Source organism: Micromonospora marina, assembly GCF_900091565.1.
In the GTDB taxonomy this organism is placed as follows: Bacteria; Actinomycetota; Actinomycetes; order Mycobacteriales; family Micromonosporaceae; genus Micromonospora; species Micromonospora marina.
In genome coordinates this window covers 1-115,343 of sequence record NZ_FMCV01000022.1, presented here as the reverse complement: position 1 = coordinate 115,343, position 115,343 = coordinate 1, and the positions used below count along the sequence as shown (strand labels likewise).

The window sequence follows — 115,343 nt, the reverse complement described above, 5'->3', positions numbered from 1 at the left end:
AGCAGGTCGGCGTGCTCGGCCAGCGCGTACACGCCGTCGCAGAGTCCGGTGTCCATCACGAAGGCGAACCGCTGGCCCGGCCGGGTCACGCTCACCTCGTCCCGGGTGACGCGACGCCCGTCGCGGTCCAGGTGGCCGTCGCGCAGCAGCCGCCCCACGTCCGGCCCGGCGATGCCGTACGCGGCCAGCCGCTCCGGAAGCATCCGGCAGCCGTCCCGCTCGACCAGTCGGTAGCCGTACGTCTCGATCGGGTGCCGCAGCCGGCGGGCCTCCAGCGTGCCGACGCCCAGCGTGATCCGCTGCCCGTCGGCGTCGATCGGTTCGACTGCCAGCTCGGCGGTTTCGTAGAAGCTGGACGCGTGGCGCAGCCGAGCGAAGTACTCCGCGCCGCCGGCCGGGAAGTGCACCGCCACCGGGCGCGGTACGCGGTCCAGTGAGAGCCGCTGGATCATGCCGGGCAGGCCGAGGCAGTGATCGCCGTGGAAGTGGGTGACGCAGATCCGGGTCAGGTCGGTGGCGGTGACCCCGGTGTGCAGCATCTGCCGCTGGCTGCCCTCGCCCGGGTCGAAGAGGATCACCTCGTCGTCCCAGCGCAGCAGGTAGCCGTTGTGGTTGCGCTGCCGGGTCGGGGCCTGGCTGGCCGTACCGAGCACCACCAGCTCACGCATGGACACGGCATCCTCCGGGAGGGCAAAGAAGCGACCCCCGGGGCTTCCGCGCTCGCGCGCGGGCCGGCTGGACTGGGCCGGCACCCCGGGGGTCGGGTGGCTGTCGTGGTTTCGCCGCACCGCTGCCACACGGTCTCGACGATCCTGCAGGTGCCCGCCTCGCGGCGGACGAGATTTCACTGTCGAGGACAGCGGCTAGCGGACAGCCACCTCACGAGTCCGATTGCTATACAAGTCTGGACCACCTCCTTTCCCGTGTACCGCCACGCTATCCACTTCGCGGCGGCCGCGGCAACGGATTTCGATCACAGGCGTCAGTCCAGGCCGATCGGGCCCTCGCGCGGGCCCTCCTCGTGGGCCGGCTGCACCGCCAGTGACGGGAAGTCGGCCAGGTCGCCCTCCGGCTCGGCGTCCCATTCGGGGAAGACCAGCGGGCTCTGCAGGTAGAGGCAGAGCAGCTGGGTGAGCTGGTGCAGGCCGTCGAGGTGGGTGCGCTCGTGGCCGTGGGTGGCGTCCACGCCGAACCCGAGCAGCGCCACCCGGGCGTGCGCCCCGGCCTCGACCGCCGCGGCCACGTCCGAGCGGTAGTAGTCGAACACGTCCCGGACCAGGTCCACGCCGTGCTCCTTGGCGATCGCGGCCAGGTTGCGGGTCAGGTGGTAGTCGAACGGGCCGACCCCGTCGCCCATCGCCAGCGTCGCCGCGGTCTCCCGGGACTGCTGGCCCGGCGCGACCACCGCCGCGTCCACCGAGACGATCTCCGCGACGTCCGGGTCCAGCCCGTGGCTCGCGCCGTGGCCGATCTCCTCGGTGACGGTGACCAGCAGGTGCGCGGTGACCGCCGGGGTGACACCGGCGTCGACCATCGCCTTGAACGCGGTCAGCACCGCCGCCACGCCCGCCTTGTCGTCCAGGTGCCGGGACTTGACGTACCCGTTCGGGGTGATGGCCGGGTTGGGCAGGAACGCGACGAAGTCCCCGGCGTCGATGCCCAGCGCCCGCAGCCCGGCCTCGTCGTGCACCGGCTCGTCCACCCGCACCTCGACCAGCTCCCAGCCGACGCCCTGGAGGTCGACCGCCTCGTTGTAGCGGTGGCCGCTGGCCTTCAGGGGCAGGACCTGGCCGGTGACGACCCGGTCCAGGTCGTCGGTGAAGATCCGCACGTGTGCGCCCTCGGCGAAGCGGGCGCTGTGCGTACCGATCGGGTTGATCTCCAGCCGGCCGTTCTCCTTGAGCCGCTTCACCATGCCGCCGATGGTGTCGGTGTGCACCACCACGGCCCGGTCGGCGCCGGTCGATCTGGGGCCGGGCAGGCAGGCGCTCAGCGCCCCGCGACGGGTCAGCGTGGAGCTGATCCCGATCGCGGAGAGCCGTTCACCCACGTACTGCTGGATGTGGTCGGTGCGTCCCGACGGGCTGGGGATCTCCAGCAGCTCCACCAGCACCTGGCTGAGGTAGTCGAGGTCGAGCTTGAGCGGTTGGGTTTTGCGTGCGGTCATGCCCCAGAGCCTGCCGCACCGGCAGGCGACCAGAGACGCTGCGGTGCCCGGGTACCCGGGAAGAGCAGGTCGACGAAGCGCTCGGCGGTCGGCTGCGGCTCGTGGTTGGCCAGTCCGGGACGCTCGTTCGCCTCGATGAACACGTGTTCCGGCCGGTCCGGGGCGGGGACCAGCAGGTCCAGCCCGGTGACCGGGATGTCCAGCGCCCGGCTCGCCGTGACGCACGCCTCGGCGATGGCCGGGTGCAGCTCGGCGGTCACGTCGTGGATCGTGCCGCCGGTGTGCAGGTTGGCCGTCCGGCGGACCGCCAGCACCTCGCCCTCCGGGAGCACGTCGTGCATCCGGTAGCCGGCCTCCGCCACCACCTCGCGGGTCATGTCGTCGATCGGGATGCGGGACTCGCCACCGGTGGCTGCCGCCCGGCGGCGGCTCTGCCGCTCGATCAGCTCGGTGATGTCGTGCACGCCGTCACCGGTGATCTGCGCCGGACGGCGTACCGCGGCGGCCACCACCTCGTGGTCGATCACCACGACCCGCAGGTCGTCGCCCGCGCGCAGCTCCTCGATCAGCACGTCCGGGCAGAACCGGCGGGCCAGCTCGACGGCGGCGGTCAGAGCCTCCGGCGTACGCACCCCGACGGTGATGCCGTTGCCCTGCTCGCCCCGCGCCGGCTTGACCACCACCGGCCCCACGTCGTTCAGGAACGTGACGTCGTCGGGCTCGCCGGTGGCGGTGCGGCCGCGCGGCACCGACAGCCCCGCCTCCGTGAGGATGCGCCGGGTCACCCGCTTGTCGTCGCAGCGGCTCATCGCCACCGCCGAGGTCAGCTCCGACAGCGACTCGCGGGTGTGGATGGTCCGGCCGCCGGTGGTCAGCTTCAGCTCACCCCAGTGCGGGTCGGTCACCTCGACCCGGATGCCGCGGCGCATCGCCTCGTCCGCGACGATCTTCGCGTACGGGTTCAGCTCGTCGTACCCCTCGGGCATGGCGGGCAGGAACAGGCGCTCGTTGATCGGGTTCTTCCGCTTGACGCAGAGCGTGCCGGTGCGGTGGAAGCCGAGCCGCTCGTACAGCCGGATCGCGCCCGAGTTCTCGGCCAGCACGGACAGGTCCACGAACGCCCGTCCGCGCCCGTCGAGCCGGTCGGCGAGTGCGGTCAGCAGCGCCTGCCCGGTGCCGGGCGGGGCGGTGTTGAAGTCCACGGTCAGGCACCACAGGCTGGCGCCTTTCTCCGGGTCGTCGAAGACCGCGACGTGGTCCACGCCGGTGATGGTGCCGACCACCTCACCGGTGGCGTCCTCGGCCACCAGGTGCAGGAACCGGTTCGTGCCGGCGTTGTCCACCAGCACCTCGACGGGGGCGGTGACCATGCCGTTGCGCGCGTAGATCCGGTTCACCGCCTCGGCGTCGGCGGCGTCGCGCAGCGGCCGGACGGTCAGCCCGGGCACCTCGCCGCCCTCGGTGGCGGCGGGCCGCTTCTCGCCCAGCGGCAGCCGGTAGGTCAGCGACGGGTCGATGAACAGCTCGTCCGGCAGCCGGGACACCAGCACGTGCGGGTCGCGCAGGTAGATACAGATGTCCCGGGCGCCGACCGCTTCGGAGCGCAGCACGTCGGCCACGTGCACCTGGTCGTCGAACGTCTGCCCGAACACCAGCCGGCCCCAGCCGCAGTCCAGCACCACGCCCGAGGCGTCGGTGGACGGGGTCTGCGGCTGTCGCGGCTCCGGCGTACCCGGTGCGATCGGGTCGCCGCCCGGGCCGGTGCGTTCCCGGCGCCGGCCCAGCACCCGTTCCCGGTCGGTTCGCGCGGTTCCGGTGGCGAGGGTGTCCGTCATGGTCAGTCGATTCCGTGGCTCTGGAGCCACATTTCCAGGAGTCCCAGTTGCCACAGCTTGTTTCCGTTCAACGGGGTCAGTTCGGCGTTCGGGTCGGCGAGCAGCGCGTCGACGTAGTCGGCGCGGAACAGGTCACGACGGCGCGCCTCCGGGGCGGTGAGCGCGTCGCGTACCCGGTCGAGAAGCTTGCCCTCCAGGTGGGTGAGGCCGGGCACGGGGAAGTAGCCCTTGGGCCGGTCGATGACCTCGTGCGGCAGGACCCGGCGGCCGATCTCCTTGAGCACGCCCTTGCCGCCCTGGGCCAGCTTCAGCTCCGGCGGGCAGCTCGCGGCCAACTCGACGAACTCGTGGTCGAGGAACGGCACCCGGGCCTCCAGCCCGTGCGCCATGGTCATGTTGTCGACCCGCTTCACCGGGTCGTCGGTCAGCATGACCTGGGTGTCGATCCGCAGGCCCGCGTCGACTGCGGTCTGTGCCCCCGCGCGGCCCAGGTGCGCGGCGACGAACTCCCGCGCCGGGTCGCCCTCGGCCAGCCACGCCGGGTTGAGCACCCGGGCCAGTCCGGCCGCGTCGCGGTCGAAGAACGCCTTCGCGTACGTCTCGAGCGCCTGCTCCCGGTCCACCCCGGCGAGCGGCGGGTACCAGTGGTAGCCGCCCAGGATCTCGTCCGCGCCCTGACCCGACTGCACCACCTTGACGTGCCGCGCGACCTCCTGGCTGAGCAGCCAGAACGCCACGCAGTCGTGGCTGACCATGGGCTCGCTCATGGCCGCGACGGCGGCTTCCAGCGGCGGCAGCAGGTCACCGGTGGGCACCCGGATCTGGTGGTGGTCGGTGCCGAACGTCTTCGCGACCAGGTCGGAGTAGACGAACTCGTCGCCCTCCCGGCCGCCGACCGCGTCGAAGCCGATGGAGAACGTGGCCAGGCCGGACCGGGCCTGCCCCTCACCGGCGAGCAGCGCGACCACCAGGCTGGAGTCGAGGCCGCCGGAGAGCAGCACGCCCACCGGCACGTCGGCCACCATGCGGCGGCGTACGGCGGTGGTCAGCGAGTCGAGCAGCGCGTCCTGCCAGTCCCGCTCGGACCAGCCGGCCCGCTCGGCGTCGCGGCCGAAGGACGGATCCCAGTACACCCGTTCGTGGGTGGAGCCGTCCGCCTCGTACACCCGGACCGTGGCCGGCGGAAGCTTGGTGACGCCGGCCAGGATGGTGCGCGGCGGCGGCACGATGCTGTGGAAGCTCAGGTAGTGGGCGAGCGCCACCCGGTCGATGGTGGTGTCGATGCCGCCACCGGCGAGCAGCGCCGGCAGGGTCGAGGCGAACCGCACCACACCGGGGCTCTCGGCCAGGTAGAGCGGCTTGATGCCGAGGCGGTCCCGGGCCAGCACCAGACGGCCGGTGTCGCGCTCGCTGATCGCCACCGCGAACATGCCGATCAGGTGGTCGACGAAGTCGAGCCCCCACTCGGCGTACGCCTTGATCACGACCTCGCTGTCGCCGGACGAGAAGAACCGGTGGCCCTTGGCCTGAAGTTCGGCGCGCAGCTCCCGATAGTTGTAGATGCAGCCGTTGAAGACACCGGTGAGCCCGGCGGCGGCGTCCACGATGGGTTGGCCGCTCGCCGCGGACAGGTCGATGATCTTCAGGCGCCGGTGTCCCAGCGCGGTCGGGCCCTGCGACCAGACGCCGCTGTCGTCGGGCCCTCGGTCACTCATCGTGGCCGCCATCCGCTCCACGGCCGAGACGTCGGCGCGTGAACCGTCACGGCGGAACTCTCCCGCAAGTCCGCACATACGAGCCAATGCTGCCAGAACTTGTTGCAGTTCGCCTGTTGAGACGATGACGAACGTGTGACAGCTTGCTACCATGCGCCGTCACGCAGGGTGGCTGCCTGTCATGCCTTCGGTTCCTGCCCTCCACGCCTGGATGCCGGAAACCCGGCCCCGTTCCGGTGTGAGTAACACCGCACAGACCGCCTCGCGCGCCCGGCGTCTTCGGCTTTTGCCGATCTTGCGGTTGGGTGCCCCGCAATCCTCGTGAACCAGACAGTCTGCGGGCTCAAGCTGCAAGATCGCATGGCAAGGTGGCGGCTACCGCCAGGAGACGGTAGCCGCCGACCGGGTCAGGCGGTGCGGGCCACCCCGACCGGGCAGCTCAGCCCGTTCGGGCCGTGGTTGCAGTAGCCGTTCGGGTTCTTCGTCGGCGCCAAATACTGCTGGTGGTAGTCCTCGGCGAAGTAGTAGTCGCCGAGCGGCGCGATCTCGGTGGTGATCTCACCCTTGCCGGCCCGCTCCACGATCGGCGCGAACGCGTCCCGCGACGCCTTGGCGGCGGCGAGCTGCTCGTCGGTCGTGGTGTAGATCGCCGAGCGGTACTGGGTGCCCACGTCGTTGCCCTGGCGCATGCCCTGGGTCGGGTCGTGGTTCTCCCAGAAGACCTTGAGCAGGTCCTCGTAGGCGATCTTCGACGGGTCGTAGACCACCTGGACCACCTCGGCGTGCCCGGTCATGCCCGAGCAGACCTCCTCGTACGTCGGGTTGGTGGTGTACCCGCCCGCGTAACCGGCGGACGTGGTGATCACGCCGGGGAGGGTCCAGAACAGCCGCTCGGCGCCCCAGAAGCAGCCCATGCCGAAGACGGCGACCTGCGCGCCCTCGGGGAACGGGCCCTTCAGCGTCGACGGCAGCACCTCGTGCCGGTCGGCGATCGGCATCGCGATCGGGCGGCCCGGCAGGGCCTGGTCAGGAGAGATCATCTCGGCCTTCATGCGGCGGAGGAACACGGTGGGACTCCTCTCTTGGCTTTCCCAGCGTGTGCAACAGCGTCGGCCCCCGGTTCCTTACCCGCCCACGCCGGCGTCAGGCCAGCGCCGCCGAGATCCGCCCGGCGAACTCCGTCGCCTCGGCGTCGTCCGCGTAGCGGGTACGCGGCCAGAAGAAACCGCGCAGCCCGTCGCCCTTGGTCCGGGGCACGACGTGGGTGTGCAGGTGCGCTACGGACTGGGACACCCGGTTGTTCATCGCCACGAACGTCCCACCGGAGCCCAGACCGGTCTCCACCGCCACGGCGATCCGCTGCACCAGCCGGAAGTAGCCGGGCAGCGTGTCCGCCGGCAGGTCGGACAGGGTGACCAGGTGGGTGCGGGGCACCACCAGCACGTGGCCCTTGAACACCGGCCGCGTGTCGAGGAACGCGACCCCGTCCGGCTCGTCGGTCACCCGGAAGGCCGGCACCTCGCCCGCGACGATCCCGCAGAACACACACCCGCTCACGACCTCACCCTAGGCCCCGCTCGGCCACCCCACCTCCGGGCGCGCGTGATCATGAGGTCGGCGACGCCGTGCAGGCGGGAGGGGAGCGCCTCGGTCGTACTCACCGGACCAGCATGGCCGACCACCCCGACACCTTCGCGGTTGTGACTCGCGCCGGGTTGCCGGGAGCACGGCCGGGCGGCGGGCTAACGTCTGCGGCATGAGCCACGGCTTCGAGACACTCGCCATCCACGCCGGTCAGGCCCCGGAGGCCCGCACCGGCGCGGTGATCCCGCCGATCTACCAGACCAGCACGTACGCGCAGGACGCCGTCGGCGCGCCGCGCGAGGGCTACGAGTACAGCCGCTCCGGCAACCCCACCCGGGACGCGCTGCAGGAGTGCCTGGCGGCGCTGGAGGGCGGCCCGGTGGCGCTCGCCTTCGCCAGCGGCCTGGCCGCCGAGGACACGCTGCTGCGGACCGTCTGCAAGCCGGGCGACCACGTGGTGATCCCGGACGACGCGTACGGCGGCACGTACCGGCTGTTCGCCAGGGTGGCCGAGCGCTGGGGCCTGGCGTACACCCCGGCGAAGGTCTCCGACCCGGACGCCGTGCGCGCCGCGATCCGCCCGGGCACCACCCGGATCGTGTGGGTGGAGACGCCGACCAACCCGCTGCTCGGCATCGCCGACATCGCGGCGCTCGCAGCGGTGGCGCACGACGCCGGCGCGCTGCTGGTGGTCGACAACACCTTCGCCTCGCCGTACCTCCAGCAGCCGATCGCGTTCGGCGCGGACGTGGTGGTGCACTCCACCACCAAGTACGTCGGCGGGCACTCCGACGTGGTCGGCGGTGCGCTCGTCGCGGCGGACCGCACGCTCGGCGAGGAACTGCGCTACCACCAGAACGCGATGGGCGCGGTGAACGGCCCGTTCGACGCCTGGCTCACCCTGCGCGGCATCAAGACCCTCGGGGTACGGATGGACCGGCACTGTGACAACGCCGAGCGGATCGCGGCCTATCTGGACGGACACGCAAAGGTCGCCCAGGTCGTCTACCCGGGCCTGCCGTCGCACCCCGGTCACGAGGTGGCCGTCAAGCAGATGCGCCGGTTCGGCGGCATGATCTCGTTCCGCGCGGCGGGCGGCGAGGAGCACGCCGTCCAGATCTGCAACCGGGCCCGGCTGTTCGTGCTCGCGGAGTCGCTGGGCGGCGTGGAGTCCCTGATCGAGCACCCGGGCCGGATGACACACGCGAGCGCCGCGGGCTCGCCGCTTGAAGTTCCCGGCGATCTCGTGCGACTGTCTGTCGGCATCGAGACGGTCGACGACCTGCTCGCCGATCTGGAGCAGGCCCTGGGCTGACCGCTGGCTGGGGAGGGTGGCAGTGCCGGACATCTTGCCGACGACCTGGGTCGGGACGACCGCGAAACAGATCGCCCGGGCGGTACGCCGTGGCGACGTCTCCGCCACCCAGGTCGTCGCCGACCACCTGGACCACGTCGCCCGGGTCGACGCCGAGCTGGGCGCGTTCCGCGCGGTACGCGGCGGCGAGGCGATCACCGAGGCGGAGAAGGTCGACGAGCAGGAGGAACTGGCGAACCTGCCGCTGGCCGGGGTGCCGGTGGCGGTCAAGGAGAACACGCCGGTGGCCGGCCTGCCCACCTGGAACGGGTCGGCCGCGATGCGTACCGAGGTGGCGGAGGCCGACCACGAGGTGGTCCGGCGGCTGCGCGGCGCGGGCGCTGTCATCCTCGGCGTGACCCGGATGCCGGAGCTGGGCCTGTGGGCCCTCACCGACGACGACACGGCCGTCACCCGCAACCCGTGGGACCCGGCGCGTACCCCCGGCGGCTCGTCCGGCGGTGCGGCCGCCGCGGTGGCCGCCGGGCTGGTGCCGATGGCTCACGGCAACGACGGTCTCGGGTCGATCCGCATTCCGGCGGCCTGCTGCGGTCTGGTCGGGCTCAAGCCCGGCCGGGGCGTGGTGCCCTGCCAGCTCGGCGCGGACGACTGGTTCGGCCTCACCGAGCACGGCATGCTGACCAGCACCGTCGCCGACGCGGTGGTCGGCTTCTCGGTGCTGGCCGGACGCCGGCCGGACAAGCTGGTCCCGCCGGAGCGGCTGCGGGTGGGTGTCTCGCTGCGCTCGCCGGTGCGCGGCGTCTCGCCGGACGCACCGAGCCGGGACGCGGTCGCCGCCGCCGGCCGGCTGCTGGCTGCCGCCGGTCACGACACCGTGCCCGCCGACCCGGTCTACCCGACCCGGCTCGGCCTCCAGGGCATCGCCACCTGGTTCGCGTCGGCCGCCGCCGACGTGCGCGCCGCCGGGGTGGCGCCGCGTCAACTCCAGCGACGCAGCCGCCGGCACGTCACGCTCGGCGAGTGGGCGCAGCGCCGGGGGTACGTGCGGGAGGCCGACCGGGCCGCCTGGCGCGAACGGTCGGTGCACTTCTTCGCCGACAACTCGGTCGACCTGCTGCTCACCCCGGCGCTGGCCGGGCCGCCGCCGGAGGCGGCCGGGTGGTCGGGCCGCTCCTGGCTCGCGAACATGTCGACGAACATCAGGTACGCCCCGTACGCGGCGCCGTGGAACATCGCCGGGTTGCCGTCGATCGTGGTGCCGGTCGGCCGCCGCCCGGACGGGCTGCCCGTCGGCGTGCAGTTCGTCGGCCCGCCCGGCTCCGAGCTGCTGCTGCTCGGGGTGGCGGGCCAGTTCGAGATGCAGGCGCCGTGGGCCCGGCACGCCCCCGGCTATCCCCGCGTCGGAACGGGGTCGCCGGCCACGTCGGCGCAGATCCCACCTGGACCGGGTGGCACGATCGGGGCATGACGGAACTGGTCGGCCTCGCCGACGTACAGGCCGCGCGGGAACTGCTCGCCGGTGTCACCCGTACCACCCCGCTGGAGCCGTCCCGGCCGCTCAGCGCCGCGCTCGGCGGGCCGGTCTGGCTCAAGTGCGAGAACCTCCAGCGGGCCGGGTCGTACAAGGTGCGCGGTGCGTACGTGCGGATCTCCCGGCTCTCGGCCGAGGAGCGGTCCCGCGGCGTGGTCGCGGCGAGCGCCGGCAACCACGCGCAGGGGGTGGCGCTGGCCGCCGGGCTGGTCGGCGCGCACGCCACCGTCTTCATGCCGGTGAACGCGCCGCTGCCGAAGGTCGCCGCCACGAAGGGGTACGGCGCGCAGATCGAGCTGGTGGGCAACACGGTGGACGAGTCGCTCGTCGCGGCGCAGACCTTCGCCGAGCGGACCGGAGCGGTGTTCATCCACCCGTTCGACCACCCCGACGTGATCGCCGGGCAGGGCACCGTGGCGCTGGAGATCCTCGAACAGTGCCCGGACGTGCGCACCATCGTGACCGGGGTGGGCGGCGGCGGCCTCGCCTCGGGCATGGCGGTGGCGGCCAAGGCGCTGCGTCCCGACGTACGCGTGATCGGGGTCCAGGCGGCGAGCGCCGCCGCCTTCCCGCCCTCGCTGCGGGCCGGCGAGCCGCTGCGGCTGCCCTCGTTCGCGACGATCGCCGACGGTATCGCCGTCGGCCGTCCGGGCGAGCTGACCTTCACCCATGTCCGCAAGCTCGTCGACGACGTCGTCACGGTCTCCGAGGAGGACATCTCCCGGGCGCTGCTGATGTTGCTGGAACGCGGCAAGCAGGTTGTCGAGCCGGCCGGCGCGGTCGGCGTGGCGGCGCTGCTGGCCGGCGCGGTGGAGGTGACCGAGCCGGTCGTCGCGGTGCTCTCCGGCGGCAACATCGACCCGCTGCTCATGCTCCGGGTGATCGAGCACGGCCTGGCGGCGGCCGGCCGGTTCCTGCGGATCACGGTGCGCTGCACGGACCGGCCCGGGCAGCTCGCCTCCCTGCTGGGCGAGATCGCCGAGCACCGGGCCAACGTGGTGGACGTGGTGCACCAGCGCGCCAACCCGCACCTGCGCCTCGGCGAGGTGGAGGTGGCCCTGTCGGTGGAGACCCGCGGGGTGGAGCACTCGGACACGCTGATCAGTGCGCTGCGGGCCAGCGGCTACCAGGTGGTCTTCACCGGCGAGGGCTGAGCCCCGGCCGGTGCGCGGACGCCGCGGTGGAACGCGAACGCCCCGGCCGGATGATCCGGTCGGGGCGTTCGGGTGTGCGGCTCGGGTCCGAGGAGGGCCTGTCAGCCTCGGTCGGGTTCGGGACCCGAGCCATCCGGCGCGGGTCCGGAGGGGTCAGCCGCTGTACGGCTCGAAGGAGACGATGGTCACCTTGATATCGGCGCCGCTGGGCGCCGTGTAGGTGCAGGTCTGCCCTGCCTTGCCGCCGAGGATCGCCTTGCCGAGCGCGGACTCGGGGCTGTAGACCGTGAGGTCGGTGGTGGAGGCGATCTCCCGGGAGCCGAGGAGGAAGGTCTCGCTGTCGTCGGCGTCGTCGTCGAAGTAGATCTTCACGACCATGCCCGGCGAGACCGCGTCGGCATCCGGCGCCTCACCGACCTTGGCGGTGCGCAGCAGCTCCTTGAGGTAGAGGATGCGGCCCTCGGCCTTGCCCTGCTCCTCACGGGCGGCGTGGTAGCCACCGTTCTCCCGCAGGTCGCCCTCCTCGCGCCGGGCGTTGATCTCGGCGGCGATGACCGGCCGGTTGGCGATCAGCTCGTCGAGCTCGGCCTGCAGACGGTCGTAGGCGTCCTGGGACAGCCAGGTGGCGGGCGCCTCGTTTCCATTTGTGGACACAGGCGTTCTCCTCGATTGGTGCGGACTGGCTGACAGGTGAACTTGCAAGGCTACCAGTGCGGGTCACGTCGAGGTGTGATCGATCACCCCGGGTGCCGGTGACGGGACCGGGGTGCGGTGGCCGGCGACTCGCCGGCGGGCCGGCTCAGCCGGCGGGCCGGCAGCGCAGGACCTCGCCGATGAACGGCCGGGTGCTCGTGGGCACCTCCTGCCGGGCCCGGATGTGGCGCTGACCGGGCTCCGCGGTCACGGTGGCCTCGGCGCTGCCCACCTGGGCCCCGTCGTGGGAGCGGGCCCGTAGCAGGCAGGTGGCGGAGCCGCCCGGCGGCACGGTGACCCGGAAGTCGACCACCACCCGGGAGTCGGTGATGTCGGTGTAGCTGATCATCTCGCCCCGGTATTCCGGGTCACCGTACTGGTAGTAGAGCTTCGTCGCGCCCAGCCCGAGGACGGCCAGCGCGACCGTCACCGTGAGGGCGAGCAGGAGTGGCCGGCGGCGTCCCGGCTCCCGGCGGCGTCCGTAGCGGCCCGGCGGGAAGGCCGGCGCCTCCGCGGCGACTGTGGCGTGCGTCTCGCTCACCGGCGGGTATCTCCTGGCGTTGTTGTCGGCGGCATCGGCAAGAATGGCTAGGTCCATCTTCCCAGCCCGGCGCTGAGTCAAGGATGGCAGGTCGGCCTGGACCGGCGGGCGTGGCCCTGGCCACTCCGGTGGCGGGGCCCGGCCGGCCGTCGCGGGGGCTTTCGCGGGCGCGGGGGGAGATTCCGGCAGGTCAGCCGGTCGGCCCGGGGCCGGTCGGCGGGCACAGACGAGGAGCGCCGAAGGTGGCAGAACAGCTGCGTCTCATGGCGGTGCACGCCCATCCCGACGACGAGTCGAGCAAGGGTGCCGCCACCATGGCGAAATACGTCGCCGAGGGGGTGGACGTCCTGGTCGTCACCGCCACCGGTGGTGAGCGGGGCAGTGTGCTCAACCCCAAGATGGACCGCCCCGACGTGTGGGCGAACATCGGAGACATCCGGCGGGCCGAGATGGACGCCGCCCGGGCCATCCTCGGCGTCGAGCAGGCGTGGCTCGGCTTCGTCGACTCCGGGCTGCCCGAGGGCGACCCGCTGCCGCCGCTGCCGGAGGGCTGCTTCGCCCTCCAGGACGTGGACGTCGCCGCCGCGCCGCTGGTGCGCCTGATGCGGCAGTTCCGCCCGCACGTCGTCACCACGTACGACGAGGAGGGCGGCTACCCGCACCCCGACCACATCATGACCCACAAGATCACCGTGGCGGCGTTCGACGCGGCCGGTGACCCGGAGCGCCACGCCGGGCTGGGCGAGCCGTGGCAGCCGCTGAAGCTCTACTACGACGTGGGCTTCTCCCGCGCCAAGATCATGAGCCTGCACGAGGCGGTGCTCGCCGCCGGTCTCGAATCGCCGTACGGCGAGTGGATGAAGCGCTGGGACGAGCGCCCCGACAAGGGCGCCCGGATCACCACCCGGGTCGAGTGCGCCGACTACTTCCCGGTCCGCGACGACGCGCTGCGCGCGCACGCCACCCAGATCGACCCCGACGGCTTCTGGTTCCAGGTGCCGATGGAGCTGCAGAAGCACGCCTGGCCGACGGAGGACTTCCAACTCGCCCGGTCGATGGTCGACAGCCCGCTGCCCGAGTCCGACCTGTTCGCGGGCGTACGTGAGGCGTGCCGTGCCCACTGACCAGGCCGGGGGCTACCCTGGTGCTCAGTCGCACATCGGAGGAACACCATGCTGACCACCGTCGAGGTGCTCGCGCAGAACAACTTCGGTGACACCCGTACGGGTGGTCTGGCCGGTCCGATGGGCCTCTTCCTCATCGTCGCGCTGGGCACCGTCACCGTCCTGCTGATCCGCAACATGAACGGCCGGCTGCGCCGGCTGCCCGACCGCTTCCCGCAGCAGGGCACCCCCGGCCGGGCCGATTCCGCAGTCGCCGATCCGACAGACGGGCTCGTCGGGCAGGATTCACCGACGAATGCGCCCAACGGCTCCCAGCAGCACCGGGACAGCTGAACACCGCGTGAATCACGCCGAAGCCGGTCGTCGCCCCCTGTTGCGACCACCGGCTTTGGCTTAGCCTTCCGCCGGGGGGACCGTCAGGCCCCGGACCCTGCGCGGAAGGGGGACGCCGATGTCGAAGTCAGCACCGGCCCCCGACCATGCCCCCGCCCGACCCGTCGACGGGGCGGCCCCGTGACCACCGAGCCGGCCGACCGTTCCCCGGACCGGATCGGCCTGCACGGGACGCCGGTGGGCGTCGTCCTGCTCACCGTCGCGGTCGCGCTCACCGGTCTGCTCGCCGCCGCGCTCGGCCTCACCGTCCCGTCGCACCTGCCGGTCGACCACCCCCTGCCCGGCCCGGCCCGCTTCGGCATCGCCACCGTCGCGTTCGCGGTGGCGCAGCTCGCCCGGCTGCGCTTCCGCAGCGCCTCGGGCATGGTGAGCATCACCTGGGGCGAGGCCGCACTCGTGGTCTGCCTCTGGCTGGTGCCGGCCGGTTGGCTCCCGGCCGCCGCCCTCTTGGGTGTGGGCGCCGCCTGGACCGTGATGTCACTGGTCGCCGACCGCCGGCCGGCGCTGGAACTGGTCGGCATCGCCGGTTCGCTCACCGCCGCCACCGCGCTCGCCGCGACCGTGGCCACCGCTCTCGGCCCGCCGCTGCTCGCCGCGCCCACCCCGGAGCTGGCGCTCACGCTCACTGCCGCCGCGGTCACCTACCTGCTGACCACCGCCTTCCTGGGCGCCGTCACGCTCGCCCTGCGGCACGGCATCGCGATCGGGCCGCCGCTGCTCGCCGCGCTGCGCGGCAAGCTGCTCATGTTCGTCGGCAACGTGGCGGTCGGCCTGGTGGTCGTCGCGCTGCTCGAACTCGACGTGCGCTGGCTGCTGCTCCTGCCGCCGCCGCTCTGGCTGCTCCAGCAGACCTACCGCCACCGGCTGCGGGCCGATCAGGAACGGCGCACCTGGCGGGCGTTCGCCGAGGCCACCGCCGCGCTCAACCAGCTCGACGAGCGCGGCGTGGCGACCGCCGCGGTGACCGGCGCGCTCACCCTGTTCGGCGCGGAACTCGCCGAGGTCGACGTGGCCCGGGGCGAGGGACGCTGGCGCCGCTACCGGGCCGACCGCGGCGGGCAGGTACGCGACCGGGAGGTGGAGCCGTCCGCCGGCGCCGACGCGGGGGAGCACGAACTGGTGCGCCGCCTCGCCGTGGGATCCACAGAGGTCGGCCGCCTGCGGGTGCGGTTCGCCCGGTCCGCCCCGCCGAGCGCCCGGGAACGCGACGGTGTGGCGGCGTTCGGCGACGCGCTGGCCGCCGCCCTGCACGATGCCGCCACGCATCGGGAGCTACGGCTGGTCACCGCCCGCTCGTTGTACGACGCGGTGCACGACCAGCTCACCGGACTGCTCAACCGGGCGGCGCTGCTCGCCAAGGGGGATCAGGCGCTGCGGCAGCGCGCACACGACCACCCGGTGGCCCTCCTGCTGCTCGACGTGAACCAGTTCAAGGAGGTCAACGACACGCTCGGGCACTCGGCGGGCGACCAGTTGCTGCGGCTGACCTCCAACCGCCTCGCCGCGCTGACCCGGCCGGGTGACCTGCTCGGGCGCCTCGGCGGCGACGAGTTCGCCCTGCTGCTGACCTCGGTGCCGCTGGTCGAGGACCGGACGGCTCCGCTGGCGTACGCGCTGCGCCAGGCCCGGGAGGTCGCCGAGCGCCTCGCCGCACCGACCGAGGTGGCCGGGGTGCGGATGTCCGTCGAGGTGGCGGTGGGCGTGGTGGTCGCCGACGCGGGCGCGGCCGACCTGACCGAGCTGCTGCGGCGTGCCGACATCGCCATGTACCAGGCGAAGGAGGGCGGCGGCAGCGTCGCCGCGTACGACAGCTCCCGCGACGCGGCGAGCACCGACCACCTGGCGTTGCTCGCGGAGATGCGGGAGGCGCTGGCGGCCGACGACCAGCTGGTGCTGGCGTTGCAGCCGGCGGTGGACCTGGCGACCGGCGCGCCGACCGGGGTGGAGGCGCTGATCCGGTGGCGGCATCCGCGCCGGGGCTGGCTCGGCCCGGCCGACTTCATCCGCCCGGTGGAGAACAGCGAGCAGCTCGGCAGCTTCACCCGGTACGTGCTGGACAAGGCGCTGGCGGTGGCCTCCGGCTGGGCGCGGGACGGGCTCGACGTCCCGATCTCGGTGAACCTGTCCGCACGCAGCCTGCTCGACCCCCGGCTGCCCGCCGAGATCGAGGAGGCGCTGCGCCGCCACCAGGTGCCGCCGCACCGGCTCGTCCTGGAGATCACCGAGACGGTGGTGATGAGCGAGCTGGAGGTCATCGACGAGGTGCTGGCCACGCTGCGCGCCATGGGCGTGCAGCTCGCCGTGGACGACTTCGGCACCGGCTTCTCGTCGCTGACGTTCCTCACCCGGATCGCCGTCGACGAGTTGAAGGTGGACCGCTCGTTCGTGCTGCGGATGGCCGACTCACCGGAGGCGGCGGCGATCGTCCGGACCACCGTCGGGCTGGCCCACGAGCTGGGCCTGCGGGTGGTGGCCGAGGGCGTCGAGACCGCCGAGCAGCGCACCGCGCTGGCCGAGCTGGGCTGCACCGCCGCTCAGGGCTACCACTTCTTCAAGCCGATGCCGGCCGACAAGATCGCCGCGGTGCTGGGGTCGCTGCGCGACGCGGCCCGCGGCAACGTCTTCCCGCTGCGCGCCGACGGCGCCTCCTGACCCCTGCCGCACCGGCGGCGTCGGAAGGCGATGGTGGAATAGGGTCGGGTGGTGAATCGACTCGCCCAGGCCACCTCGCCCTATCTGCTCCAGCACGCCGACAACCCGGTCGACTGGTGGCCCTGGTGCGACGAGGCGTTCGCCGAGGCGAAGCGGCGCGACGTCCCGGTGCTGATCTCGGTCGGCTACGCGGCCTGCCACTGGTGCCACGTGATGGCCCACGAGTCGTTCGAGAACGAGGCAGTGGCCCGGCTGATGAACGACGACTTCGTCTGCGTCAAGGTCGACCGCGAGGAACGCCCCGACGTCGACGCGGTCTACATGACCGCCACCCAGGCGATGACCGGGCAGGGCGGCTGGCCGATGACTGTGTTCGCCACGCCGGACGGCACCCCGTTCTTCTGCGGCACGTACTTCCCCCGCGCCAACTTCATCCGCCTGCTCGGCTCCGTCGCCACGGCCTGGCGCGACCAGCGCGAGGCGGTGCAGCGGCAGGGCGCCGCCGTGGTCGAGGCGATCGGCGGCGCGCAGGCGGTCGGCGGCGTGACCGCACCGCTCACCGCGGAACTGCTCGACGCCGCCGCCGGTCAGCTCGCCCGGGAGTACGACGAGACGAACGGCGGTTTCGGCGGCGCGCCGAAGTTCCCGCCGCACATGAACCTGCTGTTCCTGCTCCGGCACCACCAGCGCACCGGCTCGGCGCGCAGCCTGGAGATCGTCCGGCACACCTGCGAGGCGATGGCCCGCGGCGGCCTCAACGACCAGCTCGCCGGTGGGTTCGCCCGCTACTCGGTGGACGGCCACTGGACCGTGCCGCACTTCGAGAAGATGCTCTACGACAACGCGCTGCTGCTGCGGGTCTACACCCAGCTCTGGCGGCTCACCGGCGACCGGCTGGCCCGCCGGGTGGCCCGCGACACCGCCCGGTTCCTCGCCGACGAGCTGCACCGCGCCGGTGAGGGCTTCGCCTCGGCGCTGGACGCGGACACCGAGGGCGTCGAGGGGCTCACCTACGTCTGGACGCCCGGCCAGCTCGTCGAGGCGCTGGGGGAGGACGACGGCCGGTTCGCCGCGGACCTGTTCGACGTCACCGCCGACGGCACGTTCGAGCACGGCACCAGCGTGCTGCGGCTGGCCCGCGACGTCGACGACGCCGACCCGCAGGTGCGGGCCCGCTGGCAGGACGTGGTGGGCCGGCTGCTGGCCGCTCGCGACACCCGTCCCCAGCCGGCCCGCGACGACAAGGTGGTGGCCGCCTGGAACGGGCTCGCGGTCACCGCCATCGCGGAGTTCCAGCAGGTCGCCGCCCTGCTCGTGTCGCCCGACGACGAGGACGCGAACCTGATGGACGGCGTGCTGATCGTCTCCGACGGCGCGATGCGGGACGCCGCCGAGCACCTGGCCGCCGTGCACCTCGTGGACGGCCGGCTGCGGCGGGTCTCCCGGGACAGGATGGTGGGTGAGCCGGCCGGGGTGCTGGAGGACTACGGCTGCGTCGCCGAGGCGTTCTGCGCCATGCACCAGCTCACCGGGGAGGGGCGGTGGCTGACGCTGGCCGGTGAGCTGCTCGACGTGGCGCTGGCCCGGTTCGCCGGCCCGGACGGCGCCTTCTACGACACCGCCGACGACGCCGAGCGCCTGGTCACCCGGCCCGCCGACCCGACCGACAACGCGACGCCGTCGGGCCGGTCGGCGATCGTGGCGGCGCTCGTGGCGTACGCGGCGCTGACCGGGGAGACCCGCTACCGGGAGGCGGCCGAGAAGACGCTGACCACTGTCGCGCCGATCGTCGACCGGCACGCCCGGTTCACCGGGTACGCGGCCACCGTCGGTGAGGCGCTGCTGTCCGGGCCGTACGAGATCGCGGTGGCGACCGGCGACCCGGTGGGCGACCCGCTGGTGGTCGCCGCTCGGCGTCACGCCCCGCCCGGCGCGGTGGTGGTGGCCGGAGCCCCGGATCAGCCCGGTGTGCCGCTGCTGGCCGGGCGGCCGTTCGTCGACGGGCGGCCCGCCGCGTACGTCTGCCGGGGCTTCGTCTGCCAGCGGCCGGTGACCGGCGTCGAGGAGCTGATCGCGCAGCTCGGCTGAGCGGAGTGAGCCGGGCCGCCCTCGCGGTCCGGCCCGGCACCGGCCCTTATAGGCTGGCGGCGCTATGGACTCCCGTACCGGTCTCCCCGTCGTGGGCATGGTGGGTGGCGGCCAGCTCGCCCGGATGACCCACCAGGCCGCCATCGCTCTCGGCCAGTCGCTTCGCGTGCTGGCGCAAGCCCCGGACGACGGCGCCGCGCTGGTCGCCGCCGAAGTCCAGTACGGCGACCACACCGACCTGGCCGCGCTGCGTACGTTCGCCAGGGGCTGCGACGTGGTCACGTTCGACCACGAGCACGTCCCCAACGAGCACATCCGCGCCCTGACCGATGAGGGCGTGAAGCTGTTCCCGCCCGCCGAGGCGCTGGTGCACGCGCAGGACAAGCGGGTGATGCGGGAACGGCTCGGTGAGCTGGGCGCGCCGAACCCGGCCTGGCGTCCGGTGGAGTCCCCGGCCGACCTGATCGCCTTCGGCGAGGAGATCGGCTGGCCGGTGGTGCTCAAGGCCGCCCGCGGCGGCTACGACGGGCGCGGGGTCTGGATGGTCGACGACGCCGGCCAGGCCGCCGAGTTGGCTGCCACGCTGCTCGCCGGTGGCACCCCGCTGCTGGTGGAGGAGCGGGTGGCGCTGCGCCGGGAGTTGGCCGTGCAGGTGGCCCGGTCACCGTTCGGGCAGGTCGCCGCGTATCCGGTGGTGGAGACGGTGCAGCGCGACGGCATCTGCGTCGAGGTGCTCGCGCCCGCGCCCGGCCTGTCCGAGGAGCAGGCCGTGGCCGCGCAGCAGCTCGCCATCGACCTGGCCACCGCGCTCGGTGTGGTCGGCCTGCTCGCGGTGGAGCTGTTCGACACGCCGTCCGGGCTGGTCGTCAACGAGCTGGCGATGCGGCCGCACAACTCCGGGCACTGGACCATCGAGGGGGCCCGGACCTCGCAGTTCGAGCAGCACCTGCGGGCGGTGCTGGACTACCCGATGGGGGACACCTCGCTGACCGCGCCGGTCGTGGTGATGGCGAACGTGCTCGGCGGCGAGCCGGGCGGCATCTCCATCGACGAGCGGCTGCACCACCTGTTCGCCGCCGAACCCGGGGCCAAGGTCCACCTGTACGGCAAGCAGGTCCGTCCGGGCCGCAAGATCGGGCACGTCACCGTGCTCGGCAACGACCTGGACGACGTACGGGCCCGGGCCGCGCGTGCCGCCCGCTGGCTCCAGGAGGGGCAGTGATGAGCACCGTCGGACTGATCATGGGTAGCGACTCGGACTGGCCGGTCATGAAGGCCGCCGCCGAGGCGCTCGACGAGTTCGGCGTGCCGTACGAGGTGGGCGTGGTGTCGGCGCACCGCACCCCGGTCAAGATGATCGAGTACGGCCGCGCCGCCGCCGGCCGTGGTGTCCAGGTGATCATCGCGGGCGCGGGCGGAGCGGCCCACCTGCCCGGCATGGTCGCCTCGGTGACCCCGCTGCCGGTGATCGGCGTCCCGGTGCCGCTGAAGTACCTGGACGGGATGGACTCGCTGCTGTCCATCGTGCAGATGCCGGCCGGCGTGCCGGTCGCCACCGTGTCGATCGGCAACGCCCGCAACGCCGGTCTGCTGGCGGTACGCATCCTGGGTGCGGCCGATCCGGTGCTGCGCGACAAGATGGCCGCCTACCAGGCGAGCCTGGAGGATCTGGTCGCCGGGAAGGAAGCCGCGCTGCGCGCCTCCCTGACCTGATCACCCGTCACTGTGCGTGTCTGACGCGGCTGGTTGCTGTGTGTGACTGGGCGAGCGGGCGTGTTCTCACCGATGGCTCGGCGAGGTCTCCCATCACGTTGGGTGACTGTCGCTTTCGTGGGTGCAGAGCAAAGGCGAGAGTGGGTCACCACCTCCGCTGCGGCCTACCGACACGGAGAGTGGCCGTCCTGTACGCGCGTGAGCCGATCACCGCGTAGCGGGGCGCACCGTCGGACGATTCGGGCGGCACGGCGGCGTGCTCACCGTCCCGCCGACCGGCTCACCGCATACCGCGAAGTGCGGTCTGGAGGCGCTCCTGAGCGCGACGGCGGCGTTCGTTGCTCGCGCCGAGCACCAGCAGCACGATGCCGACCGGGATCAGGACCAGCCACGGGCCGAGGCTGAACAGCGCGTGCACGGCCGCGATCGCGGTCACCGTCGCCCCGACGATCACCGGGGCCTGCTGCCGGCTGGTCGAGCCGAAGATCAGCACCGCGACGGCACCGAGCAGCAGCAGCACCTGACGCAGCATGCTGGACTCGGTCGCGATCACGATCGCCAGCGTGGGCAGGAACGCGGTGACCAACGCCGGCCCGTACGCCACCCAGCTCGACAGATCGGGCCGGTGCCGCAGTTGCAGGACGCCGACCAGCAGGGCGAGCGCGGCGAACGGCAGCGTGTACGCCTCCGGCAGTGCCACGTCGGCCACCCGCATCAGGATCCACCAGGCGCTGATCTCACAGACCACCACCGCCCAGAACAGCAGGTTGCGTTCCATCGGCCGGCGTCCCGGACGGCTGGCCGCCACCCCGAGGACCGCGCCCCAGGCGGCCAGCAGCGCGGCGATGTGCCGGGGGGAGTCGTACGCCAGCGCCAGCGCGATGAGCGCCGCCCCGTAACCGCTCCACTCGACGGTGGCCGCCTCCCGGTACGCCTCGGGACGGCGCAGCCGGGGCAGCGTGGCGGCGAACACCTGCAACGCGGCGCCGACCGCGAGCACCCCGAACGCGGACCAGACGGCCGCCAGACCGGACTTCAGGCCGATCGTGAGCACGAACAGCTGTGCCATCACCGAGCCGAACAACCAGCCCAGGATGCGGGCCCGCTGGGTGGTGCCGAACAGTGCGGCGACGGCGCCCACACCGACCGCCCCGCCGAGCGTCAACACCGTCAGGTCGCTCGTGGCGAGGCTGCCGGCGAGCCCGGCGCCGCCGGCGGCCAGCCCCAGCGCGAAGACCAGCACCCGGGCCACCCGGATCGAGCGGCCCGGCTCGGCGATCGCCGGCGGCGGGGTCAACGCCAGCCCGAGCATCGAGATGGTGAACACCGCCAGCGCGGCCAGCGCGGTCACCGGCCAGCCCCGCCCCAGCGCCACCGGAGCGATCAGCAGCGTGATCGCCGCGCCGGGCAGGATCACCGGCACCGCCCGGGACCGGCGGCCGCCGCTGAAGCCGGTGGCGGCGAGCGCCGCGGTCACCGTCAGCAGCAGCGCGGTGAGCACGTTCGTGGGATCGACCGCCTCCGGCGGGGGAGTCAGCAACTCCGGTGGTGGCCCCTGCCAGACCCGGCTCAGCACCGCGAACGGGGCGAACAGCGCCACCACGAGCGAGGGCGCCAGGGTGGCCAGCGCCAGCGCGGTGGGCAGCGCCGCGGCAGCGAGCGCACCGGCGGCCGGACTGACCCGCCAGCGCAGCTCCGGATCGTCCGGGTCACGCCGCAGCGCCCCGTTGAGCAGCACGGTCCAGCGGCGTACCGGCCGGCCGGAACCGGCGGGCGGGACGGTGGCGGCCCGCACCAGCTCGGCGAGCACACCGAGCAGCGCGGCGGCGGCGGCGAACACGCCCGCCGGCAGGCCGACAGCGAGCGCCGCCGCGGCGGTGACGGTGGCCGCTCCGACCACCGCGACGCTCGCGTACGGCAGGTACTGCGGCACCTGCCGGCGTACCGCGGCGATCGCGGCCAGCCCGATGCTGGCGGCGGCGAGCGCGGCGGTGAGCACCACCTGAGGCGGGCGGCCGTACTCGACTGCCAGCGCGGCCACCGCGCCGGGCAGCGCGAGCAGTGCGGCTCCGGCGCCCGCGCCGCCCACCTGCACCAGATGCGGCGGCATGCCCTCGGCGCGGACGTCGTCGACGAGGGACGGCGCGAGCGTGCGCGCCACGGCCGCCACCGTCGCGCCGATCAGCGCGATGCTGCCCAGCGCCAGCGCTGTCGTCCACGGCCGTACCAGCCCGGCGCCGGCCGCGTGCAGCGCCACCACCCCGGCCACCGTGGCCCGGGACAACGCCGCCCGCGGATCGACAGCGGCCGCCGCGGCCATACCGTAGACGGTGGCCACCATGCAGCCGACCAGCACCGGAGACCACCAGGGCAGGCCGAACGCGGCGGGGGCGCCGACGGTGGCGAGCACGGCGGCCAGGCCGGACACGTCGTACTTCCACGGTGGCGGCAACAGGATGGCCGCGGTCACCGCCAGCAGCGCCAGCGCGACCGGAGCCTGCCAGGCCGACCCGCCGGTCGGCGCGGCCGGCCAGCCGGTCAGGTCACCGGCCCAGATCGGGCCGGGGGTGGCCAGCACGCCGAGCCCGCCGCGCAACGCGCTCCAGGCCGCGATCAGGCCGATCAGCGTGCCACCGGCGGCGATGCCGAGGATCGGGCCGCGCCGCCACTCCTCGGGCAGCGCCCGGGCGGCGACCGCGACCAGCAGCACCAGCGCGGAGGCCACCACGAGCTGGCCGCCGGGGGCGAGCACAGTGGCGATCCGGGCCAGCGTGGCGACGAGAGCCACGATGGTGGCGGCCAGCGCCAGGTCGGACCCGTCGAGGGACATGTCGGCGCGACGCCCGGCGTCGATGCGCGGGGCGAGCGCCAGCAGCGCGGCCGCGACCAGGAGAAGGCTGCCCACCCACGCGTCGGCCGAGGTCGCGCCGGGCGCGCCGAACGCGGCGGCGGCGACCGCCACCGTGCCGAGGACCGTGCCGAGCGCGTGCGGCATGCTCAGGTGCCGCTGCGCCACCTGCACCAGGGCGGCGTACCCGAGCGTGACGCAGACGGCGAGGAAGCTCGCCGCGAGGATCGGCACGGTGATCTCGCGCAGGTTCGCCGGTGTGGCGACCGGCGGCGTCGGCACCGTGGCCGCCACGAACGCGGCGACGGCACCGGGCAGGGCGAACGCCGCGCCACCAGCGGCCCAGGAGCAGACCGTCTCCGTCGCGGCGGCGGCGAGCCGGACCCGCGGGGCGAGGGACACCAGCGCCCCGGCCAGGAACAGCACGGTGAGCGCGGCGGCGGTGAGCGCCGGGCGGGCGAGCGAAGCGCCCGCGCCGATCAGGCCCAGCCCGGCCGCTGTCACCGCGTGCGCCACAGCGGCCCGTTCGGTACGGGCGGTCAGTCCGAGCACGCCGACCGCTACCGCGGTGAGCAGCATCGGCCAGCAGGCCGCCGCCCAGCCCAGACCGAGCGAGGCGGGTACCGCGAGCGCGGTGAGCGCCGCGCCGACCACCGCGAACTCGCGCCGGATCTCGGGCGGCAGCGCGATCACGGCGGCGACGGTGAGCAGCAACGCGCTGGCCGCGAGCTGCCAGCCGGTCGGGCCGACCGCCCGGGCCAGCTCGGCGTGCCATCCGGCCAGATCCGCCGACCAGGCGGGCAACGCGGCCCGGACCGGGGCCAGCCCGGCGCGCAGCGCGCCACCGGCCACCACCAGGCCGCTGACCGTGAGCGCCACCGCGGAGGCGATCTGCGGACCACGCCGGGCCGTCTCCGGTACGGCCCGGACGGCGAGCCCGGTCAGCGCGATGACGGCGGAGACGAGCAGCAGGGACCGGCCGGGCAGGGCCACCGAGGCGACCCGGCCGAGCGCGCCGATGACCGCGAGCGTGAGGAGGCCGGCGCCGATGTCCGGAAGCGGCGGCCGGCGCAGCACGAGCGTCCCGGCCAGCGCGACCAGGGCGGCGAGCAGCAGTACCGTGCCCGCGGCGGCGGCCGGCGGCACGGTGGCGGCGCGCAGCAGACCGGCGACCGCGTACGCCAGCGCGACGACGACCGCCACGCCGTACAGCAGCCAGGTCAGCTCGGGCAGCCAGGGCACCGGGCGGACGCTGGCGGTCGCGGCCGGACCCGGCGGTGTCTCGCCGCCCAGCACCTCGGCGGACTCTTCCGGCGCCGACTCCGGGCGGTCGTCGTCGGCGCGCTGCCGGGGCGGGGCGGGCGGCACCGGCCCGGTGGCGGACAGGTCACGCCGCACGGGCCGCTCGCGTACCACAGCCGAACGCGCGAGCGCCAGATCGAGCACCGCCACCACGGTCAGCACCAGCGCCCAGCCGGCCAGCCCGGTGATCCGCTCGTACGCCAGCAGGGGCAGCACCGGCTGGGCGGCCAGCACGGTGGCGAAACGTGGCGCGCGCAGACCCGTCCCGTACGCGTACCCGAGGGCGACGAGCGTGGTGACCAGGAAGATCGTCCCGGCGAACGCGGCCCCCGATCCGTCGCCGCCGATCCGGTCGACGGCCCACAGCGCGTACCCGGCCAGCGGCACCAGCAGCAACCCGACCGCGGCGATGGTCTCGGCGGTGGAGGTGAGCCCGCGCCGGGCCAGCACCGGCGGGGCGAGCAGCATCAGCGCCGTCGCCACCAGCAGCACGCCCAGGCGGGCCAGCGCGTCCATCGAACTGGTGGCGACCGCGGCGAAGACCACGGCGGCCACGCCGAGCAGGAGCGCGCCCAGCCCGAGCGGGATGTTCTGCACCTCGCGCGAGGACGCCTCGGGCGGGTGCTCCGGATCGTCCGCGTCGAGCCAGCGCGGGCGACCGCGCGGCGGCGACGGGGGCAGGTCCTCCGGAGGGCCGGGCGGCGCGGTGCCCTGGCGGGGCACCCGGGGCGGCGCGCCGGTGGCGGCGGTGGGCGGGCGGCGGCCGGGCCGGCGGCGCAGGACCCGGCGCGGCCGGGTGGCCTGCCGGATCCGTTCCTCACCGGCGTGCGCCAGGATGTCCCGCTGGAAGAGGGCGGCCTGCATCTTGGCGGCGATCTGCCGCTGTTCCCGGGCGATCTCGGCGTCGCGGGCCTTCATCTCGGCGATCGAGCGCTCGATGCCGGCCAGGTGCTCGGCCCACTGGGTCTGGTGCGCGCCGCAGTGCGGGCAGACGACGGCGGGCTTGATGTCCTGCCCGCACGAGGCGCACCTGAAGCTCTCCACGACAGTCTCCCGTCCGCCCGTGCCCCCGCACTGTGGACCTCCCAGAGGCAGCATGCCTTGAGTGGGCCGGGATTTCGACACTTGCCACCGCGTTCCGGAGAACAAAAACGGACCGGCCGCCGGGGAGACGTTCCCCCGGCGGCCGGTCCGCACGGTCAGCGGGTCAGGGGCGGCCCATACCGCGGTACTCCCAGCCGGCCTGCGTCCACAGTGTCGAGTCGAGGCAGTTGCGCCCGTCGACCACCTTGCGGCCGTTCGCCAGCTCGCCCAGCGCCACCGGGTCGGCGTTGCGGAACTCGGCCCACTCGGTGAGTACGCACACCAGGTCGGCGCCGCGGACGGCGTCGTTCATCGTCTCCTCGTACGTCAGCTCGGGCACCGCCCGGCGCGCGTTCTCGATCCCCTGGGGGTCGAACACGTGCACGTCGGCGCCGGCCTTGCCGAGCAGCGAGGCGACCGCGAGCGCCGGCGCGTCGCGTACGTCGTCGGTGTTGGGTTTGAACGTGGCGCCCAGCACCGCGACCCGGGTGCCGGACAGGTCCGGCCCGGCCGGGCCGGAACGGCGGCCGAGCAGTTCGGCGGCGAGCTGCACGACGCGGCTGCGACGGCGCTGGTTGATCAGGTCGACCTCGTGCAGGAAGCGCAGCGCCTCACCCGCGCCCAGCTCCTGCGCGCGGGCCTGGAAGGCGCGGATGTCCTTGGGCAGGCAGGCGCCGCCGAAGCCGAGCCCGGCCTGCAGGAAGCGGTTGCCGATGCGGGGGTCGTAGCCGATCGAGCGGGCGAGCTGGGTGACGTCGCCGCCGGCCGCCTCGCAGACCTCGGCCATCGCGTTGATGAAGGAGATCTTGGTGGCGAGGAACGCGTTCGCGGCGACCTTGACCAGCTCGGCGGTGGCGAAGTCGGTGACCACCAACGGCACCTCGCGGTCCTCGGTGGCGGCGAGATCGAAGACGCCCTTGTGGGCGGCGAAGAGCATGCCGTTGGCCCACTCGCTCTTGACGCCGACCACGATCCGGTTCGGACGCAGCACGTCGTCGACGGCGAAGCCCTCCTGGAGGAACTCGGGGCTCCAGGCCACCTCGACGCCTAGGTCGGCCGGGGTGTGCTTGCCGACGAGCTGCTCCACCCACTCGGCGGTGCCCACCGGCACGGTGGACTTGCCGACGATAAGCGCCTTGCGGGTCAGGTGCTGGGCGAGGCCGGTCACCGACGCCTCGACGTACGACAGGTCGGCGCCCATCCCGTCGGCCCGCTGCGGGGTACCGACGCAGATGAAGTGGACGTCGCCGAAGTCGGCGGTCTCCTGGATGTCGGTGCTGAACCGCAGGCGGCCGGCGGCCAGGTTGCGCCGCAGCAGCTCGTCGAGACCGGGCTCGTGGATCGGCACCTCGCCGGCGTTCAGCTTGGCGATCTTGTCCGCGTCGACGTCGAAGCCGAGCACCTCGTAGCCCAGCTCCGCGTAGCAGATGGCGTAGGTCGCACCGAGATAGCCGGTGCCGAGGAACGTCACCCGCGGGCGGGCGGCGCCGGACGGCGGGGTCACCGCGGCGATGGCGGGCATCGGCTGGGTGTTCGGGTACGGGATGGTCACGCCTGTCTTCTCCGCTCGCACTGGCGGCGCTTCCACGCGTCGCATTCTGCTGGGGCGCCGAGGCCGGGCACCGAGGGGATGTCTGCTGTGAGGGTAATGGGCTGGGACGGGCGAGGCTCGGGCGCGAGCCTACCCGCCGGTAAGGTTCGGCCGGGCCCGGTGGCTATCCTTCAGTCTGCGGCAGTCGTCGGCCCCCGGGCGGCACAGACTGCGCATGATAGCGGTGAAAGGGGAGGGCCGACATGGCCGCAGAGCAGTCGTTCGACGTCTACCGGTTGCCGGAGGAGCACGAGGCGATCCGGGAGGCGGTCCGTGAGGTCTGTGCGGCCAAGGTGGCTCCGCACGCGGCCGAGGCGGATGAGGCAGGTGAGTTCCCGAAGGCGTCCCACGAGGCCCTGCGCGCGGCCGACTTCCACGCCCCGCACATCCCGGTCGAGTACGGCGGCGCCGGCGCGGATGCGCTGGCCACGGCCATCGTGATCGAGGAGGTGGCCCGGGCCTGCGCGTCGTCCTCGCTGATCCCGGCGGTCAACAAGCTGGGCACCATGCCGCTGCTGCTGGCCGGTTCCGAGGAGCTGAAGCGCAGGTACCTCACGCCGGTCGCGGCCGGGGAGGGCATGTTCTCCTACTGCCTCTCCGAGCCGGAGGCGGGCAGCGACGCCGCCTCGATGACCACCAAGGCGGTACGTGACGGAGACCACTGGGTGCTCAACGGCGTGAAGCGGTGGATCACCAACGCGGGCGTGTCGGAGTACTACACCGTGTTCGCCGTGACCGATCCCACAGCCCGCTCGAAGGGCATCTCCGCCTTCGTGGTGGAGAAGTCCGACCCGGGCGTCAGCTTCGGCGCGCCCGAGAAGAAGCTCGGCATCAAGGGCTCGCCCACCCGCGAGGTCTACTTCGACAACGTGCGGATTCCGGCCGACCGCATGATCGGCGCCGAGGGCACCGGCTTCGCCACCGCGATGAAGACGCTGGACCACACCCGGGTCACCATCGCCGCCCAGGCCGTCGGCATCGCCCAGGGCGCGCTGGACTACGCCAAGGGCTACGTGCAGGAGCGCAAGCAGTTCGGCAAGCCGGTCGCCGACTTCCAGGGCATCCAGTTCATGCTCGCCGACATGGGCATGAAGCTGGAGGCGGCGCGGCAGCTCACGTACGCCGCGGCCGGCAAGTCCGAGCGCGGCGACGCGGACCTGACCTACTTCGGCGCGGCCGCGAAGTGCTTCGCGTCGGACGCCGCCATGGAGATCACCACGGACGCGGTCCAGCTGCTCGGCGGCTACGGCTACACCCGCGACTACCCGGTCGAGCGGATGATGCGGGACGCCAAGATCACCCAGATCTACGAGGGCACCAACCAGGTCCAGCGCATCGTCATGGCCCGTCAGCTGCTCAAGGGCTGACCGCAGGACGTTCGGGCGGGCGGGCCGGTCGCGTACCGGCCCGCCCGCATTCGTTCAAGGGCTCTCGGTGCCCTCCGGCCGGCCCGCTCCGCGCGGCGGCGCGGACCACGGCGACTCGCTGCCGGCGCGACGGGGCAGGGGCTCGGTGGGGGTCTCGGGGTACGCCAGCGTGAGCGGCGGCGTGTCCGGGTCCTTCGCCGGCGCCGGGGGCCAGTCGGTGAGCGCCGGCTTGTGCTCCGCCGGTGTGACGGCCGGGGTCAGCTCCGCCCCGGCCGTCGGGGGCGTGGCGGGACGCCGCCAGCGGCTCGTGCTGAACACGGCCATCAGCAGCAGCACGCCGACGAGGAACAGCGTGCCGTCGTCCAACGGGTCGCGCAGCGGCAGCGGGTCACCGAGCAGCCTCAGGTCGTCCGGCAACCGGTCCCGCACGCTGAACGGCGCGACGAACAGCCCGAGGTACGGAACCGCGAGCAGCAGGCCGGCCACCAGCGGGCCGAACGGCGAGAAGCGCAACGTGCCGAGCAGGCCGAGCAGGATGCCGGCGACGCCCAGATAGACGGCCGGCTCGATCAGGTTCGGTGTGCTGTACGTCCCGATCTCCACCCAGCGGTCGACGGTCCGCTCAGATCCGTCCTGACCGAGGGTGACGAGCACCCAGGTGACCGGCGCCACCGCCAACCCGGCGAGGAAGCTCCAGAGATGTCGCATCCGCGCACCGTACCGTTTCCGGCATGACAGATCATCCCGCGGTCCCGCCGGGTAAGCCCACGTCGTACTCCCGCGTCACGCTCAGTCGCATCATGACCGCGGTCGATGTCAATCTGTACGGGACCGTGCACGGTGGGGTACTCATGAAGTTCGTGGACGACGTCGCGGGTGCGGCGGCGGCACGGCACAGCGGCGGCACCGCGGTCACCGCCTCCATCGACGAGATCGTCTTCTCCGAGCCGGTCCGGGTGGGTGATCTCGTGCACGCGCACGCGCAGGTCAACTGGACCGGCCAGACCTCGATGGAGGTCGGGGTGAGGGTGGTCGGCGAGCGCTGGGACTCGGCCGAGGAGGAGCCGGTGCGGGTCGCCACCGCGTACCTGGTCTTCGTGGGCGTCGACGTGGGTGGCTCGCCCCGTCCGGTCCGGCCGGTGCTGCCCGAGACGCCGGAGGACGAGCGCCGCTTCCGGGAGGCCGAGATCCGGCGCGCGCACCGGCTCGCCCGGCGCCGCGCGATCCAGGCCCACCGCGCCGGCTGAGGGTGCAAGGAAGGGCCCCCTCTTAACGCCTGCGGTAGAGGAGGGGCCCCTTGTTAACCCCCCCCCGCCGACGCGCGCCCGCCTCCGCGGACGGCGGACCGCCCGCCGGAGGGTGAGTTGTTAACAAGGGGCCCTTCACATGCACGAGGCGTTAATAGGGGGCCCTTCCTTACAGCTGGGCCACATGGGGTGGGGGTGTGGGGTGTGGGCGGGGCACGCCCCGTACGGCGCACCCGGCGCGGACAATGGCGGCACGAGGTAGGGCAAGATGGCGCCACGGCCCCGGCACACCGTCGTGGCGGGCCCAGGGAGGGTGGAACAGTGGCTGACGTGCTGTGGACGCCGCCGGCGGACGTGCGGGAGCGGTCCCGGATCGGTGACTACCTGCGCTGGCTGGCCGAGCACCGCGGGCTGGAGTTCGCCGACTACGACGCGCTGTGGCAGTGGTCGGTGACCGACCTGGACGGGTTCTGGCGCTCGATCTGGGACTGGTTCGACGTCGTCGCGCACACCCCGCCGAGCGCCACCCTCACCGGCCGGGCCATGCCGGGCACCCGCTGGTTCCCCGGCGCGACGCTCAACTACGCCGAGAACGTGCTGCGCATGCCGGGGCTGGGCGACGACGACCCGGCGGTGATCGCGCACGGGCAGACCCGCGCGCCGGAGACGCTCACCGCGGCCGAGCTGCGTGAGCGGGTCCGCCGGGTGGCCGCCGGGCTGCGCCGCCTCGGCGTCGGGCCGGGCGACCGGGTGGCCGCGTACGCGCCGAACATCCCCGAGGCGTACGTCCTGCTGCTCGCCACCGCCAGCGTCGGCGCGATCTTCTCGTCCTGCGCGCCCGAGTTCGGCACCCGCAGCGTCACCGACCGCTGGCAGCAGATCGAGCCCACGGTGCTGGTCGCCGTCGACGGCTACCGGTACGGCGACAAGCCGGTCGACAGGCGCGCCGAGGTGGCCGCGATCCGGGCCGCGCTGCCGTCGCTGCGGCACACCGTCGCCGTCGCGTACCTCGATCCGGACGGCCCGGCTCCCGACGGCGCACTGCCGTGGGCGGAGCTGGCGGCGCCGACGGACGAGCCGTTGACGTTCACCCCGGTGGCGTTCGACCACCCGCTCTACGTGCTCTACTCCTCCGGCACCACCGGCCTGCCCAAGCCGATCGTGCACGGTCACGGCGGCATCCTGCTGGAACACCTCAAGATGCTGGCGCTGCACCACGACCTGGGTCCGTCCGACCGGTTCCTGTGGTTCACCACGACCGGCTGGATGATGTGGAACTTCCTGGTCTCCGGTCCGGCGGTGGGCGCGGCGATCGTGCTGTTCGACGGCAACCCGGGCCACCCCGACCTGGGTGCGCTGTGGCGGCTGGCCGCCGACACCGGCACCACGTACTTCGGCACGTCGGCGCCGTTCCTGCTGGCCTGCCGCAAGGCCGGGCTGGTGCCGCGCGAGATCGCCGACCTGTCCGCGGTGCGCGGCCTCGGCTCGACCGGCGCGCCGCTGCCGGCCGAGGGCTTCACCTGGGTGTACGAGAACGTCGGCGACCGCCTCCAGCTCCAGTCGCTGTCCGGCGGCACTGACGTGTGCACCGGCTTCGTCGGCGGCGTGCCGCTGCTGCCGGTGTACGCCGGGGAGATCGCCTGCCGGGCGCTCGGCGCGAAGGTGGAGGCCCGGTCGGCCGACGGCGGCGCGGTGATCGGGCAGCTCGGCGAGTTGGTGATCACCGAGCCGATGCCGAGCATGCCGGTCGGGTTCTGGAACGACCCGGACGGTGCCCGCTACCGGGAGGCGTACTTCGAGGTCTACCCCGGCGTATGGCGCCACGGGGACTGGATCACCGTGAACGAGCGCGGCGGTTGCGTGATCACGGGCCGGTCCGACGCCACGCTCAACCGGGGCGGGGTGCGCCTCGGCACCGCCGAGTTCTACTCCGTGGTGGAGGGGTTGGACGAGGTGGTCGACTCGGTGGTCGTGCACCTGGAGGACGACGAGGGCGGCGCGGGCGAGTTGCTGCTGTTCGTGGTGCTCGCCGAGGGCCTGGAGCTCGACGACGAGATGCGGCGCAAGATCTGCCGGGAGCTGCGTACCGCGCTGTCGCCGCGGCACGTGCCGGACGAGATCCACCAGGTCCGGGCCGTGCCTCGCACGCTGAGCGCGAAGAAGCTGGAGGTCCCGGTCAAGAAGATCCTGACGGGCACCCCGGTCGACAGCGCGGCGGCCAAGGGCGCTCTGGCCAACCCGGAGTCCCTGACGGCGTTCGCCGCCCTGGCCCAGCGCCGCGCCACCACCGACAGCCCTGTCTCCCCGCGCTGACCTTGCACCTTCGCCCGACGCCCCGACGCCCCGACGCCCCGACGCCCCGACGAGAAGGGTGAATGCCCCCGCGCCGAGGACCGGAAGTGCAAGATCGACGGGAGAGGTGGCGGGCTCAGGCCAGGCTGTGCGTGGTCTTCTCGGCTGTGGAGCGCGCTTCAAGGCGGGCCGGGTCGGGGTGGGCGCAGGCCACCACGCTGGCGCCTGCCGTGAGCGGGGTGAGCAGCCAGTCGACCGGGTCGGGGTGCCGGGTCACGTCGACCAGGAGCCGGTCGCCGGAGGTGAGGCCCAGTTCCGCGGCGCGGGCCTGCGCGCGGGCCAGCAGCGCCGCGTCCCCCTCGCCGGCTGCGGGGTACGGCGTGAAGTGGTCCCCGTGTCCGCGTACCGCGGCGACGAAATCGGTGCAGCCCGGAGGTGCCTGCCGCATCGGCAGCGCGAACGGGTCGAGGGCCAGCGCGTACCGCTCGCCGGCCGGCCAGGCGGCCGCCTCGTCCACCCGGTCGGCGGCCACGAACAGCACCTCCACCGGGCCCGGTGCGCCGGTCACTGTCAGCTTCGCCGACCAGCAGCCGAGCAGCACGGCTGCGGTCTGCCAGTGCGGCGGCAGCAGCACCCCGGCCGCGTCGCCGGGCGCGGCGCCCACCTCGTCGGTGAGCAGGTTCGCGGTCTTCGCCACCCAGTTCGCGAGCGTCGCCCCGGAGAGTTCGGTGCGCTCGCCGGTGGCGTCGTCGTACCAGGTCAGCAGTGGTCGGGTGGGGTCGGTCGCGATCGCGTCGGCGAACACCCGGGCAATGTTGTCGGCCATCGGCGCGAACGATACGCGCCGCGCTTGCGTACTCGATGACAACGACAAGTCGGCGTACCGTCGGGTCGCGGTCAGCGGCTTGCGCCCGGCCCGGCGTACGCTTGCCGACAGTGTTCTTCCCCACAACCGCGCCATCTGAGGAGTCGCCCCGTGACCGCCGGTCGCCCGCCCCGCGTTCTCATCGACGCCACGAGTGTCCCCGTCGACCGTGGTGGCGTCGGTAGATACGTCGACGGACTGCTCGGCGCGCTGGGCCGGGTCTGCGGCACCGGCGTCGACCTGGCCGTGGTGAGTCTCCGCACCGACCTGGAGCGCTACCGCCGGATGCTGCCGGGCGCCGAGGTGATCCCCGCCCCGGCGGCGGTGGCGCACCGGCCGGCGCGGCTGGCCTGGGAGCAGACCGGCCTGCCGCTGCTGGCCCAGCAGGTCGGCGCCGAGGTGCTGCACTCGCCGTTCTACACCTGCCCGCTGCGGGCCGGATGCCCGGTGACGGTCACCGTGCACGACGCGACGTTCTTCACCGAGCCGGAGCACTACGACAAGTCGCGCCGGACGTTCTTCCGCAGCGCGATCAAGACGTCGCTGCGGCGGGCCGGCCGGGTCATCGTGCCGAGCAAGGCGACCCGCGACGAGCTGATCCGGCTGCTGGACGCCGACCCGACCCGGATCGACGTCGCCTACCACGGCGTCGACCAGGACGCGTTCCACGCGCCGGGCGACGAGGAGAAGGCACGCGTCCGGGCTCGCCTGGGGCTGGGCGACAGCAGCTACATCGCGTTCCTCGGGGCCAAGGAGCCGCGCAAGAACGTACCCAACCTGATCCGCGGCTGGGCCCGGGCGGTGGCCGACCGGCCGAACCCGCCCGCGCTGGTGGTGGCCGGCGGCCAGGGCCACGACGACGACATCGACCGCGCGGTGGCCGAGGTCCCGTCGCACCTGCGGCTGCTGCGCCCGGGCTACCTGCGCTACGCCGACCTGCCCGGTTTCCTCGGCGGCGCGCTGGTGGCGGCCTACCCCTCCTACGGTGAGGGCTTCGGCCTGCCGATCCTGGAGGCGATGGCGTGCGCCGCTCCGGTGCTCACCACGCCGCGACTGTCCCTGCCCGAGGTGGGCGGCGACGCGGTGGCCTACACCAGCGAGGACCCGGACCAGATCGCCACCGACCTCGGCGCCCTGCTTGACGACGAGCAGCGTCGGGTCTCACTCGCGAAGGCCGGCTTCGACCGGGCCAAGGAGTTCACCTGGGAGTCCAGCGCGGAGGTCCACATCGCGGCGTGGCGACGGGCCCGGTCCTGAGCGCCGGCTGCCGGTCCCGGGCGACCGACCGTGACGGCTCGCCCGCTTCGGGCATGATGTGCTGATGTTCTACGCCGTCATCCCGGCGGGCGGCAGCGGCACGAGGTTGTGGCCGTTGTCCCGTGCCGGCCATCCCAAGTTCCTCCACCCGCTGACCGGCACCCCCGCCTCGCTGTTGCAGGCCACCGTCGACCGGTTGTCGCCGTTGACCACGCCGGAGCACACGCTCGTGGTCACCGGGGCCGCGCACGCCGCGGCGGTGGCTCGGCAACTGGCTGGCCTGCCGGAGGAGAACATCCTGGTCGAGCCGTCGCCGCGCGACTCCTGCGCGGCGATCGCGCTGGCCGCTGCGGTGATCGCCACCCGGACCCCGGACGCGGTGATGGGCTCGTTCGCCGCCGACCACCTGATCGGCGACCCGGCCCGGCTGGCCGAGGTCGTGCGGCAGGCCGTCCGTGGCGCGGAGCAGGGGCTGCTGATGACGGTGGGCATCACCCCGACGCGTCCGGAGACCGGCTACGGCTACCTGGAGACCGGCGAGCCGGCGGGGGACGGCCCGCTGCGCCCGGTACGCGAGTTCAAGGAGAAGCCGGCCGCCGAGGTGGCCGAGGTGTACGTCCGCTCCGGCCGGCACCTCTGGAACGCCAGCATGTTCGTCTGGCGGGTGGACGTCTTCCTGGCCGAGCTGGCCCGCCAGCAGCCGGAGCTGCACGCCGGGATCACCGCCATCGCGGCGGCCTGGGGCACCCCGGAGCAGGACGACGTGCTCGGCCGGGTCTGGCCGACGCTGCCCCGGATCTCGGTCGACTACGCGGTGATGGAGGGCGCGGCGACGGCCGGCCGGGTGGGTACGGTGCCCGGCGACTTCGGCTGGAACGACGTGGGTGACTTCCACACGCTCGGCGAGGTGCTGCCCGCCGACGGCGCCGGCAACGTGGTGCTGGGCGGGGACGCGAAGCCGGGCGTGCTGCTGCACGACACCACCGGCACGGTGGTGGTGCCGCACTCGGGCCGGCTCGTGGCCGCCGTCGGGGTGCACGACCTGATCGTCGTGGACACCCCGGACGCGCTGCTGGTCTGCCCGCGCGACCGCGCGCAGGACGTGAAGAAGATCGTGGACGAGCTGAAGGAACGCGGCGAGGAGGGCCTGGTCTGATCCGCCGCCGCTCAGCCGCCGGCGTGGCGGGCCAGCACCGCGAGCGCCGGCGGCACGAGCTGGGCGGTGGCGTGGGCGAGCGGCTCGGGCAGGCGGTCCGGCGGGAACCAGCCGAGCGCCTCGGACTCCGCGCTGACCCGCTCGACCGCCCCGGCCGGGGCCAGGGCGGCGTACCGGACGTCGTAGTGGAACGACCCGCCCTGGCAGGCGACCTGGTGGATGTCCACGTCGATCGGTTCCGGCTCGACGGTCAGGCCGGTGATGCCGGACTCCTCGGTGGCCTCGCGCAGCGCGGCGGCCACGAGCGTCCGGTCGGCTGGTTCGCAGTGCCCGCCGAGCTGCATCCACCTGCGGATCTTGCCGTGCAGGCAGAGCAGCACCCGGCCGTCCGGGTCGAGCACCAGTGCGCTCGCCGTGACGTGTCCGGCCCGGTGCGTCCGGCTCATCGCGACCGGTCCGTCGGCCAGCAGCGCCAGGGTCCGGTCCCGGGCGGCACCGGCGGCGGGGCTGGTCGCCGTCCAGCGGCTCAGCGTCGCGACGGCGTCGGCGTGCAACTCGGTGTACGGATTGAGATCGGGCACCCGGACACTCTACGAGCGCGGCCTCCGTACCCTGGCGCGGTGGCCCTGCGACTCGTCGAGTTCTTGGTGGCCGGTAACGAGGCGACCGACCTTCTGCCGGTGCGGTCGGCCGCGCTGCTGCGGGCGCACGGCGCGCGCCGCGGAATCTCCGTCCTTCAGGGCGGAGAGGATGTCAACACGTCACCGACGAGGACCATCACCATCGGGTGGCGCTCTGGATCGGATGAGCGAGGGCCGGGTGGCACCCCTGCGGCTGATGCCGCAGACCCTCGTGGTGCCACCCGGCCACGCCCGTCGGCCGGGTCGACGTTGCGTCCCGGCGTCGGCAGGCAACAGAGAGTTTGCCGAACCGGCCCGCCCAGCGTCGAGGTCTTTCACCTGACGCTTAAAGATGGAGGTTAGTACCGGCGGGTACAGTGCGAAGTGTGGCGGGCACCCCCGCCGTCCGCACGGGAGCGATCCATGTTGAAGATCATTTTCTCGGACGAGGACGTCCTGCGGACCCGGGTCGCGCCGGCCGCGGACCCGCTCTGGGAGCTGGTCCTCAGCCTGCACCTGCTCCAGGGGCGCAGCCGGGACCCGATGATGACCACGTGGCGGCGCGCCGTGGCGCACGGACTGCGGACCGACACCGACGCCGAGCAGTACCGTCTGCTGTTCGCGCTCAACCCGCCACGCGGCTACTTCCCCGACTTCCTCACCCCGTTCGCCAGCCGGGAGGGCCTCGAGGCGGGGCTGGACGCGGTCCGGGGCACCTCTGTGGACATGCTGCGCCGGGACCTGACGCTGCTCGCCGGGGAGACCCCGCTCCCGTCCTCGGCCACCGCGCTCGCCCGTGGCGAACCGGAGACGCTGCACCACCTCACCGACGCCATGGCGCGATACCAGTCGCTCGCGGTCAAGCCGTACTGGTCCCGGGTGCAGGCGGCGGTCGAGGCGGACCGGGCCCGGCGGGCCCGTGCCATGCTCGACGGCGGCGCCGAAGGGCTGCTGGCCAGCCTGCGGCCGAACATGCGCTGGGCCTCCGGGGTGCTGGAGGTGCTCGACTACCCGGACACCCGGGAACTGCACCTGGACGGCCGGGGACTGCTGCTCGTGCCGTCGTTCTTCTGCTCGCGTACCCCGGTGGCGCTGGTCGACCCGACGCTGCCACCGGTGCTGGTCTACCCGGTCGACCGGCTCGCCGGCCTGACGCCCGCGTCCGGCCCCGCCGCGTCGCCGCAGGGCGAGGCGCTCGCCGCCCTGATCGGCCGTACCCGCTCCCGGGTGCTCCAGGCCGCCGACGAGGGCTGCACCACCGGCGAGATGGCACGCCGGCTGCGCATCTCCGCCGCCGCGGCCAGCCAGCACACCACTGTGCTGCGCAATGCGGGGCTGCTGGTCAGCCAGCGTGACCGAAACACCGTCCTGCACACGCTCACGCCGCTGGGCCGGGCCGTCCTCGACGCCTGACCCGGCCCGTCGGAGTCAGAGCGCCAGTGTGGCGCTCGCGGTGCTGCCGGACGGGGGCGGGAGCAACGTCGAGTCGATCCCCTCGGCGGCCAGCGCGGCGCGCAGGCGTTGCAGGTCCGCGCCGAACCGGACCAGGTCCGCCGGGTCGACCGGAGCTGGCGCCGCGCCGAGCAGCAGACCGGTGGCCGAGGCGGGCCAGCCGGGCACCGTGTCGGCGAGCCCGGCGCGCACCTCGTCGTCGGTGACGTGGGTGAACACCGTGCCCGCGGCGACCGCGTCGGCGACCGCGTCGATCGCCCGCCGCACCGCGGCCGGGTCGGCGGGCTCGGGTCCGGTCCGGTCCGGCAGCGTCGCCGCCGCCCGCAGGCCGGCGGCGCGCGCCTCGGCCGTACCGAGGGAGAACAGGTCCATCGAGGCGTCGCGGACGAGCGCGCGGGCGCCTTCGTCGTCGTCCCGGGTCGCGGCGAGGTACCCCCTGACCACCGCGACCGGCACCTGATCGCACTTGCCCTTGATCAGCTCACCGGCGGCGGCCAGTTCGTCGACCACCGCCATCTGGGTGACGAACAGCTCGTTGCCGTACGGGTCGACCTCGCCCCGGTGGTCGCGGATCGCCGGCATGCCGGCCACCCCGAGTGCCACGTCGGTGAGCCCGTTGCGCCACGGGCGTCCCATCGTGTCGCTGACGACGACGGCGACGTCGAGGCCGTACCGGTCGCGCAACGCGACCCGCAGGGCCCGGGCGGACGCGTCCGGGTCGACCGGCAGCAGCACCAGCCGGGTCTTGTCCACGTTCGAGGCGTCGATGCCGGCAGAGGCCATCACGAACCCGTGGTGGGTCTGCACGATCCGGGTCGCGCCCCGGGCCGCCACCACCCGGGCGGTCTCCCCGGCCACGATCCGGTCCCGCTCGGCGAGCCGTTCCGGGCCGTCGGCCGGCACGTCGACCAGCCGGCCCTCCGCCTTGGACACGATCTTGCTGGTGACCACGAGCACGTCGTGGTCGCGCAGCCAGGGCGCCGCGCCGGTGATCAGCGCCGCCAGGTCGTCGCCCTCGGTCACGTCACCGATGCCGGGCACCGGCAGGATCTCCAGCCTCACACCAACTCCAGCGCGGCGCGCACCATCGCGACGGTCGTCGCCTCGTCGGTCATCCGCAGCGGCGCCGCGCGGACGGTCACGTCCGGCACCACCGTGCCCTCGTCCTCCGGCGCGACGAGCCACCCGTCGAGCAGCCCGCCCGCCGACCGGGCGCCGTAGAGGCCGCCCACGCCCGCCGCGCTGCACTCCACCCCGAGCACTGCGAGGCAGCGGTCCGCCATGCCGCGTACCGGCGCGCCGCCGATGATCGGCGACACGCCGACGACCGGGGCCGGTCCGCCGGCCACCGCTTCGCGCAGCCCGGGCACCGCCAGCACCGGGGCGATGCTCACCACCGGGTTGCTCGGCGCGATCAGCACCACGTCCGCGGCGGCGACGGCCTCGACCACGCCGGGCGCGGGCTTCGCCGTGTCGGCGCCGACGAAGACGAACCGGTCGGTCGGTACGCCGGCCCGATACCGTACCCACCACTCCTGGAAGTGGATCGCCCGGCGGCCCTGCTCGTCGATGACGACGGCATGGGTCTCCAGGCGGTCGTCGGTGGCGGGCAGCAGCCGTACGCCCGGCTGCCAGCGGGCCGCCAGCGCCTCGGTGACCTGGGACAGCGGGTAACCGGCGTTGAGCATCTGGGTGCGTACCAGGTGGGTGGCGACGTCCTTGTCGCCCAGGCCGAACCAGCTCGGCTCCGCGCCGTACGCGGCCAGTTCGTCCTTCACCGTCCACGTCTCGCCCGCCCGGCCCCAGCCCCGTTCCGGGTCGGCGCCGCCGCCGAGCGTGTAGAGCACGCTGTCCAAATCGGGGCAGACCTTCAGCCCGTGCAGCAGCAGATCGTCGCCGACGTTCACCACTGCGGTCACGTCGGCGCCCACCTGGCGGGCGTACGCCCGCACGCCGAGCAGGAAGCGGGCACCCCCGATGCCGCCGGTCAGTACCACGATGCGCATGGCGTCCATCCTTCCGCACGCGCCGCCGTCGATCGTCCGGTGGCCGGAGAGACTACGCTCACTTCGGCAACTGTCCGTTTTCGTCCCCTGGGGGAGTCCGTGAGCAGCCCCGCCGAGCCCGCGTCCGGCGACGCCGCGCAGGCCAGCCAGTTGATCAAGCCGTTGCGCGAACTCGCAGCGCTCGTCCTTCTCGGCGCCAACGCCGTGCTTCTCTTCGTCGGCCTGCTGCGCCTGCTGGTGCCGGTCGACTACAGCACGGTCACCAGCCGGGCCGGGAGCACGTACTTCGCCTTCATCGGCTTGGAGGCGACCGTCCTGCCGGTGCTCGCCGTCCTGATCGCCACCGTGATCCTCCCGGTCGTGTCCAAGGCCAAGCTGATCACGCAGGTGGCGCTCGTCGAGTACGCGGTGTCGGCCGTGTTCGGCGCGCTGACGTTCCTGATCTGGCTGGTCGGCCGGCTCGCCGACGGCGAGGTGCTGGACGCCTTCCTCGGTCTGCTCACCCGCGTGGCGTGGCTGGCGATCTTCGGGGTCGCCGCGTTCGTGGTGTTCAAGATCTGGCGCACGCTCTACTACGTGCCGAAGCCCAAGCCGCAGCCGGGTGTGTACGGCCAGGGCCAGCCGGGCTGGCCGCAGCAGCCGGGCCAGGGCTACCCCGGTCCGGGCGGCTACCCGCAGCAGCCCGGCCAGGGCTACCCGCAGGCCGGCTCGCCGTCGCCCGGCTGGCCGCAGCAGCCCGGCCCGTACGGCCAGCCCCAGTCGGCGCCGCCGTTCAACACGGCCCCGCCGCACGCCCCGCAGTCCGGCCCGCCGTTTGGCGCCCCGCAGTCCGGCCCGCCGTTTGGCGCCCCGCAGTCCGGCCCGCCGTCTGGCGCCCCGCAGTCGGCGCCGCAGTCCGGCCCGCCGTTCCCCGGGCCGCAGCAGGCGCCGCAGTACGGCTCGCCGCAGCCCGCGCCGCCGTTCGGCCAGCCGCCGTCGGCCGACCCGACGCAGGCGATCCCGCGCCAGTCCGCCGAGCCGGGAGCGCCGTCACCGGCCGCCGACGACGAGCGGACCCAGCGGTTCGACCGCGAGGACCCGAACCGGCCCCGATGAGTTCCGCGCGGCGGGCGACGGACGTGGTCGCCCGCCGCGACCTCGGTCCGCCACTGTCGTCCGCCGCCGTGCGGCGGCTCACCCGGCCCGTCCCGCTGCCCGGACCGGGCCCGGGGGCGGGCATCCGGCCGTCCGGCAGCGCTTAGGCTGGGCGGATGGTTGATCGCAGCGACCCCGAACCGACCGAGGCGAGCATTCAGCGGGCACTCGGGCGGGCCGCCACCGGCCGGGCGCTCGACGCCGGCGAGGCGGGCGCGCTGATCGCCGCTCGCGGGCCGATGCTCGACGAACTGCTCCGGATCGCCTCCGACATCCGCGACGCGGGGCTGCGCGACGCCGGGCGGCCGGGCGTGGTGACGTACTCGAAGAAGGTCTTCATCCCGCTGACCCGGCTCTGCCGGGACCGCTGCCACTACTGCACGTTCGCCACCGTGCCGCACCGGCTGCCCGCCGCCTACCTGGAACGCGAAGAGGTGCTGGCGATCGCCCGCGAGGGCGCCGCGCAGGGCTGCAAGGAGGCGCTGTTCACGCTCGGCGACCGGCCCGAGGAGCGGTGGCCGGCGGCCCGCCGGTGGCTGGACGAGCGGGGGTACGACTCGACGCTGGACTACCTGCGCGCCTGCGCGGTGGCGGTGCTGGAGGAGACCGGCCTGCTGCCCCACCTCAACCCGGGCGTGCTCACCTGGTCGGAGTTGCAGCGGCTCAAGCCGGTCGCGCCCAGCATGGGCATGATGCTGGAGACCACCGCCACCCGGCTCTGGTCCGAACCGGGCGGCCCGCATCACGGTTCGCCGGACAAGGAACCGGCGGTACGCCTGCGGGTGCTCGACGACGCCGGCCGGGTCGGGGTGCCGTTCACCACCGGCATCCTGATCGGCATCGGCGAGAACCGGGCCGAGCGGGTCGACGCGATCTTCGCGATCCGCCGGGCGATGCGGGAGTACGGCCACCTCCAGGAGGTGATCGTGCAGAACTTCCGCGCCAAGCCGGACACCGCGATGCGCGGCATGCCCGACGCGGAGCTGCACGACCTGGCCGCCACGGTGGCGGTGGCCCGGGTGCTGCTCGGCCCGAAGGCCCGGATCCAGGCGCCGCCGAACCTCATCGCGGGCGAGTACGACCTGCTGCTGCGCGCGGGCATCGACGACTGGGGCGGCGTCTCCCCGGTCACGCCGGACCACGTCAACCCCGAGCGGCCCTGGCCGCACCTGGACGAGCTGGCGGCGCGCACCGCGGGTGCCGGGTTCACGCTGCGGGAGCGGCTGACCGTCTACCCGGAGTACGTCCGGGCGGGCGAGCCGTGGCTGGATCCGCGCGTGCTGCCGCACGTCAGCGCGCTCGCCGACCCGGCCACCGGGCTCGCGGTCGAGGCGGCCCGCCCGGTGGGACGGCCCTGGCAGGAGCCGGAGGAGGTCTACGGTGGCCGCACCGACCTGCACGTCACCATCGACGTCTCCGGCCGGACCGACGACCGGCGGGGCGACTTCGACAGCGTGTACGGCGACTGGGCCGAGGTGGCCGGTAAGGTGGCGCCGGAGGCACGCGCGGGCGTACCAGTGGGTGGTGGCGCGGACGCCGACCTGCGCGCGGGCCTGCGGCTCGCAGCGGGCGACCCGGCCGCGCTGCTGACGCCGGCGCACGAGGCCAAGGCGCTGGCGCTGTTCGGCGCGGACGGCCCGGCACTCGACGAGCTGTGCCGGCTGGCCGACGACGCGCGCCGGGACGCGGTCGGCGACGACGTGACCTACGTGGTCAACCGCAACATCAATTTCACGAACGTCTGCTACGTGGGCTGCCGGTTCTGCGCGTTCGCCCAGCGGGAGAGCGACGCCGACGCGTTCCGGCTCTCCCTGGAACAGGTCGCCGACCGGGCCGAGGAGGCGTGGACGGCCGGCGCGACCGAGGTCTGCCTGCAGGGCGGCATCGACCCGAAGATGCCGGTGACCGGCTACGCCGACATCGTGCGGGCGATCAAGGCGCGGGTGCCGGACATACACGTGCACGCGTTCTCCCCGATGGAGATCGCCACCGCCGCCGCGAAGGCCGGGGTGCCGGTGCGGGAGTGGCTGCTCCAGCTCCGCGAGGCCGGGCTGGACACCATCCCGGGGACCGCCGCCGAGATCCTCGACGACGACGTGCGCTGGGTGCTCACCAAGGGCAAACTGCCGGCCTCCGCCTGGGTCGACGTGGTGAGCACGGCGCACGAGCTGGGCATCCGGTCCAGCTCCACGATGATGTACGGCCACGTGGACCACCCGACCCAGTGGCTGGCCCATTTCCGGGTGCTGGCCGGGGTGCAGGACCGTACCGGCGGGTTCACCGAGTTCGTGGCGCTGCCGTTCGTGCACACCAACGCGCCGATCTACCTGGCCGGCCTCGCCCGCCCGGGTCCGACCTGGCGGGAGAACCGGGCGGTGCACGCGATGGCCCGGCTGCTGCTGCACGGCCGGATCGACAACATCCAGTGCTCCTGGGTGAAGCTCGGCGACGCGGGCACGGTGGAGATGCTGCGCGGCGGCTGCAACGACCTGGGCGGCACGCTGATGGAGGAGACGATCTCCCGGATGGCCGGCTCGGGCAACGGCTCGGCGCGTACCGAGGAGCAGTTGCGGGCCGTCGCCACGGCCGCCGGCCGGCCGTTCCGCAAGCGGACGACCGCGTACGGTCACGCCCGCGCCTGAGGTCGAACCTTCCCCCGCCGCCCGCCGTACCTGTGGATGCCGGCGGCGGTTTCGGCGAGGACCGCCGCCGGTAACCCCGAACCGGGGCCCGGCGGTGTCCGGGTGCCCGGCCCGCTGCGGCGCTGCGGCGCCGGTCCGGAGAGGCTGCCGATGAGCACTGACGACACCACCGACGCGCCGAAGCGGCGGACCTGGAAGCGGTTGACCCGCAGGCAGACGCTCACCGCCGCGGCGAGCGCGACACTGGGCGCCGCCGCCCTCACCGTGCCGGGCCTGTCCGCCGCGCAGAACGCCCCTACGGCGAGCCGGGGCGACGAGCCGATAGTGGTCCATCTCCGTGACGCCGCAGCCGGCGTCATGGACGTCTTCGTCGGCACCGACCGGGTCGAGGTACGCGATCGCGGCCTGGCCGACCGTCTGGTGCGCGCCGCCGGCCGGCGCTGATCCCACCCTCCGCCGGCGCGGGCTCCCGGCGCCGGTTCCGCTTTCCGTTCCCCGACGAAGGTGCGTCCGCCATGTCCTCTCACCGCGAGGCCCCGGAGATCGCCAAGGATCCGGTCGCCGACAGTTCCGACCTGTACGCGTTCGTCACGCCGAGCCAGCCGGACACGGTCACGTTGATCGCCAACTACGTGCCGCTGCAGCTTCCCTCCGGCGGCCCGAACTTCTTCGAGTTCGGCGACGACGTCCGGTACGAGATTCACATCGACAACGACGGGGACGGTTATCCGGACGTCACCTATCGTTTCGAATTCATTACCGAGATCACGAACCAGAACAGTTTTCTCTACAACACCGGGCCGATCGAGTCGCTGGAGAGCAGGAACTGGAACCGGCGGCAGTTCTACCGGCTGACCCGGATCGCGGACGGCCGGGCGCGGGTGCTGGCGCACAAGCTGCCCTGCCCGCCGTGCAACGTCGGACCACTGTCCACGCCGAACTACCAGAACCTGGTCCGGCAGGCGACGTTCAAGCTGTCCACCGGCGAGAAGGTCTTCGCCGGCCAGCGCGCCGACGGCTTCTTCGTCGACCTGGGCGCGGTGTTCGACCTGGGTACGCTGCGGCCGTTCCAGCAGTTGCACGTCGCCGGCAAGAAGCTGTTCCGGACCGAGGGCGAGCCGGTGAACGCGCTGGACCGGCTCAACGTGCACAGTCTCGCCGTTCAGGTGCCGCTGGGCCGGGTGCGCCGCAAGGCGGCCCGTTACGGCTCCGCCGACCGCGCCTCGACGATCGGGGTCTGGACCAGCGCCTCCCGGCAGCAGGTGCGGGTGCTGGGTGACCGGGTCGCCGCCGACACCGCCGCCGGCCCCTTCACACAGGTGTCGCGGCTCGGTAACCCGTTGTTCAACGAGGTCATCGTGCCGATGTCCAGGAAGGACGTGTGGAACACGCTGCCGCCGTCGGAGGACAAGCGGTTCGCCGGATTCGTCGAGCGGCCCGAGCTGGCCGCGCTGCTGCCCGCCCTCTACCCGGGTGTGTTCCCCAACCTGGAGGCGCTGAACAAGTCCGAGAAGCCGCGCGCCGACCTGGTGGCGATCCTGCTGACCGGCGTCCCGGCCGGACTGATCGACGGCTTCGCCAACACCACAGGCGACGTGCAGGCGGACATGCTGCGGCTGAACACGGCGATCCGACCCAGCCGCAGGCCGGACCGGTTCGGGGTGCTCGGCGGCGACCTGGCCGGCTTCCCCAACGGCCGCCGACCCGCCGACGACGTCGTGACGATCGCGCTGCGCGCCATCGCCGGGCTGACCGTGCCGCTGGTCGACAAGACGTTCCGGCCGGACGCCGCCGCGGCGGCGGTGACGCCGGGCCTGAGCGCGGCCGACGTCACCGCGCCGTTCCTGGCCGACTTCCCGTTCCTCGGGACGCCGTACGACGGATTCGGCAACCCGCAGGCGAAGAAGTCCTGACGGGAGCGGCTGATGTCACACCACCACGATCTCGGCCCGTCGGAGGTCGGCAGCGTCGTGCTCGACCTGGGCGGCGACCGGGGCGCCCTGATCATCCACACCGGGCGGGACCTGCGCGGCCGGGAGATCGAAATCAGCCGCGTGGGCCTCGACGGCCCGCGGACCCACTCTGCCGTACGCGAGCGGCACGTCCGCGACGGGGTGTTCCACAGTGCCGTCTACCCGGATCTGGAGGCGGGTGTTTATACCGTCTGGTGGGACGAGAGTACGTCCGCCGGCGCGGTCTCGGTCACCGGCGGGTCCGTCGCCGAATTCGTCTGGCCCACCAGCTCGCCGGCCCGCGTGGACTGAGTCGTCAGTCGCGCCGAACCCGCGTCCCGTCCACATGATGGACGGGACGCGGTCGGCGTTGGACGGCCCGACGGGCGGTGCCGCGGGAAGCGGGTTACCCTGTGCCCCACCAATTCTGATCTTGGTACGAGCGGCCGGCGGGGGCGTCCGGCCGGCCTGTCGGCGATACGCCACGGCAGAAAACTTCCGGCAACTCGCCGGGGAGGGCGTTACTCGTCCGGGGTCTGAATCGATAGGGCAGGTTGCGAGGCTACGGGCGGCCGCGGCGGTCGTCCCGGACGTGTCGGGAGGGCGACTCCATTATCAAGTTTGGCTTGACGGCGCACGCATTACACGCGTGTAATTTGAATGGGGTTGTTCGCACGGAACGCAACAAATAGTGACCGTACGGACAGGCACGCCTTTCGCGTGGGGGGTTGCAGCGGCGAATGACGCCGGTGCGCGACAAGGAGGCAATCGATGGACGGCCAGCTCGAGGTGGCCGACCTGCTCGGGAACGCGCCGGAGTGGCAGGAGCGAGCGCTCTGCTCGCAGACCGACCCGGAGGCGTTCTTTCCCGAGAAGGGCGGCTCGACCCGCGAGGCGAAGCGCATCTGCTCGCGGTGCGAAGTGAAGACGGAATGCCTGGAGTACGCGCTCGGCCACGACGAGCGGTTCGGAATCTGGGGTGGCCTCTCCGAGCGGGAGCGGCGCAAGCTCAAGCGGCGGGTCGCCGCCTGATCCACGTACGGGTCCACGGGCGGTGGGGGCCGCCCGGACCCGGACCCGGGTCGCCGTCCGGCCGGCGCGTCCGGCCGGAGGGCGGCGCCCCGTCGTCAGGCCAGCTCGTCCGGGTCGACCCCGAGCAGATTCGCCACCTGCTCGATGATCACGTCGTGCACCAGGTCGGCGAGGTCCTCGCGGTCCATCGCGCGGAACTCCAGCGGCCGCCGGTAGAGCACGATCCGCGGCGGCACCTCCTGGCGGCCGGGCCGCCCGGGCAGCAGCCGGGCGAGTGGCACCTCGCCGTCCTCCAGCACGTCCGAGTCGTAGACGTTCAGATCCGGCGGGACGTCCTCGACCGCGAACTCCACCCCGGCCAACTCCTTGGCGAACCGGCGTTCGAGCGTCTCCACCGTGTCGAGCACCAGATCGTCGAAGACCTCGGCCTTCGTCCGCGCCAGGGGCACCGTGGCCGGCACCAGTCGCCCGCGCAGCCCGCGACCGTGCCGGTCACGGTGGGTGCGCCGGCCGGAGCCGGGGCGGCGGTTCTGGGGGCTCGTCATGACGCACAGGGTAGCCCGGGCCGGCGGTCCACCCGCCGTCGCGCGGCCGTCCGGCGTGCCGGTGCGCCGAACGAAAGAATTGTGATCACCATGACGGGCGTGTCGTAACGCGAAGCGGTGCGCCGGACCCGGTAATGGGGATACCCTGCCGCCGTGAGGTCACCACGGCGCTGCTCCCGTAACGGCTGCCCCCGGCAAGCGGTCGCCACATTGACCTATGTCTACAACGAGTCGACGGCGGTGGTGGGGCCGCTCGCGGCGTTCGCCGAACCGCACACGTACGACCTGTGTGAGCCGCACGCCCGCAGTCTGACCGCCCCGCGCGGCTGGGACGTGGTGCGGCACGAGGGCGAGTTCGAGCCGCCGCCGCCCACCACCGACGACCTGGTGGCGCTGGCCGAGGCGGTACGCGAGGCCGCCCGCCCGGCTCCGCCCCGTCCCCCGGAGGACGAGCCCACCACCAAGCCCCACCAGAGCCCCCAGCAGGGCCGCCGAGGCCACCTCCGGGTGATCCCGCCGCCGCACCACTGACCCACCCACCACCGACCCGCGCCATCGGTCGACCGTGAAGGTCGCGCTGGTCGGCCACGTGCCAGCCAGGTCAAGGTCAACACCAGCACGGGGAGGTGGGGCCATCCCACCCGCCTGGACCCCGCCACCACCCCGAACTGGCGTCGATCCGCGCCCGTCCACAGCCCGGTCTACCCGGTGCCCACGATCGCCACGTGGCGTCCGTGTCGCCGGGCAACCCGGCTCGCGGGGTCAGCCGTTCGTCCAGGCCGGACAGCCGGTACAGACAGGTGCCGGTAGTCGGTCATCGGCGTCAGAGCCGCGACCACGCCTCGGTCAGCACCGCGCGCAGGATCTGCTCGATCTCGTCGAAGTGCTGCTGGTCGGCGATCAGCGGCGGGGCGAGCTGCACCACCGGGTCGCCCCGGTCGTCGGCGCGGCAGTAGAGCCCGGCGTCGAACAGCGCGGTGGACAGGAAGCCGCGCAGCAGCTGCTCGGACTCGGCCTCGTCGAACGTCTCCCGGGTCGTCTTGTCCTTGACCAGCTCGATGCCGTAGAAGTAGCCGTCGCCCCGGACGTCGCCGACGATCGGCAGGTCGTGCAGCCTCTCCAGAGTGGACCGGAACGCGCCCTCGTTGGTCCGGACGTGCCCGATCAGGTCCTCCCGGGCGAACACCTCCAGGTTGGCCAGCGCCACCGCGCAGGAGACCGGGTGGCCGCCGAACGTCACGCCGTGCGCGAACATGCCGGTCTCGGTGAGGAACGGCTCCATCAGCCGCTCGCTGGCGATCATCGCGCCGAGCGGGGCGTAGCCGGAGGTGATGCCCTTGGCGGTGGTGATGATGTCCGGCTGGTAGCCGTACCGAACGGCGCCGAAGTACTCGCCGAGCCGGCCCCAGGAGCAGATCACCTCGTCGCTGACCAGCAGCACGTCGTACGCGTCGCAGATCTCGCGTACCCGCTCGAAGTAGCCGGGCGGCGGCGGGAAGCAGCCGCCGGAGTTCTGCACCGGCTCCAGGAAGACGGCGGCGACCGTCTCCGGCCCCTCCCGCTCGATCGCCCGGCCGATCTCCTCGGCGGCCCAGCGGCCGAACGCCTCGGCGTCGTCGCCGTGCTCCGGAGCCCGGTAGAAGTTGGTGTTCGGCACCTTGATGCCGCCGGGCACCAGCGGCTCGAAGTCGGTCTTGATGCCGGGCAGGCCGGTGATCGACAGCGCGCCCATCGAGGTGCCGTGGTAGGCGATGTACCGGCTGACGACCTTGTGCTTGGTGGGCTTGCCGGTGCGCTTGAAGTAGGCCCGGGCCAGCTTCCACGCCGCCTCGACGGCCTCGGAACCGCCGGTGGTGAAGAAGACCCGGTTCAGGTCACCGGGGGTGAGCGTGGCGATCTTCTCGGCCAGTTCGACCGCCTTCGGGTGGGCGTACGACCAGAGCGGGAAGTAGGCCAGCTCGCCGGCCTGCTTGGCGGCGGCCTCGGCCAGCTCGGTGCGGCCGTGGCCGGCGTTGACGACGAACAGCCCGGCCAGCCCGTCCAGGTAGCGGCGGCCCTGCGCGTCCCAGACGTACGCGCCCTCGCCCCGGACGATCGTCGGAACCTCGCCGGCGGGGTAGCTCGCCATGCGGGTGAAGTGCATCCACAGGTGGTCGGTGGCGTTGGCCATGTCAGCCCCATCGGGTCTCGGGCCGGTCAGGGGTGACACCGGCCGCTCTGCCCACGGTTATCCCACAGGCGATGCCGATAAGGCAAGCGAGTCGGCGTCATCGCGACGGATTCAGCGCCATATCACTTCCGTGTCAACGGAATCCGCATCAGGCGGTACCCCAGCTGTAGGTCTGCTTGCGCAGCTTCAGGTAGACGAACGCCTCGGTGGAGAGCACCCCGGGCACGCCGCGCAGCTTCTGCAGGATCTCCAGCAGGTGCGCGTCGTTGCGGCAGACCACCTCGGCCAGCAGGTCGAACGAGCCGGCGGTGATCACGACGTAGTCGATCTCCTCGAACTCGGCCAGCCGGTCCGCGACGGGTTCCAGGTCGCCGTCGGTGCGCAGCCCGATCATGGCCTGGCGGGGGAAGCCGAGCTGGAGCGGATCGGTGACCGCGACGATCTGCATGACGCCCGCGTCGAGCAGCCGCTGCACGCGCTGGCGTACCGCCGCCTCGGAGAGGCCCACCGCCTTGCCGATGCTCGCGTACGGGCGGCGCCCGTCCTCCTGGAGCTGCTCGATGATCTGCTTGGCCACGTCGTCGAGCAGAGCGTGGTTGGCCCCTTCACGCACGGTGACCCGGCGGTTGCCGTTCCCGATCTCCTGGTGCCGGTTGACCATCGACGCTCCTCGTGTCCGATTCTCCGTGGTGAGCGTAGTGCCCCGCGCAGTCTGGCGTATTTCGTGGCGACTGGCTATTCCGGCAACGGAATCCCTTGTGAGAGAGGTTTTCTCATGTCAGGATCAGTCGTCCATCGCCACTGACCCTCCCGCCGGCGCGCCGCCCCCGTCCCGCCGCCGACGATGCCCCCCCAAGGAGTCGTCACATGCGTAGTCCCCTCCGGACCCTCACCCGGCGTGGTCTGCTCACCGGGACCGTCGGCTCGGCCGCGCTGCTCGCCACCGCGGGCACCCTGGCCGGCTGCGGGACCAAGGGCGCCCAGCAGACCGAAGCCGGCTGCAAGAGCGAGGATCTGTCCGCCACCGAGAAGAAGGTCGCCTTCTCGAACTGGCCGCAGTACATGGACACCGACGAGAAGGACGAGTCCAAGCGCCCCACGCTCGACGCGTTCGTCGCCGCCTCGGGCATCCAGGTGACGTACACCGAGGACGTCAACGACAACAACGAGTTCTTCGGCAAGGTGCGCAACCAGCTCGCCGGGTGTCAGAGCACCGGCCGGGACATCATGGTGCTCACCGACTGGATGGCCGCCCGGATGATCCGCCTCGGCTGGGTGCAGAAGCTGGACAAGTCGAAGATGCCGAACGTCGAGGCGAACCTGCTGCAGTCGCTGCGCGGGCGCTCCTTCGACGCCGAGACCCAGCTCGCCGTCCCGTGGCAGTCCGGGCTGGCCGGGCTCGCGTACAACGCCAACGTCACCAAAGAGATCCGCACCGTCGACGAACTGCTCACCCGCCCCGACCTCAAGGGCAAGGTGACGGTGCTGTCGGAGATGCGCGACACCATCGGCCTGCTGCTCCAGTCCCTCGGCCACGACCCGGCCGAGTTCACCGCCGCCCAGTTCGACGACGCGCTGAACAAGCTCAAGAAGGCGGTGGACAGCAAGCAGATCCGGCGGTTCACCGGCAACGACTACGCGCCCGACCTGGCCAAGGGCGACATCGCCGCGTGCATCGGCTGGTCCGGCGACGTGGTCCAGCTCGGCTTCGAGGACGAAAAAATCAAGTTCGTGGTGCCCGAGTCCGGCGTGATGCTCTGGTCGGACAACATGCTGGTGCCGAACAAGGCCACCCACAAGGCCAACGCCGAGGCGTTGATGAACCACTACTACGACCCGGCGGTGGCGGCGAAGCTGGCCGCGTACGTCAACTACATCTGCCCGGTGCAGGGCGCGCAGGCCGAGATGGAGAAGATCGACCCGGATCTGGCCACCAACCCGCTCATCTTCCCGGACGACGCGATGCTGTCGAAGGCGAAGGTCTTCATGGCGCTCGACGAAGCGCAGGAGAAGGAGTACGAGACCAAGTTCCAGCAGGTGATCGGCGCGTGAAGGGGCAGCAGCCCCCGGCCGGTGACCTGCGACTGGTCGACCTGACCAAGCGGTTCGGCGTCTTCACCGCCGTCGACGACCTCACCCTCGCCGTCCCGCAGGGCTCGTTCTTCGCCCTGCTCGGCGCGTCCGGCTGCGGCAAGACCACCACGCTGCGGATGATCGCCGGGCTGGAACAGCCCACCAGCGGGAAGGTGCTGCTCGGCGAGCAGGACATCGCCGGGCTGCGACCGTACAGGCGGCCGGTCAACACCGTGTTCCAGAGCTACGCCCTCTTCCCGCACCTGGACATCCACGAGAACGTGGCGTTCGGGCTGCGCCGCCGCGGCATCCGCAAGGTGGGCGACCAGGTCGAGCGGATGCTCGCGCTGGTCCAGCTCGAAGGGTACGGCCGGCGCCGCCCGGCCCAGCTCTCCGGCGGGCAGCAGCAGCGCGTCGCGCTGGCCCGGGCGCTCATCAACCACCCACAGGTGCTGCTGCTCGACGAACCGCTCGGCGCGCTCGACCTCAAGCTGCGCCGGCAGATGCAGATCGAGCTGAAGCGGATCCAGACCGAGGTGGGCATCACGTTCGTGCACGTCACCCACGACCAGGAGGAGGCCATGACGATGGCCGACACGGTCGCGGTGATGAACGCCGGCCGGATCGAGCAACTCGGCGCACCCGCCGACATCTACGAGTACCCGGCCACCGCGTTCGTGGCGAACTTCCTCGGTCAGTCCAACCTGCTCGCCGCCGACGCCGGCGGTCGCGCCGCCGACGACGTGCTGGTCACGGCGCACGGCGCGCGTTACTCCGTGCCCGCCGGCCGGGCCCGGCTCACCGACGGTCCGGCCTTCCTCGGCGTACGTCCGGAGAAGCTGCACCTGGCCGACGGCCCGGACCGCGTGCCGGCCGGGCACCAGCACGTCGGCGGCGTCGTCACCGACACCTCCTACGTCGGGGTGAGCACCCAGTACCTGGTGCGCACCGCGTGGGGCAGCGAACTGTCCGCGTTCGCCGCTAACAGCGGGCTGGGCGGGCGGCTCGCCGTCGGTACGGCGGTGACCGCGCACTGGGATCCGCGGCACGCTTTCCTGCTGCCTCGGGCCGCCGGTGCGGACGACCAGACCGCGCCGCTGCTCGACGGGCCGCCGGTGGGTGCGCTGCCATGAGCGAGCGCAGTGAGCGAAGCGGAGTGGCGGCATGAGCGCGCTGGCCCACGTACCGGCCTCCGCCGGGAAACCGGCGCCGCCGCCGGTGCGGCGCGGACGCAGCCGCCTCCTGCCGTACCTGCTGCTGCTGCCCGGCGCGGCCTGGCTGCTCGTCTTCTTCGCGCTCCCGCTGGTGCAGCTCGCCTCCGCCAGCCTCTACGACCCGTCCGGCTCGCTCACCACCGGGTACGCGATGACCTGGGCGTTCGGCAACTACCCGGACGCGTTGCAGGCGTACTGGCCGCAGTTCTCCCGGTCCTTCCTCTACTCGGCGATCGCGCTGGTGCTCGCGCTGCTGATGGGCTATCCGCTGGCGTACGCGATCGCGCAGAAGGCCGGCCGGTGGAAGAACCTGCTGCTGGTGGCGGTGGTCGCGCCGATGTTCACCAGCTTCCTGGTGCGCACGCTGGCCTGGAAGACCATCCTGTCGGACAACGGCGCGCTCGTCGGGCTGCTGCGCGACGTGCACCTGCTCGGCCCGGACGGCCGGCTACTGGCCACCCCGATCGCGGTGGTGCTCGGGCTGACGTACAACTTCCTGCCGTTCCTGGTGCTGCCGCTGTACGCGAGCCTGGAGCGGCTCGATCCCCGGCTGCTGGAGGCGGCGAGCGACCTGTACGCGAGTCCGCTGCGCGCGTTCGCGAAGGTCACGCTGCCGCTTTCTATGCCCGGCCTGATCGCCGGCACGCTGCTGTTCTTCATCCCGGCCACCGGCGACTACATCAACGCCGAGCTGCTCGGCACGCCGAACGAGTACATGATCGGCAACGTCATCGACTCGGCGTTCCTGGTCCGGTTGGACTATCCGCAGGGCGCGGCGCTGTCGTTCCTGCTGATGGCCGCGATCCTGGCGATCGTCTTCGTCTATCTGCGAAAGGCCGGCACGGAGGAGGTGCTGTGATGAGCGCGAGGAGCGCAGCGAAGTGGAGCCCCGCAGTCGCGAATGGAGGCAGGCTCTGATGCGGCGCTGGCTCGCCGACCGGTGGGTGATGGGCGTGGCTCTGCTCGTCCTCGGCTACCTGACGCTGCCGATCATGGTGGTGGCCGGTCTGTCCCTCAACCGGCCCTCCAGCCGGCTCTCCTACGACTTCAACGAGTTCACGCTCGACAACTGGAAGCAGCCCTGCGCGACAGCTGACATGTGCGACGCGGTGGTGCGCAGCATGCAGATCGGCCTGATCGCCACCGCCGCCTCCACAGTGCTCGGCACGCTGATGGCGTTCGCGCTGGTCCGGCACAGCTTCCGCGGCCGGTCCGGGCTCAACGGGCTCATCTTCCTGCCGATGGCCACCCCGGAACTGGTGATGGGCACCTCGCTGCTCGCCCTCTTCGTCGCCGCCGGGGTGCCGCAGGGCTTCTGGACGATCGTCATCGCGCACGTCATGTTCTGCGTGTCGTTCGTCGTGGTCACAGTGAAGGCCCGGCTCGCCGGCATGGACCGGCGGCTGGAGGAGGCCGCGATGGACCTGTACGCCAGCGAGTGGCAGACGTTCCGCCGGATCACGCTGCCGCTCGTGTTACCCGGCATCGTGGCCGCCGCGCTGCTGGCGTTCTCGCTCAGCTTCGACGACTTCATCATCACGAACTTCAACGCCGGCACCACCGTCACGTTCCCGATGTACGTCTGGGGCGCCTCGCAGCGGGGCATCCCACCGCAGGTCAACGTGATCGGGACGGCCATGTTCGTGATCGCGTTGCTGCTGGTCGGGGCCAGCTCGCTGCGCGGGCGGCGGGCGCGACGGGCCGCCCTCGCGATGATCGCCACACCTGCGGGCAAGCCATGACACTCCCGCATACCGGCCGGGCGCTGGCCGACGCCGCGCCCGTGCCGTACTGGCTGGACCGGTCGGAGCGCCCCGACCCGCTGCCGCCGCTGTCCGGGTCGCACGCCGCCGACCTGCTCGTGGTCGGCGGCGGGTACGCCGGGCTGTGGACCGCGCTGCTGGCGAAGGAGGCCGACCCGGACCGCGACGTGCTGCTGGTCGACGCGGGCACGTGCGGCTGGGCGGCGTCCGGGCGCAACGGCGGGTTCTGCGCCGCGTCGCTGACCCACGGGCTCGCCAACGGCGTCGAGCGGTTCCCCGGCGAGATCGACGAGCTGGAACGGCTGGGCCGGGAGAACCTGGACGCGATCGCCGCAGCCGTGGCGAAGTACGACATCGCCTGCGACTTCGAGCGCACCGGCGAACTGGCGGTCGCGGTCGAGCCGTACCAGCTCGACGGGCTCGCCGCCGACGCCGAACTGGCCCGCCGGTACGGCCACGACGTGCGGCTGCTCGACCGCGACGAGGTACGCGCCGAGGTGGCGTCGCCGACGTACCTGGGCGGGATGTGGGACGCCGACCGGGTGGCCCTGCTCGACCCGGCGAAGCTCGCCTGGGGGCTGCGCCGGGCGGCGCTCGACCTGGGCGTACGCGTACACGAGCACACCCGTGTCACCGGCCTGGCCCGCGACGGAGCCGGGCTGCGCGCCACCACGGCGGGCGGCGCGGACGCGGCGTTCGGCGCGGTCCGGGCGCGGCAGGTGGTGCTGGCCACGAACGCGTTCCCGCCGCTGCTGCGCCGGCTGCGCTCCTGGCTGGTGCCGGTCTACGACTACGCGCTGATGACCGAGCCGCTGACCGCGGCGCAGCGCGACGCGATCGGCTGGCGGAACCGGCAGGGGCTCGCCGACACCGGCAACCAGTTCCACTACTACCGGCTCACCGCCGACAACCGGATCCTGTTCGGCGGCTACGACGCGATCTACCACTACGGCAACCGGGTGGCGCCCGCGCTGGAGCAGCGCGAGGCCACCTTCACCACGCTCGCCTCGCACTTCTTCACGACGTTCCCGCAACTCGACGGGCTGCGGTTCAGCCACCGCTGGGGCGGCGTCATCGACACCTGCACCCGGTTCTGCGCGTTCTTCGGCACCGCCTACGAAGGCCGCCTGGCCTACGCGGCCGGGTTCACCGGGCTCGGCGTCGGCGCGACCCGGTTCGGCGCCCGCGTCACGCTCGACCTGCTCTCCGGCACTGACACCCCGCTGACCCGGCTCGACCTGGTGCGCCGCAAGCCGCTGCCGATCCCACCGGAACCGGCCCGGTCCGTGGGCATCAACCTGACCCGCTGGTCGCTCGCCCGCGCCGACGCGCGCGACGGGCGGCGCAACCTCTGGCTCCGTACTCTCGACCGTCTTGGACTGGGGTTCGACTCCTGATGCGTATCCTTCTCGTCGGCGCCGGTGGCGTCGGCTCCGCCGCCGTTTCCGTCGCCGCCCGCCGTTCCTTCTTCGAGACCATGGTGGTCGCCGACCACGACCCGGCGCGGGCGGCGCGGGCCGTCGCCGGGCACGGCGACCGGTTCGTCGCCGCCACTGTGGACGCGTCCTGCGCCGACGCGGTGGCCGCGTTGTGCCGGGAACACCGGATCACGCACGTGCTCAACGCCGTCGACCCGCGCTTCGTCATGCCGATCTTCGACGGCGCGTTCGCCGCCGGGGCCGACTACCTGGACATGGCGATGTCGTTGTCCCGGCCGCACCCCGAGCGTCCCTACGCCGAGACCGGGGTCAAGCTCGGCGACGAGCAGTTCGCCGTCGCGCAGCGGTGGGCCGCCGCCGGGCGGCTGGCGCTGTGCGGCATCGGCGTCGAACCGGGCCTGTCCGACGTCTTCGCCCGCTACGCCGCCGACGAACTGTTCACCGAGATCGACGAGATCGGGGTACGCGACGGCGCGAACCTCACCGTCGCCGGGTACGAGTTCGCGCCGTCGTTCTCCATCTGGACCACCATCGAGGAGTGCCTCAACCCGCCGGTGATCTGGGAGGCCGGGCGCGGCTGGTTCACCACCGAACCGTTCAGCGAACCGGAGGTGTTCGACTTCCCGGCCGGGATCGGCCCGGTCGAGTGCGTCAACGTCGAGCACGAGGAGGTGCTGCTCATCCCCCGTTGGGTGCCGGCGAAGCGGGTCACCTTCAAGTACGGCCTCGGCGCCGAGTTCATCGAGGTGCTGCGAACGCTGCACAAGCTCGGGCTGGACTCGACCCAGCCGGTGCGGGTACGCGGGGTCGACGTGTCGCCGCGCGACCTGGTGGCCGCCGCGCTGCCCGACCCGGCCACGCTCGGCGACCGGATGAGCGGCAGGACGTGCGCCGGCACGTACGTCACCGGCACCGGACCGGACGGTCGGCCGCGCCGGGTCTACCTGTACCACGTGGTGGACAACGAATGGTCGATGGCCGAGTACGGCCACCAGGCGGTGGTCTGGCAGACCGCCGTCAACCCGGTCGTCGCGCTGGAACTGCTCGCCACCGGCGCCTGGTCCGGCACCGGCGTGCTCGGCCCGGAGGCGTTCCCGCCGACCCCCTTCCTCGACCTGCTCACCGGCTACGGTTCGCCGTGGGGGATGGAGGAACGATGACCCGGTACGGCCCGATGTACGGTCCCGACGTCACGTTCCTCGGCGTGCCGCCGTGCACGGTCGAGGAACCGGTCACGTACGCCGACGCGGACGTGGTGATCATCGGGGCGCCGTTCGACGGCGGCACCTCGCACCGGCCGGGCACCCGGTTCGGGCCGTCCGCCATCCGGCAGGCCTGCTACCTGCCGCACGACGGCTCCCGCCCGTCGCTGGCGCTGCGCGTGGACGCGCTGACGGACCTGTGCGTCTACGACGCCGGCGACGTGGAGATGTTCGGCGGCGACATCGAGCGCTCGCTCGCCGCGCTGGAGACCGCCGTGCACACGGTCGCGTCAACCGGGGCGATCCCCGTGGTGCTCGGCGGCGACCACTCCATCGCGTTGCCGGACGCCACCGGGGTGGCCCGGCACCACGGGCTCGGTCGGGTGTCGTTTGTGCACTTCGACGCGCACGCCGACACCGGGGACGTCGAGTTCGGCTCGCTGCACGGCCACGGCCAGCCCATGCGGCGGCTCATCGAGTCCGGTGCGGTACGCGGCGACCGTTTCCTCCAGATCGGGCTGCGCGGCTACTGGCCCGGCCCGGACACGCTGGCGTGGATGGCCGAGCAGCGGATGCGCTCGTACGAGATGACCGAGATCGTGGCGCGTGGGCTGGACTCCTGCCTGACCGAGGCGTTCGGCATCGCGACCGACGAGTGCGAGGGCGTGTTCCTCTCCGTCGACGTGGACGTGGTCGACCCTGGCATGGCGCCGGGCACCGGCACACCGGAGCCGGGCGGGTTCACCTCCCGGCAACTGCTCGACGCGGTCCGCCGCGTCTGTTACGAGCTGCCGGTGGTCGGGCTGGACGTGGTCGAGGTCGCCCCGCCGTACGACCACGCCGACATCACCGCGTACCTGGGCAACCGGGTGGTGCTGGAGGCGCTGTCCGCGATAGCCCGCCGCCGTCGCGACGCCGAAACCGGAACCCCGTGGAACCCCACCCAGCCGCTCCTGGACGACCGATGACAGCTACCCCGACATGTTTAGCTCGGGCTATAGTCGGGCCATGGGTGTGGACGGGAAGCGCTGGTCGGTCCGGGTGACCGGAGAGGTCCGGCACTGGCTGCGCGACCTGCGGGACCACGATCCGGCGTCGTACGAGAGCGTCCGGGTCGCGGTGGACAAGCTGGCCGAGTCGCAGGCGGTCCTCCTGGTCGCCGGCAACAAGGCGGGCAACTGGACCCGCTGGTACCGGCAGCACATCCCGGCGGCGGAGGTTGCCTACAAGGCTTGGCTCGACAGCGAGCGCGAGCGAAGGGGGGAGTCGTGACGGAGTTCTATCACTGGGACGAGGTCCGCGCCGAACTCGGCGGTGACGACGAGGCATACGAGGCGGAGCGCGCCCGGACCGACGCGTGGGTGAGTGCGTTCCACCTGGCCGAGGAGCGCAAGCGGCTGGGGCTCACCCAGCGGCAGGTCGCCGAGATCATGGGGGTCACGCCGGGCCGGGTCAGCCAGATCGAGAACGGCGACCTCGACGTCAACGAGGTGGCCACGCTGAGCCGATACGCCAACGCGCTCGGTGCCCGGCTACGGATCAACTTCGACTACGGCGACGACCTCCGGCAGATCGCCTGACCGGAGGCCGTCGACCCGGTCAGGGGTGGGCGCAGCGGGGGCGTAGGCGTACGCGTTCGGTGGTCTCGGTGATCGAGTTCGGCTCGACCACCAGGCGGGCGATGGTGGTGGCGGGGCCGGGGCGGAAGGTGCCCTGGTCGGCGGGGATGGTCGCGGTCCAGGTGCCGGCGGTGCGTTCGTCGGTGCACGCGCCGATCACGCCGAACCCGAAGCCGGTGACCGACCCTCGCCGTACCCGCTGGTCGAGGTGCACCTCGATGTACGCGAGGCCGCGCTCGGCGCCGCAGTCGAACCGACCGCCGACGGTCGCGGTGTGCGCCCGTACCTCGGCGGCGCCGAACCAGTTGACGGAGATACGGGGTGAGGCCGCCGGGGCCGCGACGGCGGCGCCCGGCGCGAGCCCGAGCGTGGCGGCGGTGGCCAGGGCGGTGAGGCCGGCGGCGAGCACTGGTTGTCGGACCGGGTTCATGCGCGGTCTCCTGTCGGGCGGTGGTGGAACGCGACCCGGTAGCGACTTGAGCGGTGGTGGGACGCGGACTCCGAAGTGGACGGCGTCAGCATCCCACCGCCGCGATGCCCGCGAGCTGCAAGATCTCGGACAGATCAGCGGTTCAGGTGGGAGCGGATGAGGAAGCGGACGCCCTCCGGCGCCTCCAGGGAGAAGCCGCTGCCCCGGCCGGGCACCACGTCGACGGTGAGCCGGGTGTGCTGCCACAGCTCCCACTGGGCCTTCGACATCCAGAACTCCACCGGCTCGGGCACCCCGTCGACGGCGAGCGAGGCGAGCAGCACGTCCGAACCGCCGGTGCGGAACTCACCGGCCGGGTAGCACATCGGCGCGCTGCCGTCGCAGCAGCCGCCGGACTGGTGGAACATCAGCGGACCGTGCTGCCCCCGCAGCGACCGGATCAGGTCGGCCGCCGCGGGGGTCACCGTCACCGGCTCGCCCATCAGAAGAAGCCCAGCTTCTTCGGCGAGTAGCTGACCAGCAGGTTCTTGGTCTGCTGGTAGTGCTCCAGCATCATCTTGTGATTCTCCCGGCCGATGCCTGACTGCTTGTAGCCGCCGAACGCCGCGTGCGCCGGGTAGGCGTGGTAGCAGTTCGTCCACACCCGGCCGGCCTGGATGGCCCGCCCCGCCCGGTACGCGGTGTTGAGGTCCCGGGTCCACACACCCGCACCGAGCCCGTACAGGGTGTCGTTGGCGATCTTCACGGCGTCGTCCAGGTCGGCGAAGGAGGTCACCGACACGACCGGGCCGAAGATCTCCTCCTGGAAGATCCGCATCGAGTTGTCGCCCTCGAAGACGGTCGGCTTGACGTAGTAGCCGCCGGACAACTCGCCGCCGAGGTCCGCCCGCTCCCCGCCGGTGCGGACGCGAGCGCCCTCCTGCCGCCCGATGTCCAGGTAGGACAGGATCTTCTCCAGCTGGTCGTTCGACGCCTGCGCGCCGACCATCGTGTCGGTGTCCAGCGGGTGCCCCTGCTTGACCGCCTTCGTCCGCTCGACGGCGGCGGCCAGGAAGTCGGAGTAGTGGCCCTGCTGGATGAGCGCCCGGGACGGGCAGGTACACACCTCGCCCTGGTTGAGCGCGAACATGGTGAAGCCTTCCAGCGCCTTGTCCAGGAAGTCGTCGGAGGCGGCGCTGACGTCGTCGAAGAAGATGTTCGGGCTCTTGCCGCCCAGCTCCAGCGTGACCGGCTTGATGTTCTCACTGGCGTACTGCATGATCAGCCGCCCGGTGGTGGTCTCGCCGGTGAACGCCACCTTCGCCACGCGCGACGAGGACGCCAGCGGCTTGCCCGCCTCGACGCCGAAGCCGTTCACCACGTTCACCACGCCCGGCGGCAGCAGGTCGCCGATCAGCGAGAGCAGGTAGTGGATCGAGGCGGGCGTCTGCTCGGCCGGCTTGAGCACCACCGCGTTGCCGGCGGCCAGCGCCGGGGCGAGCTTCCACACCGCCATGAGGATCGGGAAGTTCCACGGGATGATCTGCCCGACCACGCCCAGCGGCTCGTGGAAGTGGTAGGCCACGGTGTCGTCGTCGAGTTCGCCGAGCGAGCCCTCCTGCGCCCGGATCGCCCCGGCGAAGTAGCGGAAGTGGTCGATCGCGAGCGGGATGTCGGCGGCGAGCGTCTCCCGTACCGGCTTGCCGTTCTCCCACGTCTCGGCGATCGCGAGGGACTCCAGGTTGTCCTGCATCCGGTCGGCGATCCGGTTGAGGATCAGCGACCTTTCGGCGACCGACGTGCGGGCCCACGCGTCAGCCGCGCCGTGTGCCGCGTCGAGCGCCTTCTCCACGTCCTCGGCGGTGCCCCGGGCTACCTCGCAGAAGGTCTGCCCGGTCACCGGGGTCGGGTTCTCGAAGTACCTGCCACCGTGCGGCTTCACGTATTCGCCGCCGATGTAGTGGTCGTAGCGGGACTGCCAGTGGGTGGGGGCGTCGTAGCGCGTCACGGGTACCTCCGCCGTCCGTCTGGGTCGATGGCGGGCAGGCTAGTTGCCGGGACGTTGCAGGAACGTTGCGCGCGGCAGCGCGTACTCCTCGGCGAGCTGGCGGGCCCGCGCCACAGCGAGCGGCCGGCGGGGCGCGCCCGGCGGCAGCGAGCGGGCCAGGGCCTGCCAGGCGGCCAAGTCGTCGGCACCGGCCGCCGTCGCGGTCCAGGCCGCGAGCAGCCCCGGGTCGGCACCGGCCAGCACCGCGGCGCGCAGCTGGCCGTCGACCAGGCGGCGCAGTCGCGCGACTCCCGGCGCGTCCGACCGGGGCAGCAGGGGCCCGGGGTACGCGCGCAGCGCCGCCGCGGGATCGCCACGTTCCAGCAGTTCGGTGACGGTACGGAAGTCGGCGCGCACGGCCGGCCGCAGCCGGTACGGGCGGGAATCGAGCAGTTCCTCGCCGAGCACGCGGCGCAGCCGGGACAGTTCGGCGCGCAGCGTGACCGGCGGCCGCCTGTCGTCGTCGTACAGGTCGAGGCCGAGCTGTTCCCCGGTGCGCCCCTCGGGATGGCCGACCAGCAGCACCAGCAACTCGCTGTGCCGGCGGCCGAGCCGGATGCGCCGGCCCCCGACGCGCAGCTCCGCCTCGTCGCGGCCGAGCGCCGACACGTACGCCACGCCCGGGGCGGCGGGTGCGGCCCCGGCCAGGAACGCCTCGGCGGCCCGGGCGGTGGCCCGGACCAGAGCGAGGCTCTGCGGGTTGGCCAGATGGTCCCCGCCGGTGATGTCGACGGCACCCAGCAGGGCACCGGTGACCGGGTCGTGGATCGGCGCGGCGGCGCAGGTCCAGCGCTGCACCGGCCGGACGAAGTGCTCGGTGGCGAAGATCTGCACACCGTGGTCGACGGCGAGGGCCGTGCCGGGGGCGTTCGTGCCGGCGTGCGCCTCGTCCCAGCGGGCGCCCGGTACGAAGTTCATCCGCTCGGCGTGCCGCAGCACCCCGGGGTGGCCCTCCACCCAGAGCAGCCGCCCGGCGGCGTCACAGACCGCCATCAGGTGCGCGCCGTCCTGCGCGATGCCGCCGAGCAGGTCGCGGAACAGCGGCATCACCCGGGCCAGCGGGTGGGTGGCGCGGTAACTCTCCAGCGCGTCGTCGGTGAGGTCGACCGGAGCGGTGGCCTCCGGGTCGAGCAGCGCGGACCGCTCCCAGGAGCGGGCCACCACCTCCCGGACCCGGCCGGAGGTGGTGCCGGCGGTGAGGAACGCCTCGTGGGCGGCACCGACCTGCGCGATCCGCTCCGCCGGATCCGCGCCGAACTCGAGGGCGAGCCACGGGTCAGCCATCGGCGACCTCCTCGCGCCCATGGTGACCCAGCTCACCACTGATCGCCAATGCGCGGCGGCAGGCAGTGGCGTCCGTTCCGGAGTGCCACGCTCACGCTACGTTCCGTTGTCGTCCGCGAATCCGGGTGAACGGTCCGGCTCTCCCGTCCGTACCACGCGTCGAACGACGGCGACGACGGGAGATAACGTGATGGTGCAGCGTAAGCACGTGCTGGCGGCCACTGTGGCGGTGACCGCCACGGTGGCGGTCTCGGTGGGCACCGGACTCGGTTTCGCGGACACCGCGCCGGCCGCGCGGTCGGTCTGCACCGGGTCGGTGACCTTCTCGGCCGAGGGCGGCCCACCGGCCGCGACCAGCGACCGGTTCCCGGCGGGCACCCGGTTGCGGGTGACGAACCTGGACAACCGCAAGGTGGCCACGGTGACCGTGACCGGGCCGTCCGGGAGCTGCGTGCTGCTCAACGCCGCCGCCATGGACCTGGTACGCGAGCCGGGCAAGAACGTCATCCGCCGCAACGTGGTGGAACGCCTCGACGGCGGCGGCGCCCCGGCACCGGGCGCGCAACCGGGTGAGACCCGCCCGGGCGCGGCGCAGCCGATCGGTGGCAGCGTCTGCTCCGGCGCGCTCACGTTCTTCGCCGGGGGCGGAGCACCGGCCGCCACCAGCGGCCAGTTCCCGCCCGGCACCCGGCTGCGGGTGACGAACCTGGACAACAGCAAGACCGTGACGGTGACCGTCACCGGACCGTCTGGTAGTTGCGTGCTGCTGAACACGGCGGCAATGGACGCCATCCGCGAGCCCGGCAAGAACCTGGTCCGGCGCAACACCGTCGAGCTGATCCGCTGATCTCCCGGGTGGAACACCATGGGCCGGTCCTGGGGGAGATCGGGCCCATGGTGCTCCACGTCCGGGGTCAGCCGAAGGTGGCCGCCAGGATGTCCAGGCCCCGGCCCAGCTCGTCGTCGGAGATGACGAGCGGAGGCAGGAACCGCAGCACGTTGCCGTAGGTACCGCAGGTCAGCGTGAGCAGCCCGGCCGCGTGGCAGGCCGCCGAGATCGCCGCCGTGGCGGCCGGGTCCGGGGTCAGCGTGCCGGGCCGCACGATCTCCACGGCCAGCATCGCCCCCCGGCCGCGTACCTCGGCCACCCGCGGGTCGCCGACGGCGATCGCGTCCAGCCGCTCGCCCATCACCGCGCCGATCCGGCGCGCGGCGGCGGTCAGGTCCAGCTCCCGCATCGTCTCCATCGCCGCGAGCGCGGCGGCGCAGGCGATCGGGCTGCCGCCGTACGTGCCACCGAGGCCGCCGACGTGCACCGCGTCCATCAGGTCGGCACGGCCGGTCACCGCCGCCAGCGGCAACCCGCCCGCGATGCCCTTCGCCAGCGTCACCAGGTCCGGCTGCACGCCCTCGTGCGCACAGGCGAACCAGTCACCGGTGCGGCAGAAACCCGTCTGGATCTCGTCGGCGACGAACACCACCCCGGCCGCCGTCGCCCACTCGCGCAGCGCCGGCAGGAAACCCGGCGCGGGTACGACGAAACCGCCCTCGCCCTGAATCGGCTCGATCAGCAGCGCGGCCACGTTCTCCGCGCCCACCTGCTTCTCGATCATCTCGATCGACCGGGCCGCCGCGGTGGCGCCGTCCAGCCCGCCGTCGCGCAGCGGGTACGACATCGGCACCCGGTAGACCTCACCGGCGAACGGCCCGAACCGGTGCTTGTACGGCATGTTCTTCGCGGTCAGCGCCATGGTCAGGTTGGTCCGGCCGTGGTACGCGTGGTCGAACACCACCACCGCGGGCCGCCCGGTCGCGTGCCGGGCGATCTTCACCGCGTTCTCCACCGCCTCGGCACCGGAGTTGAACAACGCCGAGCGCTTCTCGAACCCGCCCGGGGTCAGCGCGTTGAGCTGCTCGCAGACCGCCACGTACGACTCGTACGGCGCGACCATGAAGCAGGTGTGGGTGAACCGTTCGACCTGCGCGCGTACCGCCTCGACCACGCGCGGCGCGGAGTTGCCCACGTTGGTGACGGCGATGCCGGCCGCGAAGTCGATCCACTCCCGGCCGTCCACGTCGGTGATCGTGCCGCCGCCCGCCCGGTCCACGTACGCGGGGATCGTGCTGCCCACGCCCCGCGCCACCGCCCCGACCCGGCGCTTGTGCAGCTCCTCGCTTGTCGCCACGGGGATCAGCCCTCGATGTTGTGCATGACGTGCTTGACCCGGGTGTAGTCCTCCAGGCTGTAGACCGACAGGTCCTTGCCGTGGCCGGAGTGCTTGAAGCCGCCGTGCGGCATCTCCGAGACGAACGGGATGTGCGTGTTCACCCAGACACAGCCGAAGTCCAGCCGTCGCGTCATCCGCATGGCCCGGCCGTGGTCGCGTGTCCACACCGACGCGGACAGGCCGTAGTCCACACCGTTCGCCCAGCGCACCGCCTCGTCCTCGTCGGAGAACCGCTGCACGGTGATTACCGGCCCGAACACCTCGTCCTGGATGATCTCGTCGGTCTGGCGTACGCCGGAGACCACAGTCGGGGCGTAGAAGAAGCCGCGCCCGCCGACCCGGGCACCGCCGGTGGTGACGTCCGCGTGGTCCGGCAGGCGGTCCACGAAGCCGCTCACCCGGGCGAGCTGGTTGGCGTTGTTCAGCGGGCCGTAGAGCACGTCGGCGTCGTCCGGCGCGCCGGTGCGGGTGTTGCGGGCCTGCTCGGTCAGCGCGGCCACGAAGTCCTCGTGGATGCCCGGACCGGTGAGCACCCGGGTCGCAGCCGTGCAGTCCTGGCCGGCGTTGAAGTAGCCGCCCACCGCGATCGCCTCGGCCGCCGCCGTCACGTCGGCGTCGTCGAAGATCACCACCGGGGCCTTGCCGCCCAGCTCCAGGTGGGTCCGCTTCAGGTCCGGCGCCGCCGCGGCGGCGACCTCCATGCCCGCCCGGGTCGAGCCGGTGATCGACACGAGCTGCGGCGTCGGGTGGGAGACCAGCGTACGGCCGGTGTCGCGGTCGCCGCAGACCACGTTGAACACACCCGGGGGCAGGTGCTCGGCGGCGATCTCGGCCAGCAGCAGCGTCGACACCGGTGTGGTGTCCGACGGCTTCAGCACCACCGCGTTGCCGGCCGCCAGCGCGGGGGCGATCTTCCAGACCGCCATCATCAGCGGGTAGTTCCAGGGCGTCACCTGGGCGCAGACGCCGATCGGCTCGCGCCGCACGTACGAGGTGTGCCCGGCCATGTACTCGCCGGCCGAGCGCCCCTCCAGCAGGCGGGCCGCCCCGGCGAAGAAGCGCAACTCGTCCACCGCGGGCGGCAGCTCCTCGTCGGTGGTGAGCTGCCGGGGCTTGCCCGTGTTGCGGACCTCCGCGTCGACCAGCTCGGCGGCCCGCGACTCCACCGCGTCGGCGAACTTCAGCAGCGCCCGCTGCCGCTCGGCCGGCGTGGTGTCCCGCCAGGTCTCGAACGCGGCGGAGGCGGCCTTCATCGCCGCGTCCACGTCCGCCGCTCCGGAGACCGGGGCCTGGGCGAAGACCTCGCCGGTGCACGGGTCGATCAGGTCGGCGTAGCCGCCGTCCACCGGGTCGACGTACTCGCCGTCGACGAAGTTGCGCAGCTGCTGCTGGTCGCTCATCAGAAGTCTCCGAGAGGGTGGCCGGGGAGGGGGTCAGCGGAGGTTATCGCAATCTGACTGCCATCTTGGCTACTAAATCCGAGGCAGACAAGGGTTTGAGCAACTGTTTCCGCGTGGGTGCCTGTGGTCTAGGCTGCCGGTCGTGGAGCCGAGAGCCTTCTACGTCGCCGGTCGCCCCGCCCACGGCGAGGACGAGCTGACAGTCACCCACCCGTACGACGGTCAGGCGGTGGGGCGTACCACGCTCGCCACGCCCGGCCAGGTCGAAGCCGCAGTCGCGGGCGCCGCCCGGGTGACGGCGGAGGCCGCGGCCCTGCCCGCACACGCCCGCGCGGCCGCCCTGGACCACGTCTCCCGCCGGCTCGCCGAGCGGGCCGACGAGGTCGCCGCGCTGATCACCGCCGAGAACGGCAAGCCGGTCAAGTGGGCCAAGGCCGAGGTGGGGCGCGCGATCTCCACCTTCCGCTGGGCGGCCGAGGAGGCCCGCCGCTTCTCCGGCGAGTTGCAACGGCTCGACACCGACCCGGCCGCCACCGGGCGGATCGCCCTGGTCCGGCGCGTGCCGCGCGGCCCGGTGCTCGGCATCACCCCGTTCAACTTCCCGCTCAACCTGGTCGCTCACAAGGTCGCCCCGGCGCTCGCCGTCGGCACCCCGATCGTGGTCAAGCCGGCACCGGCGACCCCGCTGACCGCGCTGCTGCTCGGCGAGATCCTGGCCGAGACCGACCTGCCCGAGGGCATGTTCTCGGTGCTGCCGCTGCCGAACGAACGCGCCGCCGAACTGGTCACCGACCCCAGGCTGCCGGTGGTGTCGTTCACCGGCTCCGGACCGGTCGGCGCGGCCATCCGCCGGGCCGCGCCGGACAAGCACGTCACGCTGGAACTCGGCGGCAACGCCGCGGTGGTGATCTGCGAGGACTGGGCGGCGGACGAGGACCTGACCTTCGCCGCGCACCGCATCGCCACGTTCTCCAACTACCAGGCCGGGCAGTCGTGCATCGCGGTGCAGCGGGTCTACGTGCACGAATGGCTCTACGACGGTTTCCTGCCCCGGCTCGTCGCGGCGGTGCAGGCGCTGCGCACCGGCGACCCGCGATCCGAACTGACCGACGTCGGCCCGCTGGTGTCGGTCGAGGCGGCGCAGCGCGTCGAGACCTGGGTCGACGAGGCGGTCGCCGCCGGTGCCACCATCGAGGCCGGCGGGCGGCGCGACGGCGCCACCTACCCGCCCACTGTGCTCAGCGGCGTGCCCGCCGACGCGAAGGTGTGCGCCGAGGAGGTGTTCGGGCCGGTGCTGGTGGTCGCCCCGGTCGCGGGCGACCGGGCCGCGTTCGCCGCCGTCAACGACTCCGCGTACGGGCTCCAAGCCGGCGTCTTCACCCACCGGCTCGACGTGGCGTTCGACGCCGCCCGGACGCTGGAGGTCGGCGGCGTCATCGTCGGGGACGTGCCGTCCTACCGGGCCGACCAGATGCCGTACGGCGGCACGAAGGGCTCCGGAGTCGGGCGGGAAGGGCTACGCAGCGCCATGGACGACTACACCGAGCCGCGGGTCACGGTGCTGACCGGCGTGGCCCTCTGAGCGCTCGCCCGCCGCTCACCAGGTGCCGTCGTCGCGCACCCGGGCGGGAGCGCGGCCGAGCAGCAGGGTGGTGAGGGCGGCGTCGATGTCGGCGCCGAGGAACCACTCGCCGGCCTGGTCGAGAGCGAAGATCCGGCCGTGCTCGTCGACCGCGAGGATGCTCTCCTGACGTTCGCTGCCGAGCGGGAACAGGCGGGCGCCCAGGACGGCGGCGAAGTCGGCGAGCGAGTCGGCGGTGTGCGCGGCCCGCAGCGGATTCGTGGTGAACCGGCTGATCCAGACCTGCTCCCCGGGCCCGCGCCGTCGACTCAGCACGGCCGGGAACGCGGTGAGCGCCGCCTCGGCGGCAGGGAAGGGCTCATGCCGGTGATGCTGCCCCGCGATCTCCTTCGTCTCGGTCATCGCACCCATCGCGAGCGCTTCGTTGAACATGCTGATCTGCCAGCCGCCGTCGATGAGGGCGTGGGCGACCTCGTCCGGGAAACGCCCAGGTTCGACGACCTCGCGCGGCTCCGGTCGCCATTCCTCGACGAAGGCCAGGTCGGACCACGGCAGCACCGCGAACCGCACCAGGAACCGGACACATGAGTCGCAGGGAAGATCTGCCTGCCCGCCCAGCGGATCGCCCGGCTCGCGACTGCGATACACCTCGATCCGGCCGGTGCCGAGCAGGTCGCGTACGTCCTCCATGGACAGCGGTGGCAGACCCTCGGCGGCGCGGCGGTGGTCGTGCTCGTACAGCGCGTCGGATACCACGACCATCTCGGCGTGCCGCTCCCCACCGCGTACGAGATGGCCTGCGGGCAGCTCGTCCAGGTAGGACTGGACGAGCGGATGGTGGCGCACCTCGATGTCGCCCTTCGCGCCCTGCGCGACGTGCTGCCGGCTGTCGACCATGAGGTGCGCCGCCGCGCCGGGCGTGGGCAGGCGGGTCAGCTCACGCAGCAACTGGGCGGCCGGATCGACGGTACGCGGAGCGCGCGGCTCGGCCGGACGCCGCTGCCGGTACATCCGCTCGACCGCCGCAGCCGGCACTCGGGGCCAGGTGGACACCTCGCCGGTCTCCTTGTCGATCACAGTGGTCGGCAGGTCGCCGGGTAGCGCCCGGGCCTCGGTGGACACGGTGGACTGCACCACGTAGCCCAGGTCGAACTCCTCGACCTCGGGCATGCAGGGAAAACCGAGGCGGTCGGAGTCGCGCCGGGCCCACACGGAGGCGATCTGCTCGGCCTGCTGTCGCTCGATCACCACCTGAAATTACCGGACCCCACGGATTTCGTGGCACCCGGTATGGTCGGCCCTACCCACGGTGACGGAAGGGGAAGCGACGGTGGCCGAGAGTGCGGACCGGGATGCGAACCGTGCACTACGCGCGCGATTCGACGAGGTGTACGGCCAATACCAGCGCTTGCGGTCCGGCCTGGACGACCTCCAGACCAAGCTGGCGAAGTTGCGGGTCACCGAACGCTCCGACGACGGTCAGGTGACCGCCGTCGTCGGCGCGCGAGGCGAGCTGATCAGCGTCGAGGTGAGCCCGGCGGCATTCCACGACCGGGACGCCCGGGCGTTGAGCCGGAAGATCACCGAGACCGTGCTGCGCGCCTCCACTGCGGCGACCACCGCCACTCGCGAGCTGGTCTCCGACTATCTGCCGCCGGGCTCCCCATCGGTCGAGTTCCTGCGTACCCATGACTTCGGCGCGCTGCTCGGCCGATCCGACTCCGTGCTGGCCCGCGGCGAGTGACAGGTGGCCGGGGGAGAGATCTGGCTGGACCCGGACCGGGCCCGCCGCGGCGGCGCCGACCTGGCGCTGTCGGGGCGGGCGGTGAGCGCGGCCCGGCGGGAGACGGGCGAGCCGATCGCCGCCGCGAGCGCCCAGCGGCCCTGGGGCCGGGACGACATCGGAGCCGCGTTCGACAAGCACTACCAGGGCTACGCCGAGACGCTGCTGCGCGCGTGGGAGCTTCTCGGCCGGTCGCTGGAGGGGCTCGGGTCGGACGTCGTCCGCTCGGTCACGGCCACCGTGGAGACGGACCTGAGCAGCGCCCGTGACCTCGGAAAGATCCCGCAGCAAGGGCACGACCCCCATCGGCCCCGGCGCTGACCACCGGAGGACCCGCGCGTGAGCATCCTGCCCAGCCCGATCCCGCATCCGCTCGACTTCTGCCCGTGGGATCTGCCCGGCTGGATCTACGAGGCGCTCGACTGGGTGGTCGGCGTCGAATGGCCGGAGGGCAACGAGCGTGCCGTCTGGGACCTGGCCGACCAGTGGTACGGCGTGGCCGGTGTCCTGACCCGTCCGCGCGACGACGCGGTCACCGCCGCCGGCGAGGTCAAGAGCGGGTACGGGGGAGTCGGCCTGGTCGCCGGTGCGTTCGACACGGCCTGGCACAAGCTCGCCGAAGGCGAGGACGCGCCGCTGCACGTCCTGGTCGCGGCCACCGAAGAGCTGGCACGCCTGGTCGACTCCTGCGGCTGCGACATCGAGGGCGCGAAGATCGAAGCCTGGATCGAGCTGGGCATCCTGGTCATCGAGTTGCTGTCCCTGGCGGTCGTCACGGTGCTCACCCTGGGTGCCGCCTCGCCGGCGGCGGCCGCCGCGATCACCGCCACGCGGGTCGTGGTGCAGCAGATCTTCAAGCGGCTGGTGGCCCAACTCGCCCGCAAGGCGGCCAAGCAGGGCCTCAAGGAGACGGGCGAACGGGCCGCCAAGGAGGTGGCCAAGTCCGGTGCCCGCACGCTCGCTCGACGGGCCGCGATCGGTGGCCTGTTGGAGGCCGGCCAGGAGGCGGGCACCAGCCTCGGTACGCAGGCGTACCAGAACTCCACCGGCCGGCGGGACGGCCTCGACCTGACCGACGTGAGCACGTCGGCGCTCGGCGGATTCGCCGGCGGCGCGGTCGCACCGCTCGCCGGGCTGGGCCGGCACGCCAACGGCCGGTTCGCGGAGGTCGGCGAGCGGTTCGGGCGGGAGATGGCCGGGGAGACTCTCGCCGAGACCGCGGCGGGTCTGGCGACCGGCCAGGGTCCGTCACTGGAGGACCTGGCGCGCGCGGCGGCATCCGGTGCGACCGGCTCCGCCACCAATCAGGCGGACTCGGCGCTGCAACGCCGCCTCGACGGGCAACTGAGCGGACTGACGGTGTCGCCGGTCGGCCTGGATGTGCCGATCGCCACCGATCCCGTCGGGCCGATCCCGGTCCAGCGGGCCGCCGAGCCGATCGTTCACAATGGCGGTGACACGATGGCGGGAGCCGTTTCCACGCCACCTCCGCACGTCACGCCCCAGGCCGCGAGCCCGCACCCGCTCGCCGTGGACCTGCCTCGCCAGGCGCCGGAGCCGACGCCGCCGATCGGCGATGCCGTCCCGCACGACACGGCGCGCCCGACAGTCACCACGAGCCCCACGTTGTCCTCGGTGATCACGGACGCGCCCGTCGCGACGTCCCCGTCGATCGCGCCCGGAGTCCACGACGGCGCAGGTTCGGTAGCGACGTCGATCGATCACCCTGCGCCGTCCGTAAACAATCCGATCCAGGCCGCAGCCGCACCGACGACATTGCCTGCACCGTCTGCCGACCACCCGCAGGTCGCGACGCCACCCACGACGGACCGCGCCGCCCCCATCAGCAATGGAGGTCAGGCAGGGCCGCCTCCGGTCGCACCGGTCAGCCCTCAGTCGGGGCCGCATCCGGGAGCGCCGGCCGTCGGACCCGAGCCCCGACCGGGGCCGAGCCCCCGTTTTCCGCTGCTGGAGTCCTTGGCTCCGCTTCGCGATCCCACCGACTCCCCGGGGCCCCAGCCTGGTCCGTTCGATGTCCAGTCACGGCCCCGTGAGACCGCCGAGCAGCGTGCCGCGCGGCTGAAAGCCGATCGGGAGGGCCTCGATCGGCGGCGCTACCAGGGCTACCTCCAGTCTCAACGTGCCCTGCACGAGGAGAACAGGCGACAGGCGCAGATCAAGGAGCTACGTGATCTCGCCGAACAGCATTACGAGGCGGCGCGATGGCTCCTCACGCAGGCACACGAGCTGCGCCGAACCGGGCGACACGACCTCGCTGACCGGCACGTGTGGGAGGGGCGGCGGCGAGAGCGCCTGCACTATCGAGCCGTCGACGAGGTGGAGGCAGTCCGTGCCGGCCAGCGTCTGCCGCGCGAGGTGATGGTCGAGGACGACCTCGACTTCTATCGCATCAACGACGACGTGGCGGACCTGGCCGTCGGAGCGGTGGAGACGGCCGACCACTCCGCGCTCACCGGCCACGGCCACCCCGAGCCGATCGACAGGTCCCGGCCCTACGGCCGCCGGGGAGGACTCCGGCCTCCGCTCGCGCTGCACCAGACCGACCTCGAACGGCAGATGCCCCGCAACCCTGACGGCAGCGTGACGCGTACCGCCGATCCCCGGCGCGGCGGCTGGTTCCGTCTCGCGAACGACGGCGGACCGGCGGCCGACGCCACCCGGGGAATCAACTGCCTCGACTGCACGCTGTCGCTGTTCGAAACCTGGGTGCACGGGCGGCCGCGCGTCGCTGCGCCGCGTACGTTCGACGGTTACCTGCACGGCGACGTGAACCGGCCGGTGGGTGGCGAGGCGGACGGGCCGCTGCGGGTCGAGCAGACGACCGGCGGCCGGTTCCAGAACCTCTGCCGGCCGGACCGGCCCGGTGTCACCGGCCGGGACCGGCAGCTGCTGGTGGACGGCGGTTACCGAGACCTGTACGCGCAGCTCGCGTCGGGCGGCCACGGCAGCTACGCGTTCCTCATCACCAGCTTCGAGGGCGGCGGCTCGCACGCGTGGGTGGCGCTGAACCAGGACGGCACGATCCTTTTCGTCGACCCGCAGACGGGCGACGTGGCGGACCGGCCGATCTACCACCACAGCGGCCGTCCAGCCCGCAGCAACGTGGTCGGCGTCGACGCTCTGGTGCTCGGCCCCGACGGCCGGCCGATGCCGCTCACCGGCCGCCCGCCCGGCACCTACAACGTCCTGCCCGAGCCGCTACCCCGTCCGGCGCCGCCACGGCCGCCGGCGCCGCCGCCGATCGCCGACGGCCACGTCCCGGACTTCAACCACGTCCACCTGCTCGGCGAGTCCACCACCTTCCACCGCCACGCCGACGGACCGATGCCGGGCAGCGCGCCGCCGGGCGAGCCGGAACCGGCCCGGGTACGCGAGGAACACCGGCAGGCGCACGCCGACCGGATCGCCGCCGGTCTCTACGTGCGCGACGCGCTCGCGCAGAGCGGGAACTTCGACGACGCCTTCGCCGCCGGCGTGACGCCGGTCGAGTTGGCGCAGCACGCCGACGTGCCGACGCTGCGGCGGCTCGTGCCCGGGCTGGACGAGAGTTCCGCCGCCGACCTCAACCGGTTGTTCGCCGATCCGCGCGTCCAGCGGATGCTCGACCAGAGCTGGGAGGCTCCGCCGCGACGGGAGGAGTTGCTGGCCGAGACGTTGGTGCGGCAGTTCGCGGAGCGGCCCGACCTGGTCCGGATGATCCTGGCGACGCCGGAACTCGCCAACTCGCTGACCGCCCGACCGCTGACCCTGCACCACCTGGCCAGCCACCAGCAGGCCATCGACGTACTGAATGACGTGTTGGTGGAGATACGAGACCGCGGCTCCGAGGTTGTGGCCACTGCACCCACACCCTCGATCGAGCCGACCCCGCTCAGCCCACACCAGATACAGGTGAGCAGTCGCTTCGATGGCGAACGGTCGGTGGCTGTCCAGCCGAGCTTTGACAAGTCCCGCTCCGGCGATCTCGCATATCGAAGGCGGTATTTGGATCACCTATACCAGGAGGCCGTGGCCGCCCAGCGAGAACTTGATTCGCTGGGGCGTGAACTGGCCGGTCTGTCGGCAAACGGGGCGGCGTATAAGCCACGACCCGGACCGAAGGATCGCGTGCGAGCTGAGGACAAGATCAATCGGAATGGCGGCAATGCTGCTCGCCTCCGCGACCTTGCTGCAGGGCGGGTCGCATACCAAACGCTTGACGACCTGTATGCCGGGCTGGCCGAACTGAGCAATAACCCTCGTTTCCAGGTGGCGGAGTTCAGTGACCGCTTCCGGGAGCCCCAGGACAGCGGATATCGAGATGTTCAGTTCTTGGTCCAGACCTCGACGGGGCACATCGGTGAGTTTCGTCTTCATCTGGCGGCGCTTGACCAGGTGGCGGAGTGGGAGCACTCGTTGTTCGAAGTTTGGCGTGACCTGGAGGCAGTCCCTAGGAGCGAGGCCCGTAGCCTGTCTGCCACGGAGGTAGCGATCCGGAAGGGCATTGTCCGACGGCAGCGTGAGTACTTCTGGGCCGCGCTTCAATCGACCTTGAACGGTGAGCGGCAGTGACAGATGCAGTGGCTGAACTTGGCCTCGCGGGCTACTACGACTACTACGACAATCCGGTGAAGTTCGTTCCGACCTCCGGCGGTGGCCTCGCCGCGTGGCGGCTCGACCTCACCACGGGCGGCTGGCGCGCTGCGAACGACATCATCGATGAAATCATCTTCGCCAGAGAGCAGGAAATTTTCGTGCTCTCGCCCGAGCGGTTCGTGCAACGGGTCGAAGAAGAGCGGGGCCTGAGCCTGAGCGGAGAGGGGCCGGTCTTCGCGCTCTACGAGACGGTCCGGGCGATCGCGGCGCCTGCCATCGCCGAGAGGCGACCGTTCACCACGGAGGAAGCGGCTCTCATCAAGGGGATCCGGCGGCGGACCTTCGTGATGTTCGAGGAGCAGCTCCAGCAGGCCGGCGACCCCGCAGCCGACCCCACCATCGCCTCCTGAGAAGCGCCCGGACCGTCATGCCCTCCCCGCAAGACTCACCCGTGCCCTATGTGCCGCCCGCGGACGTGGCGGAGGCGCGACGCGTACAGGAGGAGTTGCGGTCCCGGGTGGACCTGGTCGGGCCCGGTCCCGCCGCGCCCGCGACGGTGGCCGGGCTGGACGTGGCGTACGGGCAGGACGGTGACCTGCTCGCGGCGGCCGTCACGGTCCTGGACGCGGCCACCCTCGACGTGGTCGACGAGGCGGTGTGCGTGGGGCGGCCCGCCTTCCCGTACGTGCCGGGGCTGTTCGCGTTCCGCGAGATGCCGGCGTTGCTGGCGGCGCTGGACCGGCTCACCACCCGTCCTGAGCTGCTGGTCTGCGACGGGCACGGGCTGGCGCATCCGCGCCGGTTCGGGCTGGCCTGTCACCTGGGCCTGGTGACCGGGCTGCCCACGATCGGGGTGGGCAAGACGCCGCTCGTCGGCACGTGGACCGGGCCCGGCCCGGGGTGACAGCGCCGACCTGCGTGACAGGGGCGAGCTGGTCGGGCGGGTGCTGCGGACCCAGGACGGTGTCCGGCCGGTCTTCGTGAGCGTCGGGCACCGGATGGGGTTGGGCGACGCGGTGGACCGGGTACTGGCACTGACGCCCCGGTACCGGCTGCTGGAGACCACCCCGGACGGCTGACCGGCTCTGCCGGCGGGCCCTCGCCGAGGCAGGCGCATCGGGCGGTTACCTGGGCGGGCGGTGATCGCGTGGCACGGCGCACATGTGGCGTGCTCGATGCGCGGGTGCCCCGAGTGGCCGGTAGTAACCTGACCGGCGGATCCGGTCCGGACGCAATGGTGAGGTGGAGATGTCGTTGAGGCGGCACGCGGCGCGGTGGGCCATGGTCGGCGCGTTGCTGGGTGGCCTGATCGCCGTCCCGGCGGCACCGGCGTCGGCGCGGGACGACCGGGTGGGACTGCGGTCGGCGAACAGCTTCACCGCCGGCGGTCCGCCGGGCACGGTGGCGGTCGAGGTGCGCAAGCGCACGGACGGCTGCGTGCAGTTGCGTACCGCTGTCGGGCTCCGGTTGGAGGGCCTGCGGGCGGATCAGGTGCGGGTGCAGGTGGCATCCGGGGGCCGATGGGTTCCGGTGCAGGTCTCCGGCGACGGCGGCGCCCTCGCCACCGCCACGGTCGCGCCGGTCGACCGGCCGCTGTGCAAGGGCAAGGGCGTCACCGTGCGCTACCAGGTGACCTTCCTGGCCGGCACCGTCGGCGGGAAGCTGGAGCTGGCCGGTGAGGCGAGCGCGGCGAACGGGGAGGTGCTCGGCCGGGCCGATGGGTCGGCCCGGCTGGTGGGCGCCCCGCGCACCCCGAGTCCCAGCCCGTCCCGCAAGCCCTCGCCGACGCCCAGCGCGAGCGAGACCACGGCGGCTGAGGCGACCGACACGTCGCCGGTGGCCGCCGCCGTCGCCCCGCCCACCGCCGCGGCCGACGACTCGTCGTTCGGAGGTTCCATGATCATGTGGTTCGGTATCGGACTGGTGCTCGCCGGCGCCGCTCTCATCGTCCTGCTGCTGCGCCGCAACCGCGCCGACCGCACCGGCGACGGCCCGGACGCCGGCCCCCCGCCGGTCCCGCTGCCGCGCAGCACCACCACCTACCGGTCCGGCACGCCCGGACCGGCCCCCACGGTGTACGGGGGCGCGACGCCGCCCCGCCCGCCCGGCAACGTGTACGGCGCGCCCGCGCCCGCCCCGGCGTCACCGCCCCCGGCGGGTGGGGACGCGACGAGCGTGTTGCCCCGCTTGCCGGACTGAGCCGGAACCCGACCCGCTCCCGGGGTTACCGTGACGGTGGGTGTTCGCACCGTTGCCCGACGCTTGTCACCCGTCCGGGCGGAGGACGGAACACCGGGGCCGAACGGGGCCCGGTGCCGGGGCCGCCCGGCCGATAAGATCGCGTGCGCCGACCGGCACCGCCGGCCGGTGAGACCGCATACGTGGAAGGAGCCGCGCCGTGGCCCTGGATCCGCAGTTGCTCGACATCCTCGCCTGCCCGGACACGCACCACGCCCCGCTCGACTACGACGCGCAGGCGCAGACGCTCACCTGCGCCGAGTGCGGTCGCATCTTCGAGGTCCGGGACGACGTTCCGGTGCTCCTGCTGGACGAGGCGCGCGGTGGACCCGCCGCCGACGAGGCGCGGGGCGGGTCGTCGCGGTGATGGAGGGTACGGCCGGGGTCAGCGGCCACCGGCACGCCGACGAGGCTCTGCTGGACGACGCGGCGCAGCTCTCCGAGCGGGATCCGGGCGGCATGCTCCGGTTCACCGCGTCCGCGGGCGCCCAGGTGCGCGAGTCGGCGGCGCTGACCGCCGAGGCGAACCTGTCGGTGCTCGCCGACGACGGGCGACCCCGCGCGGTGGTCATCGCCGGCATCGGCACCGCCGGGCGTACCGGTGACGTGCTGGCGACAGTCGCCGGGCCGCGCTGCCCGGTGCCGGTCATCCCGCACCGCAGCGCCGGCGTGCCGGGCTGGGTGGGCGCGGCGGACGTGGTCATCGCGGTGAGCGCGTCCGGCCGCAGCCCGGAGGCGCTGGGCGCGGCCGAGGCGGCGCACCGGCGCGGTGCCCGGCTGGTCGCGGTCGGCGCGCCCGACTCGCAGCTCCAGTCGGTGGCCGAGCGGGCCCGCGCGCCGTTCATCCCGGTACCCCGGCGCGCGCCGGCCCGGGCCAGCCTCTGGGCGCTCACCGTGCCGGTTCTGCTGGCCGCCCGTGCCCTCGGGCTCGTGAAGGTCAACGAGGCGGATCTGGCGGAGACGGCGGCCCGGCTGGACGCCGACGCCGATCGATGCCGGCCGACCGCCGAGTCCTTCGTCAACCCGGCGAAGTCGCTGGCCCTGGGCCTGGCCGGTTCGATCCCGATCGTGTGGGGCTCGTCCCCGCTGGCCACCGTGGCCGCCCGGCGGTTCGGCGACACGCTGTCCGCCAACGCCCGCTACCCGGTGGTCGCCGGTGCGCTGGGCGAGGCGGGCCGGGGCCGCGTCGGGCTGCTCGACGGGGTGTTCGGTGGCCTGGCCGAGGGCCAGCGGGACATCTTCGCCGACCCGGGCGACGACGAGTCCGACGGCACCCGGCTGCGGCTGGTGCTGCTGCGCGACGGCGGGCTCAACGCCGACGACGACACCGACGAGCCGCTGGCGGTCGAGGAGCGCCGCGCGGACGCGGTGCAGACGCTCGCCGAGCGGCGGGGGGTGCGCTGCGACGTGGTGACCGCCGAGGGCGGCTCCGCGCTGGAGCGGCTCGCGTCGCTGGTCGCGGTCCCCGACTTCGCCTCGATCTACCTGGCCCTGGCACACGGGCTGGATCCGATGGCGGTACCGGCCATCACGGAGATGAAGGAGCTGGCGAACCAGTGAGCGCACGGGGCATCGAGCGAGGCGGGGAATGAGCGCGAACGGGGGCACGAAGGCGATCGTCGCCGCGCTGGCGGCGAACCTCGGCATCGCCGTCACCAAGTTCATCGCGTTCGCCCTCACCGGCTCGTCGTCGATGCTCGCCGAGTCGATCCACTCGGTGGCCGACTCGGGCAACCAGGGCCTGCTGCTGCTCGGCGGCCGGCGGGCCAAGCGGCAGGCCACGCCGCAGCACCCGTTCGGGTACGGCCGGGAGCGCTACATCTACGCGTTCATCGTGGCGATCGTGTTGTTCAGCCTCGGTGGCCTGTTCGCGCTCTACGAGGCGTACCACAAGGCCTCCGACCCGCACCCGATCGAGAGCTGGCAGTGGGTGCCGGTGGCGGTGCTGGTCGCGGCGATCGTGATGGAGAGCTTCTCCTTCCGTACCGCGATCAAGGAGTCCAACCTGGTCCGGGGCAACCAGACCTGGGTGCGGTTCATCCGCCGGGCCAAGGCCCCGGAGCTGCCGGTGGTGCTGCTGGAGGACCTGGGCGCGCTCGTTGGTCTGGTCTTCGCGTTGTTCGGCGTCGGCATGACGCTGATCACCGGCAACGGCCTGTGGGACGCGGCGGGCACCGCGATGATCGGCGTCCTGCTCGTGGTCATCGCGATCACGCTGGCGATCGAGACCAAGAGCCTGTTGCTCGGTGAGGGTGCCGAGCAGGGCGAGCTGACCAAGATCGAGCAGGCCGTGACGAGCGGCCCCGAGGTGGAGCGGATCATCCACATGAAGACGCTCTACCTCGGCCCGGAGGAGCTGATGGTGGCCGCGAAGATCGCGGTGCCGGCCTGGGAGACCGCCCAGGATCTGGCCCGCGACATCAACGCGGTCGAGGCGCGGATCCGCAGCGAGGTCCCCAGCGCCCGGGTGATCTATCTGGAGCCGGACATCTACTCGGCGGAGGCGGAGCGGGCGGGCACCGGGCAGGCGGCGGACACCGCCGTGCGGGAGGCCGCGACCACCGGCGAGGCGCATCCGGCCGGCGAGGTGGCCGGGCGACCCGGGAGCTGACTGATGGAGTTGTTGCAGGGCCGGATCCGGGACTACGCCTGGGGCTCGCGTACCGCGATCGCCGAGTTGCAGGGGCGGCCGGTGCCGAGCGACGGGCCGGAGGCGGAGCTGTGGCTGGGCGCCCACCCGGGCGCCCCGGCCACCGTGCAGCGCGACGGCCGGCCGGTCAGTCTCACCGAGCTGCTGGTGGCCGAGCCGGGCCACTGGTTGGGTGAGCGGCTGGTCGGCCGGTTCGGCACCCGGCTGCCGTTCCTGCTGAAGGTGCTCGCCGCCGACACACCGCTGAGCCTCCAGGCGCATCCGGACGCCGAGCAGGCCCGCGCCGGGCACGCCGCCGACGTCGGACGGGTCAACTACGTCGACCCGTACCACAAGCCGGAGCTGCTGGTGGCGCTTTCGGAGTTCGAGGCGCTGTGCGGCTTCCGCGACCCGGGGGAGTCGGCGGCGGCGATCGCCGCGTTCGGCGTACCCGCGCTGGAGCCTGTGGTGGCGGCGTTGCGTGACGGGCCGGCGGGGCTGCGGGAGGCGGTACGCCTGCTGCTGAGCTGGCCCCGGGCGGAGCGGGCCGGGCTGGTGGCGGCCGTGCTGGCGGCGGCGGAGGCCGGGCCGGACTCGGCGGACGCCGGGCTGGTCCGCACGCTGGCGGCCGGCTACCCGGACGACCCGGGCGTGGTGGTGGCGTTGCTGCTGCACCACGTCCGGCTGGCGCCCGGCGAGGGTATCTGGATGCCGGCCGGGAACCTGCACGCCTACCTGCGTGGCACCGGCGTCGAGATCATGGCGGCCAGTGACAACGTGCTGCGCGGCGGGCTCACCGCGAAGCGGGTCGACGTGGACGAGCTGCTGCGGGTGCTCCGGTTCGAGGTGCTGACCGAGCCGGTGCTGGGGCCGGAGCAGGTGGAGCCGGGTGTGCTGACCTGGCCGGTGCCGGTGGAGGACTTCGCACTGCACCGGGTCGAGGTGGCCGCCGGGTCGCCCGGGGTGCGGCTGACGCTGCCCGGGCCGCGGGTGGTGCTGTGCCGGTCCGGGAAGCTGTCAGTGGACGACGGTGTGGGCGTGGTGACGCTGGACGCGGGTCAGGCCGCGATCGGTGCGGCGGCCGGTGGCCCGTTGACGGTGGCCGGGGCGGGCGAGGCGTTCGTCGCCACTTGCGGCATGCACTGATCCGCGCAAGTCCGACTTTCCCGAAATGACTTGACGGTCACGCTGGGTGGTGTGACTCTGTGGGTACGCAACGTTGTCGCGACGAAGGTCCGGTGACGTGCGGGGGAACCAAACCGGGGGGATGCGCGGGGCGGCCGGGCCGTGAGTGGAAAGTCCGCTCACCACCGACCGCCCCGTGCGCTGTCCGCCGACCGGCCGATTGCGCGGTCGGCCAACCGGGCACGGGTCGAGTGGCCCGCGAGCGTAAGGTGGAAGGCTGCGCACCACCATCGTTCGACAGGAGCTTCCATGACCAGCACCCTCCCGGCGGCCTCCAGCGGCGCGTCGTCGCAGGCCCGGCCGAGCACCCTCGCCGAGGGCGACTACAAGGTGGCGGATCTGTCGCTCGCCGCGTTCGGGCGCAAGGAGATCCGGCTCGCCGAGCACGAGATGCCCGGCCTGATGGCGATCCGGCGTGAGTTCGCCGAGGCCCAGCCGCTGGCCGGCGCCCGCATCACCGGTTCGCTGCACATGACCGTCCAGACCGCCGTCCTGATCGAGACCCTGGTCGCGCTCGGCGCGCAGGTCCGGTGGGCGTCCTGCAACATCTTCTCCACCCAGGACCACGCCGCCGCGGCGATCGTGGTCGGCCCCGAGGGCACCCCGGAGGCGCCGGCCGGCGTGCCGGTCTACGCCTGGAAGGGCGAGACCCTGCCGGAATACTGGTGGTGCACCGAAATGGCGCTGACGTGGCCCGACGGCTCAACTGGCGAGGCCGGCGGTGGCCCGAACATGATCCTCGACGACGGCGGCGACGCCACCCTGCTCGTCCACAAGGGCGCCGAGTTCGAGAAGGCCGGCGTCGTGCCGCCGGTCGAGTCGGCCGACTCCGAGGAGTACGCGGTCATCCTCGAACTGCTGCACCGTTCGCTGGCCTCCGACGGTCAGCGGTGGACCCGGATCGCCGCCGGGATCAAGGGTGTGACCGAGGAGACCACCACCGGTGTGCACCGGCTCTACGAGATGCACCGCGCCGGCACGCTGCTCTTCCCGGCCATCAACGTCAACGACTCGGTGACCAAGAGCAAGTTCGACAACAAGTACGGCTGCCGCCACTCGCTCATCGACGGCATCAACCGCGCCACCGACGTGCTGATCGGCGGCAAGATGGCCGTGGTCATGGGCTACGGCGACGTGGGCAAGGGCTGTGCCGAGTCGCTGCGCGGCCAGGGTGCCCGGGTCGTGGTGACCGAGGTCGACCCGATCTGCGCGCTCCAGGCGGCGATGGACGGCTACCAGGTCGCCACGCTCGACGACGTGGTGGAGCAGGCCGACATCTTCATCACCGCGACCGGCTGCTTCGACGTCATCACCAACGAGCACATGGCCCGGATGAAGCACCAGGCCATCGTGGGCAACATCGGCCACTTCGACAACGAGATCGACATGGCCGGCCTGGCCAAGCGCAGCGACGTGACCCGGGAGAACATCAAGCCGCAGGTCGACGTGTGGCGCTTCGACGACGGCCACGCGATCATCGTGCTCTCCGAGGGCCGCCTGCTGAACCTGGGCAACGCCACCGGCCACCCGAGCTTCGTGATGTCGAACTCGTTCGCCAACCAGACGATCGCCCAGATCGAGCTGTTCACCAAGACCGACGAGTACCCGATCGGCGTCTACGTGCTGCCCAAGCACCTGGACGAGAAGGTCGCCCGGCTGCACCTGGACGCGCTCGGCGCGAAGCTGACCACGCTGACCAAGGAGCAGGCCGCCTACCTGGGCGTCTCCCCGGAGGGCCCGTTCAAGTCGGACCACTACCGCTACTGAGTCCCACGCTCCCGGAAGGGACCGGGGTCGGCCGCCGCGCGGCCGTCCCCGGTCCCTCTTCGCGTACGCGCCGCCGCGCACTGGTAGGGGCGGGGGCTGTTCGGCTGAGCCCGGCTCAGCGGCGTACCGGATCGGCGCCCGGGTCCGGCACGGCGGACCGCAACCGGCCGGTGGCCGGTGCGGCGGGACGAAGGGCGGCCGGCGCGGCGGCGTGCGGCACGGCGGCCGGGGGCGGGACCAGCTCCGGCCAGAGCGCGGCGGTGACCGCCCGGGCGCGGCCCAGCCGGCGCGCGGCCCGGCGCCCCCGCTCGGCCAGCACGGCGGACAGGTAGACCCAGTCCGGCGCGGACCACGGTGGAGGCGGCGAGGTGACCGCCGCGACCTCCACCCACAACGCCCGGCCCAGCCGGGAACGGTCCGGCTCGGCGAGCTGGGGCAGCCGATCCAGGTACTGGCGGGCGGCCAGCGCCAGCCCGTCGTCGAACCGGGTCAGGTCGAGCGTGGCCGCCCAGGCCAGCAGCGGCAGCGGAGCCGGCGGCAGCGGCCGCCACAGCGCGGCGCCGCGGCTGTGCACCACGAGCGTGCCGGCGACCAGATCGCCCAGGCGCCGGCCACGCGGATCGGTGAGCATCACCGTGACGCTCGCGAACCAGCTCAGCAGCGGCAGCACCAGCCCGGGCCACTCCACCGCGACGCCCACGAGCGCCCGGGTCAGCGACTGGCCGACACCCACCGGCCCGCCGTCGGCCCGCACCACCCGCAGCCCCACGACCAGTTTGCCCACCGTCCGGCCACCGGCGAAGCGTTCCATCGCCACCGGATAACCGAGCAGGACCAGCACCAGCAGCACGATCTGGAGCGCGCGGGCCAGCGCGGCGTCGAGGACGTCGCCCAGCAGAGCGAGCGCCACCATCGCCAGGACCGCGCCGAGCAGCAGGAACAGCACGAGCTGGATCACCGCGTCGATCAGCAGGGCGAGCACCCGGGAGCCCAGCCGGGCCACCCGGACGTCCAGCTCCACCGCCTCGCCGCTGACCAGACCGGCGTCGGCCCAACGGGGCGGTGGGGTAGGTTGCGCGCGCACCCCGACAGTGAACACCATGGACGCCGAACGGGGGAGGATGAGTGGATCTCGACGCGTACGTGGCCGAGCACGGCGCCGAATGGCGGCGGCTGGAACACCTGACCGGCCGGCGTCGCCTCGACGCGGCCGAGGTCGACGAACTGGTGGCGCTCTACCAGCGCAGCGCCACGCATCTCTCCGCGCTGCGCGCCCGGGCACCCGAGCCGGCGCTGGTGAACCGCCTGTCCCACCTGGTCCTCGCGGCCCGCGCCCGGGTCACCGGCCGCCCCCGGCCGTCCTGGGCGGCGGTGGGCCGGTTCCTGGCCGCCGACCTGCCCGCCGCCCTCTACCGGGCCTGGCCCTGGTGGTGCGGCGTGGCCACGACGTTCAGCGGCCTGACCGCCTTCCTCATCTGGTTCGTCGCCGGCAACCCGGACACCGCCGCCGCGTTCGTCGGCCCCGAGGCGGCGCGGCAACTCGTGGACTCCGGTTTCGCCGGCTACTACACCGAGTTCGCCGCGCCCACGTTCGCCTTCCACCTGTGGACGCACAACGCCTGGCTGGCCGCCCAGTGCCTGGCCGCCGGCGTGCTCGTGGTGCCGGTGCTCTGGCTGCTGTGGCAGAACGCGCTCAACATCGGCGTGGTCGGCGGCGTGATGATCTCCTACGGCCGGGCGGACGTCTTCTTCGGCCTGATCACGCCGCACGGGCTGCTGGAGCTGACCGGCATCTTCGTCGCCGCCGGGGTCGGACTGCGGACCGCCTGGGCCTGGATCGCCCCGCCCGCGCACCTCGGGCGGGGCCGGGCGCTCGCCGAGGCGGGACGGCTCGCCGTCGTGGTCGCGGCCGGTCTGGTCGGCATCTTCGCGGTCTCCGCGCTGATCGAGGCGTTCGTGACCCCGGCGCCCGTGCCGGTCCCGCTGCGGGTGGCCGCCGGCGCCGCGGTGTGGCTGGCGTTCCTGGCGTACGCGCTGGTGCTGGGCCGGCGAGCGGTCAGAGCCGGCCGAGGGACTTGAGCCGCAGATAGGTGTCGGCCACGGCCGGGGCCAGCCGGTGCCCCGGAACGTCCACCACTGTCACGCCGTAGCGCGACAGCGCGGCGCGTACCCGGTCCCGCTCGGCCAGCGCCCGCCACGCCGACGCGGCCGCGTACGGGTCGTCCGGGCCGGCCGGGGTGGCGGTGGCGAGCCGGTTCAGCACCGGGTCGCCGGCCGCGGCCAGCACCACCCGGTGCCGGGTCGCCAGCCGGGGCAGCACCGGCAGCAGCCCGTCGCCGATCGCGCCCGCCTCCAGAGCGGTGAACAGCACCACCAGGCTGCGCTGCCGCTCCCGGCGCAGCACCTCGGCGGCGATCAGCTCGAAGTCGGTCTCGGCCAGCGCGGGCTGCAACGGCGCCACCGCGTCGACCAGCCGGGCGAGCAGCGCCGGACGACCACTGCCGGTCACCCGGGCCCGGATCTCGGTGTCCGCCGCCAGCAGGTCCACCCGGTCACCGGCCCGGGCGGCGAGCGCGGTGAGCAGCAGCGCCGCGTCGATGGCGGTGTCCAGCCGGGGCTCGTCGCCGAGGCGCACCGCGGACGTGCGGCCGGTGTCCAGGACACAGACCAGCCGCCGGTCCCGCTCCGGGCGCCAGGTGCGCACCAGCACGTCGGCGCGGCGGGCGCTGCCCCGCCAGTCGATCGAACGGACGTCGTCGCCCACCGCGTACTCGCGCAGCGTGTCGAACTCGGTGCCGTGACCGCGCCCCCGGGTCACCTGGACGCCGTCGATGACCCGCAGCCGGGCCAGCTTCTCCGGTAGGTGTCGGCGGGAGTCGAAGCGCGGCAGCACCCGCAGCGTCCACCGTGGCGTGGCGGGTGCTCCGGCGCGTTGCCGGGCGCCCAGGCGCATCGGCCCCAGCGAGCGTACGGTCAGCTCCACCGCCGGCCGGTCGCCGCGCCGGGTCGGGGTGAGCCGGACCGGCAGTGTGGCGGTGCCACCGGGCGGCACGGTGAGCAGGCGGTCCGGCGGCACGTCGGGGTGCGCCCCGGCCGACGGCACCCAGGCGTCGCGTACCTGGGCGCGGAGCGTGCGATCGGTGGGGTTGGCCAGGTGCAGCGTGACGGTGGCGGTGCCGCCGAGGCGGACCGTCCGCTCCCCGGACCGGGTCACCGTGAGCGCGTCCGGCGGGACCGCCATCGCCCGGTCGAGCAGCACCAGCAGCAGCACCGCCGAGGTCAGCACGGCGACGCCGAGGAACGGCGCCGGCCAGGCCGGCAGGGTCAGCGCGCCCGCGCCGAGCAGCAGACCCGCCCGCCAGGTCATCGCGGCGTCGGCACGGTGGCCAGCACCGAGTCCAGCACGGCGTCCGCAGTCACGCCCTCCAGCTCCGCCTCCGGACGCGGGCGCAGCCGGTGCCGCAGCGTGGGCCGGGCGACCGCCTTGACGTCGTCCGGGGTGACGTGGTCGCGACCGGCCAGCCAGGACCACGCCTTGGCGGCGTTCAGCAGCGCGGTGGCGCCCCGGGGGGACGCGCCCAGCTCCAGCGCCGGGGCGGACCGGGTGCCCCGGCACAGGTCCACGATGTAGCCGAGCACCGGCTCGGCCACGTGCACCATCCGCACCTCGGCCCGGGCGGCCGCCAGGTCCGACGCGTCGGCCACCGGGCGTACGCCCGCGGCACGCAGGTCGCGCGGGTCGAAGCCGGCGTGGTGCGCGCGCAGGACGCCCAGCTCCGCCTCGCGCTCCGGCAGCGGCACGGTCAGCTTGAGCAGGAAGCGGTCGAGCTGCGCCTCGGGCAGCGGGTAGGTGCCCTCGTACTCGACCGGATTCTGGGTGGCCACGACGATGAACGGATCGGGCAGCGGGCGGCGCTCGCCGTCGACGGAGACCTGCCGCTCCTCCATCACCTCCAGCAGCGCCGACTGCGTCTTGGGCGGGGTGCGGTTGATCTCGTCGGCGAGCAGCAGGTTGGTGAAGACCGGCCCCTCCCGGAACGTGAACGCGGCGGTGCGCTGGTCGAAGATCAGCGAGCCGGTGACGTCGCCGGGCATCAGGTCGGGGGTGAACTGCACCCGCTTGGCGTCCAGGTCGAGCGCGGCGGCAAGCGTCCGGACCAGCAGCGTCTTGGCCACCCCCGGTACGCCCTCCAGCAGCACGTGCCCCCGGCAGAGCAACGCGATCACCAGGCCGGTGACCACGGCGTCCTGCCCGACGACGGCCTTTGCCACCTCGGCGCGCAGCCGGTGCAGGGCGGCGCGGGCGCCGGACGGGGCGGTGGTCGTGACGGGTCCGGTCACCGGAGGTCTCCTTCGCTCGGATGCGGGGCCAGGGTACGGGTCAGGGCGTCCAGTTCGCGGGCCAGCTCCAGCAGCTCGCGGTCCTTCTCCGGGGCGGGGCCGTAGAGCAGGTCGGCCACCCGGTCCGGGTCGGTGCCGGCCCGCTCGGCGACCCGGGCGGCCACCTCGTCGTCGGGCGTGTCAGGGGGCAGGTTGAGCCGGGTGGTCAGCCGGTCCAGCGCGGCGGCGCGCAGCGTCCCGGCCACGGTGTCCCGGGCGCCCGCCCGGCGGTAGAGCCGCGCCCGGCCGCGCACCGTCTCGGCCGACCGGACGGTCACCGGCAGCGGCTCCGACACCGGCGGCCCGAGCCGGCGCGCCCGCCACAGCACCACGAGCAGGCCGGCCAGGGCGAGCTGCACCAGAAGGGCCCAGAACCACTGCGGGAAGGCACCCCAGAGCGGGTTCTCCCGCGGCGGGTCGGCGGCCTCGGGCGGGTTGGGCCGATCCGCCCTGCCGCTCCCGGCCGGGGCGGGTTCTCCGGTGACCGGTTCCGGGGACCAGCTCGGCCCGGTCGGGGCCGGCGCCGGCTCGGGCAGGTCGAGCCAGACCAGCGGGCGCTCGCCGCCGAGCAGGCCGGTCGCGAGCGCCTCGTTGCCCCACTCGCCGATCCGGTCGTTGCGGAACGGGTCGCTGGCGCCGGCCAGCACCACCTCGACCCGGCCGGGGACGCGCAGCAGCGCGCCGCCGTAGCAGCTGTCCACCTCGGCCGGTCCGGCGTACCGCTGGAGGTCGATCGCGGCCGGGCCGGCCCGGACCGCCTCGGGCAGCCGGCACGGCGTGCCGCCGGCGTCAGGGGGCACCGCGCGGGCGGCCCAGCGCCCGCCGGCCGGTTCGACCGGGGCCTCCAGTTCGGCGAGCACCCGCCGGGACGGCTCGACCAGCACCAACCGGCTCCCCGGCGGCAGGGTGGTGAGGTCGTCGAGCAGGTCCGGGTGCACCAGAGCGGGCGCGGGCACGAACAGCGTGCTCGGCTCCGCCCGGGCGGTACGCAGCGCCGCCTCGAACGCCGTCTCCCGGCGCAGCGGGACGCCCTGCGTCCGCAGGGCCTCGGCGAGCCGGCTCGCGCCGTCGTCGTCGGTGGCGACCGGGGACAGGAACCCGGGCTCGTCCGCGTCGGGCCGGTCGACCGCGCGCAGCACGAACGTGGTCACGAGCAGCAGCACGGCAAGCCCGAGCGGGACGAGCAGCCGGTACCGTCGCCGGCGCGGCGCCGACGTGGCCGACGTCGCGGTCTCCGGTACGACGGTGGCGGTCACCGCGGCTCCTCCCCGGTCAGCTCGCGACTCAGGTCGGTGGCGAGTTCACGCATCCGCCGGTCGTGCTCGGCGGTCGCGGGGCGCTGCGCGTACCAGAGGTCGGAGAAGATCGCCCCGGCCGCGTGCAGCGTCGGCCGGACCTGCGGCCGGGTGCGGGCCGCCGCCTCGGTCAGCTCGACGACGGTGAGCCCGGGGCGGGGCTCCACGACGTGCCGGACGACCAGGAGCCGGACCATGTCGCGCAGCCGTTCCCGGACCGCCTCGGCGTACCGGCCCTCGGCCGCCAGCCGGTCGGCCGGCCCGAGCCCGGCCGCCGCCGGTTCCGGCAGCCGGGGCGCGGGCAGGCGCACGGGCGGCGGATCGGTGCGCGGCCGACGGGCGCGCCGCCGGAGCCGGGGCAGCCGGAACCGGGGCAGCCGGAACCGGGGCAGCCGGAACCGGGGCAGCCGGGGGCGCCGCCACCGGGGAGGACCGAGCCGGGGTAACCGGCGGGGTATCCAGGCGGGGAAGAAATACCAGCCCAGTGCCACCAGCAGCGCGACCGCCAGCAGGATCAGCACGGCCAGCGGTAGCGGCACCACGTCACCGAGGGCCGCGACCGTCTCGGTCCACCACCGGCTCACCGGTGCGCCGCCAGCAGGGCCGGCTCGGGCACACCGGCCGGCGCGCGGGAGAGCCGGATGTCCAGCCCTTCGGTGCGGATCCGGGCCTCCAGGTGCAGCACCGCGTCCAGGCAGGCGAGCGCCGGGTACGCCAGCGCGTTCACCGCGGTGAACGCGACGGTCGTCACCGGTAGCGCCCAGGCGGAGACGTCGAACAGGCCCAGCATGGTGAGGCCGTGGTAGGCACCCAGCCCGATGCCGAGCCGGATCAGCCACCAGCCCAGGTAGCCCAGCAGGCGGATCGCGGCGGCCCGCGCGCTGAGCCGGCCGGCCAGGCGTACCGCCCGCCCGGGCGCCAGGTGCGCGGGCACCCCGTCCAGCACGAGCACCGGGACCACCAGGCCGAGCAGCGCGTACGCCGGGAACCAGCCCGGCCCGGTCAGCCCGGCGGCGGTGACGGTCAGCCCGACCAGCACGGCAGCCGGCAGTGCCACGCCGAGCCGGGCGCCGCGCAGCAGCTCCGACGGTGCGGGGCGGCGCCCCAGCAGCGCCGCTCCGGCACCGCGCGCGGCCGGGGCGCCGAGCAGCGCGATGATCGCGGCCTCGGTGCCCGCGCCGACGGCCAGCAGCAGCCAGTACTCGGGCAGGGTGTCGCCGAACTCCGCCGGCCACCAGGCCGGCGGCCCGGCCCCGGCGAGCGTGCGCAGCGGGTGGAGCACCGCCTGCTCGGCGAGGGCCAGCAGCAGGGCGAGCGGGACGAGCACCCGAGCCTGGTCGCGCAGCAGCAGCACGGCCGCGTCGAGCAGCTCGCCGACGGTCAGCGGACGGCGCGGCAGCACCGCGGTCGGGCCGGCGTCGGGCACGCGTACTCCTGGGCGGGGCGAGCGGAGGTGGCGGGCGGGGCGGCGCCCGGGGGATCATGGTTGCACGGCGGGTCCGCATCCGGTGGACCCGTCCGGCCCGGCGCGCCACGCTGGGCGGCCACGCCGACTGCTGTGGTGCACGGGGCCGCTCGGCGCTACGGTGCCGTGGAGACGCCGAACACTCCAGACGAACGGGGATGGAACGATAAACCCCATGAGAGCCCGGGTACTCGTGGTCGACGACGACCCCGCCCTCGCCGAGATGCTCGGCATCGTGCTGCGCAGCGAGGGCTTCGTGCCGTCCTTCGTCGCGGACGGCGAACGGGCGCTGGCCGCGTTCCGCGACAACCGACCCGACATCGTCCTGCTCGACCTGATGCTGCCGGGCATGAGCGGCATCGACGTGGCCCGCGCCATCCGGGGCGAGTCAGGCGTGCCGATCGTGATGCTGACCGCCAAGAGCGACACCGTCGACGTGGTGCTCGGGCTGGAGTCCGGCGCCGACGACTACGTGGTCAAGCCGTTCAAGCCCAAGGAACTGGTGGCCCGGATGCGGGCCCGGCTGCGCCGGGGTGAGGACGTGGCGCCGGAGATGCTGACCATCGGCCCGCCCGGCAACCAGATCACCATCGACGTGCCGGCCCACACGGTCAGCCGCGACGGCGAGGAGGTGAAGCTGACGCCGCTGGAGTTCGACCTGCTGGTCGCGCTCGCCCGCAAGCCGCGTCAGGTCTTCACCCGCGAGGTGCTGCTGGAGCAGGTCTGGGGCTACCGCCACGCGGCGGACACCCGCCTGGTCAACGTGCACGTGCAGCGGCTGCGCGCCAAGATCGAGCCGGATCCGGAGCGACCCGAAATCATCCTCACCGTGCGGGGCGTGGGCTACAAGGCGGGGACCGGATAGCCTGGTCAGCACTGTGGTGACCACCCCGCTGCCCGACCCGCCGACCGCCGCGCCCCGCCGGCTCCACGCCGTGCGGGCGCTCTGGCTCGCCCTGACCGGCCGGATCGCCCGGCTGGTGGCCGCGGTGCACCAGGCGTGGCGGCGGTCACTCCAGGTCCGTGTGGTCACCATCACGCTGGTGGCGTCGAGCCTGCTGGTGGGCGGTTTCGCATACCTGATCGCTGACAAGATCACGAGCATCCTGCTGGAGAACGCCGAGACCGACGTGCGGCTGCGCCTGAGCAACGGCAGCGAGTACGCGGCCAAGCAGTTCAACCTCTACAGCCAGCCGCAGGAGGCGCAGCTCCAGAACACCATCGACGGCACTGTGAACTACCTGGCCGGCGGAGACCCCACCCAGACCAGCGGCGTGGTGGTGGCGATCACCGCCGACAACTTCGCCGAGTTCATCGAGCCGCGTACCACGCCCGACGTGCCGGTGGGCGCGGTGATCGGCGACGAGCTGCGGGCCGCCGTCGCCTCCGGCAAGGTCGCGCACCAGATCCGCACCGGCTCGCTCGGCGGCGAACGGACGAAATACCTGGTCTACGGTTCCCCGGTGCCCACCAAGTTCGGGCAGGTCGAGCTCTACTACCTCGTACCCCTGGCCCGGCAGGACGCGACGGCGGCCGACGCCCGGGCCACGGTGGTCGCCACCGGCGTCGCGCTGGTGCTGCTGCTCGGCCTGCTGGCCGCACTGGTCACCCGCCTGGTGGTGACGCCGGTACGGGTGGCCGCGCGCACCGCGCAGCGGCTCTCCGCCGGCCTGCTCGACCAGCGCATGGTGGTCTCCGGCGAGGACGACCTGGCCCTGCTGGCCGCCTCGTTCAACCAGATGGCGACGAACCTGCAACGGCAGATCCTCCGGCTGGAGGAGATGTCCCGGCTGCAACGCCGGTTCACCTCCGACGTCTCGCACGAGCTGCGGACACCGCTGACCACGGTACGGATGGCCGCGGACCTCATTTTCGCCGAGCGCGACGAGTTCGATCCCGCGGTGGCCAGGAGCGCCGAGCTGCTCCAGGCCGAGCTGGACCGGTTCGAGGAGCTGCTCACCGACCTGCTGGAGATCAGCCGGTTCGACGCCGGCTTCGCGGTGCTGGACAGCGAGCCGACCGACCTGGTGCCGGTGGTGCACCGGGTGACCGAGCGGCTGGCCGGGCTGGCGGAGCGGGTGGGGGTGACCATCGAGCTGGACGTGCCGGCCACTCCGGTGATCGCCGAGGTCGACCCGCGCCGCGTCGAGCGGGTGCTGCGCAACCTGGTCGGCAACGCGGTCGAGCACGGCGAGGCCAAGCCGGTACGGATCACCCTGGGCCAGGACCAGAGCGCGGTGGCGATCACCGTGCGGGACCACGGCGTCGGCCTCAAGCCGGGGGAGGAGAAGCTGGTGTTCAACCGCTTCTGGCGGGCCGACCCGTCGCGCGCGCGCCAGACCGGCGGCACCGGGCTGGGCCTGTCGATCAGCCTGGAGGACGCCCGCCTGCACGGCGGCTGGCTGGAGGCGTGGGGCGCGCCGGGCCAGGGCGCCCAGTTCCGGCTCACCCTGCCGGCCCGGGCCGGGGACCGGCTCACCACCTCTCCGCTGCGGCTGGTGCCGGCCGACGCCACGGTGCCGTTCGGCGGCCCCCGCAACGGCGGGCTGCCCGCCATCGGTCCCGCCGGTGGCGTCGCGGCGCTGACCGCCGCCCCGGCCGACAGTGCCGGCAGCGCCGAGCACGCGGAGGCCCGGCCGTGAACCGCCGCGTCCTGGCCGTGCTGCTGACCGGCGTGCTGCTGCCGGGCGTGCTCGCCGGATGCGGCATCCCGGCGGAGACCGACGTGCAGGTGGACGGCTCGGTGCCGGCCGCCGAATCCGGGGCGCTCAACGGCAGTCCGGCCCGGCCGCCCGAGCCGGACGACAGCAGCGAGCCGGTGCCGTTCATCGAGAACTACCTGCGGGCCGCCGCGGCCGGGGAACGCGACCAGGCGTACGACCGGGCCCGGAAGTTCCTCGCCGCGGAGGCCCGCGACCTGCTTCCGGGCAAGCCGCAGACCAGCGAGATCGAGCTGACGGTGGTGCGGTTGCGGGAGAAGCCGGAGAGCACGCCGCCCAACAACCAGGGCACCAGCACCGTGACGCTCAAGGTGCAGCAGGTGGGTGTGCTGCGGGCCGACGGCACGCTCGGACCGCCGGTGGCGAGCGAGACGCAGTACGTCTTCGAGCTGCGCCGGGCCGAGCCGACCGGCACCGGCCTGTTGATCACCGAGCTGCCGAACGTGCTGCTGGCCAGCGACTCGGCGGTGCGCGAGTATTTCCGGCCGCGCACCGTCTACTTCTGGAACACCGACCTGACCCGGCTGGTGCCGGACCAGCGTTATCTGCCCTCGTCGGCGCCGACCGAGCGCCGGATCACCGAGGTGATGAAGTGGCTGGCCGACCGCCCGTCGGACTGGCTGGCCCCCGGGGTGACCGGGCTGCCCGACGGCACCCAGCTGATCAACAACGCGACCGGTGCGGACGGCCACTGGGAGATCAACCTCAACATGCCGGGCGCCAACGAGCAGCGGCTGACCCGGCTCGGCACCCAGCTGGCGTGGTCCCTGTCGGACCTGGAGGGCCAGGTCGACCTGAAGATCCAGAACCAGAAGCGGCTCACCGTCGACCTGCGGCGCGAGCGCGTCTCCACCGCCGCCTATCCACGCGGCGGGGATCCGGTACGGTTCGCCGTCTACGACGGCGCCGTCCGTCCCCTGGCGTTCGGCAACGAGTCGCGGGCCGCCGTGCCGCTGCCACCGGCAGAGAACCGCAACGTGGTCTCCGCGTCGCTCGCGCGCGCCGACGACCAGGTGCTCGCCGCGCTCGTGGTGACCGGGTCGGACAATCGCAGGCGGCTCAAGGTGGGCATCGGTCCGGAGCCGGTCGCGATGCTCAGCCCCGGCGACCGGACGTTCCGGGCGATGAGCCGTCCCACCTGGCTGCGGTCACTGGACGAGGCCCGCCCGGCCGGTGTGGTGGCCGCCGACGGCCGGCTCTACCGGTTCGACGGCGCGGGCCGGATGAGCGAGATCCCGCTGTCCGTTCCCGGGCCGGTGACCGCCGTGGCCGGCTCCCTCGACGGCCACCGGATCGCGCTGGCGTCCGGCGGCGCGGTCTTCGTCGCCGCGGTGAGCGTCGAAGGTGGCGTGGTCAGCCTCGGGCAGCCCCGCCGGTTGACCACGCTGCTCACCGGCGTGACTGTGGTGGACTGGGTGGCGGAGAACGAGCTGGCGCTGGCCGGCAACGAGGCGGACCGGCGCTCGGCGATCCACCAACTCACCGTCGACGGTGCCTGGGAGACCGCGCTGGCGGTGGAGATCGGTGCCCCGGTGACCCAGCTCGCCGGGTATCCGGGCGGCGGTGACCGTGGCCTGGCCGCGTTCTCGTTCATGTTCGAGACGGACGGCGCGGCCTGGCGGAACAACCCGTTCGACTACGTCAAGCGGGAGCAGGTGCTCGACGTCCCGCAGGGCAGCCGGGCGACCAATCCGACCGCACCGTTCTTCCTCTACTGAGCTGCCCGTGCGGGACCTGGGCGGGCTCTGGTCGGACCTGACCGACCTGGTGCTGCCCGCCGGGTGCGCGGGCTGTGGCGCGGGGGCGGTACGGCTGCGGCAGGGCTTCTGCCCCGGCTGCGTGCGGGAACTGGAGTCGCTGCGTCCCGCACCCGCCCGGCCCGATCCGGCTCCGCCCGGCCTGCCGCCCTGTGTCGCGCTCGGTCCGTACGGCGGCGCGTTGCGCGAAGGGCTGCTGGCGTACAAGGAACGGGGCCGGCACGGGCTGGCCCGGCCGTTGGGCGCGCTGCTCGCCGAGGTGGTCGCGGTGGCGGCGGGGCCGCCCGGCCCGGTGGCGCTCGTGGCGGTGCCCGACACCGCTGCCGCGGCCCGGGCCCGGTACGGCGACCACCTGGACCGGCTGGTCCGGCCGGCAGCGGCCCGGTTGCGCGCGGCCGGCTGGCCGGTACGCGTGCTGCGCCCGCTGCGGGCGCTGCCCCGGCCCGACTCGGTGGCGCTGGACAGCGCCGGGCGGGCGGCGGCGGCCGGGGAGGCGTTCCGGTTGCGCCGCCCGCCGACCGGCCACCGGCCGGGGGAGCGGGTCGTGCTGCTCGACGACATCGTCACCACCGGCGCGACCCTGGCGGCGGTGAGCCGGATGTTGCACCGCGCGGGAATGACGCCAAAGGCCGCGGCGGTGCTCGCCGCAACGCAAAAGCGGCACCGTCGGTGACGCTTCGTGTATCCGTTTCACCCCTTGGTGTATGAGCTGTTAAATTTCGCGACCGCCTTCGGCAACCGGGGGTGACGGGTGGCCGTACAGGAGTTAGCGTTTCGGTGTCGGGGGTAGTGAGGTTTCAAACCTTCCCCCGGCACTGGAAGGAGGCGTAGCCGAACAACACCGGTCGACGCCGAGCGGGGCCCTCCCGGGTGCGTCGGCCGGATGATCCGGACCGAACGACCGTCCGAACAAGGGAGGTCACGTGGACATCGTGGTCAAGGGCCGTAACGTCGAAGTGCCGGACCATTACCGGGTGCACGTAGCCGAGAAGCTCGCGAAGATCGAACGCTACGACCAGAAGCTCATTCGCGTGGACGTCGAGTTGTTCCACGAGCGCAATCCACGCCAGGCGGACACCTGCCAGCGGGTGGAGATCACGTGCGTGACGCGCGGCCCGGTCATCCGGGCCGAGGCCTGCACGAACGACTTCTACAGCGCGCTCGACGCCGCCATCGCCAAGCTGGACACGCGGTTCCGCCGCGCGGCGGACCGTCGCCGGGTACACCGTGGACGGCACGCGCCGATCTCCGTGGCCGCCGCGACCGCCGGCCTGCCGGTGGCCGACCTCGACGGGCCCGGACTGGCGGCGATCGACGGCCACGGCACCGCCACAGCGGTCGCCGAACGCCCCGACGAGAGCGGCTACGGCGAACCCGACGACCAGCCGTGGCACATCGCCCGCGCGAAGGTCCACCCCGCCGAACCGATGACCGTCGACGACGCGCTGTTCCAGATGGAACTGGTCGGTCACGACTTCTACCTGTTCCAGGACAAGGAGTCCGGCCGCCCGAGCGTGGTCTACCGGCGGCACGCGTACGACTACGGGATCATCCAGCTCGACGCGTGACCCCTTGACCGGTGAGGACGGGCCCTCGCGTGGGGCCCGTCCTCAGCTCTCGTCGGTGGCCAGCCGGCCGTAGACCACGGAGTCGACACGGGCGCCGTCCGGGCCGGGCAGCCGGCCCCGCAACAGCCCCTCCCGCCGGAAGCCGGCGCGTTCCAGCACCCGCTGCGAGGCGACGTTGTCCGGCCGGGTGCCGGCCCACACCCGCGCCACCCCGATTCCGAACGCCCACCCGGTGACCAGCCGGACCGTCCGGGCCGCCAGCCCGCGCCCGCGCGCCTCGGGCAGCAGGCTGTAGCCGATCATCGCCTGCCCGGTGGCCGGCTCGTCGTAGAACAGCGCGCAGCCGCCCACGACGGCGCCGGTGGCCGGGTCGAGGATCGCCAGGTCGGCGGCCTCGCCGGCGAGCCAGCGGCTCGCCGCCAGCCGGCAGCGGCGCGCGAGCGCCGCCCGCTGCGGCACCACCGCCGGCACCCGGTTCGCCACCACCTCCGGCAGCGAGTGCAGCCGGTACAGCACGTCCGTGTCCGCCGGCTCCACCGGGCGCAGCATCACCACGCCGTCGGTCAGCCGGCCGTCCGGCAGGTCCGGCAGCAGGCGGGCGATCGGCCCGGGCGGGTCGTCGGCCAGCCGCACCCAGGCGATCAGATCCTGGCGTACGCCGTCGCCGTCCGTGCCCGCCGCCCGGCGTACGCCCTCGTGCCGGTAACCGCAGGCGAGCGCGATGCGCTGGCTCGCCACGTTCTCCGTCCGGGTGAGCAACTCCAGCCGGGCCGCTCCGGCGGCGATCGCCCGCTCGGTCAGCAGCCGGGTGGCGGCGTTCGCCACGCCCCGGCCGCGCGCCGCCGGTCCCACCCAGTAACCGATCTCGTACGTGGCCCGCTCCGCGCTGAGCCGGGTCAGCCCGATGCTGCCGAGCAGCAGGTCGGTCGCCGGGTCGGCGATCGTGTACGCGGCTCCGCCCGCCGCCCACGCCGCGGGCGCGCCCTCGGTGATCCACCACCGGGCGGCGTCGGAGTCGTACGGGTCGGGCAGCAGGGGCATGAACCGGCGGGTCTCCGGGTCGGCACACCCGGCCACCATCTCGGGCACGTCCGCGAGGTGGCACGGCCGCAGCCGTACGCCGTACCCCTCGATCGTCTCCGGGGTCACGCCAGGGCACCCGGCAGCAGGCCGCCGATCCACACGTCCTGCCGCTCGCCGCGGTGCTGGACGCCGCCGCGCAGCGTGCCCTCGACGGTGAAGCCGGCCTTCTCGGCGGCCCGCCGCGAGGCGGTGTTGCCCACGTTCGCCCGCCACTCGATCCGGGCCAGGCCGAGCGTGGTGAAGCCCCAGGCACAGACCGCGGCGAGCGCGGCCGGCAGGTAACCCCGGCCGCGGGCGTGCGGCGCGGTCAGGTAGCCCACGTCGGCCACCAGCGGGTCGCCGGGCAGCAGACGCAGGTCGACCGAGGCGACGTAGCGGTCGTCCGGGTCGGCCACGGCGAACGTCGCGGCGGTGCCCCGCGCCCAGGCCGGGCGCACCAGGTCGCGCAGGAAGCCCTCGGCGTGCTCCGGCCGGTACGGGTGCGGCACCGTGGTCCAGCGGATCGTCTGCTCGTCCTGGCAGGTGCGGGTCACCGCGGCCAGGTCGCGTTCCTCCAGCGCGCGCAGCCGCAGTTCGGTGTCCCCGGCGGTGGCGAACAGGACCGGCTGCGGCCGGCCGAAGACCGCCGCCCGGCGGGCCTGGAGCGTGCCCGGGCCGTAGGGGACCGGGTCGCCGGCGGCGGCGACCTCGCCGGGGAGCAGCGAGCCGATCCACCCCTCGGGTCGGCCGCCGGGGCTGGGGTGGGCCAGCCGCAGCTCACCGTCGATCCGGAAGCCGGTCCGCAGCGCGACCAGCCGGGAGGCGTGGTTGCCGATCTCGGCCTGCCAGGTGAGCCGGAGCAGTTCGAGCGTGTCGAACGCCCAGCGGGCGAGGGCGCGGGTGGCGCGGACCGCGACGCCCCGGCCCCGGGCCCACGGCGCGGTCCAGTAGCCCACCTCGGCCGAGTCCCGCGCGCGGTCGACCGAGACCAGGCCGACCGAGGCGAGCAGCTCACCGGTGCCGGCGTCGCAGACCGCGAAGTGCGCTGCGGTGCCACCGGCCCAGCCGGTGGCGCTGATCGTGGTGACGAACCCGGTCGCGTGCTCCGGCAGGTACGGGCGAGGTACGGTGGTCCAGCGCTGGATGTCCGGATCCTGGCAGGCGCGGTGCACCGCGTCGGCGTCCTCCGCGCGCCACGGGCGCAGCAGCAGGCCGTCCTCGATGATCTCGACAGGCTCCATTCGAGCCATCGTGCCGGATCGTTCGCGCACGGCGTAACCCGGCTGGCGGCCGGTGGCGCACGGTCGCGGCGTTATGTCGGGTTCCGGAGCCCGGACCGCCGCCACCAGTGACCATCGTCGCCCCGGAGCGCCTACGATGGTTCGAGACCGTCTAGGGGAGCGTTGATCCGTGTCGATTCTGGAAAAGTTCCTTCGCGCCGGCGAGGGCCGCATGGTGCGTCGGCTGAAGGCCATCGCTGCCGCCGTCAACTCGATCGAGGACGACTACGTCGACCTCAGCGACGACGAGCTGAGCGGCATGACCGTCCAGTTCAAGGAGCGGCTCGCGGATGGCGAGACCCTCGACGACCTGCTGCCCGAGGCGTTCGCGGTGTGCCGCGAGGCCGCCTCGCGGGTGCTCGGCCAGCGCCCCTACGACGTCCAGGTGATGGGTGGCGCGGCGCTGCACTTCGGCAACATCGCCGAGATGAAGACCGGTGAGGGCAAGACGCTCACCTCGGTCATGCCGGTCTACCTGAACGCGCTCGCCGGTAAGGGCGTGCACGTGATCACGGTGAACGACTACCTGGCCGAGCGCGACGCCGCCTGGATGGGCCGCGTCCACGAGTTCCTCGGCCTGCGCGTCGGCGTGGTGCTGCCGAACCGGCCCGCCACCGAGCACCGCGCGGCCTACGAGTGCGACGTCACGTACGGCACCAACAACGAGTTCGGCTTCGACTACCTGCGCGACAACATGGCCTGGTCGAAGGACGAGCTGGTCCAGCGCGGCCACTTCTTCGCCGTGGTCGACGAGGTCGACTCGATCCTGATCGACGAGGCGCGTACCCCGCTGATCATCTCCGGTCCGGCCGAGCACTCCGCCCGGTGGTACCAGGAGTTCGCCACAGTGGTGGCCCGGCTCCAGCCCGGCACCGACGGCGAGGGCGACTACGAGGTCGACTACGCCAAGCGCACCATCGCGATCACCGAACGCGGTGTGGCCAAGGTGGAGGACCGCCTGGGCATCGACAACCTCTACGAGTCGGTGAACACCCCGCTGGTCGGCTACCTGAACAACGCGATCAAGGCCAAGGAGCTGTACAAGCGCGACAAGGACTACATCGTCAACGACGGTGAGGTCCTGATCGTCGACGAGTTCACCGGCCGCATCCTGCACGGCCGCCGCTACAACGAGGGCATGCACCAGGCGATCGAGGCCAAGGAGGGGGTGGAGATCAAGCAGGAGAACCAGACCCTGGCCACCATCACCCTCCAGAACTACTTCCGCCTCTACGAGAAGCTCTCCGGCATGACCGGTACCGCCCAGACCGAGGCGGGCGAGTTCAACAAGGTCTACAAGGTCGGCGTCGTGACCATCCCGACGCACCGGCCGATGGTCCGGCTCGACCGGCCCGACGTCATCTACAAGACCGAGAAGGCCAAGTTCAACGCCGTCGTCGAGGACATCGCCGAGCGGCACGAGCAGGGCCAGCCGGTGCTGGTCGGCACCGTCTCGGTGGAGAACTCCGAGATCCTGTCGCACATGCTGCGCCGCCGGGGCATCCCGCACTCGGTGCTGAACGCGAAGTTCCACGCCAAGGAGGCGGAGATCGTCGCGCAGGCCGGGCGCAAGGGCGCGGTCACCGTCGCGACCAACATGGCGGGCCGCGGCACGGACATCCTGCTCGGCGGCAACCCCGAGTTCCTCGCCGCGAACGAGCTGCGCCAGCGCGGGCTCGACCCGGTCGAGCAGCCGGAGGAGTACGCCAAGGCGCTGGAGGAGATCCTGCCGACCTGGAAGCAGGCGTGCGACGTCGAGGCGGAGGAGGTGGCCGCCGCCGGAGGGCTCTACGTGCTGGGCACCGAGCGGCACGAGTCCCGCCGGATCGACAACCAGCTGCGCGGTCGCGCCGGCCGGCAGGGTGACCCGGGCGAGTCCCGCTTCTACCTGTCGCTGCAGGACGAGCTGATGAAGCGCTTCCGGGCCGGCGCGGTCGAGGCGGTGATGGACCGCTTCAACATCCCGGAGGACGTGCCCATCGAGTCGAAGATGGTCACCCGCCAGATCAGGAGCGCCCAGGCCCAGATCGAGGGCCAGAACGCCGAGATCCGCAAGAACGTCCTCAAGTACGACGAGGTGCTGAACAAGCAGCGCCAGGTGATCTACGCCGAGCGTCTCCGGGTGCTCAACGGCGAGGACCTGTCCGACCAGGTCCGCAACATGATCGACGACGTGGTGACCGCGTACGTGGTCGGCGCGACGAGCGACGGCTACGCCGAGGACTGGGACCTCGACCAGCTCTGGTCGAGCCTGAAGCAGCTCTACCCGGTCGGCGTCACAGTCGAGGAGCTGGAGGAGGAGGTCGGCTCCCGCTCCGGTATCGACCAGGACTTCCTGCTCGCCCGCCTGAAGGAGGACGCGCACGCCGCGTACGACAGGCGTGAGGAGAACCTCGGCGAGGAGGCGGTGCGCCAGCTCGAGCGCATGGTCCTGCTCCAGGTGATCGACCGTAAGTGGCGTGAGCACCTCTACGAGATGGACTACCTCCAGGAGGGCATCAGCCTGCGGGCGTACGCCCAGCGCGACCCGGTCATCGAGTACCAGCGCGAGGGCTTCGACATGTTCGCCTCCATGATGGACGGCATCAAGGAGGAGACGGTCGGCTTCCTCTACAACCTGGACGTGCAGGTCGAGGAGGCGGAGCCGGAGGCCGAGGAGGTGCAGCTGCTGGACAAGCCGGTGGAGATCCGGGCCAAGGGTCTCAACCGCGCGCCGCAGCAGCAGGGTCTGCAATACTCCGCGCCCGCCGTGGACGGCGAGGCCGGTCGGGGCGCTCCGGTGATCGAGCGGCCCGAGCAGCAGGCGCCGGCGCTCGGCATCGGGCAGCAGTCCTCGGAGCGCCCGGCCGCCTCCACGCCGCGCCGTGCGCCGGCCGGCGCGAGCGGCCAGGCGGTCGCCGCCAGCACCGCCCGGCGGGCCGCGCCGGGCCAGGTCGACGGGGGTGAGGGGCCGTCCCGTAACGCGCCCTGCCCGTGTGGCTCGGGCCGCAAGTACAAGCGCTGCCACGGCTCGCCCAACGGCGGCAACTGACCCCGAGCGAGCGCCCCGACGGGCCCCGGCCACACGGCCGGGGCCCGTCCCCGTCCGGCTGGTTGTTCCGGCGTGAGCCTCCCGTCGAGCGAGATCGGCGTTCCGCTGGTGGGAGCGGTGAAGATCTTGGTAGGCATGGGCCTCTACGCGGGCCGTTTCGGACCAGGATCTCGCCGGGAGTGGGGGGCGATGGCCGGGTTCAGAGGACGTCGAGGACGAGACACAGCCAGGTGCCCCGGCGGCGTTCCAGGCGTACCGCCACCGCCCAGCTCGCGCCTGCGGCGCCGGCGAACACGGCGGTGGCCTCGACCGCCCCCGGGCGCGGCTCGCACACCCGCAGGCGCCGCAGCAGGAGCGCCGGCCGGGCGGTTCGGCGGCGGACCGGCGTCACCCGGCGGGCCGCGCGGGTCAGCTCGGCCGTCACCGGGCCGGCCGACTCGGGCAGGCAGAGCGGCCGGAGCTGACCGGGCGGGCGGAAGCCGTTGACGATCTCCAGGAAGGTGCGCACGAACCGGTGCGCCGCCCGCGCTCCCTCGGGTGTGGCGGAGGCGAGGGCCGACGCCTGCGGGCCGGACCAGCGTGGCCAGGCGGGCACCGGGTCCGGGGCCCGGTCGGCGGGGCGCGCGGCGGTACGGCGGCGCGGGTCGGCCAGGTCGAGCGTGAGCTGCCCGACGGGGCTCCAGAGTGGCTCCTCGTCGGTGCACGGCGGGTCGAGCGGCGGGGCGGGCCGGAGACGGACCGGCGGGCGGGGTGCGCGGGGACGGCGGGTGTCGACCATCTCTAATCCTTGCGTTTGCCTTCGTTTGCCTCCGACAGGGCCTCATCTTCCCGGATGTGCGCGACCGTCGTCAATGGCTCACGGTCCCCGGGCGGTCACTCCTCGTCGCGCTCGCCGAGCGGGTTGCCGCGTACCCACTCGGCGGTCTCGGCGTACTTGCGTTCGATGTATTCCTCCAGCCGGGCGCGTTCGACCCGCCACTGACCCCGGCCACCGATCTTGATCGCGGGCAGCTCGCCGCTGCGGACCATGTGGTAGACCTGCGAGTCCGAGACGTTCAGCTCGGCGGCGACGTCGGACAGCAGCAGGAACCTCGACTCCACGGTGTGACTCCCGGCGTTGGCTTCGTTTGCTTCAGTTTGCCATCAACTGTCGACATCGCCGCGCGCCCGTTCGGGAGACACACCGGCGGGAGGCTTCACCCGGGCGGGTGCCGGGTGTATGACGGTCTCGGCGTACGGCATGATCGGCGCCCGGAGTCGGCGACCGCCGACGATCGGCCTGAGTGTGGGAGTGACCCGTGACCGACGAGCTTGTCCGGGTGTACCTGCCGGCGACCGTTCCCATGCTCGCCCGCCTGCGCGAGGAGGGGCTGGGCGCCGAGGCGGCGCACGCCGTGACCCCCGAGCTGCGCGAGTGGTACGCCGAGGGCGACGAGGAGGAACTGGAGTACGTGGCCTTTACCCGGGCCGCCCAGGACGCGCTGCTCCTGCTCCGGCACGACCCCGCCGCGCCCCGGCGACGGGTGGTGGTCTCGGCCGACCTGCCGGCCCGTGCGGTCGGCCGGGTCGGCGGCGAGCTGGGATCGAGCGTGGTCCGGCCGGCCGGGCCGGTGCCGGTGAAGTCGGTCGCCGCGCTGCACGTGGACGGCGCGGACGCGGTCGAGGACGTGGCAGCCGCCGTCGACGTGGTGGCGGAGGCCCAGGCGGGCGACCCGGACGCCCAGTTCACAGTCGACGGCGCCGAGGACCACGAACTGGAGTGGTACGACGTGACCGAGCTGGACCTACTGCTGCGCGAAGCCGGCTGACGGCGGCTCAGGCCGCCGGCTCGTCCTCGTCGTCGTCCACCGGGCGCGGGCCCAGCGTGCGCCCGAAGACGATGAGCGTGGTCAGCGCGCCCACGAAGAGCACCCAGATTCCGTTGTCCACCCGTGAGGTGCCCAGCGCGGTCTGCGCCACCTCGTCGGCCTCGCTGAGCGCGGCGGCCAGGTCGAGCAGACCGCGTCCGCCGATCCGGATGATCACTTCGGTGAGCAGCAGGAGCAGGCCCGCGCCCGCCCCGGCCACCAGGTACGCCGGCCAGCGCAGCGGCGACGCCGCGCCGTCGCGGCGCTCCGCCCGGCGCCGGGACCAGGTCAGATAGAGGTACGCGGCCAGGCCGGCGAGCAGGCCGGCGAGCAGCGACTCGGTACGCGATACCCACTTGGCGGCGTCGAGCACCGACTGCTGGGTCTCCCCGGCGCCGAACAGCTCGGACAGCGGATCCCGGGCGCGGCTGAACAGCACCACGAAGATCTGCGCGGTGAGCGTCGCGAGCGTGATCGCCCCGACCACCCGGGCCTGGCGCGCGCCGGCCATCGCCCCGCCGATGATCGCGGCCGCCGCCGCGGTGCCGGCGATCGTGTTCGTGGTGGCGTTGTCCGCGTACGTGAGGTTGATCGCCACCGCGGTGACGAGCCCGACCAGCAGGCCGGTGCCGACGGCGGCCAGGAAGCGCAGCGTGGCGCGGCCCAGCCGGTTGGTCGCGAGCAGGGCGACAGTGGCGCCGGTGACCAGCGCCGCGGTGATGACGCCGGGCAGCGCGTAGGCGGAGAGGCTGATCGCGGTGACGCCGGCCGCCGTCGAGTGGATCGCCTCGTGGGTGGACCAGAGCATGGCGGCCAGCCACCCGATCGAGAGCAGGCCGAGCGCGAGCGCGCCCGGCGCGAACTCCGGCCGCCCGCCGGTGGCCACGACCTCGTCGGCGACTGCCTCGTGCCCGGCTGCCGCGTCGTCAGTGCCCGCCTCGCCGGACGGCCGGTGGTCGGATCCGGCCGGCGCCTCGGCAGCCGTGGGCTCGCCCGTGGTCGGCTCGACGGCCTCGGGCTGGTCCGTCTCCGCGGCCGTGGAGCTGCCGGGCTGGTTGCTCATCGTCTTCCCTTCGACGGTCGCCGGATCTCCCCGCGCCGGGCCGGGCAGGTCACCGCTCATCCAGCGTACGCGGCGCGCTGCCGCTCCTCGGGCGGGCCGTGTGCCGTCTGCGCCTTGATCGACTGCGGTTCGCCGATGTGGTGGCATCCCGAGAGTTCGGACACCGCCACCTCCCCGGGACGAAGTGGATCAATGGCCGACACCCGGCGCGCCGGTCCACCGGCGCTCCGACGAATCGACGAGAAACGGAGTCGTGGTCCGATGTTTCGTCGGAATCGGGTCGGTTGGGCCGATGGTCCGGAGTTGGCCTGGCCGTCCGGTGTGCCAGGGAGGCGCTTCCGGAGCGGGGTTGTCGTGACAGAATCGGGCCAGGTCCCGCCGCCGCTGCACCCCGCGGCGTCCGGCGTCCGGCCGCCCGGCCGGCGCCCGCGGGTCCGGTTTCGCCGTCGCCGCCGAGATCGCCAGGAGCCTGTGATGGACGCCGTGTTCTCCGTACCCGAGCCGCTCAACGAGCCGGTACGCACCTACCAGCCCGGCAGCGCCGACCGGGAACGGCTCCAGCGGCGGCTGGCCGAACTGGCCGCCGAGCGGATCGAGCTGCCGATGACGATCGCCGGTGAGCGCCGGATGGCCGGCGGCGCGTCGATCGACGTGGTGCAGCCGCACAAGCACGCGCACGTCCTCGGCGTGACGGGGCACGCCACCCACGAAGACGCCCGCGCCGCGGTCCGGGCCGCCACTGATGCCGCCCCGATGTGGCGGGCGCTGCCGTTCGAGGAGCGGGCCGCGATCTTCCTGCGCGCCGCCGACCTGCTCGCCGGCCCCTGGCGGGACACGCTCAACGCGGCCACCATGCTCGGCCAGTCCAAGACCGCCGTCCAGGCCGAGATCGACTCGGCGTGCGAGCTGATCGACTTCCTCCGGTTCAACGTGCACTTCGCCCGGCGGCTCCTGGCCGAGCAGCCGCTGTCCTCGCCCGGGGTCTGGAACCGCCTCGACCACCGGCCGCTGGAGGGGTTCGTCTACGCGATCACCCCGTTCAACTTCACCGCGATCGCCGGCAACCTCCCGTCGGCGCCGGCCCTGCTCGGCAACACGGTGGTCTGGAAGCCGTCCCCGACGCAGCAGTTCGCGGCGCACTTCACCATGCGCCTGTTCGAGGCCGCCGGCCTGCCGCCCGGTGTGATCAACATGGTCACCGGCCGCGGCGAGGAGGTCTCCGAGGTGGTGCTGGCCGACCCGGACCTGGCCGGCATCCACTTCACCGGCTCGACCAAGGTGTTCCAGCACCTGTGGAAGACCGTCGGCGACAACATCGCCCGCTACCGGGGCTACCCCCGCCTGGTCGGCGAGACCGGCGGCAAGGACTTCGTGGTCGCCCACTCCAGCGCCGACGTGGACGCGCTGCACACCGCGCTGATCCGGGGCGCCTACGAGTACCAGGGCCAGAAGTGCTCGGCCGCCTCCCGGGCGTACGTCCCGCGGTCGATCTGGGAGGGTGGGCTGCGCGACCGGCTCGCCGCCACCGCGGACTCGCTGACCTACGGCGACGTGACCGACTTCGGCAACTTCGGCGGCGCGGTGATCGACGACAAGGCGTTCGGCCGGCACACCGCCGCGCTGGAGCTGATCAAGGGCGACGACTCCTGCCGGATCCTGGCCGGCGGCACCGCCGACGACTCGGTCGGCTACTTCGTCCGGCCGACGCTGTTCGAGTGCTCCGACGCCGCGCACGAGACGTTCACCACCGAGTACTTCGGGCCGATCCTCGGCGTGCACGTCTTCGACGACGCCCGCTTCGACGAGGTGGTCGCCCAGGCCGAGTCGATCGCGCCGTACGCGCTGACCGGGTCGATCTTCGCGACCGACCGCCGGGTGGTCGACCAGGTGGCGGAGAAGATGCGGTACGCCGCCGGCAACTTCTACATCAACGACAAGCCGACCGGCGCGGTGGTCGGGCAGCAGCCGTTCGGCGGCGCCCGGGCCAGCGGCACCAACGACAAGGCGGGCTCCTGGCACAACCTGGTCCGCTGGATGTCGCCGCGGACGATCAAGGAGACCTTCGTCCCGCCGACCGATCACACCTACCCGCACATGGGTTGAGCGCTCCACGAGGGCCCGTCCCGGCCGGGGCGGGCCCTCTTCCTCACCCGACAGTGCACATCGGACCGGTCATCGGGTGCCGAAATGAGCAAATCCTGGACGCCAGAGCCGACAAAGTGGCAGCTTAGAGGGCATGGCGGATTCCGGAGTCAACCCGACGGCAGCAGCTCTGCTCGGCCTGCTGCACGACGGCCCGATGACTGGCGGCCAGTTGATGGCCGCCGCCGAGCGCCGGCTGGCGCCGTACTGGTCGATGACCCGCAGTCAGGTCTACCGGGAGCTGCCGGTCCTGGCCGAGAAGGGTCTGGTGCGACTCGGCAAGCCCGGGCCGCGGATGAGCCAGCCGTACGCGCTGACGGCGGCCGGGAAACGGACATTCTCCCGCTGGCTGGCGGAGAATCCCGGCAAGGACACCATCCGTAACCCAATAGCGCTACGGATCGCGTTCGGCAACCTGCACTCGGCGAGCCAGCTCAAGAACCTGTACGCCTCGGCGAACGAGTACCACACCGAGGCGCTGGCGGCGGTGCGGGAGCAGGTCAAGAACGCCAAGAAGGAGGGCGACAGCTACGACGCCAGCGCGCTGGAGTTCGCCGTCGCCTACCACAAGGCGGCGCTGTCCTGGCTCAAGACCGCGCCCGTCGGCTGACCACCTGCAACAGGTTGACGGACCCAGGCAGCAGTCTTTTCGCGCGTGACTGCGGGGCTCGCAAGCTCACTCCTCGCACGCGCAGTGCAGTCTTTTCGCGCGTGACTGCGGGGCTCGCAAGCTCACTCCTCGCACGCGCCGGTAGTCTTGTCTGTCGTGACCGCTGCCGATTACGCCGAACAGCTCAAGGACCTCGACGCCACGCTGCGCAACATCGAGGCTGTGCTCGACCTCGACAAGCTGCGCGAGCAGAAGGCCCGGCTGGAGCAGGAGGCCTCCGCGCCCGACCTCTGGGACGACCAGGCCAAGGCGCAGCAGGTGACGTCGCAGCTGTCGTACGTCAACGGCGAGATCACCAAGCTCGGTGACCTGCGCTCCCGGCTCGACGACGCCGGCGTGCTGCTGGAGCTGGCCCAGGCCGAGGACGACCCGGGCGCGCTGACCGAGGTCGAGACCGAGATCACCGGGCTGACCAAGGCCATCCAGGAGATGGAGGTCCGCACGCTGCTCTCCGGCGAGTACGACTCGCGGGAGGCACTCGTCGCGATCCGGGCCGGCGCCGGTGGCGTCGACGCCGCCGACTTCGCCGAGATGCTGCTGCGGATGTACCTGCGCTGGGCCGAGCGGCACGGCTACCCGACCGAGGTCTACGAGACCTCGTACGCCGAGGAGGCGGGCCTGAAGTCGGCCACCTTCACGGTGAAGGTGCCCTACGCCTACGGCACGCTCAGCGTGGAGTCCGGCACGCACCGGCTGGTGCGGATCAGCCCGTTCGACAACCAGGGCCGCCGGCAGACCAGCTTCGCCGGCGTCGAGGTGCTGCCGGTGGTGGAGCAGACCGACCACATCGACATCCCCGAGAACGAGATGCGGATCGACGTCTACCGGTCCTCCGGCCCGGGCGGGCAGAGCGTCAACACGACCGACTCGGCGGTCCGGATCACCCACATCCCCACCGGCATCGTGGTGACCTGCCAGAACGAGAAGTCCCAGCTGCAGAACAAGGCGTCCGCGCTGCGGGTGCTCCAGGCCCGGCTGCTGGAGCGTAAGCGGCAGGAGGAGCAGGCCAAGATGGCGGGCCTGAAGACCGACGCCGCCGGCTCGTGGGGCGACCAGATGCGCTCGTACGTCCTGCACCCGTATCAGATGGTGAAGGATCTGCGTACCGAACAGGAGACGGGCAATCCGTCCTCGGTCTTCGACGGCGAACTGGACAGCTTCATCGAGGCGGGAATCCGCTGGCGGAAGCAGCAGCAGCTCACCGCTGACGGTGCGTGATCACGGCCGGACGCAACGCGTCATCGATCTCGTGTTGACCGGGTAAATCGATGACGCGCACCGCTTGGGCGGGGCGTGGGGCTTGGCTCAGCAGTTACACCGCGTAGACTACCGACCCGTGATTCAGCTTGAGCAAGTGACGAAGACGTACCCGAAGGCGTCCCGGCCTTCGCTCGACAACGTGTCCGTCTCGATCGAGAAGGGCGAGTTCGTCTTCTTCATCGGTCCATCCGGCTCCGGCAAGTCCACCATCATCAAGTTGCTGCTGCACGAGGTCACGCCCAACAAGGGCCGGGTCGTCGTCAACGGCAAGGACGTCACCTCGATGCGTTCCTGGAAGCGGCCCCACTTCCGGCGTTCCATCGGCTGCGTCTTCCAGGACTTCCGGTTGCTGCCGAACCGCACCGCGTACGAGAACGTGGCGTTCGCACTTGAGGTGATCGGCAAGACGAAGGCGGTCGCCCGCCGGGTCGTGCCGGAGGTGCTGGAGCTGGTCGGTCTCGGCGGCAAGGAGCACCGCTACCCGCACGAGCTCTCCGGTGGTGAGCAGCAGCGTGTCGCGGTGGCCCGGGCGTTCGTCAACCGGCCGCTGATCCTGCTGGCCGACGAGCCGACCGGAAACCTGGACCCGGACACCTCGATCGAGATCATGCGCCTGCTGGACCGGATCAACCGCACCGGTACGACCGTCGTGATGGTCACGCACGACTCCAACATCGTGAACCAGATGCGGCGCCGGGTCATCGAGATCGAGAGCGGCCGCATCGTGCGCGACCAGGCCCGCGGCGTCTACGGCTGAGCCGGACGACGTTCCGTAGACCCTGACGACGAAACCTCACGCCGGAGAGCCGGAGGAATATCCCGATGCGGATGAAGTACGTCCTGTCCGAAGTACTGGTCGGGCTGTGGCGCAACGTCACCATGACCATCGCCATGATCATCACAATGGCGGTGTCGCTGTTCATGCTGGGCGGCAGCGGCCTTCTCTACCAGAAGGTCGGCGACATGAAGGACCTCTACTACGAGAACGTCGAGGTCTCGATCTTCCTCAAGACCGATGCCACCGAGGAGCAGGTCGACGCGCTGGGCCAGCAGCTCGAGCAGGACCCGCTGGTCAGGGACTCGACGTACGTCAACAAGGAGCAGGCGTACGAGCGCTTCCAGCAGATGTACGCCGACGCCCCGGACCTGGTCAGCGCCGTCAAGCCGGACCAGCTTCCCGAGTCGTACCGGGTCAAGCTGAACGACCCGGAGCAGTACAAGGCCATCTACGACAAGTACAAGGCCACCGAGGGCATCGACACGATCGTCGACCAGAGCAAGCTGCTCGACAAGGTCTTCGGGGTGCTCAGCGGCTTCCAGAACGGCGCACTCGCGATCGCGATCGTGATGGCCGTCGCCGCCCTGCTGCTCGTCGCGAACACCATCCAGGTCGCCGCGTACAGCAAGCGGCGTGAGGTGGCGGTCATGAAGCTCGTCGGCGCGTCGAACTGGTTCATCCAGGCGCCGTTCGTGCTGGAGGCGGTGGTGGCCGGTCTGTTCGGCTCCATCCTGGGCCTGCTCGCGTTGGTCGCGGTGAAGGTGCTCGCGGCCGGCAGTTCGATGGCTGCCCTGGAGGGTCTGATCACCCCGATCTCCTGGACCGACATCTTCCTGACCTTCCCGCTGATGGCCGCCGTCGGTGGCGTGGTCAGCGCGGTCACCGCCTGGGTCACGCTCCGCTTCTACCTGCGGGTCTAGTCACCTTCTACGGCTCACCGAGGGCCCTCCCGCGCCGGAACAAATGGCGCGGGAGGGCCCTTGTGGTTCCGGTAGCATGATCTCCGCTCGCCGGCCGGTGGCCGGTGAGTCGATCAGGAAGGGGGTGGCGCCGATGCCACGGGAAAAAGGTCGCAAGGTGGTCGCCTCCAACAAGAAGGCGCGCCACGACTACGCCATCCTCGACACGTACGAGGCGGGCATGGCGCTCACCGGCACCGAGGTCAAGTCGCTGCGGGCCGGGCGGGCGTCGCTCGTGGACGCGTTCGCCCAGGAGCGCGACGGCGAGATCTACCTGCACGCCATGCACATCCCGGAGTACGCCCAGGGCACCTGGACCAACCACGAGCCCCGGCGCACCCGCAAGCTGCTGCTCAACCGGCTGGAGATCGACCGGCTGCTGGGCAAGCTCAAGGAGAGCGGCCTGACGCTGGTGCCGCTGCAGGTCTACTTCTCCGACGGCTGGGCCAAGGTGGAGATCGGCCTGGCCCGGGGTAAGAAGTCGTACGACAAGCGCCAGGACCTGGCCAAGCGGGACGCCGACCGGGAGATCGCCCGGGCGGTGGGCCGGCGCGGCAAGGGCATGGCTGAGTGATACGTCCGGTTCGTCCGGTGGCCCGCGTCGGGCGGGCCTCGGGATGAATCCGGTTGCGCCAGGCGTTAGGCTTGGTGTGCTGCCGACAGGGGCAGCGCCACGAGGGGGTGACTGGTTTCGACTTCGTACGCAGCGACAGGGGAAGCGAGCCGAGGAAGCCGACGTCGTCTCGAGAATCGGTCGTCGGAAACCAATAAGCGCCAAGAACAATCGCGCTGACTTCGCTCTCGCCGCCTGAGGCGAGTAGCAAGTCTGTCGGCCTGGGAGTGCCTTCGACCCAGTTTGCCGGCATCAGCTAGGAGGCTGGCCAACCGGACCCGGTCGCGGGGTCCGTGCGGCGAGATCAATCAGCGACTGGGCCCGTCACACCAACTTGCTCGCGTGAGCGGTGGGGCCGAGTAGAGGCATAGCGAGCTGCGCTCGGAGAAGCCCTGACAAACCGGCGAAGGACCCGGGTTCGATTCCCGGCACCTCCACGACACGGCCTGTGCGCCCCGGTCCACCCGGACCGGGGCGCACAGTCGTCTCCGGGGTCCGTGTCATCTCGTGGGGCCGCTGACACGGACGGGACAGATGAGGCGGCGCCGACCGCTGGACAGGCCCTCGAACCGGGTCCACCATCGCCATACGGGCTAGCACCCCAGCAGCGGGAGGTGTCCCATGGCCACCAGTCCTCTCCAGCAGCCGGCCGCCGTGCTCCCGAGCACCCCCGGTGACCTGCGCGCCCTCGGGCGGGCGCTGGCCGCCGCCGGGCCGCGCTGGCGGCAGCGACTTCTCACCGACCTGGACCCCGTCCGGCGGGGCTTCACCGAACACGTCCGCGTCACCGAGGGCGCGGGTGGGCACTACGCCGACCTGGTGCGCGCCGCGCCCCGGCTGGACCGGGGCGTACGTCTGCTCGGCGAGCACGCCGAGATCAGCGCGGCGCTCGCAGCGCTCCAGCACGCCGTGCGCCGGCCAGGAGTGTCCGCCGCCGAGGTGCGGGCGCGCACCCGCGACCTGCTGCGTCGACCGGCACCGGCGTCACGGTGCCGACCTGGTCTGGGAGGCGTACCAGACCGACCTCGGCGGCGAGGACTGAGCCCGGGAACCAGCCGGGACGGGTACGCGTCCAATGCCGTATGCGTCGCGTGCTCGCCCTGCTCGGGATCCCCCTGCTGGCCCTCTCCGCCTGCGCCACGCCCGGTGCCGGCCCGGGGGGCACACCGCCTGCCGGCCCGGACCAGCGGCCCGTGTTCACCGAGCGGGCCGAGGAGGTCGCGGCGGGCTGGCGGCCCGGACCGGGCTGGCGCGACGGGTACGTGCCGCTCCAGGACGCCACTGTGCTCACCGGCGACCCGGGCTTCACCGCGGAGACGAAGACCGCGTTCGGCGCCGGCTGGTACCGGGACCAGATCCCGATGCCGGCAGACGTGCCGCCCGACGGCACGATCCGGTTCCCCGACGGCACGCTGCGGGTGCCGCTGGTCAGCGCCGCCGACGCGTACGCCCGACTCGACCAGGGCGATCCGCCGCCGTGCGACGGACGCCCGGCCGCACCGGACCCGGCACCGACCGGGTCGCCCGGCCCGGACGACTCGGTGTCGACCTCGGTGCCGACCCCGTGCGTCCCGCTCACCGTGACCGAGGTACGGCTGGGCAGCGCACCGGTGTGGACCAGCCGGGGCCGCGCCGAGGTGCCCGCCTGGCTGTTCACGGTGGACGAGCTGGCCGTACCCGTGGCGCGGGTCGCTGTGGCGCCGCGCGTGACCGGCCGGGTGCCCGACGGCGTGGTGCCCGGCAGGCCGCTACCGGCGGGCCTGGTGTCCGCTCAGCAGTTGCGGGCGGTCGAGGGCAACCGCATCGACTACCTGCTCGGGGTCGGCGCCTGCGACGGCCCGCCCACGCCGATGGTGCTGGAACGGCCGGACGTGGTGGTGATCGGCGGTGCGGTGGTCTCGCCGACCGGCCACTGCACCGCGCAGCTCGTGCTGAAGCCGGTCAGCGTCACGCTCGCCGCGCCGGTGGGCGGGCGCGTGGTGCTCGACGCCGGCAGCGGTGCCCCGCTGACCGTACGGCCCGGCTGAGCGTCACAGGATCCGTGGCACGTCGGTGCTGATCGGCACCGGCAGCACCGTCGGCCGATCCGTGGCGAGCGCGTCGGTCAGCGCCGAAGCGAGCCCGTCCAGCGTGGTCGCCGCACCGGCGCAGCCGTAGCCGTGCGCCACCGCCGTCACGTCCAACCCGGGCAGGTCCAGTGCGGGCACGCCCGGGGTGTGCTTCAGCTCGGCGAACGCCTTGAGGATCGCGTACTGCTGATTGACCGGGACCACGACGGCGAGCGGCAGCCGCAGCCGCGCCGCCGTCCACAGCGCCTGGACCGAGTAGTGGAACGAGCCGTCGCCGACCACCGCGACCACCGGGCGGCCACGGCCGGTGTCGCGTTCGGCGAGGGCCATGCCGACCGCCGCCGGCAGCCCGAATCCGAGACCGCCGCTGGCCATCGTCAGGTACGAGCGCGGCCGCTCGATCGGCAACCGGCGGCGCAGCGCGGCCAGGTTGGACGGCGACTCCTGCACCAGCACCCCGTCCGCCGGCCACGCGGCTGCGAGCGCGGCGAACAACGCGTCGGCGCTCGGCGGGTCGGCCGCCTCCGGTGGGGCCGGCTGCGGGCGCGCCGACGGCGCCGGCCGGTCGGTCGCCGGCAGCAGTTCCCGCAGCGCGGCCATGGTCAGCCCGGAGTCGCCGAGCAGGCTCTCCCCGACCGGGGCGCGGGCCGCCTCGTCCGGGTCGTCGGTCACGTGCAGCAGCCGCGCGTCGCCGGGCAGGTAGTCACCCGGCACGTGCGGGTAGTAGCGGAACACCGGCGCGCCCACCACCAGCACCACGTCGTGGCCGCGCAGCGCCTCCGACAGCGGCCCGATCGCGTACGGCAGCACGCCCCGGAAGTGCGGGTGGCGCTCCGGGAACACGGCCCGCTCCGGCGCCGGGGCGGCCCAGACCGGGGCGGCCAGGTGCTCGGCCAGCGCCACCGCGTCCGGCCAGGCGTCCGACCGGTCCACCGCGGCGCCGAGCACAAGCGCGGGGGAGTGGGCGGCGGCCAGCGCCCCGGTGAAGCTCCGCAGCCGGTCCGGGTCCGGGGCGATCCGGGTGGCGACGGTTCGCACCTGCGGCGGCGGGTCGGCCGGACGGTCCCAGTCGTCCATCGGCAGGGAGAGGAAGACCGGCCCGGCGGGTGGTTGCACCGCCGAGGCGTACGCCCGCATGAAGGCCGCCGGGATGTCCTGCGCGCGGGCCGGTTCGTGGGCCCACTTCACGTACGGCTGGGCCAGCTCGACCGCCCGGGGGCTGGCCAGGCGCGGCTCGATCAGCAGCATCTCGCGGGTCTGCTGGCCGGCGCTGACGACGAGTGGGGTCCGGTTGTGCCAGGCGGTGACCAGGTTGCCCATGCCGTTGCCGGTGCCCGGCGCGGTGTGCAGGTTGACGTGCGCGGGCCGGCCGGTGCCCTGGGCGTAGCCGTCGGCCATCGCGACTGCGGACGCCTCCTGGAGCGCGTGCACGTAGTGGAAGTCCGCCGGGAATTCGGCCAGGAACGGCTCCTCGGTCGAGCCGGGATTGCCGAAGACGGTGGTCAGGCCGAGCGCGCGCAGCAGGTCGTAGGTCGCCTCGCGCACCGTCGCCATCGCCGGCTGCCTCCGTCCTCGCGTGGGGATGCCGGAGCCGGCCCGGTGCCCTGTCCCCCCGACCAGCCGAATCTATCGGGCGGAGGATGACTTTTCGGGCGCTTCCCGCGCTCAGGGCAGCGGGAACGGCAGCTTGATCCCGTCCAGCGCGCTCCCGCACGGGCACTCCCGCTCGGCCGGCAGCGCCGCGACGGCGTCCAGGAGCAGCCCGCGCAGCCGGTCGGTGTTCTCCGCGAAGACCCGGAACACCTCCTCGTGGGTGACCGACTCGCCCGCCTCGACGCCCGCGTCCAGGTCCGTCACCAGCGCGATGGACGTGTAGCAGAGCGCCAGCTCGCGGGCCAGCACCGCCTCCGGGTGGCCGGTCATGTTGACGATCGTGCCGCCCATCGAGGTGAACCAGCGCGACTCCGCCCGGGTCGAGAACCGCGGGCCCTCGACCACGACGACGGTCCCGCCGTCCACCGCCGGCACGCCCCGCCCGGCCGCCGTGTCCAGCAGGGTGCGCCGCCCGGCCGGGCAGTACGGGTCGGCGAACGACACGTGCACCGCGCCCCGGTCGTAGTAGGTCTGCGTACGCCCGCTGGTGCGGTCGATCAACTGGTCCGGCACCACGAACGTGCCCGGACCCAGCTCCGGCCGCAGGCCGCCCACCGCGCAGGGCGCCAGCACCTGGCGTACGCCCAGCGACCGCAACGCCCACAGGTTCGCCCGGTACGGGATCAGGTGCGGGGGATACCGGTGGTCGCGCCCGTGCCGGGGCAGGAACGCCACCCGGCGGCCGCCCACCTCGGCGACCGTGATCGGGCCGGACGGCTCGCCGTACGGAGTGTCCACCACGTGCTCCACCCCGTCGAGCAGGGCGTACAGCCCCGACCCGCCGATCACCGCCAGTTCGGCCCGCACCGCCATCCGGCCCTCCCTCGATCCCGTCGCGATCACCCGCCGTCAGACCTTAACCAGCGGGCCGGGCGCAGGCTATGGTGCGTGACATGGCGTTGACAGGGTGGACGGTCGACGGCCTCGGGCCCGTACGGGCACACGGCTGACGGGTGTCGGACATGCAGGGTGAGGGGCAGGCGATCGGTGGCCGAGCCATGGAGTCGATGACCGGACGACTGCTGGTCGCGACACCGGGGCTCAAGGACCCGAACTTCGACCGTACGGTCGTGCTGCTCGTCGCCCACGAACCCGGCGGCGCACTCGGGGTGGTGCTGAACCGGGCCACCGAGGTCTCGGTGGCCGACGTGCTCGGCGACTGGAGCGATCTGGCCGGCGACCCGGCGGTGCTGTTCGAGGGCGGCCCGGTGCAGCCCGACTCGGCCATCTGCCTGGCCCGCATGCGGCACCCCGTCCGCCCGGTCAAGGGCTTCCACCGCGTCTCCGGCGCGGTCGGCACCATCGACCTCTCGGTCGACCCGGAGAAGCTGCGTGAGGCCGTCGGCGGGATCCGGGTGTTCGCCGGCTACTCCGGCTGGGGCGCCGGGCAGGTGGAGCGCGAGATCGAGGAGGGCTCCTGGTTCGTGTTCGACGCGCTGCCCGGTGACGCCTTCGTCGACCGGCCGGATGATCTCTGGCCGATGGTGCTGCGCCGGCAGGGCGGCATGATGGCCGCGGTGGCCCACTTCCCGCCGGACGTGGCGCTGAACTGAGGCGGGTGCGGGGTGACCCCCGCGAGATGACCATGCCGGGCGGCGTGTGTATAGTTCTCTCCGTGCCCGGGCGACCGGGACGACCGCAAGGGGCCGTGGCGCAGCTGGTAGCGCACCACACTGGCAGTGTGGGGGTCAGGGGTTCGAGTCCCCTCGGCTCCACCCTTGAAATTGCAGGTCAACGGCCTGGTCGAGCGATCATCGACCGGGCCGCTGATTTGTTTCCGGCCCAGCGTCCAGGGCTCCGGCAAGGTAGTTGTTTGACCGTTTCAGGTGATTCCGAGTAGTTGGAGTGGCCGGTAGGGGTTTCGGCTGTTGTGGCGTAGGGCTGCGGCGATGGTTGTGGTGGTGCCGGTCAGTCGGAGCAGGCTGATCGCTGTGTTGCGCAGGGTGGCCATGACGCGTGGCGCGTTGCCGGTGCGGATGCGGCTGGCGTCCTCGGCGTAGGTGGTGTCTCTGATGTGGTGCAGGGTTTCGATGGCCCAGTGTCCGCGTAGCCAGTCGGCGAGGTCGGCGGGGCTGGCCTGGGTGGTGGTCAGGTTGGTGATCGCGTAGACGGTGACGGTGGACCAGCGGCCGGTGGCCAGGTTCATCCGTCGGCGGCGGATTCGTAGCGCTTGCACGGCGTGCGGGAAATCCAGGGCGAGGGCTGGG

General features: G+C 72.9%; 98 protein-coding genes, 1 tRNA gene, 1 other RNA gene and 1 pseudogene (1 of these 101 running past the window's edge). 62 read left to right on the top strand and 39 right to left on the bottom strand.

All coding sequences use genetic code 11. From position 1 onward, the window contains the following. From GA0070215_RS22370 to GA0070215_RS22345, 6 genes are all read right to left on the bottom strand, one after another. A protein-coding gene (locus GA0070215_RS22370; RefSeq protein ID WP_026268398.1) for a ribonuclease Z crosses the window boundary here: on the bottom strand, nt 1-674 show its 5' portion. Its footprint begins 256 nt before the window's first position; only the first 674 of its 930 coding nucleotides appear in the window; it begins with the start codon at nt 672-674; its stop codon lies beyond the left edge, outside the window. A gap of 308 nt (nt 675-982) precedes the next feature. Continuing rightward, on the bottom strand, nt 983-2,167 hold the full coding sequence (locus GA0070215_RS22365; RefSeq protein WP_091049419.1) for an osmoprotectant NAGGN system M42 family peptidase: 1,185 nt from the start codon (nt 2,165-2,167) through the stop codon (nt 983-985). Beyond that, nucleotides 2,164-4,002 (bottom strand): N-acetylglutaminylglutamine synthetase, encoded by a 1,839-nt coding sequence (gene ngg, locus GA0070215_RS22360; protein WP_018787512.1) that lies wholly within the window; start codon nt 4,000-4,002, stop codon nt 2,164-2,166. The genes GA0070215_RS22365 and ngg overlap by 4 nt, the downstream gene beginning before the upstream one ends. 2 nt (nt 4,003-4,004) lie before the next feature. Next, the gene (locus GA0070215_RS22355) at nt 4,005-5,795 is read right to left on the bottom strand and encodes an N-acetylglutaminylglutamine amidotransferase (protein ID WP_026268399.1); all 1,791 of its coding nucleotides are present in this window, start codon (nt 5,793-5,795) and stop codon (nt 4,005-4,007) included. A 329-nt stretch (nt 5,796-6,124) separates the two neighbouring features. Further along, nucleotides 6,125-6,784, bottom strand: a complete 660-nt coding sequence (gene msrA / locus GA0070215_RS22350) for a peptide-methionine (S)-S-oxide reductase MsrA (RefSeq protein WP_018787514.1) — start codon at nt 6,782-6,784, stop codon at nt 6,125-6,127. A 76-nt stretch (nt 6,785-6,860) separates the two neighbouring features. Further along, nucleotides 6,861-7,274, bottom strand: a complete 414-nt coding sequence (locus GA0070215_RS22345; protein ID WP_091049416.1) for an HIT family protein — start codon at nt 7,272-7,274, stop codon at nt 6,861-6,863. A 199-nt stretch (nt 7,275-7,473) separates the two neighbouring features. On the opposite strand from GA0070215_RS22345, the gene GA0070215_RS22340 reads away from it, so the two are divergent. The 3 genes from GA0070215_RS22340 to ilvA are packed head-to-tail and all read left to right on the top strand — an operon-like array spanning nt 7,474 to nt 11,301. Beyond that, nucleotides 7,474-8,616 (top strand): cystathionine gamma-synthase, encoded by a 1,143-nt coding sequence (locus GA0070215_RS22340; RefSeq protein ID WP_091049412.1) that lies wholly within the window; start codon nt 7,474-7,476, stop codon nt 8,614-8,616. Nucleotides 8,617-8,632: 16 nt separating this feature from the next. After that, nucleotides 8,633-10,084 carry an amidase gene (locus GA0070215_RS22335; RefSeq protein WP_091049409.1) on the top strand — a complete coding sequence of 484 codons (1,452 nt, stop codon included), beginning with the start codon at nt 8,633-8,635 and terminating at the stop codon, nt 10,082-10,084. Further along, the gene (gene ilvA, locus GA0070215_RS22330; protein ID WP_018787520.1) at nt 10,081-11,301 is read left to right on the top strand and encodes a threonine ammonia-lyase; all 1,221 of its coding nucleotides are present in this window, start codon (nt 10,081-10,083) and stop codon (nt 11,299-11,301) included. Before GA0070215_RS22335 ends, ilvA begins: the two co-directional genes overlap by 4 nt. A gap of 153 nt (nt 11,302-11,454) precedes the next feature. Here ilvA and greA read toward each other — a convergent pair whose 3' ends face one another. Together greA and GA0070215_RS22320 are read right to left on the bottom strand one after the other, a co-directional pair. Further along, nucleotides 11,455-11,955, bottom strand: a complete 501-nt coding sequence (gene greA, locus GA0070215_RS22325) for a transcription elongation factor GreA (protein ID WP_018787521.1) — start codon at nt 11,953-11,955, stop codon at nt 11,455-11,457. Between the two features lie 145 nt (nt 11,956-12,100). Beyond that, entirely contained in the window at nt 12,101-12,535 is a 435-nt protein-coding gene (locus GA0070215_RS22320; protein WP_091049405.1) for a DUF4307 domain-containing protein, read from the bottom strand. 242 nt (nt 12,536-12,777) lie between these two features. Between GA0070215_RS22320 and mca the strand changes: the two genes are divergently transcribed. The 6 genes from mca (at nt 12,778) to purE (ending at nt 20,505) form a co-directional block, all read left to right on the top strand. Next, the gene (gene mca, locus GA0070215_RS22315) at nt 12,778-13,659 is read left to right on the top strand and encodes a mycothiol conjugate amidase Mca (protein WP_091049401.1); all 882 of its coding nucleotides are present in this window, start codon (nt 12,778-12,780) and stop codon (nt 13,657-13,659) included. Nucleotides 13,660-13,707: 48 nt separating this feature from the next. Beyond that, on the top strand, nt 13,708-13,992 hold the full coding sequence (locus tag GA0070215_RS22310) for a hypothetical protein (protein WP_091049397.1): 285 nt from the start codon (nt 13,708-13,710) through the stop codon (nt 13,990-13,992). A 180-nt stretch (nt 13,993-14,172) separates the two neighbouring features. Next, a complete protein-coding gene (locus tag GA0070215_RS22305) occupies nt 14,173-16,704 on the top strand; it encodes a putative bifunctional diguanylate cyclase/phosphodiesterase (protein ID WP_018787525.1) in 2,532 nt (843 codons plus the stop codon). 51 nt (nt 16,705-16,755) lie between these two features. Continuing rightward, nucleotides 16,756-18,792, top strand: a complete 2,037-nt coding sequence (locus GA0070215_RS22300; protein ID WP_091049440.1) for a thioredoxin domain-containing protein — start codon at nt 16,756-16,758, stop codon at nt 18,790-18,792. 64 nt (nt 18,793-18,856) lie between these two features. Further along, nucleotides 18,857-20,014, top strand: coding sequence for a 5-(carboxyamino)imidazole ribonucleotide synthase (locus GA0070215_RS22295; RefSeq protein WP_091049394.1), 1,158 nt, complete (start codon nt 18,857-18,859; stop codon nt 20,012-20,014). Beyond that, nucleotides 20,014-20,505 carry a 5-(carboxyamino)imidazole ribonucleotide mutase gene (gene purE / locus GA0070215_RS22290; protein ID WP_091049391.1) on the top strand — a complete coding sequence of 164 codons (492 nt, stop codon included), beginning with the start codon at nt 20,014-20,016 and terminating at the stop codon, nt 20,503-20,505. The genes GA0070215_RS22295 and purE overlap by 1 nt, the downstream gene beginning before the upstream one ends. Nucleotides 20,506-20,785: 280 nt before the next feature. On the opposite strand, the gene GA0070215_RS22285 is transcribed toward purE, so the two are convergent. Both GA0070215_RS22285 and GA0070215_RS22280 read right to left on the bottom strand, forming a co-directional pair. After that, on the bottom strand, nt 20,786-25,699 hold the full coding sequence (locus GA0070215_RS22285; RefSeq protein WP_091049388.1) for an SCO7613 C-terminal domain-containing membrane protein: 4,914 nt from the start codon (nt 25,697-25,699) through the stop codon (nt 20,786-20,788). Nucleotides 25,700-25,862: 163 nt separating this feature from the next. Further along, entirely contained in the window at nt 25,863-27,290 is a 1,428-nt protein-coding gene (locus GA0070215_RS22280) for a UDP-glucose dehydrogenase family protein (RefSeq protein WP_018787530.1), read from the bottom strand. A gap of 242 nt (nt 27,291-27,532) precedes the next feature. Between GA0070215_RS22280 and GA0070215_RS22275 the strand changes: the two genes are divergently transcribed. Further along, entirely contained in the window at nt 27,533-28,696 is a 1,164-nt protein-coding gene (locus GA0070215_RS22275; protein WP_018787531.1) for an acyl-CoA dehydrogenase family protein, read from the top strand. Between the two features lie 54 nt (nt 28,697-28,750). Here the strand turns inward: GA0070215_RS22275 and GA0070215_RS22270 are convergent, their stop codons facing one another. Next, nucleotides 28,751-29,404 carry a hypothetical protein gene (locus GA0070215_RS22270; protein WP_018787532.1) on the bottom strand — a complete coding sequence of 218 codons (654 nt, stop codon included), beginning with the start codon at nt 29,402-29,404 and terminating at the stop codon, nt 28,751-28,753. A gap of 23 nt (nt 29,405-29,427) precedes the next feature. Here GA0070215_RS22270 and GA0070215_RS22265 point away from each other — a divergent pair, with 23 nt between their 5' ends. Continuing rightward, nucleotides 29,428-29,943 carry an acyl-CoA thioesterase gene (locus GA0070215_RS22265; RefSeq protein ID WP_091049385.1) on the top strand — a complete coding sequence of 172 codons (516 nt, stop codon included), beginning with the start codon at nt 29,428-29,430 and terminating at the stop codon, nt 29,941-29,943. A 321-nt stretch (nt 29,944-30,264) separates the two neighbouring features. Next, nucleotides 30,265-32,256, top strand: coding sequence for an acetoacetate--CoA ligase (locus GA0070215_RS22260; RefSeq protein WP_091049381.1), 1,992 nt, complete (start codon nt 30,265-30,267; stop codon nt 32,254-32,256). 115 nt (nt 32,257-32,371) lie between these two features. Here GA0070215_RS22260 and GA0070215_RS22255 read toward each other — a convergent pair whose 3' ends face one another. Beyond that, nucleotides 32,372-33,061: a TIGR03089 family protein gene (locus GA0070215_RS22255; RefSeq protein ID WP_018787535.1), complete on the bottom strand. Its 690-nt coding sequence runs from the start codon at nt 33,059-33,061 to the stop codon at nt 32,372-32,374. A gap of 150 nt (nt 33,062-33,211) precedes the next feature. Here GA0070215_RS22255 and GA0070215_RS22250 point away from each other — a divergent pair, with 150 nt between their 5' ends. Then, on the top strand, nt 33,212-34,357 hold the full coding sequence (locus GA0070215_RS22250) for a glycosyltransferase family 4 protein (protein ID WP_018787536.1): 1,146 nt from the start codon (nt 33,212-33,214) through the stop codon (nt 34,355-34,357). Between the two features lie 64 nt (nt 34,358-34,421). Next, nucleotides 34,422-35,513 (top strand): mannose-1-phosphate guanylyltransferase, encoded by a 1,092-nt coding sequence (locus GA0070215_RS22245; RefSeq protein ID WP_018787537.1) that lies wholly within the window; start codon nt 34,422-34,424, stop codon nt 35,511-35,513. 11 nt (nt 35,514-35,524) lie between these two features. On the opposite strand, the gene GA0070215_RS22240 is transcribed toward GA0070215_RS22245, so the two are convergent. Continuing rightward, nucleotides 35,525-36,094 (bottom strand): NUDIX hydrolase, encoded by a 570-nt coding sequence (locus GA0070215_RS22240; protein ID WP_091049378.1) that lies wholly within the window; start codon nt 36,092-36,094, stop codon nt 35,525-35,527. A gap of 462 nt (nt 36,095-36,556) precedes the next feature. Here GA0070215_RS22240 and GA0070215_RS22230 point away from each other — a divergent pair, with 462 nt between their 5' ends. Beyond that, entirely contained in the window at nt 36,557-37,546 is a 990-nt protein-coding gene (locus tag GA0070215_RS22230; protein WP_091049369.1) for an ArsR/SmtB family transcription factor, read from the top strand. Between the two features lie 15 nt (nt 37,547-37,561). On the opposite strand, the gene GA0070215_RS22225 is transcribed toward GA0070215_RS22230, so the two are convergent. Next, entirely contained in the window at nt 37,562-38,647 is a 1,086-nt protein-coding gene (locus tag GA0070215_RS22225) for a coenzyme F420-0:L-glutamate ligase (protein WP_091049365.1), read from the bottom strand. Next, nucleotides 38,644-39,591 (bottom strand): 2-phospho-L-lactate transferase, encoded by a 948-nt coding sequence (gene cofD / locus GA0070215_RS22220; protein ID WP_091049437.1) that lies wholly within the window; start codon nt 39,589-39,591, stop codon nt 38,644-38,646. The genes GA0070215_RS22225 and cofD overlap by 4 nt, the downstream gene beginning before the upstream one ends. A 99-nt stretch (nt 39,592-39,690) precedes the next feature. Between cofD and GA0070215_RS22215 the strand changes: the two genes are divergently transcribed. The 6 genes from GA0070215_RS22215 to GA0070215_RS22190 all read left to right on the top strand — a co-directional run bounded on the left by GA0070215_RS22215 (nt 39,691) and on the right by GA0070215_RS22190 (nt 46,351). Further along, entirely contained in the window at nt 39,691-40,686 is a 996-nt protein-coding gene (locus GA0070215_RS22215; protein WP_091049361.1) for a hypothetical protein, read from the top strand. A 155-nt stretch (nt 40,687-40,841) separates the two neighbouring features. Further along, entirely contained in the window at nt 40,842-43,367 is a 2,526-nt protein-coding gene (locus tag GA0070215_RS22210; RefSeq protein ID WP_091049358.1) for a bifunctional FO biosynthesis protein CofGH, read from the top strand. 150 nt (nt 43,368-43,517) lie between these two features. Beyond that, nucleotides 43,518-43,811, top strand: a complete 294-nt coding sequence (locus GA0070215_RS22205; protein ID WP_026268407.1) for a hypothetical protein — start codon at nt 43,518-43,520, stop codon at nt 43,809-43,811. 71 nt (nt 43,812-43,882) lie between these two features. Next, the gene (locus GA0070215_RS22200) at nt 43,883-45,280 is read left to right on the top strand and encodes a DUF4331 domain-containing protein (protein WP_018787546.1); all 1,398 of its coding nucleotides are present in this window, start codon (nt 43,883-43,885) and stop codon (nt 45,278-45,280) included. Between the two features lie 12 nt (nt 45,281-45,292). Next, nucleotides 45,293-45,631 carry a hypothetical protein gene (locus GA0070215_RS22195; RefSeq protein WP_018787547.1) on the top strand — a complete coding sequence of 113 codons (339 nt, stop codon included), beginning with the start codon at nt 45,293-45,295 and terminating at the stop codon, nt 45,629-45,631. A gap of 459 nt (nt 45,632-46,090) precedes the next feature. Beyond that, complete coding sequence (locus tag GA0070215_RS22190; protein ID WP_013284161.1) at nt 46,091-46,351, top strand: WhiB family transcriptional regulator; 261 nt, start codon at nt 46,091-46,093, stop codon at nt 46,349-46,351. 95 nt (nt 46,352-46,446) lie between these two features. Here GA0070215_RS22190 and GA0070215_RS22185 read toward each other — a convergent pair whose 3' ends face one another. After that, nucleotides 46,447-46,896 (bottom strand): metallopeptidase family protein, encoded by a 450-nt coding sequence (locus GA0070215_RS22185; protein ID WP_018787548.1) that lies wholly within the window; start codon nt 46,894-46,896, stop codon nt 46,447-46,449. Between the two features lie 153 nt (nt 46,897-47,049). On the opposite strand from GA0070215_RS22185, the gene GA0070215_RS22180 reads away from it, so the two are divergent. Next, on the top strand, nt 47,050-47,427 hold the full coding sequence (locus tag GA0070215_RS22180; protein ID WP_026268408.1) for a DUF3499 domain-containing protein: 378 nt from the start codon (nt 47,050-47,052) through the stop codon (nt 47,425-47,427). Nucleotides 47,428-47,719: 292 nt separating this feature from the next. On the opposite strand, the gene GA0070215_RS22175 is transcribed toward GA0070215_RS22180, so the two are convergent. Both GA0070215_RS22175 and GA0070215_RS22170 read right to left on the bottom strand, forming a co-directional pair. After that, nucleotides 47,720-49,066: an aspartate aminotransferase family protein gene (locus tag GA0070215_RS22175; RefSeq protein WP_091049354.1), complete on the bottom strand. Its 1,347-nt coding sequence runs from the start codon at nt 49,064-49,066 to the stop codon at nt 47,720-47,722. A gap of 148 nt (nt 49,067-49,214) precedes the next feature. Next, nucleotides 49,215-49,727 carry an Lrp/AsnC family transcriptional regulator gene (locus tag GA0070215_RS22170; protein WP_018787551.1) on the bottom strand — a complete coding sequence of 171 codons (513 nt, stop codon included), beginning with the start codon at nt 49,725-49,727 and terminating at the stop codon, nt 49,215-49,217. 206 nt (nt 49,728-49,933) lie between these two features. Here GA0070215_RS22170 and GA0070215_RS22165 point away from each other — a divergent pair, with 206 nt between their 5' ends. The 9 genes from GA0070215_RS22165 to GA0070215_RS22125 are packed head-to-tail and all read left to right on the top strand — an operon-like array spanning nt 49,934 to nt 58,337. Further along, the gene (locus tag GA0070215_RS22165) at nt 49,934-51,118 is read left to right on the top strand and encodes a polyamine ABC transporter substrate-binding protein (RefSeq protein WP_018787552.1); all 1,185 of its coding nucleotides are present in this window, start codon (nt 49,934-49,936) and stop codon (nt 51,116-51,118) included. Then, on the top strand, nt 51,115-52,272 hold the full coding sequence (locus tag GA0070215_RS22160; RefSeq protein ID WP_091049350.1) for an ABC transporter ATP-binding protein: 1,158 nt from the start codon (nt 51,115-51,117) through the stop codon (nt 52,270-52,272). Before GA0070215_RS22165 ends, GA0070215_RS22160 begins: the two co-directional genes overlap by 4 nt. 31 nt (nt 52,273-52,303) lie before the next feature. Next, complete coding sequence (locus tag GA0070215_RS22155) at nt 52,304-53,212, top strand: ABC transporter permease (protein WP_091049346.1); 909 nt, start codon at nt 52,304-52,306, stop codon at nt 53,210-53,212. A 58-nt stretch (nt 53,213-53,270) separates the two neighbouring features. Next, nucleotides 53,271-54,095 (top strand): ABC transporter permease, encoded by an 825-nt coding sequence (locus tag GA0070215_RS22150; RefSeq protein ID WP_018787555.1) that lies wholly within the window; start codon nt 53,271-53,273, stop codon nt 54,093-54,095. Next, complete coding sequence (locus tag GA0070215_RS22145; protein WP_091049343.1) at nt 54,092-55,513, top strand: NAD(P)/FAD-dependent oxidoreductase; 1,422 nt, start codon at nt 54,092-54,094, stop codon at nt 55,511-55,513. The genes GA0070215_RS22150 and GA0070215_RS22145 overlap by 4 nt, the downstream gene beginning before the upstream one ends. After that, a complete protein-coding gene (locus GA0070215_RS22140) occupies nt 55,513-56,715 on the top strand; it encodes a saccharopine dehydrogenase family protein (protein ID WP_091049339.1) in 1,203 nt (400 codons plus the stop codon). Before GA0070215_RS22145 ends, GA0070215_RS22140 begins: the two co-directional genes overlap by 1 nt. After that, complete coding sequence (gene speB, locus GA0070215_RS22135; protein WP_091049335.1) at nt 56,712-57,725, top strand: agmatinase; 1,014 nt, start codon at nt 56,712-56,714, stop codon at nt 57,723-57,725. Before GA0070215_RS22140 ends, speB begins: the two co-directional genes overlap by 4 nt. A 40-nt stretch (nt 57,726-57,765) precedes the next feature. Then, nucleotides 57,766-58,029 carry a hypothetical protein gene (locus tag GA0070215_RS22130; protein ID WP_208600401.1) on the top strand — a complete coding sequence of 88 codons (264 nt, stop codon included), beginning with the start codon at nt 57,766-57,768 and terminating at the stop codon, nt 58,027-58,029. Next, a complete protein-coding gene (locus GA0070215_RS22125; RefSeq protein WP_091049328.1) occupies nt 58,026-58,337 on the top strand; it encodes a helix-turn-helix domain-containing protein in 312 nt (103 codons plus the stop codon). The genes GA0070215_RS22130 and GA0070215_RS22125 overlap by 4 nt, the downstream gene beginning before the upstream one ends. A gap of 19 nt (nt 58,338-58,356) precedes the next feature. Here the strand turns inward: GA0070215_RS22125 and GA0070215_RS22120 are convergent, their stop codons facing one another. The 4 genes from GA0070215_RS22120 to GA0070215_RS22105 all read right to left on the bottom strand — a co-directional run bounded on the left by GA0070215_RS22120 (nt 58,357) and on the right by GA0070215_RS22105 (nt 62,116). After that, the gene (locus GA0070215_RS22120) at nt 58,357-58,806 is read right to left on the bottom strand and encodes a hypothetical protein (protein WP_091049325.1); all 450 of its coding nucleotides are present in this window, start codon (nt 58,804-58,806) and stop codon (nt 58,357-58,359) included. Between the two features lie 134 nt (nt 58,807-58,940). Beyond that, nucleotides 58,941-59,288: a DUF779 domain-containing protein gene (locus GA0070215_RS22115; RefSeq protein WP_018787561.1), complete on the bottom strand. Its 348-nt coding sequence runs from the start codon at nt 59,286-59,288 to the stop codon at nt 58,941-58,943. Then, the gene (gene adh, locus GA0070215_RS22110; protein WP_091049323.1) at nt 59,288-60,793 is read right to left on the bottom strand and encodes an aldehyde dehydrogenase; all 1,506 of its coding nucleotides are present in this window, start codon (nt 60,791-60,793) and stop codon (nt 59,288-59,290) included. Before adh ends, GA0070215_RS22115 begins: the two co-directional genes overlap by 1 nt. A gap of 39 nt (nt 60,794-60,832) precedes the next feature. Then, nucleotides 60,833-62,116: a sigma-54-dependent transcriptional regulator family protein gene (locus GA0070215_RS22105; protein WP_091049320.1), complete on the bottom strand. Its 1,284-nt coding sequence runs from the start codon at nt 62,114-62,116 to the stop codon at nt 60,833-60,835. A 190-nt stretch (nt 62,117-62,306) separates the two neighbouring features. Between GA0070215_RS22105 and GA0070215_RS22100 the strand changes: the two genes are divergently transcribed. Further along, complete coding sequence (locus tag GA0070215_RS22100) at nt 62,307-62,963, top strand: RlpA-like double-psi beta-barrel domain-containing protein (RefSeq protein WP_018787564.1); 657 nt, start codon at nt 62,307-62,309, stop codon at nt 62,961-62,963. Nucleotides 62,964-63,030: 67 nt separating this feature from the next. Here GA0070215_RS22100 and gabT read toward each other — a convergent pair whose 3' ends face one another. Both gabT and GA0070215_RS22090 read right to left on the bottom strand, forming a co-directional pair. Beyond that, nucleotides 63,031-64,302 (bottom strand): 4-aminobutyrate--2-oxoglutarate transaminase, encoded by a 1,272-nt coding sequence (gene gabT, locus GA0070215_RS22095; RefSeq protein ID WP_091049316.1) that lies wholly within the window; start codon nt 64,300-64,302, stop codon nt 63,031-63,033. Nucleotides 64,303-64,307: 5 nt separating this feature from the next. After that, on the bottom strand, nt 64,308-65,744 hold the full coding sequence (locus GA0070215_RS22090) for a gamma-aminobutyraldehyde dehydrogenase (RefSeq protein ID WP_018787566.1): 1,437 nt from the start codon (nt 65,742-65,744) through the stop codon (nt 64,308-64,310). Nucleotides 65,745-65,886: 142 nt separating this feature from the next. Here GA0070215_RS22090 and GA0070215_RS22085 point away from each other — a divergent pair, with 142 nt between their 5' ends. Beyond that, nucleotides 65,887-67,326 (top strand): aldehyde dehydrogenase family protein, encoded by a 1,440-nt coding sequence (locus GA0070215_RS22085; RefSeq protein ID WP_091049313.1) that lies wholly within the window; start codon nt 65,887-65,889, stop codon nt 67,324-67,326. A gap of 15 nt (nt 67,327-67,341) precedes the next feature. Here GA0070215_RS22085 and GA0070215_RS22080 read toward each other — a convergent pair whose 3' ends face one another. Beyond that, nucleotides 67,342-68,577: an SUKH-3 domain-containing protein gene (locus GA0070215_RS22080; protein ID WP_091049311.1), complete on the bottom strand. Its 1,236-nt coding sequence runs from the start codon at nt 68,575-68,577 to the stop codon at nt 67,342-67,344. A gap of 58 nt (nt 68,578-68,635) precedes the next feature. Here GA0070215_RS22080 and GA0070215_RS22075 point away from each other — a divergent pair, with 58 nt between their 5' ends. From GA0070215_RS22075 to ahcY, 11 genes and pseudogenes are all read left to right on the top strand, one after another. Beyond that, complete coding sequence (locus tag GA0070215_RS22075) at nt 68,636-69,070, top strand: YbaB/EbfC family nucleoid-associated protein (protein ID WP_244167094.1); 435 nt, start codon at nt 68,636-68,638, stop codon at nt 69,068-69,070. Between the two features lie 3 nt (nt 69,071-69,073). After that, entirely contained in the window at nt 69,074-69,430 is a 357-nt protein-coding gene (locus GA0070215_RS22070) for a hypothetical protein (RefSeq protein ID WP_018787570.1), read from the top strand. Nucleotides 69,431-69,448: 18 nt separating this feature from the next. Continuing rightward, the gene (locus GA0070215_RS22065; protein WP_091049307.1) at nt 69,449-73,681 is read left to right on the top strand and encodes a toxin glutamine deamidase domain-containing protein; all 4,233 of its coding nucleotides are present in this window, start codon (nt 69,449-69,451) and stop codon (nt 73,679-73,681) included. Continuing rightward, nucleotides 73,678-74,115, top strand: a complete 438-nt coding sequence (locus GA0070215_RS22060; RefSeq protein WP_244167092.1) for a hypothetical protein — start codon at nt 73,678-73,680, stop codon at nt 74,113-74,115. Before GA0070215_RS22065 ends, GA0070215_RS22060 begins: the two co-directional genes overlap by 4 nt. A 17-nt stretch (nt 74,116-74,132) precedes the next feature. After that, nucleotides 74,133-74,848, top strand: a pseudogene (locus tag GA0070215_RS22055) (endonuclease V). A 105-nt stretch (nt 74,849-74,953) separates the two neighbouring features. Further along, nucleotides 74,954-75,904, top strand: coding sequence for a hypothetical protein (locus GA0070215_RS22050; RefSeq protein ID WP_091049434.1), 951 nt, complete (start codon nt 74,954-74,956; stop codon nt 75,902-75,904). Nucleotides 75,905-76,103: 199 nt separating this feature from the next. Then, the gene (locus GA0070215_RS22045) at nt 76,104-76,310 is read left to right on the top strand and encodes a Trm112 family protein (RefSeq protein ID WP_018787574.1); all 207 of its coding nucleotides are present in this window, start codon (nt 76,104-76,106) and stop codon (nt 76,308-76,310) included. Then, complete coding sequence (locus GA0070215_RS22040; RefSeq protein ID WP_026268416.1) at nt 76,307-77,503, top strand: SIS domain-containing protein; 1,197 nt, start codon at nt 76,307-76,309, stop codon at nt 77,501-77,503. The genes GA0070215_RS22045 and GA0070215_RS22040 overlap by 4 nt, the downstream gene beginning before the upstream one ends. Before the next feature lie 28 nt (nt 77,504-77,531). Further along, nucleotides 77,532-78,554 (top strand): cation diffusion facilitator family transporter, encoded by a 1,023-nt coding sequence (locus GA0070215_RS22035; protein ID WP_091049300.1) that lies wholly within the window; start codon nt 77,532-77,534, stop codon nt 78,552-78,554. A gap of 3 nt (nt 78,555-78,557) precedes the next feature. Then, nucleotides 78,558-79,718 (top strand): mannose-6-phosphate isomerase, class I, encoded by a 1,161-nt coding sequence (manA, locus tag GA0070215_RS22030; RefSeq protein ID WP_091049297.1) that lies wholly within the window; start codon nt 78,558-78,560, stop codon nt 79,716-79,718. Nucleotides 79,719-80,006: 288 nt separating this feature from the next. After that, nucleotides 80,007-81,524: an adenosylhomocysteinase gene (ahcY, locus tag GA0070215_RS22025; protein WP_091049293.1), complete on the top strand. Its 1,518-nt coding sequence runs from the start codon at nt 80,007-80,009 to the stop codon at nt 81,522-81,524. A 115-nt stretch (nt 81,525-81,639) separates the two neighbouring features. Here ahcY and GA0070215_RS22020 read toward each other — a convergent pair whose 3' ends face one another. Next, the gene (locus tag GA0070215_RS22020) at nt 81,640-82,608 is read right to left on the bottom strand and encodes an RDD family protein (protein WP_244167091.1); all 969 of its coding nucleotides are present in this window, start codon (nt 82,606-82,608) and stop codon (nt 81,640-81,642) included. A 41-nt stretch (nt 82,609-82,649) separates the two neighbouring features. Here GA0070215_RS22020 and GA0070215_RS22015 point away from each other — a divergent pair, with 41 nt between their 5' ends. Further along, nucleotides 82,650-83,603, top strand: coding sequence for a stage II sporulation protein M (locus tag GA0070215_RS22015; RefSeq protein ID WP_091049284.1), 954 nt, complete (start codon nt 82,650-82,652; stop codon nt 83,601-83,603). On the opposite strand, the gene GA0070215_RS22010 is transcribed toward GA0070215_RS22015, so the two are convergent. The 5 genes from GA0070215_RS22010 to GA0070215_RS21990 are packed head-to-tail and all read right to left on the bottom strand — an operon-like array spanning nt 83,581 to nt 88,625. Further along, nucleotides 83,581-84,891 carry a DUF58 domain-containing protein gene (locus GA0070215_RS22010; RefSeq protein WP_091049269.1) on the bottom strand — a complete coding sequence of 437 codons (1,311 nt, stop codon included), beginning with the start codon at nt 84,889-84,891 and terminating at the stop codon, nt 83,581-83,583. The two genes, GA0070215_RS22015 and GA0070215_RS22010, sit on opposite strands and share 23 nt — an antisense overlap. Then, nucleotides 84,888-85,865: an AAA family ATPase gene (locus tag GA0070215_RS22005; RefSeq protein WP_018787582.1), complete on the bottom strand. Its 978-nt coding sequence runs from the start codon at nt 85,863-85,865 to the stop codon at nt 84,888-84,890. Before GA0070215_RS22005 ends, GA0070215_RS22010 begins: the two co-directional genes overlap by 4 nt. Continuing rightward, complete coding sequence (locus tag GA0070215_RS22000; RefSeq protein WP_091049265.1) at nt 85,862-87,160, bottom strand: DUF4350 domain-containing protein; 1,299 nt, start codon at nt 87,158-87,160, stop codon at nt 85,862-85,864. Before GA0070215_RS22000 ends, GA0070215_RS22005 begins: the two co-directional genes overlap by 4 nt. After that, entirely contained in the window at nt 87,157-87,783 is a 627-nt protein-coding gene (locus tag GA0070215_RS21995; protein WP_091049260.1) for a DUF4129 domain-containing protein, read from the bottom strand. The genes GA0070215_RS22000 and GA0070215_RS21995 overlap by 4 nt, the downstream gene beginning before the upstream one ends. Next, on the bottom strand, nt 87,780-88,625 hold the full coding sequence (locus GA0070215_RS21990) for a hypothetical protein (protein ID WP_091049257.1): 846 nt from the start codon (nt 88,623-88,625) through the stop codon (nt 87,780-87,782). Before GA0070215_RS21990 ends, GA0070215_RS21995 begins: the two co-directional genes overlap by 4 nt. A 214-nt stretch (nt 88,626-88,839) precedes the next feature. Between GA0070215_RS21990 and mtrA the strand changes: the two genes are divergently transcribed. The 5 genes from mtrA (at nt 88,840) to hpf (ending at nt 94,709) form a co-directional block, all read left to right on the top strand. Next, nucleotides 88,840-89,529 (top strand): MtrAB system response regulator MtrA, encoded by a 690-nt coding sequence (mtrA, locus tag GA0070215_RS21985; protein ID WP_013284210.1) that lies wholly within the window; start codon nt 88,840-88,842, stop codon nt 89,527-89,529. Nucleotides 89,530-89,542: 13 nt separating this feature from the next. Beyond that, nucleotides 89,543-91,306 (top strand): MtrAB system histidine kinase MtrB, encoded by a 1,764-nt coding sequence (mtrB, locus tag GA0070215_RS21980; protein WP_167361547.1) that lies wholly within the window; start codon nt 89,543-89,545, stop codon nt 91,304-91,306. Beyond that, on the top strand, nt 91,303-93,102 hold the full coding sequence (locus GA0070215_RS21975) for an LpqB family beta-propeller domain-containing protein (RefSeq protein ID WP_091049255.1): 1,800 nt from the start codon (nt 91,303-91,305) through the stop codon (nt 93,100-93,102). Before mtrB ends, GA0070215_RS21975 begins: the two co-directional genes overlap by 4 nt. A gap of 7 nt (nt 93,103-93,109) precedes the next feature. Continuing rightward, nucleotides 93,110-93,814, top strand: coding sequence for a ComF family protein (locus GA0070215_RS21970; RefSeq protein ID WP_018787589.1), 705 nt, complete (start codon nt 93,110-93,112; stop codon nt 93,812-93,814). 250 nt (nt 93,815-94,064) lie between these two features. After that, nucleotides 94,065-94,709: a ribosome hibernation-promoting factor, HPF/YfiA family gene (gene hpf / locus GA0070215_RS21965; RefSeq protein WP_091049252.1), complete on the top strand. Its 645-nt coding sequence runs from the start codon at nt 94,065-94,067 to the stop codon at nt 94,707-94,709. A 42-nt stretch (nt 94,710-94,751) separates the two neighbouring features. Here the strand turns inward: hpf and GA0070215_RS21960 are convergent, their stop codons facing one another. Beyond that, a complete protein-coding gene (locus GA0070215_RS21960; protein WP_091049248.1) occupies nt 94,752-95,858 on the bottom strand; it encodes a GNAT family N-acetyltransferase in 1,107 nt (368 codons plus the stop codon). Beyond that, a complete protein-coding gene (locus tag GA0070215_RS21955; RefSeq protein WP_091049244.1) occupies nt 95,855-97,012 on the bottom strand; it encodes a GNAT family N-acetyltransferase in 1,158 nt (385 codons plus the stop codon). Before GA0070215_RS21955 ends, GA0070215_RS21960 begins: the two co-directional genes overlap by 4 nt. A 169-nt stretch (nt 97,013-97,181) precedes the next feature. Here GA0070215_RS21955 and secA point away from each other — a divergent pair, with 169 nt between their 5' ends. Beyond that, nucleotides 97,182-100,082 carry a preprotein translocase subunit SecA gene (gene secA / locus GA0070215_RS21950; RefSeq protein WP_026268418.1) on the top strand — a complete coding sequence of 967 codons (2,901 nt, stop codon included), beginning with the start codon at nt 97,182-97,184 and terminating at the stop codon, nt 100,080-100,082. Between the two features lie 199 nt (nt 100,083-100,281). Here the strand turns inward: secA and GA0070215_RS21945 are convergent, their stop codons facing one another. Further along, nucleotides 100,282-100,860 carry an Rv3235 family protein gene (locus GA0070215_RS21945; RefSeq protein ID WP_091049241.1) on the bottom strand — a complete coding sequence of 193 codons (579 nt, stop codon included), beginning with the start codon at nt 100,858-100,860 and terminating at the stop codon, nt 100,282-100,284. A 95-nt stretch (nt 100,861-100,955) separates the two neighbouring features. Continuing rightward, nucleotides 100,956-101,183: a helix-turn-helix domain-containing protein gene (locus GA0070215_RS21940; RefSeq protein ID WP_013474124.1), complete on the bottom strand. Its 228-nt coding sequence runs from the start codon at nt 101,181-101,183 to the stop codon at nt 100,956-100,958. Between the two features lie 197 nt (nt 101,184-101,380). Here GA0070215_RS21940 and GA0070215_RS21935 point away from each other — a divergent pair, with 197 nt between their 5' ends. Then, the gene (locus GA0070215_RS21935; protein WP_018787595.1) at nt 101,381-101,890 is read left to right on the top strand and encodes a DUF6912 family protein; all 510 of its coding nucleotides are present in this window, start codon (nt 101,381-101,383) and stop codon (nt 101,888-101,890) included. A gap of 7 nt (nt 101,891-101,897) precedes the next feature. Here GA0070215_RS21935 and GA0070215_RS21930 read toward each other — a convergent pair whose 3' ends face one another. Then, nucleotides 101,898-102,992 (bottom strand): hypothetical protein, encoded by a 1,095-nt coding sequence (locus tag GA0070215_RS21930; protein WP_091049430.1) that lies wholly within the window; start codon nt 102,990-102,992, stop codon nt 101,898-101,900. Nucleotides 102,993-103,466: 474 nt separating this feature from the next. Here GA0070215_RS21930 and pruA point away from each other — a divergent pair, with 474 nt between their 5' ends. From pruA to GA0070215_RS21885, 8 genes are all read left to right on the top strand, one after another. Further along, the gene (gene pruA, locus GA0070215_RS21925) at nt 103,467-105,095 is read left to right on the top strand and encodes an L-glutamate gamma-semialdehyde dehydrogenase (protein WP_091049237.1); all 1,629 of its coding nucleotides are present in this window, start codon (nt 103,467-103,469) and stop codon (nt 105,093-105,095) included. Between the two features lie 133 nt (nt 105,096-105,228). Then, nucleotides 105,229-105,744, top strand: a complete 516-nt coding sequence (locus tag GA0070215_RS21920) for a PadR family transcriptional regulator (protein ID WP_018787598.1) — start codon at nt 105,229-105,231, stop codon at nt 105,742-105,744. Nucleotides 105,745-105,900: 156 nt separating this feature from the next. After that, nucleotides 105,901-107,022 carry a peptide chain release factor 2 gene (prfB, locus tag GA0070215_RS21915; RefSeq protein ID WP_091049234.1) on the top strand — a complete coding sequence of 374 codons (1,122 nt, stop codon included), beginning with the start codon at nt 105,901-105,903 and terminating at the stop codon, nt 107,020-107,022. A gap of 118 nt (nt 107,023-107,140) precedes the next feature. After that, complete coding sequence (gene ftsE, locus GA0070215_RS21910) at nt 107,141-107,821, top strand: cell division ATP-binding protein FtsE (RefSeq protein WP_013284225.1); 681 nt, start codon at nt 107,141-107,143, stop codon at nt 107,819-107,821. Between the two features lie 65 nt (nt 107,822-107,886). Then, a complete protein-coding gene (gene ftsX, locus GA0070215_RS21905) occupies nt 107,887-108,762 on the top strand; it encodes a permease-like cell division protein FtsX (protein WP_018787601.1) in 876 nt (291 codons plus the stop codon). Between the two features lie 133 nt (nt 108,763-108,895). Next, complete coding sequence (smpB, locus tag GA0070215_RS21900) at nt 108,896-109,375, top strand: SsrA-binding protein SmpB (protein ID WP_013284227.1); 480 nt, start codon at nt 108,896-108,898, stop codon at nt 109,373-109,375. A 103-nt stretch (nt 109,376-109,478) separates the two neighbouring features. Further along, nucleotides 109,479-109,854, top strand: a transfer-messenger RNA (tmRNA) gene (gene ssrA, locus GA0070215_RS21895). Between the two features lie 642 nt (nt 109,855-110,496). Further along, nucleotides 110,497-111,441: a hypothetical protein gene (locus GA0070215_RS21885; protein WP_091049230.1), complete on the top strand. Its 945-nt coding sequence runs from the start codon at nt 110,497-110,499 to the stop codon at nt 111,439-111,441. Nucleotides 111,442-111,444: 3 nt separating this feature from the next. Here GA0070215_RS21885 and mdlC read toward each other — a convergent pair whose 3' ends face one another. Together mdlC and GA0070215_RS21875 are read right to left on the bottom strand one after the other, a co-directional pair. Next, entirely contained in the window at nt 111,445-113,037 is a 1,593-nt protein-coding gene (gene mdlC, locus GA0070215_RS21880) for a benzoylformate decarboxylase (RefSeq protein ID WP_091049227.1), read from the bottom strand. A gap of 111 nt (nt 113,038-113,148) precedes the next feature. Continuing rightward, nucleotides 113,149-113,949: an S-methyl-5'-thioadenosine phosphorylase gene (locus GA0070215_RS21875; RefSeq protein ID WP_018787606.1), complete on the bottom strand. Its 801-nt coding sequence runs from the start codon at nt 113,947-113,949 to the stop codon at nt 113,149-113,151. Nucleotides 113,950-114,098: 149 nt separating this feature from the next. On the opposite strand from GA0070215_RS21875, the gene GA0070215_RS21870 reads away from it, so the two are divergent. After that, nucleotides 114,099-114,689 carry a YqgE/AlgH family protein gene (locus tag GA0070215_RS21870; RefSeq protein WP_018787607.1) on the top strand — a complete coding sequence of 197 codons (591 nt, stop codon included), beginning with the start codon at nt 114,099-114,101 and terminating at the stop codon, nt 114,687-114,689. Nucleotides 114,690-114,778: 89 nt separating this feature from the next. After that, nucleotides 114,779-114,851, top strand: a tRNA-Ala gene (locus GA0070215_RS21865). A 107-nt stretch (nt 114,852-114,958) separates the two neighbouring features. Here GA0070215_RS21865 and GA0070215_RS21860 read toward each other — a convergent pair. Further along, nucleotides 114,959-115,343, bottom strand: a 385-nt coding sequence (locus GA0070215_RS21860; RefSeq protein WP_141708234.1) for a transposase, incomplete at its 5' end; no start/stop codon positions are given.

What these genes read in the sequence shown, in the direction of transcription:
- GA0070215_RS22365 (WP_091049419.1), bottom strand. Translation starts at nt 2,167, where the DNA reads ATGACCGCACGCAAAACCCAACCGCTCAAGCTCGACCTCGACTACCTC.
- ngg (WP_018787512.1), bottom strand. Translation starts at nt 4,002, where the DNA reads ATGACGGACACCCTCGCCACCGGAACCGCGCGAACCGACCGGGAACGG.
- GA0070215_RS22355 (WP_026268399.1), bottom strand. Translation starts at nt 5,795, where the DNA reads ATGTGCGGACTTGCGGGAGAGTTCCGCCGTGACGGTTCACGCGCCGAC.
- GA0070215_RS22340 (WP_091049412.1), top strand. Translation starts at nt 7,474, where the DNA reads ATGAGCCACGGCTTCGAGACACTCGCCATCCACGCCGGTCAGGCCCCG.
- ilvA (WP_018787520.1), top strand. Translation starts at nt 10,081, where the DNA reads ATGACGGAACTGGTCGGCCTCGCCGACGTACAGGCCGCGCGGGAACTG.
- GA0070215_RS22310 (WP_091049397.1), top strand. Translation starts at nt 13,708, where the DNA reads ATGCTGACCACCGTCGAGGTGCTCGCGCAGAACAACTTCGGTGACACC.
- GA0070215_RS22295 (WP_091049394.1), top strand. Translation starts at nt 18,857, where the DNA reads ATGGACTCCCGTACCGGTCTCCCCGTCGTGGGCATGGTGGGTGGCGGC.
- purE (WP_091049391.1), top strand. Translation starts at nt 20,014, where the DNA reads ATGAGCACCGTCGGACTGATCATGGGTAGCGACTCGGACTGGCCGGTC.
- GA0070215_RS22275 (WP_018787531.1), top strand. Translation starts at nt 27,533, where the DNA reads ATGGCCGCAGAGCAGTCGTTCGACGTCTACCGGTTGCCGGAGGAGCAC.
- GA0070215_RS22270 (WP_018787532.1), bottom strand. Translation starts at nt 29,404, where the DNA reads ATGCGACATCTCTGGAGCTTCCTCGCCGGGTTGGCGGTGGCGCCGGTC.
- GA0070215_RS22265 (WP_091049385.1), top strand. Translation starts at nt 29,428, where the DNA reads ATGACAGATCATCCCGCGGTCCCGCCGGGTAAGCCCACGTCGTACTCC.
- GA0070215_RS22255 (WP_018787535.1), bottom strand. Translation starts at nt 33,061, where the DNA reads ATGGCCGACAACATTGCCCGGGTGTTCGCCGACGCGATCGCGACCGAC.
- GA0070215_RS22245 (WP_018787537.1), top strand. Translation starts at nt 34,422, where the DNA reads ATGTTCTACGCCGTCATCCCGGCGGGCGGCAGCGGCACGAGGTTGTGG.
- GA0070215_RS22230 (WP_091049369.1), top strand. Translation starts at nt 36,557, where the DNA reads ATGTTGAAGATCATTTTCTCGGACGAGGACGTCCTGCGGACCCGGGTC.
- cofD (WP_091049437.1), bottom strand. Translation starts at nt 39,591, where the DNA reads ATGCGCATCGTGGTACTGACCGGCGGCATCGGGGGTGCCCGCTTCCTG.
- GA0070215_RS22210 (WP_091049358.1), top strand. Translation starts at nt 40,842, where the DNA reads ATGGTTGATCGCAGCGACCCCGAACCGACCGAGGCGAGCATTCAGCGG.
- GA0070215_RS22205 (WP_026268407.1), top strand. Translation starts at nt 43,518, where the DNA reads ATGAGCACTGACGACACCACCGACGCGCCGAAGCGGCGGACCTGGAAG.
- GA0070215_RS22200 (WP_018787546.1), top strand. Translation starts at nt 43,883, where the DNA reads ATGTCCTCTCACCGCGAGGCCCCGGAGATCGCCAAGGATCCGGTCGCC.
- GA0070215_RS22195 (WP_018787547.1), top strand. Translation starts at nt 45,293, where the DNA reads ATGTCACACCACCACGATCTCGGCCCGTCGGAGGTCGGCAGCGTCGTG.
- GA0070215_RS22190 (WP_013284161.1), top strand. Translation starts at nt 46,091, where the DNA reads ATGGACGGCCAGCTCGAGGTGGCCGACCTGCTCGGGAACGCGCCGGAG.
- GA0070215_RS22185 (WP_018787548.1), bottom strand. Translation starts at nt 46,896, where the DNA reads ATGACGAGCCCCCAGAACCGCCGCCCCGGCTCCGGCCGGCGCACCCAC.
- GA0070215_RS22175 (WP_091049354.1), bottom strand. Translation starts at nt 49,066, where the DNA reads ATGGCCAACGCCACCGACCACCTGTGGATGCACTTCACCCGCATGGCG.
- GA0070215_RS22170 (WP_018787551.1), bottom strand. Translation starts at nt 49,727, where the DNA reads ATGGTCAACCGGCACCAGGAGATCGGGAACGGCAACCGCCGGGTCACC.
- GA0070215_RS22165 (WP_018787552.1), top strand. Translation starts at nt 49,934, where the DNA reads ATGCGTAGTCCCCTCCGGACCCTCACCCGGCGTGGTCTGCTCACCGGG.
- GA0070215_RS22155 (WP_091049346.1), top strand. Translation starts at nt 52,304, where the DNA reads ATGAGCGCGCTGGCCCACGTACCGGCCTCCGCCGGGAAACCGGCGCCG.
- GA0070215_RS22150 (WP_018787555.1), top strand. Translation starts at nt 53,271, where the DNA reads ATGCGGCGCTGGCTCGCCGACCGGTGGGTGATGGGCGTGGCTCTGCTC.
- GA0070215_RS22145 (WP_091049343.1), top strand. Translation starts at nt 54,092, where the DNA reads ATGACACTCCCGCATACCGGCCGGGCGCTGGCCGACGCCGCGCCCGTG.
- GA0070215_RS22140 (WP_091049339.1), top strand. Translation starts at nt 55,513, where the DNA reads ATGCGTATCCTTCTCGTCGGCGCCGGTGGCGTCGGCTCCGCCGCCGTT.
- speB (WP_091049335.1), top strand. Translation starts at nt 56,712, where the DNA reads ATGACCCGGTACGGCCCGATGTACGGTCCCGACGTCACGTTCCTCGGC.
- GA0070215_RS22130 (WP_208600401.1), top strand. Translation starts at nt 57,766, where the DNA reads ATGGGTGTGGACGGGAAGCGCTGGTCGGTCCGGGTGACCGGAGAGGTC.
- GA0070215_RS22120 (WP_091049325.1), bottom strand. Translation starts at nt 58,806, where the DNA reads ATGAACCCGGTCCGACAACCAGTGCTCGCCGCCGGCCTCACCGCCCTG.
- GA0070215_RS22115 (WP_018787561.1), bottom strand. Translation starts at nt 59,288, where the DNA reads ATGGGCGAGCCGGTGACGGTGACCCCCGCGGCGGCCGACCTGATCCGG.
- GA0070215_RS22105 (WP_091049320.1), bottom strand. Translation starts at nt 62,116, where the DNA reads ATGGCTGACCCGTGGCTCGCCCTCGAGTTCGGCGCGGATCCGGCGGAG.
- GA0070215_RS22100 (WP_018787564.1), top strand. Translation starts at nt 62,307, where the DNA reads ATGGTGCAGCGTAAGCACGTGCTGGCGGCCACTGTGGCGGTGACCGCC.
- GA0070215_RS22090 (WP_018787566.1), bottom strand. Translation starts at nt 65,744, where the DNA reads ATGAGCGACCAGCAGCAGCTGCGCAACTTCGTCGACGGCGAGTACGTC.
- GA0070215_RS22050 (WP_091049434.1), top strand. Translation starts at nt 74,954, where the DNA reads ATGTCGTTGAGGCGGCACGCGGCGCGGTGGGCCATGGTCGGCGCGTTG.
- GA0070215_RS22035 (WP_091049300.1), top strand. Translation starts at nt 77,532, where the DNA reads ATGAGCGCGAACGGGGGCACGAAGGCGATCGTCGCCGCGCTGGCGGCG.
- manA (WP_091049297.1), top strand. Translation starts at nt 78,558, where the DNA reads ATGGAGTTGTTGCAGGGCCGGATCCGGGACTACGCCTGGGGCTCGCGT.
- ahcY (WP_091049293.1), top strand. Translation starts at nt 80,007, where the DNA reads ATGACCAGCACCCTCCCGGCGGCCTCCAGCGGCGCGTCGTCGCAGGCC.
- GA0070215_RS22010 (WP_091049269.1), bottom strand. Translation starts at nt 84,891, where the DNA reads ATGACCTGGCGGGCGGGTCTGCTGCTCGGCGCGGGCGCGCTGACCCTG.
- mtrA (WP_013284210.1), top strand. Translation starts at nt 88,840, where the DNA reads ATGAGAGCCCGGGTACTCGTGGTCGACGACGACCCCGCCCTCGCCGAG.
- GA0070215_RS21955 (WP_091049244.1), bottom strand. Translation starts at nt 97,012, where the DNA reads ATGGAGCCTGTCGAGATCATCGAGGACGGCCTGCTGCTGCGCCCGTGG.
- GA0070215_RS21945 (WP_091049241.1), bottom strand. Translation starts at nt 100,860, where the DNA reads ATGGTCGACACCCGCCGTCCCCGCGCACCCCGCCCGCCGGTCCGTCTC.
- GA0070215_RS21930 (WP_091049430.1), bottom strand. Translation starts at nt 102,992, where the DNA reads ATGAGCAACCAGCCCGGCAGCTCCACGGCCGCGGAGACGGACCAGCCC.
- pruA (WP_091049237.1), top strand. Translation starts at nt 103,467, where the DNA reads ATGGACGCCGTGTTCTCCGTACCCGAGCCGCTCAACGAGCCGGTACGC.
- GA0070215_RS21920 (WP_018787598.1), top strand. Translation starts at nt 105,229, where the DNA reads ATGGCGGATTCCGGAGTCAACCCGACGGCAGCAGCTCTGCTCGGCCTG.
- ftsX (WP_018787601.1), top strand. Translation starts at nt 107,887, where the DNA reads ATGCGGATGAAGTACGTCCTGTCCGAAGTACTGGTCGGGCTGTGGCGC.
- smpB (WP_013284227.1), top strand. Translation starts at nt 108,896, where the DNA reads ATGCCACGGGAAAAAGGTCGCAAGGTGGTCGCCTCCAACAAGAAGGCG.
- GA0070215_RS21885 (WP_091049230.1), top strand. Translation starts at nt 110,497, where the DNA reads ATGCGTCGCGTGCTCGCCCTGCTCGGGATCCCCCTGCTGGCCCTCTCC.
- mdlC (WP_091049227.1), bottom strand. Translation starts at nt 113,037, where the DNA reads ATGGCGACGGTGCGCGAGGCGACCTACGACCTGCTGCGCGCGCTCGGC.
- GA0070215_RS21875 (WP_018787606.1), bottom strand. Translation starts at nt 113,949, where the DNA reads ATGGCGGTGCGGGCCGAACTGGCGGTGATCGGCGGGTCGGGGCTGTAC.
- GA0070215_RS21870 (WP_018787607.1), top strand. Translation starts at nt 114,099, where the DNA reads ATGCAGGGTGAGGGGCAGGCGATCGGTGGCCGAGCCATGGAGTCGATG.